The organism is Providencia sp. UF-224 (assembly GCF_058245955.1).
The window spans coordinates 1-96,144 of the sequence record NZ_JBSICC010000017.1 but is presented as its reverse complement, the minus strand read 5'-3'; the positions used below and the strand labels follow the sequence as shown (position 1 = coordinate 96,144).

Sequence of the window (96,144 nt, the reverse complement as noted above, 5' to 3'; positions counted from 1 at the left end):
AAGTGCTTGAGGCCTTAGGAGCATACAAAAGTATGTGACTAAGGTGAAAGCGCGAAGCCAACACCCCTACAAATTTAAGTATGACGGGTATAATGGGTATTATGAAAAAAGGTACATTCTATCAACTTGCACACCCTTCACCATCATCTGAACTTGAAGCCCACGAATGGTTAGCGTGTGAGCTTGCGGCGCAAATGTGGCGTCATGGGAAGCGGGTTTTGATTGCTTGTGAAACACAGCAGCAAGCCGAGAAAATGGATGAAGCCTTGTGGCAACGTGACCCTCATCAATTTGTGCCTCATAATTTGGCGGGTGAAGGCCCTCGTTATGGTGCGCCTATTGAAATTTGTTGGCCTGCAAAACGAGGCAATACGCCGCGTGATATTTTGATTAATTTACAATCGCAGTTCGCAGATTTTGCAACTGCTTTCCATGAAGTGATAGACTTTGTACCTATTGATGAAACTTTAAAACAGTTGGCGCGTGAACGGTATAAAACATACCGTAGCGTCGGCTTCAATTTGACTATGGCGACGCCGCCAACTTACTGAATATAAAGACGATGGAAAAGAAACCTGATAGCCCAATGAACGAGCCTTCGCTCGACAAAACCTATAACCCCGCAGAGATTGAGCAGAACCTGTATGCTCATTGGGAGAAAAGCGGTTATTTTAAACCTAATGGGGATACCACCCAAGACAGTTTCTGTGTCGTCATTCCACCACCGAACGTCACTGGTAGCCTACACATGGGGCACGCTTTCCAGCAAACTATCATGGACACCATGATCCGTTACCAACGTATGCAAGGTAAAAACACCTTATGGCAAACGGGTACTGACCATGCGGGTATCGCAACTCAAATGGTCGTTGAGCGTAAAATCGCTGCGGAAGAAGGCAAAACTCGTTACGATTACGGTCGTGAGCCGTTCATCGATAAAATTTGGCAGTGGAAAGCAGAATCAGGCGGCACTATTTCCCAACAAATGCGCCGTTTAGGTGACTCTGTTGATTGGGATCGTGAACGTTTCACGATGGACGAAGGCTTGTCCAAAGCGGTTAAAGAAGCTTTCGTACGCATGTACAAAGAAAACCTAATTTACCGTGGCAAACGCCTCGTTAACTGGGATCCAAAACTGCATACCGCAATTTCTGACCTTGAAGTTGAAAACCGCGAAATCAAAGGTTCCATGTGGCACCTGCGCTACCCTCTGGCTGACGGCGCAAAAACGGCTGAAGGCAAAGATTATTTAGTGGTTGCAACCACCCGCCCTGAAACCATGTTAGGGGACACCGGTGTTGCGGTTAACCCAGAAGATCCACGCTATAAAGATTTGATTGGCAAAGAAATCATTCTGCCAATAATCAATCGCCGTATTCCTATCGTCGGTGACGAACACGCGGATATGGAAAAAGGCACAGGTTGTGTAAAAATCACGCCTGCTCATGACTTTAACGACTACGAAGTGGGTAAACGCCATCAGTTAACCATGATTAACATGATGGACTTAGACGGTAACGTCCGTAATGAAGCCGAAGTTTTCGATACTAACGGCCACCCATCTACTGCGTATAGCTGTGAAATTCCTGAAAACTACCGTGGAATGGAGCGCTTTGCTGCGCGTAAAGCCATTGTCGCTGAATTCGATTCACTGGGTTTATTAGTTGAAGTTAAACCTCACGATTTAACCGTACCTTACGGTGACCGTGGTGGCGTAGTTATCGAACCAATGCTGACTGACCAATGGTACGTGCGTACTGCGCCTTTAGCGAAAGACGCTATCAAAGCGGTAGAAGACGGCCGTATCCAGTTTGTTCCACGCCAATATGAAAATATGTATTTCTCTTGGATGCGCGACATTCAAGACTGGTGTATTTCTCGCCAATTGTGGTGGGGTCACCGCATTCCTGCGTGGTATGACGAAAAAGGCAATGTCTACGTCGGTCGTGATGAAGACGAAGTTCGCCGTGAAAACAATTTAGCCGCGGATGTTGCACTGCGCCAAGATGACGACGTACTGGACACTTGGTTCTCATCCGGTCTTTGGACATTCTCAACCCTTGGTTGGCCAGAAAATACCGATGCACTGAAAACTTTCCATCCAACGGATGTATTAGTCAGTGGCTTCGATATTATTTTCTTCTGGATTGCCCGTATGATCATGATGACCATGCATTTCATCAAAGATGAAAACGGCGAGCCACAAGTGCCATTTAAAACTGTCTACATGACAGGTCTTATTCGTGATGAAGAAGGCCAAAAAATGTCTAAATCCAAAGGGAACGTTATCGACCCACTGGATATGATTGACGGGATTTCGTTGGAAGACCTGCTGGAAAAACGCACAGGCAATATGATGCAGCCACAACTGGCTGAAAAAATTGCTAAACGCACTCAAAAAGAGTATCCAGAAGGTATTGAAGCACACGGTACTGACGCCCTGCGTTTCACCTTAGCAGCACTGGCTTCAACGGGCCGTGACATCAACTGGGATATGAAGCGTTTATCTGGCTACCGCAACTTCTGTAATAAGCTCTGGAACGCAAGCCGTTTCGTGCTGATGAATACAGAAAACCAAGATTGCGGCCAAAACGGGGGCGAAATGAGTTTCTCATTAGCCGATCGTTGGATCATGGCTGAGTTTAACCAAACAGTTAAAGCCTACCGTGAAGCGCTAGATACCTATCGTTATGATATCGCAGCAAATATTCTTTACGATTTCACATGGAATGAATTCTGTGACTGGTACTTAGAGCTGTCTAAACCAGCGGTTCATAAAGGGAATGAAGCTCAAGTTCGTGCGGCACGTTTCACACTAATTGAAGTGCTTGAAGGCTTACTGCGCCTTGCGCACCCTATCATTCCGTTTATTACAGAGACTATCTGGCAGCGCGTCAAAGTGGTTAAAGGCATCGAAGCCGATACCATTATGCTACAAGCGTTCCCGGAGTTTGATGCAGCGAAAGTGGATGAGCTGGCACTCAATGACCTTGAGTGGATCAAAGAGGCGATCATTGCAGTGCGTAATATTCGTGCTGAAATGAATATCTCTCCAGGTAAACCGCTGGATGTGATGCTGCGTGGCGCGTCAGCAGATGCACAGCGTCGCGTTGAAGAGAACCAAAACTTTATCAAATCCATGGCTCGCCTTGCGACAATCCGTGTTTTAGCGGATGGTGAAGAAGCGCCAGTGTCTGTGACCAAACTGGTTAACGGTGCTGAGCTGCTGATCCCAATGGCAGGCTTAGTCGATAAAGACGCAGAATTAGCGCGTTTAGATAAAGAACTGGAAAAAGTGACGAAAGAAATCGACACCATCGAAAGCAAGCTGGCTAATGACGGTTTTGTCAGCCGTGCCCCTGCTGCGGTTGTCGAAAAAGAGCGTGAGCGTCTTACTGCAAATATTGAAGCGAAAGCGAAAATTGAAGCACAGAAAGTGACTATCGCCTCTTTATAATAATTGATTAATCAATCAATTTGGCAGCCCTTATTCGTTCACGGATAAGGGCTTTTTCTTGCCTGTTAATTCGCGTATTATCAAATAACTGCGTTCGCAGTTCTCAGATTGAAGTGCCCTTCAGGTTCTCTCTACACTGAGTTGTACACAATAATAATTAAGAGTTTCACATGACAACACAAAACTACAACGTTCGTCTTATCGAACAACAAGACAATGCAGGGATCGCAGCAGTGATCCGCGAAGTTTCCGCAGAACATGGCTTAACAGCAGACAAAGGCTTCGCAGTAGCTGACCCTATTTTAGACACCTTATTTGAAGTTTATAGCCAGCCACGCAGCGCATATTGGGTGGTAGAAATGGACGGGGAAATTGTCGGGGGTGGTGGCGTGTCACAACTGGCAGGTGGTGATAACGAAACGGCTGAGCTACAAAAAATGTACTTGTCTTCTGTCTTACGTGGCAAAGGCTTAGCGAAGCAAATCGTCCTGATGTCGTTAGAGTTTGCAAAAGCACAAGGCTATACTCGTTGCTATTTAGAAACCACAAAAGAGCTACAAGCAGCCATTAAGCTGTATGAAAAATTAGGCTTTGAATTTATTGATGAAGCCCTTGGCAGTACGGGCCATAGTGACTGCGAAATTCGCATGTTGAAAGCACTGTAGTTCTGTCATTAACAAAAAAGGATAGTATTTAACTATCCTTTTAAGTATTTGAATGATACGACTAACAATTAATGAACGCGATCTTCTGGTTCGATATCGTCACCGTCTTCATCATCATATTCTGCATCTGGATCTTCGAAATACGTGCCCCAACCATCGTAATTGACGCCCATTTTCTCAGCCAGTTTCATTAATTGGTCAACTTGTGCATCAATTAACTCTGCATTTAATGCGCTTTCGCTGATCACATCACAGCACATTAGCGTTTCACCCGTTTCGATTTCGAGCTCTTCCGCATCCGTCACTTCATAACCCAATTTGAACGCTTCAACTGCGGCTTTTTCTAATAACGCAAAGTTATCCGCAGAAAAGTGATGCTCAATGGCATACAGTGCATCAGGATCGCTGCCATCTTCCAGTAATTCTTCGATAATTAGACGAGTTTCTTCGTACTGCGCGTCGAGTTCCGCTTTATCAACCATATCCACACCCCTTATTCCATTATCGCTATTCTCTGCGCCATTCTCCCATAGGGTTAACAGTGAAACCATACCTTTCAGAATAATTCTTTTTCATTGGGGGTTGATTTTGAATTTTTATGAATATAAATTGAATATTAATTCAATCAAAAAAGGCTGCATTTTATGAACCCCCTCTATAGTAAGCATTTTCTAAGGTTATTGGATTTCACCTCTAGCGAAATTCATTCATTGTTAAAGCTCTCTGCCTGGTTAAAATCAGAAAAAAAAGCAGGCACAGAGCCCCCCCTTCTCGCAGGGAAAAATTTTGCCCTGATCTTTGAAAAAGACTCCACTCGGACCCGTTGCGCTTTCGAAGTTGGTGCCTTCGACCAAGGTGCAAGAGTCACCTATTTAGGGCCTTCTGGCAGCCAAATTGGTCACAAAGAAACCATGAAAGATACGGCAAGGGTCCTCGGCAGAATGTATGACGGTATCCAATATCGGGGTTTCGCGCAAAGCACCGTTGACGTACTAGCCGCACACTCGGGAGTGCCTGTATGGAATGGACTAACTAATGAATTCCATCCCACACAGTTATTAGCCGACCTGCTGACCGTTCAAGAGCACCGACCAAACACCCCATTTTCTGAAATTAAATTTGCATACTTAGGCGATGCGCGCAATAACATGGGCAATTCCATGTTAGAAGCTGCTGCACTGACAGGACTAGACCTGCGTTTAGTCGCACCTAAAAGCTGTTGGCCTGAACAGGAACTGGTTGATACCTGCCAAGAAATTGCCAAAACGACAGGGGCAAAAATCACGCTTACCGAAGACGTTGCAGAAGGGGTCAAAGGCGCTGACTTTATTTATACGGATGTGTGGGTGTCGATGGGTGAAGCTAAAGAGGTTTGGGCGCAAAGAATTAACCTGTTAAAGCCGTATCAAGTCAATATGGATGTGATTAAGTTAACAGGTAACCCTAATGTGAAGTTCCTGCATTGCTTACCAGCATTTCACAATGAAGACACCACGCTCGGCGCGCAATTGGCGAAGGAATTCAATATGTACGGTGGGTTAGAAGTCACCGAGGAAGTGTTTGAATCCCCTTATAGCATTGTTTTCGACCAAGCAGAAAACCGTTTACACACCATTAAAGCTGTCATGGTAGCCACATTAGCACCTGAGTTACCTGTCAATATTTTCTAAGCTTAACTCCCTCAACGCTAGCTATTGTGTTGAGGGAGTAACAACTCCGTATTGAATCAAAATATCCCCTCCCAAAATCCATATAAGGTTTTTATTTTAATATTATTTACAGTTTAAATAACTTAACAAATTTAACTTATTTAAAAAATAATTAACTGTAAAAGATATCAATATTACTTACGTAATTAAACGTGTAATTAGAAAAACAATATTAAGTATTTATGCTAAAAATTAAAAATAATTAATCCATAGTGGTTTAAAAAAAGAATTTAACCTTATATTAATCATCACACCAAAATTAAATTTTTATTTGCATCACCTCTATTCAATAAAAACAATATATTGACTAAAATGTTATTTCTTAATATTAATTAAAAGGAATTTTTTCATGAATTTGCTAAAAAAAAGTGGTTTAGCATTACTCGTTTGTGTCTCTTTACCGGCCCTATCCGCTGTTCAAAATATGCCAATTAACATCAAAGGTACATTTTCTAATGTGACTCAGCCTTGTAATGATACAAAATTAGAAAATACAACGACCTTTGGTGCAATCAATACATTAGAAAAAATCGGTGATGAGACTGCATTTAAAAGCTCAGGCTATTTAAGTTTCTCCTGTGAATTCCCTGCTGATGCGAAATTAACGTTTGCTGCAACTAATGCGCCTAAATTACCCGAAGCCTTTAGAACCTCTAGTGACGCATTTGGTGTGAAATTAAAATACAACAGTACTGAAGTAAAACCGGGTCAATCAGATAGCATTAAAATTGCTAAAGGTGGAAACACGATTTATTTCTATACGAGTATTGCTCGATTAACGGCTAACGGCCCTAACGATTTCGGTAACCACACCTTTGATATTACAGGTAACTTAGCAATTACTTACCAATAATATTTTCTCTATCTACATTTTGAGCTGAGTAATAAAACCACACGGCTCAAAATGTATAATGACAAAAAAATAAATCATATTTTATTTGAGATTCTTCATTTATGCGCGCTATTAAATTTATAATATATGTCCAATCTATATTATTAGTTGGTATTATCCCTTATTCTCAAGCAGCAACACAAAATATGCCTATTCGTATTCATGGCTCGTTTTCAAACGCACCACTATTATGCCAACTCACCGATAACGCTATTTATTCAAACTTTACACACGGGGATGTTTCCTCTAAAAGGATGGGGCAAGAAACCGTAACACACAAAATCCCACTTTCCATTGACTGCAAAACGACAGTGGATGCTAAGTTATCATTTGCTGCGCCTGCAAACGCCTACTCTAACCAGTTATTCCAAACCACCAGCAAAGCACATGCAGTCAAACTGAGCTGGCAGGGAGAAGCAATCTTACCCAATAAAGGCGTTGCTATTACCATGACGCAAAACCAAAAAGTCTATTATATTGACGCTACTTTAATTAAAGTCGTACCAAATAGCGCAGGTGATTATGGTGAACACTCGTTTAACATCGCGGGTAATTTAGCGATTGAATACCCATAAAAAATGTTCCGCATGCAACAACCAGCAAAACTTGCCATCCCACTGATTTTTTATATTTTATCCACTTGTTCAATTTTCAATCGAAAAGCACACTCGAAAAAAATTTCATTTTTCTTTATGCAAACGCTTGCGTCAGCGAGAGACATGCGTATAATGCGCCACAATTTGTCGGGAGAAACCATGAACGCTGCTGCTGTATTTTTTACACAGAACACCTCCAACGCACTGCCTTCGAGCGGTCTGGACAGCCTGTTTTTCCCCTCCGTATTAATAAGAAAGCCCCTCATTGAGGGGCTTTTTTTTGGCCTATAGACCTAACATGTCTTGCTGACAAAGGAGAACAACCATGCCGAATCCTTTATATCTTCGCGATATCATTTCGATTAACGATTTAGACCGCTCAGACCTTGAGCTTGTGCTCAACGTGGCTGCATCATTAAAAAAACAGCCACAACCTGAATTTCTAAAACATAAAGTCGTTGCGAGTTGTTTCTTTGAAGCCTCAACCAGAACGCGCTTATCATTCGAAACTGCAATCCATCGCTTAGGTGCTTCCGTTGTGGGGTTCTCGGATAGCACCAACACATCGTTAGGTAAAAAAGGCGAAACCTTAGCAGATACCATTTCTGTTATCAGCCAATATGTCGATGCCATTGTGATGCGCCACCCACAAGAAGGTGCGGCGCGTTTAGCCAGCCAGTTTGCGGGTAAAATCCCTGTCATCAATGCAGGTGATGGTTCTAACCAACACCCAACACAAACGTTGCTGGATTTATTCACCATCCAAGAAACACAAGGCCGTTTAGAAAACCTGCAAGTCGCCATGGTCGGTGACCTCAAATATGGCAGAACCGTACACTCGCTTACGCAGGCTTTATCAAAGTTTGAAGGCAATCACTTCTACTTTATCGCACCTGAAGCTCTGTCTATGCCAAACCATATCTTGCATATTTTGGAAGAAAAAGGCGCCACTTACAGCCTGCACAATAACATTGATGAAGTGATGCCAGAACTGGATATCCTGTATATGACTCGCGTCCAAAAAGAGCGTCTCGACCCATCTGAATATGCCAATGTGAAAGCACAATTCATCTTGCGTGCTGAAGACCTGCACTCGGCAAAATCGAATCTAAAGGTCTTGCACCCACTACCACGTATCGATGAAATTACAGTCGATGTCGATAGCACCCCTTATGCGTATTACTTCCAGCAAGCAGGTAACGGCATCTATGCACGCCAAGCGTTGCTATCACTGGTTTTAAATAAAGAATTGGCTATCTGAGGAGGACACCATCATGACACACGACCATAAACTACAAGTTGAAGCGATCAGCCACGGTACGGTTATCGACCACATTCCTGCTCAAATTGGCTTTAAACTACTGAAATTATTTAAATTAACCAAAACTGATGAGCGCATCACTATCGGGTTAAATTTACCGTCTAGTAATCTGGGCAAAAAAGACATTATCAAAATTGAAAATACTTTTTTAACCCCTGAGCAAGCTAACCAATTAGCGATGTACGCACCAGAAGCGACCGTAAACCGCATTGAAGATTACCAAGTCGTTGAAAAATTAGAATTAACATTACCAGAGCATATCGATAACGTACTGGTATGCCCAAACAGTAACTGCATTAGCCACAATGAACCCGTTTCAAGCAGTTTCCGCGTGAAGAAAGTGGGCAAAGAAGTCGCGCTGACTTGCCGTTTCTGTGAAAAAGAGTTCGATAGAGACGCCGTGATCAATAATCAATAGGTTATTTCAGCGTAGACTTCGGTGTTGTCAGGGCGCAATCCGTGTTTTAATAGCGCCTATTAGCCATAAAAATGTGGTTCTGCCTAAGGTATATCAGGCGAGTCACTTCTCTTACGTGATGAAACGGAGTAATTATGTCATACGAAATCAATACAGAAAACGCACCCGCTGCCATTGGCCCATACGTTCAAGGCGTTGATTTGGGTAGCATGGTTATCACTTCAGGCCAAATCCCTGTTGATCCAAAAACCGGTGAAGTGCCAGAAGATATCGCTGCACAGACGCGCCAATCACTGGCTAACGTCAAAGCAATCTTAGAAAAAGCAGGCTTAACCGCAGCAGATATCGTTAAAACCACTGTATTTGTTAAAGACTTAAATGACTTTGCGACAGTCAACGCAACCTATGAAGAATTCTTCAAACAGCACAACGCACCATTCCCAGCACGTTCTTGTGTTGAAGTTGCTCGTCTGCCAAAAGACGTAAAAATTGAAATTGAAGCCATTGCCGTACGCAAGTAACGCTTAATTCAATGAAGGCACCCCATGATATTAGTGGGGTGTTTGTTTTGCCCAAAGCCTGTTATTCCTCTCCCACTTTTCATCTCTCAAATACCTTACCTCTCCATTAACCGAATCGAAACTTAAGGTAAACTTTTTTCTTACTCTCTAAATTATTTATTTTCAGCTCCTGCTTTTGATATTCAGACACTTAATTATTTTCTTTGTTTTGGATCAAACTAATGTCAGCTAAAAAAAAGCAATAACCTATATATTGTGCTTTAATTACCTACATAGGCACAATATATAGTATTTATTCACATTTTATCCACAGTTATACGCTCAGCAGAAAGATAACGGATAACACCGTTAATACTGTGGATAACTTAAAAAGGAGAGAGACAGTGGGAACGGTTGTCATTAAAAGAGATGGTTGTCAGGTCAATTTTGACCTTCCAAGAATACAAGAAGCCGTAAAGCGCGCAGCCGCAGCGGTGGATGTTAAGGATGACGATTATTGTCTTCAAGTTGCCTCTATTGTCACAGAGCAGCTTTGCAACCGTAACCAAGTGGACATTGGTGAAATCCAAGATGCTGTCGAAAACCAGCTGATGGCTGGGCCGTACAAAGATTTAGCCCGTGCATACATCGAATATCGCCATGATAGAGATAGCGAGCGTGAAAAACGTAGCCAGCTTACCCATGATATTCGTGGATTAATTGAGCAAAGTAATGTCTCTTTGTTAAATGAAAATGCCAATAAAGACAGTAAAGTGATCCCAACTCAGCGAGATTTACTTGCTGGGATCGTAGCAAAACATTATGCCAAACAGCATATTTTACCTCGTGATGTCGTTTTGGCTCACGAACGAGGTGAAATTCACTATCACGATCTCGACTATGCCCCATTCTTCCCGATGTTTAACTGCATGCTGATTGACCTAAAGGGCATGTTAACTAATGGATTTAAGATGGGAAATGCGGAAATTGAGCCCCCTAAATCTATTTCAACAGCAACAGCGGTAACCGCGCAAATTATTGCTCAAGTGGCTAGCCATATTTATGGTGGCACAACCATCAACCGCATTGATGAGATTTTAGCGCCTTATGTGGCGATCAGTTACCAAAAACACTTAGAAGTGGCCCAAGAATGGGGAATTGCTGATGCAGAAGGTTACGCGCAAAGCCGTACCGATAAAGAGTGTTACGATGCGTTCCAATCTTTAGAGTATGAAGTGAATACACTGCATACCGCCAATGGCCAAACACCGTTTGTCACATTTGGTTTTGGGCTAGGTACATCAAAAGAAGCGCGTTTAATTCAGCAATCAATCCTGAAAAACCGCATTGCAGGCCTTGGTAAAAACCGCAAAACCGCCGTGTTCCCTAAACTGGTTTTCGCTATCAAAGATGGGCTAAACCACAAACTTAGCGATCCAAATTACGATATCAAGCAATTAGCCTTAGAGTGTGCCAGCAAGCGCATGTACCCCGATATCCTTAATTATGACCGTGTGGTTGATGTCACTGGCTCGTTTAAAACGCCAATGGGTTGCCGCAGCTTCTTAGGAATTTATGAAGAAAATGGCGAACAAATTCATGATGGCCGCAACAATTTAGGTGTTATCAGCCTGAACTTGCCGCGTATCGCCATTGAAGCGCAAGGCAATGAAGATGCATTCTGGGCGTTATTAGACGAGCGCCTCGCTATCGCGAAAAAAGCCTTAATGACACGAATTGCCCGCCTAGAAACAGTGAAAGCCCGCGTTGCCCCTATCCTGTATATGGAGGGTGCGTGTGGCGTAAGATTAAAAGCGGACGATAATGTTGCTGAGATATTCAAAAATGGCAGAGCCTCAATTTCCTTAGGTTACATTGGATTACATGAAACCATCAATGCGCTATTTGGCTCCGAAACCCACGTGTATGACAGCGAAAAATTACGTGAAAAAGCCGTAGCTATTGTTGATCGCCTACGCCAAGCAACAGACGAGTGGAAAGCACAAACAGGCTACGGTTTCAGCTTATATAGCACACCAAGTGAAAATTTATGCGACCGTTTTTGTCGCATCGACACCGCAGAATTCGGTGTCATTAATGGCGTCACAGATAAAGGCTACTACACCAACAGTTTCCACTTAGATGTTGAAAAACAAGTTAATCCATACGACAAAATTGACTTTGAAGCGCCGTATCCTGCAATCGCGAATGGCGGTTTTATCTGTTACGGCGAGTACCCTAACTTGCAACATAACGTCAGGGCGCTGGAAGATGTGTGGGATTATAGCTATCAACATGTTCCTTATTATGGCACCAACACACCGATAGATGAATGTTATGAATGTGGTTTTTCTGGCGAGTTTTCCTGTACCAGCAAGGGGTTTACCTGCCCAGCTTGCGGTAACCATGACACTAACCGTGTTTCGGTGATCCGCCGCGTATGTGGCTATTTAGGCAGCCCAGATGCCCGCCCATTTAACGCAGGTAAACAAGAAGAAGTGAAGCGCCGCATCAAACACTTAGGTAATGGTCAAATAGGTTAATAGTATGAATTATCACCAATATTACCCTGTTGATGTGGTTAATGGCCCAGGAACCCGTTGCACACTGTTTGTAGCGGGGTGTGTCCATCAGTGTCGTGGTTGCTACAACCAAAGCACATGGCGAGTAGATTCCGGCGTGCCATTCACCCAAGAAATGGAAGACCAAATTATTCAAGATTTGCAAGATACCCGTATCCGTCGGCAAGGGCTCTCCCTCTCAGGCGGAGACCCTCTGCACCCAGCCAATTTGCCTGCGGTGCTCAAGTTAGTGAAGCGAGTGAAAGCGGTCTGCCCGGATAAGGACATCTGGGTATGGACTGGCTATAAGCTAGCTGAATTGACGCTCGAACAACAAAAGGTTGTCAGCTTGGTCAATACCTTAATTGACGGTAAGTTTGAGCAAGATTTACACGACCCGCGCTTAATTTGGCGCGGCAGTGCGAATCAGGTGATCCACCATTTGCGCTAAGCTTCTCGGGCCCAATGCAATTTGGTGCCAAATCCCAACTTATTGTCCACCATTTTAACCTTCGTTAAGTGAAGCTGCCACACAGGTAGCTTCGCCGAGAGGGCCACGGGGAATCGTCGGCAATAGGCATTTCGCGCTTGCTGCTCAGCCTCCCCCTCAAGTTTTTCAATTTCACCAATAAATTGAACCCCTTGTATCGCATTTACCGTTTTGGTTTGTGTAGAGATTGTGCCCGCCACTTGGGCGTTAGCCACCATCAGCTGACCATGTGTAGAGTTGGGATCCGTCATGAGGATCAACGACATACTTTTCGCATCAAATGCATAATAACAACTGGCAGGCCAGATATCATTGAGGTGGTGAGTGAATAGGGAAAAAACGTGTTGGCGGGAAATATAGCGCTGGATGTGTTTTAAGGTTTGTTCAGGCGTCATAGCGGTTTCCATATAAACCCGTTCAGAACAAGCTCTTGGAGATGACTCCGTGAGCTCGTTAAAACAGTTCTGAACGTAGGCGTAAAATTCGCTATTACTATACTCTAACTAGCTGAAATATTAAGCTAAATATTTTTAGGCTTATATGCCAACTAAATTCGAGTATTTACTCTAAATAATTCGAGTTGTAGCTAGGCGGCAAGTGAACGAGGCGCTAGGAGCATACATAAGTATGTGACTAGTGCGAATGAACGCGGCCAACAACGATACGGCTCGAAGCATGACGAGTAAATTTATTTATAGATAGCCGCAGTACCACTCATTGAATTCTCACCACTTGCAGAAATCACGCGGAAAGAAGTTGCGCCAGCTTCATCAGCTTTTTTGGCCAATTGTGCGGTCAGGTCATTGACGCTAACTGCACCAGTCACTGAGACATAACCCGCAGCTGGTTGGCTAGAATGTTGAACTTCATCAGCAGCCATTGAACCAAATGATACAGCACCTAAAGCTAAAGCAGCAGCAAATAATGTTGATTTTTTCATCGTATATTCCTTTTTGTAAACTTGTTGTAAACTGGATTTTTAATCGGGGTTTTTACTGTCCCCCTGTGATATGGATCATATTATGCGCTTTAACTTGGAATGAAAATTAGCATATTTTGCTATAGTTATTCAAATAAATTGAATGATAACCTATGTTGAGGTTACAGCTTTGTGACAACTTTATTGCATTTTTTATTTATATATTAATGTGTTATAAATAACTTCCTTAACGAATATATTCGTCTTTAACTCATTGTTTTTAACTGGTAAAGCAGCACAAAATGACAAATATCACCTCAGAAAAAAGCGAGTTAAAGCAAAATAGCTGGTATCTCTATCTAGTGAGAGAGAAAAATAACGCACTTTATTGCGGGATCACGACGGATGTACAGCGCCGGTTTGAGCAACACAAAGCGGGAACAGGGGCAAAAGCATTGAAAGGGAAAATGCCACTAACATTAGCATTTTCATGTTTGATTGGTTCACGTTCAGCGGCATCCCAACTGGAATATAAGGTTAAGCAACTGAGTAAAAAGACAAAAGAAAGGCTGGTCATTGACCAGCCTAGCGATTTGACGGCTTATTTAACTCAAGCTAAATTGTCAAAATGTGAAGAATAGACCACATCACCTTGTTGCTCGCCTATCCCACCATTTTCTAACCCACAAATTAAAAAGTGAGCTTGTTGTTCTGGCCACTGGCAATGAATGTTATGTTTAGACGCTGGTACAAACCCAAAGCGCGAGTAATATTGCTCATCCCCCAGCACAACCACTGCGCCATAACCAAATTCATTCAGGCTATCTAACCCCTCATAAACCAGTTTCTCTGCAATGCCTTGCCCTTGGTGGGCTTTATTAACGGCTAAAGGTGCTAACCCCACCCATTGTACGTCTTCGCCATTTAGGTCAACAGGAGTGAAACCCACATAACCTATCACTTCACCATTATCATTGGTGGCGACAACTCCCAATGTCAGTAAACCGTCTTCACGTAGGTGTTGAACAAGGTTAGCTTCAGCTTCCGTTGGGAAGGTTTCTCGCAGTAGCCTATCAATGCCCATGGCATCAACAGGGATCTCTACCCGAATTAGCATGAGGTCAACGCAGGGGCTTTATGCTCTGCGTCCTCGCTATCTTGTACCGTTTTAATCACTTCAGCTAATTGCAATAATGCGAAACGCAAGGGGGCTGGCATATTTTCGAGCTCAAACGCATCCATCAAGTTTTTCACATATAACCCTAACTCGGTATCCCCTTCAATCACCAAACGGCGTTGGAAAAATAATGTATCAGGGTCTTCTTTCCGTGCTGCAATCAACACCAAATCATTGGCATTGCCGCTAACACTGACATCGGCATCTGCCTGTTGCTTAACCGCTAACTGACCATTTTGTAGGCTGATAAACCACACCAGTGCTAAATCACGAACTTCCACTTTAAGCCATTTATCTTCGAGAAAATCAAGCTCCCCTTCTTTTACTGACTCACGAAACTGCCAACTTAACAGTTGTTCAAGCACCTGACGCTGCACAGCAAATGGGGTCACTTTTAAAGGCAATTTCAAAAGTGAAGGGCCTTTTGTGATGAGTTGAGAACGAATTTTACCTAACACAATATTGACTCCCGTATTCATTGTCTGCCCGTTTTCGTGTAACTACTTAATCAGAGTAGCAGCTCGAAGTAATTAGGGTAACATGTTGTCTATACACATAATTTAAAAAAATTATAACAATCAATAATAACAATGGTTGATATTATTGATGTGTTATTTGGGTTATGATAAGTATCTTGCCAAAAAATCGGGTTACTGGTCTGATCCTATATCAATTTTTACCCATCTCGCCAATATTTATTTTTTATCTGCCTGTTTTGCTATTTGCGTAACGAATACAAACATCCATTAACAATTTCTCTGCTCTAAATCAAAATCTATAACAGTTCCCTTGACTAAAATAGCGGCTGTCAAAATTTATACAGGGATAGGTCAATGGAATTACTCTGCCCAGCAGGAAACTTACCTGCTTTAAAAGCCGCTGTGGATAATGGCGCTGATGCGGTGTATATCGGGCTAAAAAATGATACTAACGCACGCCATTTTGCAGGTTTGAATTTTACACAAAAAAAACTGCATGAAGCAGAGCGTTATATTCACAGCCGCAATCGTAAATTGCATATCGCCATCAATACATTTGCTCACCCGGATGGCTACAAACGATGGCAAGATTCGGTAGATCTTGCCGCTGACCTTGGTGCCGATGCCCTTATTATCGCCGATATCGCGATGTTAGAGTACGCTGCCACTAAATACCCGCATATTGAAAGACATGTTTCCGTGCAAGCCTCTGCCACCAATACTGAGGCAATCCGCTTTTATCAGCGCAACTTTGATGTCCACCGTGTCGTACTGCCTCGCGTACTTTCGATTCATCAAGTTAAGCAATTGGCGAAAAATAGCCCTGTCCCCCTCGAGGTATTTGCTTTTGGTAGCCTGTGTATTATGGCTGAAGGGCGCTGTTATTTATCCTCTTACCTGACGGGAGAGTCCCCAAATACCGTTGGCGCCTGTTCTCCTGCCCGCTTTGTGCGTTGGCAACAAACTGCCAATGGTATGGAATCACGTCTCAATGATGTACTTATCGACCGCTATAAAGCCGATGAAAACGCAGGTTACCCAACATTGTGTAAAGGCCGCTATTTAGTAGACGAGCAGAAATACCATGTTCTTGAAGAGCCCACCAGCCTCAATACGATTGAATTATTACCTGAGCTAATGGCAGCAAATATTGCCTCCGTGAAAATTGAAGGTCGCCAACGTAGCCCTGCTTATGTTTCTGAAGTCGCACGTATCTGGCGCCAAGCCATTGACCGTTATAAATCCAACCCTGATAACTTTGTCACCGATCCTAAATGGATGAAAGCACTTGGAAAGCTTTCTGAAGGAAGCCAAACCACATTAGGTGCTTATCATCGCAAATGGCAATAATTAAAAGGTAAAACTATCATGCAGTACTCTTTAGGATCAGTGCTTTATTACTGGCCAAAACAGACGTTAAACGATTTTTATCAACTCGCGATGCAAAGTGAAGCCGATATTATCTATCTTGGGGAAACGGTATGCAGCAAGCGCCGTGAAATGAAGCCCAATGATTGGATAGAGCTTGCCCAGCAATTAGCCAAAAGTGGTAAGCAAATCGTCTTGAGCTCCCTTGCGCTACTGCAAGCGCCTTCAGAGCTAAAAGAAATCACCAAATTGGTGGATAACGGCGAGTTTTTACTTGAAGCGCACGATTTTGGCGTCATCAACATGTTGGTGGATAAAAAGCTACCATTTGTGGCTGGGCATGGCCTCAACTGCTACAACGCCCAAGCATTAAACATTCTACTGCGCCAAGGCATGACGCGCTGGTGCATGCCTGTTGAGCTTTCCCGTGACTGGTTGGTTAACTTGCTCAATCAATGTGAGGAAATGGGTATTCGCCATAAATTCGAAGTGGAAGTTATGAGTTACGGCCATCTTCCCCTTGCCTATTCAGCACGCTGCTTTACAGCACGTTCAGAAAACAAGCAAAAAGATGATTGCGAAACCTGCTGCATTAATTACCCTCAAGGACGTAAGGTGCTTTCCCAAGAGCAACAGCAAGTGTTTACCTTAAATGGTATCCAAACGCTCAGTGGTGATTGTTATAACCTCGGGAATGAGTTGGCATCGATGAAAGGTTTAGTGGATATTGTGCGCATTTCCCCTGAAAGCGTTGAGTCCTTAGATGTGCTTGCTCAGTTTAAAGCCAATGAAGATGGCATGATGCCATTGCGTATTGAAAACCAAAGCTGTAACGGCTATTGGCGGCAGATAGCGGGCTTGTCGATGGTGTCTTAAAAAATTAATAAGGTAATGAATTCAAACATAGATTCATTACCTTAACCAAAGAGCTCACTGTGAGAACCAATATCAACAAATGTAATTAAATTACCCTTATCTGATAGTCGATAGATCAATAGAAAATCACCACCTATATGAAGTTCTCTCGCCCCCTGCCATTCACTGCCTTCAAGTTCATGATCTAAGTATTCTTTAGGAATCGCTTTCTGAGAAAAAAGAATCTCCATGATAATAACCGCACTATTCATATCCCTACGGCCAGCTTTATTATAACGTTCCCAAGACTTTTTAAACGTTGGTGTGTAAGCAACCCGCCTTGGTTGCTTTGCTCTCTTATTATTTAACTTTTGAGTCAACTTTACTTAACTCCGACATCATTTCGTCAACAGAAGCATATTGCTGTTCAATAACGTTAGCTTCTTCTAATGCTAGCCCTGTTTTTCGCGAGGGTTGTTTACGCTTAATTTCGAAAGGAACTTTTTGTTCCTGCACCACTTGCTCTAAAAATAAACGTATTGCAGCACTGATAGTTAAACCACAATCTTGTAATACACTCGTTGCTTCTGTTTTTAATTGTTCATCGATACGGCTACGAACATCTGCCGTTTTTAATAAAGTAGACATGTTATCTCTCCTAACATCAAAATGTAGCTACATTGTGACTACATTCCTAATGAGTATAGCATTAGACGATAACTTAGTCATTACTTGGTTAAGTTATCGTCGATTATATAATAGGAAAGGAGTTTAAAAACCTAGCGGTGGTGCCGACGCCAACGGTTAAACGCATGGGTTAAATGACGCAGCTCTCCATCGCGCAACATACCAATAAAGACCCCAATGACGGTGTAAATCACGCCTAGCGTCAACATCATCACGATATCCATTAATACATCGCTAAATGGTAGGCCCATTTGGTTAAGGCCCGCCATGGCATTCGTTGCCCACGTGGATGGCAGTGCAGAAGCAATCATTCGTACCCAATCTGGCATCGCTTGCAACGGCCAAATGGTGCCTGACATATAAAACACTGGCGTGGTAATAAACGCCAATGTTAAATAAATCATTTCCACACTGCGTAGGCATTCCGTGACCAACTTGCCAAGGCCAAGTACGGCTAACAGGAATGGGAAAGTGAACAGCCAAATCACATACAGTGGCGCTTCTTGTCGGTACCCCAACACCCATGGCCAAAGGGCAAAAAATACCGTCGATAAAAATAACCAAATCGGGATCAACGCCGATAACGCGCCTAAATAAACAGCTAACGGCGGTTTTCCTTTAGGCGTAGAGCGAACAGCGATACTCACCCGTACACAGGCAATTAACAGGGAGTGCTGTAATAACATGACCAACAAGCCAGGGAAAACAATCGCCGCAAAGCTAACTCCAGGGTTATATAAGGGCTCTGTTTCACTACGCACAGGGGTGATAATCACCTTCGCTTGCTCTTGGCTATAACCCGCTTTAGTTAATAACTGCGTGTTATACGCATTGAGCAATGTTTGGTATGCCTTAGAAAGTTCTTGCTGAATTTGCCCACTCGCCAAACGGTTTGTCGCATCCCCGTACACAGGTACGGTAATGTTTTTACCGCTCAATAAATGCTGTTGAAAATCCGTTGGAATGATAATTATCGCAAAGAGTTTTCGTGCAATCATGTCTTGGCGAGCTTGTGCAAGATTGTCATAACCGTGCAACTGCACTTTTGGTGTTGCGTCTAAATCGCGGATCAGCTCGCGGCTCGCCGTGCTGTGATCCATATCAATCACTGCGACAGGCAAGTCCCATAACACAGGCCTCGCATACACCAAACTCATCACACACAGCGATACCAACAGAAGCAACCACATGGGTTTTTCTAACATCCCAAGTAACACTTTACGGAAGGTCGCAAAATACACAGCCATCATGCGGCGCCTCCTTGGGTTTCCAACCGTTTCACTAAGCGCTTACGCACTAAAAAAGCGGTAACAACAGGGTAAATCAGTAAAAATAAACAAACCTCGACTATCCGCCCAAACGATATTTCCCGTAAGAAGATATCGAACATCGCATTAAGCGTATGGGTTAGTGGCTCGATATTCGAAATAATCTGTGCCGGCAAAATCATCGCTAATTCAGGCACGGCCATCCCTGAGAACGCTAACGCGATACTAACTAGCATCCCAATTAAACTGTACGCCATGATGGCGCTCGAGGTAAAACTAAAGAGCAATAGCCCAACACTTTGCGCCGCTATTACATAAAAGAAACCAACCACAATCATGTACAACGGGTTCCCTATCACTTTGGCGTCAAAAATCGTGACTAATGCAGCCAATTCAATGGCTAATAACGTACTAAAAAATAAGGTATAAGGTGCCATTTTGCCTAACAAAGCGGTGGCAAAAGGTTTGACACTCTGTAAAGTCGTACCACGTGACATGGTGTAGATTGTCGCCGTGACCACAAACAGCTGGAGCATATGAATTGTGGCGGCAAACTGTTGATAATAAATATAACTGCCGCTTGGGTTGAACAGGCTGTCATAGGAAAGTGTCACTTGCGCTAACGGTGGCAAGGCTTTTCCCATCGATTTTGCCATTTCTTGGCGGTATTTCGCATTTAGCTCCGCCACCAGCCCACTAAAGTCTTGAATGGCGTAACTACCAGACGCGTAAAATAACGCATTGTAATACATCCGTAATTCAGGCTGACGTCCACGCAGGACATCTTCTTCAAAATTATGCGGAATATACAATAGTGCGTAGTCTTTTGAACTTCCTAACCTTTTAAGTGAGGTACTGAGGTTATCGTCCACTGTTTTTACATCAGCGTGAGGGCCCGCATTCAGGTCGCGAATAATTTGTCGAGACACTGGGCTGTGATTATCATCCACCACTGAAACAGGCAGATCCATCAAGGTTCCCTCAGAAAAGTTAGCGCTAACTAACGTAAACAACATCAGCGGGAACAACCAGCTCAACCAGTGAAAAACAGGGCTACGGATAGCCATTTGGGTTTCGCGGCTAAAAGCATGTTCAAATCCGTGCCAAGCGAACTTTAATTTCATGGCAACACCTTTACTTATCCCAGTGCCATAACACGCTCATACCGGGTCTTAACCCATCGATTGGCTCAACAGGATACAAACGAATTTCAAAGGTTTTTAAGTCAAAATCCCCTGTTGCACGCGTCGCCCGCTTCGTTGCATAGTCACCTTTTGGCGCGATATAGCGAATTTCGGCTTCAACCATTTTGTTCCCTAAAGCAGGAATATCGAGCTGAACTTTATCGCCTTTTTTCACCCCAACTAAAATATCTTCGCGCAGGTTATAAATAAAATACGCTTGTGGCAGGCGGATCAGTGATACCAGCGGGCTACCTGCGTTGAATAACTCACCAATTTCTGCGGGGATTGGACCAACTTCACCATCAACAGGGGCTTTAACCTGTAAATCATCGATTTGCACTTGGATCTCAGCCAATTTTTGCGCTGCTTGCTGCAAAGCCGCCTCATATTGATGGCGCTGCTCAATACGATCGCCGTGCTGCCCTTCATCTAAACGAGCTTTTGCCCCTTGGACTTGCGAGAAAGCAACATCTTTAGCTTTACGTGCATTATCCAGCTCATTTGCTGAAACATAGCCTTTGCTTTTTAAATTGCTTAAGCGCGCGTATTCACGGGATGCATTTTGGTATTGTGAATCGGCTTGAGCTAACGATGCTTGCAAATCACGAATGGTTTCTGCACGTGTGCCATTTAAGGATTGATCGAGTTGTGCTTTGGCTTGGTCTCTTGCTGCTTTAGAGGCTTCGTACTGCGCTTGCAGTTCCGGACTTTCAAGAGTTAACAACAATTGCCCCTGTTTAACATCATCCCCACGCTCCACATGCCGCTCCATCACGCGGCCTTTGGCTTTTGAAGTGACAATGACTTCAGGCGCATCCACTTCTCCCTGCAACAATAAATATTGATTATGGGAATGAAATAAGGCCGCTGCTGCAATTAAGATAAGCATCAGCAAAATCAGTACTATTGTTCTTTTTTTCATTATTTATGCGAACCTTAAATAATAACGGGGGAAACTATTATCCCTAGAGTATGACAAGAAAATTAGGTATAGCGTTAATAAATTCGTGCGCAAGATCACGAAAAGGCAGGTCTTTGTCTAATATTGAATCGATTTTTTTCTTATGTCAAATAATGATGAATTGCCCTAATTCAAATGTCGATTACTTAACCAATGACTTACGGTATAATTACGAAGAAAATAAACATTAAAAATAGATAGCCAAAGTGAATAATTCCGCTCATACACAGCACTAAAAAGTCTGTCGTAAAATCGCCGAATTCTCCACTTACCACAATGCAAAATTTAACGAGCCATGCTCTAAATAGTTCGCATTGTGGGTAGGCAACCAGAGAGGGTATCTTGGGGAGCATACATAAGTATGTGACCCGAGTAACCGAACGCAGTCAACACCCCCACAATGTGAAATATGACGAGCATGTACGAATTTGACTTAATATTATTATTACTCCAACAAATGTGCGTCTACTTAGTTATCGCTTGGGCACTCAGCCGCACCCCGCTAGTCATTCCATTATTAAAGGTCACCATCCGCTTACCCCATAAAGTGATGTGTTACCTGATTTTCTCTGTCTTTTGTATTATCGGAACGTATTTTGGTCTGCATATCAATGATTCTATTGCTAATACACGCGCCATTGGTGCGGTATTAGGTGGACTACTTGGCGGCCCCGCCGTGGGGTTTGCTGTAGGCTTTACTGGCGGGATACACCGTTATTCATTAGGGGGTATGAGTGCATTTGCCTGTATGATTTCGACTATTGTGGAAGGACTCATTGGTGGGTTAGTTCATCGTTACTATATGAAACGCGGTGAAATTAATAAAATTTTTAACCCTGTTACTGCTAGCTGCGCCACTTTCGTGGCTGAACTGCTTCAGATGTTAATTATTCTATTATTGGCTCGCCCCTTCGATGAAGCAGTTGAGCTGGTAAGAAGCATTGTCGCGCCGATGTTAGTCGCAAATACCATTGGTGCTGCGATGTTTATTCGTATTTTACTCGACCGACGTGCGATAGTGGAAAAATACACCACCGCGTTTTCTGCACAAGCCCTTAAAATTGCCTTAACCACAGAGGGTATTTTACGCAAAGGCTTTAATGCAGATAACAGTATGAAGGTTGCCAAAATTATTTACCAAGAGCTCGAAATTGGTGCCGTTGCGATTACTGATCGAGAAAAAATACTCGCTTTTATTGGCATCGGTGCTGATCACCACCGCCCCGGAACACCTATATCATCGAGTCAATCAAGGCAAGCCATTGATAATAATGAGGTTGTCTATGCCGATGGCAATGAAACACCGTATAAGTGCTCTCTTTGTCCAACCTGTAAACTCGGCTCTGCTCTCGTTATCCCCTTACGGGGGGAGAATGACCGCGTGATTGGTACCATAAAGCTCTATGAGGCTAAAAATAGCTTATTTAGCTCGATTAACCGTACATTAGGCGAAGGTATCGCAAGCTTATTTTCTGCGCAAATTCTAGCGGGTCAATATGAACGTAATAAACAGTCGCTACTGCAATCAGAAGTAAAACTGCTCCATGCCCAAGTTAACCCTCACTTTTTATTTAACGTACTCAATACGTTGCAAGCAGTGATCCGCAAAGACAGCCAACAAGCTGGGCAATTGGTTCAATACATTTCGACCTTTTTCCGTAATAACCTCAAGCGCCCAGAGCAAAATGCCACTTTGGGTGAGGAAATTGAGCATATCAATGCCTATTTGCAAATTGAAAAAGCCCGTTTTCAAGATAGCTTGCAAATCCATATTGAAATTCCAGAAGAAGCCAAACATGTCGAACTGCCCGCATTTACCTTGCAACCCCTTGTTGAGAATGCGATTAAACATGGCACCTCACAGTTATTAGAGACGGGATATATTACAATACGCAGCTATATCGGCAGTGAACATGTGTATATCGAGATAGAAGATAACGCGGGCTTATATAAACCAGCAAAACAGTGTGATGGCCTTGGGATGGGCTTGGTCGATAAACGCTTACGTTTAAAATATGGCGAACAATATGGCATTAGCGTAGAGCATGAGCCGGAAAAATTTACCCGAATGAAAATTCGCCTACCGTATTTGGCAGCACCCTAATAATGATAATGTAACCCTATGAATGTATTAATTGTTGATGATGAACCCCTTGCACGGGAAAACGTCCGTTGCTTACTCGAAGAACACGATGATATTGAAATTATCGGTGAATGCGCAAACGCCATTGAAGCGATAGACATTATTCATAAAAAAAAGCCTGATGTGGTCTTTCTTGATATTCAAATGCCGCGCCTAACAGGCTTAGAAATGGTGCGCATGCTAGATCCCGAAGACCGCCCTTATATTGTATTTCTGACCGCTTTCAATGAATTCGCTATCCAAGCGTTTGAAGAACATGCGTTTGATTACCTGCTAAAACCCCTTGAACCTGAGCGGCTCGAAAAAACCTTGAACCGCTTACGCCAAGGCAAACAAAAACAAAACCTTGAGCTTTTAGGTAACAATGAGCCGCTAAAATTTATCCCGTGTACAGGCCATAGCCGTATTTACTTGATGAAGCTTGATGAAGTTTTGTATGTCACATCACGTATGAGCGGTGTTTATGTGATGAGTACACAAGGGCAAGAAGGTTTTACTGAACTGACACTGCGCACATTAGAGCTGCGTACCCCACTAGTGCGCTGCCACCGGCAATATTTGGTGAATATGACCCAACTGAATGAAATTTTGTTCGGTGATAGCGGCCAAGCCGAGTTGGTGCTCAGCTCAGGTGAGCACATTCCTGTTAGCCGCCGCTACCTAAAGCCGCTAAAAGAGGCGCTGGGGTTGGTTTAAAATCACAATATGGGAAACGATTCTCTACTATGCATAACAATTTGAAAACGCGACAATCAAATGCTTTATTAAAACTGATTATGGCTGCTAAAAATGACGTAGATAATAATCGTGTAATGACAGTAAGTGAAGCAAGGAGAAGGCTGCTTGAAAGAAGGATTAAACAAACTTAAATAAAAAAACCCGCACTCCAAAGAAATGCGGGTTTTGTGATTTTAGTAGGGAATCAATCCCGATAAAAACAAACTATTATGCGTTATGGCTGCTGCTACGACGACGTGGAGCTGCAGTATTGCCTTCTTGACGTGGAGCAGAGTTACCACGGTCACGGTTACCACCGCCACGGCGTTCACCACCACCACGACGCTCGCCACCGCGCTCACCGCCACGGTCATTACGACGACCTGCACCGAAACCACCTTCGCTACCACCTTCACGACGTGGACCACCACGACGCTCACCGCCACCGCGGCGTTCGAATGGCTGTGCATCACCGATCAGTTGCATTTGCGTTGGTTTATTCAAAATGCGTGCGCGACTTAAGTGAGTTAACACGTCAGTTGGCATACCTTTTGGTAATTCAATTGTTGAGTGAGTTCCGTACAATTTGATATTACCAATATAACGGCTGCTGATATCAGCTTCGTTAGCAATCGCACCAACAATGTGACGGACTTCCACACCATCATCACGGCCAACTTCGATACGGTACATTTCCATATCGCCAACGTCACGACGCTCACGACGGCCGCCACGCTCACCACGTTCTGCACGGTCGAAACCGTTGCCGTTGCTATTGCGATCACGGCGGTCACCATCACGACGACGATCATCACGGTCGTTAAATTCACGACGTGGACGACGTGGTGCATCTGGTGGCAGGATCAGCGCGCGCTCACCTTGTGCCATTTTTAACAGTGCCGCTGCTAAGGTTTCCATGTCGACATCTTCAGATGGGGACATTTTCGCTAACAGTGAACGGTATTGATCTAAATCGCTGCTTTCTAATTGCTGTTGAATTTTTTCAGCAAATTTCGCCTGACGACGTTGGCTCAGCAGGTCTGCATCTGGCAGTTCAACTTCAGGAATAGTCAGCTTCATTGTGCGCTCGACATTACGCAGCAGGCGACGCTCACGGTTCTCAACGAACAGTAATGCACGACCGGCACGACCTGCACGGCCAGTACGACCGATACGGTGAACGTAAGACTCTGCATCCATTGGGATGTCATAGTTAACGACTAAGCTAATACGCTCAACGTCCAAACCACGCGCTGCAACGTCAGTCGCGATCAAGATATCCAAACGGCCATCTTTTAAGCGCTCTAAAGTTTGCTCACGCAGTGCTTGGTTCATGTCACCGTTCAGTGCCGCACTGTTGTAACCATTGCGTTCTAACGCTTCGGCCACTTCTAATGTTGCATTTTTGGTACGCACGAAAATAATCGCTGCGTCAAAGTCTTCTGCTTCTAAGAAACGCACTAACGCTTCATTTTTACGCATGCCAGACACAGTCCAATAGCTTTGAGCAATGTCTGGACGAGTTGTAATGCTTGCCTGAATACGAATTTCTTTCGGATCTTTCATAAAACGACGTGTAATACGACGAATTGGTTCAGGCATTGTTGCAGAGAACAGCGCAGTTTGGTGTTCTGCTGGAATTTGGCTCATGATGTTTTCAACATCTTCAATGAAGCCCATACGCAGCATTTCATCAGCTTCGTCTAAGACTAAGCCTTTTAATTTAGATAAATCTAACGTGCCACGTTTCAGGTGGTCAAGCAGACGACCCGGTGTACCCACAACAATTTGTGGACCTTGGCGTAATGCACGTAATTGCACGTCATAACGTTGGCCACCATATAGGGCAACAACGTTTACGCGGTTCATATGTTTAGAGAAATCGCTCATTGCTTCCGCAACTTGCACAGCTAACTCACGCGTTGGTGCAAGCACTAAAATTTGCGGTGCTTTTAAATCTGCATCAATGTTTTGCAGTAATGGCAAACTAAACGCAGCAGTTTTACCGCTACCTGTTTGTGCCATACCTAATACATCGTTGCCATCCATTAACAATGGAATACATTGTTGCTGGATTGGAGAAGGTTTTTCGTATCCCAGGTCGTTCAGTGCAGTCAAAATAGGTGCTGATAAACCTAACTCAGCAAAAGAAATATCGGTCTCAGTAGTCATGTAAAGGTGCCTCATACTTAGTGGCAGCCAGTTTACATAACCATCGGAAAATCATTTCGGTCATTTTCATTTAAAATGTGAACTGGCTCAAATTGTGTTTATTAAACGAACAAATAGGCCGTCACCCCGAGGGATGATGACTTAAAATTTTTTCAATGAAATGTTCGTCAGCTATTGCTGGCCCGATTCTAAAAGGTCGTCTTGTTCTTGGCCTAACAGCGCCAATTCCAACAATGCATAGCGGTGTTCAACAAAGCTGTGAGCGTTGTTAGCTACCGTCAGTTTGAATAACGCAACTGCGCTATCCTTATCCCCCAGACTTAGGTAATGTTTACCTAAATAGAAGTTAGTTTCACTGAGATGCTCAGCGAGCGAAGTGTTATCCGTAGATGTTTCTTTCAATCGCGCCATCAATGTATCTTCATTGATATTGCCAAGATAGAATTCTACGATATTCCAGCCCCATTGCCCTTTCTCCGCTTGGTTGTAGCGGGCAGCAAGATTATCTTGCGCCATACGCGGGTCTATGTCTTTCTCGACGAGATAAAGCCACAGAGTACGAAAAGGATCATTTGGATCTATCTGATAATACGCCAGCAGATCATCCTGCGCTAGTTTGTACCGTTCACCGTAATATAATGCGATGCCACGATTCATCCGCGCGAAATTGTAAGTTGGATCAAGCTCTAAAACAGAATCAAACGCTTCATAGGCAGCATCATAGTTGCCTGCCTGCGTAAAATATATCCCTAAAAAATTAAAAACTTCAGGAATATCAGGACGTATGGCTAACGCAGTCGAAAAATCGTTACGTGCCAGCGCCCTTAAACCGAGACTATCATACAACACACCGCGCTCATATAAAAGCTGTGCGTACTCATCATCGGTTAAAGATCGGCTCGCAAGGATTTGTTCCATGCGCGCCAATATCACTTCTTGTTGTAATGAAGGTTGAAGTGGAACGGCAAACACCTCGTTCTTTCGCCAATCTTTGCTGCTACATCCAATAATAACAAAAAAGATAAGCGCCAAGAGCACACGCGGGAGCGTGCGATAATCTCTCACCCGAAGACAGATACTGTTCAGCATACTCCGTCCTTACATTACCACGCTTTACAAATTATCGTTTCAGCCTCATTGGCCGATAGCGCTCTACCCAAGTAGAGCGCTGTTTTTTAGGTCAGCTTACTCTGCTGAGTCCTGTGGCTGCGCACCCTGTTCTTCAGTTGGTGCAACCGCTTCTTTCATGCTCAGGCGAATACGGCCTTGACGGTCGATTTCTAATACCTTAACAGGAACTTCTTGACCCATTTGCAGGTAGTCAGTCACTTTCTCTACACGCTTATCCGCGATTTGAGAAATGTGTACCAGACCTTCTTTACCACCACCGATTGCAACAAATGCACCGAAATCAACGATACGCGTCACTTTACCTGGGTAAATGCGACCGACTTCAACTTCAGCGGTGATGTCTTCAATACGACGAATTGCTTCTTTCGCTTTCAAGCCATCAGTTGCTGCAATCTTCACAGTACCATCATCTTCGATTTCAATCGTTGTGCCAGTTTCTTCCGTTAACGCACGGATCACTGAACCACCTTTACCGATGACATCTTTGATTTTGTCTGCATTAATTTTGATTGTATAAATGCGTGGTGCAAATTCAGAGATTTCTTCACGTGGACCATTAATCGCTTGTTCCATTGTACCAAGAATGTGCAGACGCGCACCTTTTGCTTGGTTCAGAGCAACTTGCATGATTTCACGTGTGATACCTTCGATTTTGATGTCCATTTGCAGTGCACTGATACCTTCACGGCTACCAGCAACTTTAAAGTCCATATCACCTAAGTGGTCTTCGTCACCTAAGATATCAGACAGAACAACGAAATCGTCACCTTCTTTCACCAGACCCATTGCAATACCTGCAACAGCGGCTTTAATTGGCACACCTGCATCCATCAGTGCTAATGACGCACCACAAACAGACGCCATTGATGATGAACCATTAGATTCAGTGATTTCAGACACAACACGGATAGTGTATGGGAAATCAGCGTGATCTGGCATGACTGCTAACACACCACGTTTCGCTAAACGGCCATGACCGATTTCACGACGTTTAGGTGAACCTACCATGCCTGTTTCACCAACAGAGTATGGAGGGAAGTTGTAGTGGAACAAGAAGCGGTCAGTGTATTCGCCCATTAATTGGTCGATAACCTGTGCATCACGCTCTGTACCCAGAGTTGCGGTAACCAGTGCCTGAGTTTCACCTCGTGTAAACAGTGCAGAACCGTGAGTACGTGGTAAAACACCCGTACGAACGTCCAATGCACGAACCATGTCTTTCTCACGGCCGTCGATACGCGGCTCACCACGGATAACACGAGTACGAACCACTTGTTTTTCTAAGTTCGCTAAAATATCTGACACTTCAGATACATCAATGTTTTCGTCTTCAGCGACTAAAGTTGCGATAACTTCATCTTTGATTAAATCAACTTGCGCGTAACGCTCTTGTTTCTCAGTGATACGGTAAGCATCACCCATGCGGCTTTCTGCTAATGCAGCAACGCGATCATGCAGAGCTTGGTTAACTGGCTCTGGCTGCCAATCCCATTTCTCTTTGCCTGCTTCTTTAACTAATTCATTGATATTCTGAATAACAACTTGCTGTTGGTCGTGGCCAAATACCACCGCACCTAACATTTGCTCTTCGCTTAACAGTTCAGCTTCAGACTCAACCATTAATACTGCGTTATCAGTACCCGCTACGACTAAATCTAAGCGACTTTTTTTCAGTTCATCTGCTGTTGGGTTCAGAACATATTGGTCATCGATAAAACCAACACGTGCAGCACCGATTGGGCCATTGAATGGAACACCAGACAGCGCTAATACCGCAGATGCACCGATCATCGCAACGATATCTGGGTTAACTTGTGGGTTAACAGACACAACGGTTGCAATGATTTGGATTTCGTTCAAGAAACCTTCTGGGAACAGAGGGCGCAGTGGGCGGTCAATCAAACGAGCGATTAACGTTTCACCTTCACCAGGACGACCTTCACGGCGGAAGAAGCTACCTGGGATACGACCTGCAGCGTAAGTACGCTCTTGATAGTTAACCGTTAAAGGGAAGAAATCTTGGCCTTCCTTAACTTTTTTCTGTGCCACGGCAGTCACAAATACTGCAGTGTCATCCATGTTAACCATAACTGCGGCTGATGCTTGACGAGCAATCATGCCTGTTTCAATCGAGACGGTATGTTGACCGTACTGGAATTTACGAACAATAGGATTTAACACAATAATACCCTTTTTGTAAGGCCACCTGAGCATCTCGGGTAGCATTGGCTTATTCTTCCTACAGCCTCGCGACTAATGAGAAGATTGATATTCCAGTCATCAACGTTCTCATTAGCCGCGCGAATCGGATGCAGCGAAGAGGCATACTAAAACAGTTAATTACGACTTATAGCTTAACATTTAAGTTAAGTACAATTCGAGTATTACTTCAACTTTCAAAATAACTTTTAGCAGAAAAGGGGCCAATTGGCCCCTTTCCACTGAAACTGACAAGATTAACGACGCAGACCCAGACGCTCGATCAGAGCTGTGTAGCGTGCGATATCTTTACCTTTCAAGTAAGCTTGTAAGCGACGGCGTTGTGCAACCATACGCAGCAGACCACGACGGCTGTGGTGATCTTTTTTGTGCTCTGAAAAGTGGCTTTGCAGATGGTTGATTTGTGCAGTCAGCAGAGCGATTTGAACTTCGCTTGAACCAGTGTCATTTTCACCGCGACCGAACTCAGCAACGATCTTAGCTTTCGCTTCATTACTTAGAGACATAATAAACTCCAAAAAATTAATGTAAGTGGTGAGAGCCAATCTCTAATTTAGCATCTCAAGATTAAGCGCCGCTATTCTACGCTGCTTAACGCAGCAAAGCAATAAGGGCCACTATGCGGATTGTTCATTTTCCACGACCAAACGCTTCGGTGCAAGGCGGCCATCTTCGCTGATCAGGGCAATACCGATAAACCGTTGCTCTTCACCGCAGGTGACACGAACCATACAACCTTCATCAAGGTCTTGAACCGCAGCTCGCACAGGTTGACCCTGCTTGAAATAAGCCGCTGTTTCTTCTGTAATATTCACCGCGGGAAAATGAACAACTGCGGTATCCATCGGTAGCAATAAGGCATCCAGCAAGGATTCAAATGACCCTTCTTCTGCATCCACTTTTGCTCTCAATGCCGCCAATTGTTCTAATGTCACCATGCGTTCATAAGGGTAGTTAGCCACTTGTAACCGACGCAAATAAGTGACATGCGCGCCACAACCTAACATCTCACCTAAATCATCAATGATGGTGCGAATATAGGTTCCTTTCGAACAATGAATCTCTAGCTCTAACTCGTTATTTTCTAAACGAATAAACAGTAATTCATAGACGGTAATTGGGCGTGCATCACGTTCGACAGTAATGCCTTTACGTGCATATTCATACAATGGACGACCTTGATGTTTCAGCGCTGAATACATTGAAGGAACTTGTAATGTATCACCGCGGAAAAATTCTAAGGCATCATCCAGTTTCTGCTGTGTAAACTCTACGTTACGCTCACTGATAATTTCGCCGTGTGAATCCGACGTATCAGTGCGCTGCCCAAGACGAGCAATCACGCGATAACGCTTATCTGAATCGAGTAAAAATTGGGAAAATTTCGTTGCTTCACCAAGGCAAACAGGCAGCATACCTGTCGCGAGCGGGTCTAGAGCCCCCGTGTGCCCAGCCTTGTTAGCATTAAAAAAGCGCCGCACTTTTTGCAGCGCATCATTTGAAGAAATATCCGTGGGTTTATCCAGCAGCACTACGCCGTCAATATTACGGCCGCTACGACGACGCCCCATTATTTTTCCTCTTTGTCACTAACATCCGCACGACGTTTTTCATCATCACGGATCACGTTTGACACTAAATTTGACATCCGCATACCGTCAACAAGGGAATTGTCATATTCAAACGTTAACTCAGGAATAATACGTAAACGCATTGCTTTCCCAATTAACGAGCGAATAAAACCGGCAGCTTCATTTAAGGCTTTAATGCCATCTGCGACCATTTCTTCTTCGCTTTTATCATTAGCGATATTGAAGAAGGTCACAAAGACTTTACCGTATGCAAGGTCGCGAGATAACTCAACGCCTGAAACGGTCGCCATGCCAATACGTGGGTCTTTAATCTCACGTTGTAAGATGATCGCAATTTCTTTTTGCATCTCTTGCCCAACGCGCTGAGAACGACTGAATTCTTTTGCCATCGTTATGTCTCCTGACAATAAAGGGGGCAATCGCCCCCTTATTAACACTATTTTGTAGTCACGATACTTCGTGGGCTCTCACAAAATTAACCGTCGATAGAACGTTTAACTTCAATGATTTCGAAGACTTCGATCATATCACCGACGCGAACGTCGTTGTAGTTCTTAACGCCGATACCACATTCCATACCGTTACGAACTTCATTGACGTCATCTTTAAAGCGACGCAGTGATTCTAACTCACCTTCGTAGATAACGACGTTATCACGCAGGACACGGATTGGGTTGTTACGTTTGATGGTACCTTCAGTAACCATACAACCAGCAACTGCACCGAATTTCGGTGATTTAAACACATCACGAACTTCTGCAAGTCCAATGATTTGTTGTTTATATTCAGGTGCTAACATACCGCTCATCGCTTGTTTGATTTCATCAATCAGGCTATAGATGACCGAGTAGTAACGTAAATCAACGCTTTCGCTGTCAATAACACGACGAGCCGATGCATCTGCACGGACGTTAAAGCCAAGGATAATCGCGTTAGATGCCGCAGCCAGTGTTGCATCCGTTTCGGTGATACCACCAACGCCAGAACCGATGATTTTCACTTTAACTTCATCTGTTGACAGTTTCATCAGAGAGTCAGTGATCGCTTCACAAGTACCTTGGACGTCAGTTTTCAGTACGATATTCAGTTCAGAAACTTTACCTTCTTCCATGTTAGCAAACATGTTTTCCAGTTTAGATTTCTGCTGACGTGCTAATTTAACATCACGGAATTTACCTTGACGATACAGGGCAACTTCACGGGCTTTTTTCTCGTCACGAACAACGGTCGCTTCGTCACCTGCAGAAGGGACGCTAGACAGACCTAAAATCTCAACAGGCATTGATGGACCCGCAGATTGAACCTCTTTGCCCAATTCGTTGCGCATTGCACGAATACGGCCATATTCAAATCCACACAGTACGATGTCGCCTTTGTTCAGCGTACCTTCTTGAACAAGGATAGTTGCCACAGGGCCACGACCTTTGTCTAAGTAAGACTCAACAACCACGCCGCTTGCCATGCCTGTATAAACCGCTTTCAGTTCTAAAACTTCAGCTTGCAGTAACAGTGCATCAAGTAAATCGTCAATACCGGTACCCACTTTCGCAGATACACCGATAAATTGCGTATCACCGCCCCACTCTTCAGAAATAACACCGTACTGAGACAGTTCATTTCTAACACGGTCAATATCCGCTTCTGGTTTATCAATTTTGTTCACAGCAACAACAATCGGCACACCCGCTGCTTTCGCATGCTGGATAGCTTCGATAGTTTGTGGCATTACGCCATCGTCCGCTGCAACAACCAGAACAACGATATCCGTTGCCTGAGCACCACGAGCACGCATCGATGTAAACGCGGCGTGACCTGGGGTGTCAAGGAAGGTAATCATACCTTTGTCAGTTTGAACGTGGTAAGCACCGATGTGCTGAGTAATACCACCCGCTTCACCTGATGCCACTTTCGTTGAACGAATGTAGTCAAGTAAAGAGGTTTTACCGTGGTCAACGTGACCCATGATGGTGACAACAGGTGCACGTGGCTCTTGCGCCGCAGAGCCAGTATCACGGTCATTCATTACCGATTCTTCTAACTCGTTCTCACGACGCAGAATAACTTTATGGCCCATTTCTTCTGCAACTAATTGTGCAGTTTCTTGGTCAATAACTTGGTTGATGGTTGCCATTGCGCCCATCTTCATCATCGTTTTGATGACTTGAGAACCTTTAACCGCCATTTTGTTAGCCAGTTCGCCAACAGTAATGGTTTCACCGATAACCACATCGCGGTTTACGGCAGCGGCTGGTTTAGTAAAGCTTTGCTGTAAAGAACTCCCTTTACGCTGTTTACCTTTTGTACGGCCTGAACGACCTGCTGCACGCTCTTCTTCGCGGTCAGCTTTTTCAGACAGTTTGTTACCTTTTTTCTGACGAGGTGCTTTTGCTGTACGATTACGTGAGCGACGGCCTTCTTCTTTCTCATCACTTTCATCTTCAGCTGCACGAGCGTGCGTAGAAGTGGTTGTGTGATAATCGCTGTCTTCTTCAGTTTTCGTTTCAGCTGTCCATTTTTCGCCGTTTTCTTCAGCCATTTTACGAGCTTCTTCAGCAACGCGGCGCGCTTCTGCTTCAACTTTACGCTGAGTTTCTTCTTCCGCTTTGCGTTTTAATTCCGCAGCTTCGGCGTCACGGCGTTGTTTGTCGGCATTGCTTTCTGGCGCTTTGCCTGCTTTTTGTGGATTTTCGCTTGGTTTCACTTTTTCTCTTTCCGCTACTTCGCGCGTCGCTTTATCTGCTGCTTCACGTTTTGCTTTCTCTTGGGCATCACGTTTTGCCAATTCATCCGCTTCACGTTTTGCAGTTTCTTCTGCTAAACGCTTAGCTTGTGCTTCACGTTGTGCCAGTTCTTCAGCTTCGCGCTGTGCCTGCTCTTCCGCTTCACGCTGCGCCTGTTCTTCCGCTTTAGCTTCTTCAGCATCACGGTTCACATAAGTGCGTTTTTTGCGGACTTCAACATTTACCGATTTGCTTTTGCCACCGGTGACGGGGACGCTCAGCGTACTACGAGTTTTACGCTGTAGCGTCAATTTGCTTGGCTGACCCGCTGCTCCGCCTTGTTCGCGATTTAAGTGGTTCAGTAAAGCTTCTTTTTCTGACTGACTAACAGAGTCATTCTCACCTTTAGTGATCCCTGCTTCAGCAAATTGCTGTACCAGGCGATCAGCGGTGGTTTGAATTTCCGTTGCCAATGATTTTACAGTTTCTGTCATGCCGTTCCTTCCTGCTACAGTGTTTACGCATCATTACCGAACCAGCAAATATTACGTGCGGCCATAATGAGCGTACCTGCTTTCTCATTATCCAGACCTTCGATATCAATCAGGTCGTCGATGCCCTGCTCAGCAAGATCTTCCAGTGTACAGATACCACGAGTTGCCAAATTATAGGCCAGGGTACGATCCATACCTTCAAGATTCAACAACTCTTCTGCTGGCTGATTATCACCGAGGCTCTCTTTTTGAGCCAATTCAATGGTGGTGAGGGCCGCTTTCGCTCTTTCACGTAGAACTTCAACGGTATCTTCATCAAGACCGTCAATTTCCAGAAGTTCATTAATAGGCACGTAAGCCAGTTCTTCTAACGTCGAGAAGCCTTCTTCTACAAGTGTAGTGGCGAACTCTTCATCAATATCAAGATGCTTGGTGAATGTTTCAATAGAAGCGTGCGCTTCTGCCTGATGTTTTGCATGCAGCTCTTCTGCGGTCATGACATTCAGTTCCCATTTGTCATCACCACGGTGTATTTTCAGCAACTGAGCGGCTAAACGTACGTTTTGTCCGTTACGCCCGATTGCTTGAGCTAAGTTGCTGCTTTCAACGGCAACATCCATCGTGCAATTGTCTTCATCGACCACGATAGATGCAACATCAGCCGGAGCCATTGCATTAATAACGAATTGAGCCGGGTTATCATCCCATAACACAATATCAATTCTCTCGCCGCCTAATTCGCTCGAAACGGCTTGAACTCGCGCACCACGCATACCAACACAAGCACCCACTGGGTCAATACGCTTATCGTTGGTTTTTACTGCGATTTTGGCACGGGAACCTGGGTCACGGGCAGCAGCTTTGATTTCAATAATTTCTTCGCCAATTTCTGGCACTTCAATGCGGAATAATTCAACCAGCATTTCCGGGCGAGAACGCGTAACGAAAAGTTGTGCGCCACGAGCTTCAGGACGTACATCATACAGGACTCCGCGAATGCGGTCACCTGGACGGAAGTTTTCGCGTGGCAACATATCTTCACGCAGAATAACCGCTTCCGCATTGTTACCTAAGTCTAACGTGATGTTTTCGCGGTTAACTTTCTTCACTTGAGCAGTGATAATTTCACCTTGGTGCTCACGGAATTGGTCAACAACCATCGCACGTTCTGCTTCACGTACTTTTTGCACGATAACTTGTTTTGCTGTTTGTGTTGTAATACGGTCAAACACAACAGATTCAATTTGATCTTCAACATAACCGCCTAATTGCAGTTCTGGATCTTCAAATTGTGCTGCTTCAAGCGTGATTTCACGCGTTGGCATTGTCACTTCGTCGACAATTAACCAACGGCGGAACGTATCGAAATCACCTGATTTGCGGTCAATTTCAACACGTACATCAATTTCTTGCTCGTATTTCTTTTTGGTCGCCGTCGCTAATGCAGTTTCCAGAGCCTCGAAGATTTTTTCACGAGGGAGGGATTTTTCGTTAGAAACCGCTTCTACAACAGCCAGAATTTCTTTATTCATCCTAGTTGCCTCATTGAACTTTATTAAAAGTGGGGTACCAAGTTAGCTTTCTGGATGTTGCCGAGGGCGAACACCTCATCCTTACCATCTACAGTAACCGTAATCATTTCACCGTCTACGGACTTGATAATACCTTGCCATCTACGGCGGTTCTGCATCGCTATACGTAAAGTCAGAGCCACCTCTTCACCCATAAAGCGCTCATAGTGAGCAACGGTGAATAAAGGACGTTCAAGCCCTGGTGACGATATTTCCAGGTTATAAATCACGGAGATTGGATCTTCGACGTCCAATACTGCGCTCACCTGATGGCTGACATCAGCACAATCATCAACAGTGATGCCTTCTTCACTATCGATGAAGACACGCAGTGTCGATGTGCGACCACGGATAAACTCTAAGCCAACGAATTCAAAGCCTAGCGCCTCCACCGGTGCTGAAATCATCTCTGTTAATTTCTGTTCTAATGTGGACAAGCCCACCCCCAGACATAAAAAAAGGGCATATAGCCCAGTTAATTCGATTGTCAAATAACAAAAAACCCCGAAATTCGGGGCTTTTGTAACTGGACCCTGTAGTGCACGGGTTCACCATGTTCTTATTATACCTGTAAAGTCTAGAGAAATCGATGAGAAATTTTGAGAGCTAGGTTTGATAATAAACCTGATTACTGCATCGGATAACTGCTATTGACTACGATAATGACAAGGTATGTAAATAAGAAATGGTTGCGGGAGCTGGATTTGAACCAACGACCTTCGGGTTATGAGCCCGACGAGCTACCAAGCTGCTCCATCCCGCGTTCGAAAACGTGACATATTCTACACAGATAACCTGTAAATCACAAGCCATCTAAAATAATGGTGCCGAGGACGGGACTTGAACCCGTACGCCCGTTTTGTAGGCACTACCACCTCAAGGTAGCGTGTATACCAATTTCACCACCTCGGCACTGAGGCGAGGTTATCAATGTAATATCAATAACCTCAAATTTTTAACTTCTCACTCATTTCTGAGCTTACTGCTTAATGATGGCATAACTGCCTTCATTCGGAATCTCTAACACTTAACGAGGAATGTCGCTCGTTGGTGTAGCTGGTGCTGCCGGAACGTCTGTTGGTTGCTCGACTTTAGTAGGTTCACTAATGTTTTCCCACTTACTACCACTACCAGTTCCATACTTATTTGCAGTCATATTGCCAAGTATTAAACTGATGATGAAAAACACCGCAGCCAAGATCCCAGTCATACGGGTCATGAAGTTACCTGAACCCGATGAACCAAACAGTGTTGCAGAAGCGCCCGCACCGAATGATGCACCCATGTCAGCACCTTTACCTTGCTGTAACATAATCAGACTAATCAGGCTGATAGCTGCTATCAAGAGGATAATTAAAAGAGCTACGTACATTTGAGTTACCTATTCAGTTGCGGTGCATAGCGTTTGCTATGACCTCTATTACTGCACACCTACTCATTCACTGCGATAAAGGGAAGCCCTTACAGGATTGAGCAGGTGCGAATACTAACCAAAGCTGAGCCGACAAGCAAGTCTATTTTGAGCCTCACTTGTCTATTTGCAGAAAAAAACAACAAATGTTCGAAATATTGGCCCAGCTTTTACTTAACAGCAATTAACCCGCTGCTTTTACCGCGTCAGCAATGCGATTTGCCATCGCCGTTACGTCAGCTTCATTTTCGCCTTCAACCATGACACGGATTAACGGCTCAGTTCCTGATTTTCTCAGTAATACGCGGCCTTTACCTGCCAATTGTTTTTCAACTTCTTCATTAGCTGCAACCACCGCATCACTTTGCAGAGGGTCATGCTTACCTTTAAAGCGTACATTGACTAGCACCTGTGGCAGTAATTTCATGCCGCTACATAAGTCATGAAGGCTCATGTGGTTACGAACCATTGCGCTTAACACTTGTAAGCCTGCAACAATCCCATCACCTGTGGTCGTTTTATCCAGCAAAATCACGTGGCCTGAATTTTCAGCCCCCATGCGCCAGCTTTTTTCCTGTAATTTTTCCAGTACATAGCGGTCACCCACTTTTGCACGTTCAAATGGGATCCCAAGCTGTTTCAGGGCGATTTCTAACCCCATATTGCTCATCAGCGTACCAACAACGCCGCCTTTTAATTGGCCTTGGCGCAGCGCTTCACGGGCAATAATATACAGAATTTGGTCGCCATCGACTTTTTCGCCAAGATGGTCAACCATGATGATACGGTCACCGTCACCATCAAACGCTAAGCCAACATGGGCTTTTTCTTCTAATACTTTTTGTTGTAACTGACGAACGTCTGTTGCGCCACATTCTTCGTTGATGTTGATACCGTTAGGATCGCAACCAATCGTGATAACTTCAGCACCTAGCTCACGAAATACGTTCGGGGCAATGTGGTAAGTTGCACCATTGGCGCAGTCGATAACAATTTTCAAGCTAGAGAGGCTTTGTTCGTTCGGGAATGTGCCTTTACAGAATTCGATATAACGCCCTGCCGCATCCACGATACGGTTTGCGCGGCCTAACTCTGCGGATTCAACGCAGGTAATTGGCTTTTCCATTTCGGCTTCGATTGCTTCTTCCACTTCATCTGGCAGTTTTGTGCCATCAATAGAGAAAAATTTGATGCCGTTGTCGTAGTAAGGGTTATGGGAAGCCGAAATGACGATGCCCGCTTCAGCACGGAAGGTACGAGTCAAATAAGCCACCGCAGGGGTTGGCATTGGGCCCGTAAAAGAGGCTGATAAACCTGCCGCAGCTAAGCCTGCTTCCAAGGAAGATTCCAACATATAGCCAGAAATACGCGTATCTTTACCGATGATAATCTTACGTGAACCGTGGCGAGCCAGCACTTTACCAGCCGCCCAACCTAATTTTAAAACAAAATCAGGGGTAATTGGGCTATCACCCACTTTGCCACGAATACCATCAGTACCAAAATATTTACGAGAGCTCATACGCTTATTTTTCCTTTTCTGACAGAGTCATCTGCACCACTTGCATCGCTTGTACGGTTTCTTTCACATCATGGACGCGAATGATATGAGCGCCTTGCATTGCTGCAATCACTGCACAAGAGAGGCTACCCGCGAGGCGTTCTTGCGGTGGAACATTCAATAATTGTCCAATCATAGATTTACGTGACATCCCTGCCAATAGCGGTAGTCCGAAATTATGAAATTGTTCTAAGTTTGCCAATAATTGGTAATTATGCGACAAGTTCTTACCAAATCCAAAGCCTGGATCAAGGATTATTTGCTGCCGCTCAATACCCGCAGCCACACAACGGGTAATTTCGCCTTCAAGATAGGTTTGAACTTCGCGCACCACATTTTCATAATCTGGCGCTTCTTGCATGGTTCTTGGCTGGCCTTGCATGTGCATAATGCACACAGGCAAGCCCGTTTGCGCGGCCACGCTTAACGCGTCGGGTTCATGGAGTGAACGAATATCATTGATGATATGCATACCGGCTTTCGCCGCTTCGGCCATCACCTGCGCTTTTGAAGTATCAACAGAAATCCACACATCAAACCGCTTAGCAATGGCTTCCACGACAGGCACAACACGGTCTAGCTCTTCACTCACTGAAACCTCAGCAGCACCAGGACGTGTTGATTCACCACCGATATCGATAATCGTCGCGCCTTCTTGCACCATCTTAGCGACATGCTCTAACGCATCATGATAACGATTATGAGTGCCACCATCTGAAAATGAATCAGGAGTGACATTCAAAATCCCCATCACTTGTGGGGTAGATAAGTCAAGGAGGCGGCCTCTGGCTTTGATATGCATATTTATTTTTCCTTAACGAAAAAAACCCCAGCGAACTGGGGCTTTATGATTTATTTTAACGACAGCTTATTGCGGCTTGTTATCGTTATTATCCGATGGATTAGATTCATCAGAGTTATTGCTTGGCTCTTCAGCACTGTTCTGAGGTTCTTCAGGTTGAGGTTTTTCAGCTGTTTTCTCAACATTTGATGGACCTTTACCAAATGTTCCTGTCACATTGCTGACTTTTTTGTCCTCATCCCAACCCGCAGGTTCACGCACTGGACGACGATTCATTAAATCATCAATCATTGGCATATCGATAGTTTCATATTTCAGCAATGCATCTTTCGTTGCATGCAGAATATCGATATTGTCTTCCAGCGTTTTGTAAGCCAGTTGGTAACAGTGGTCTAAGATTTTCTTGATTTCTTCATCAACGATGCGTGCTGTTTCATCAGAAATCCCAGAACCATTACCGGAAGAACGACCTAAGAATGCAGGACCTTCTTCTTTCGAGTATTGCATTGGGCCTAAACGGTCTGAAAAGCCCCACTGTGTCACCATGTTACGTGCTGTATTGGTTGCAAACTGAATATCGGAAGAAGCACCTGTAGTGACTTTTTCACGACCATAAATCAGTTCTTCGGCAATACGACCTGCATATGCCGTTGCAATCATACCTTCGAGTTTCAAGCGGCTACGACTCACTTCATCACCTTCTGGTAAGAAGAACGCCACACCCAATGCTTGACCACGAGGAACGATGGTAACTTTGTGAACAGGGTCATGCTCTGGCATTAAGTGACCGATAATCATGTGGCCACCTTCGTGGTAAGCCGTTGATTCTTTTTGCTCTTCGGTCATCATCAGAGAACGACGCTCTGCACCCATCCAAATTTTGTCACGCGCTTTTTCAAATTCAACCATGGAAACGACACGCATATTTGCGCGAGCAGCAAACAGTGCAGCTTCGTTAACCAAGTTTGCTAATTCAGCACCTGAGAAACCAGGTGTTGCACGAGCAAGAATGAATGTGTCTACGCTTGGGTCGATAGGCACACGACGCATATGCACTTTCAGGATTTGTTCACGGCCACGTACGTCTGGTAAACCAACGACGACCTGACGGTCAAAACGGCCTGGACGTAATAACGCAGGGTCAAGAACGTCTGCACGGTTGGTTGCCGCGATAACAATAATCCCTTCGTTGCCTTCGAAACCGTCCATCTCAACCAGCATCTGGTTCAGGGTTTGCTCACGTTCATCGTGACCACCACCTAAACCGGCACCACGTTGGCGACCCACGGCATCGATTTCATCGATAAATATGATACAAGGCGCTGCTTTTTTCGCTTGTTCGAACATATCACGAACACGCGAAGCACCCACACCCACAAACATTTCGACGAAGTCGGAACCCGAAATGGTGAAGAATGGCACTTTAGCTTCGCCTGCGATAGCTTTCGCAAGTAAGGTTTTACCCGTACCTGGAGGGCCTACCATCAGGACGCCTTTAGGAATTTTACCGCCAAGTTTTTGGAAGCGAGCCGGTTCGCGCAGGAACTCAACAATCTCACCTACTTCTTCTTTGGCTTCGTCACACCCAGCAACGTCTGCAAATGTTGTTTTGATCTGATCTTCTGTCAGCATGCGGGCTTTACTTTTGCCGAATGACATTGCCCCTTTGCCGCCGCCGCCTTGCATTTGGCGCATAAAGAAAATCCAGACACCAATCAACAGAAGCATTGGGAACCAGGAAATGAAAATAGATGTCAGTAAGCTAGGTTCTTCTGGTGGTTCACCAACGACAGTTACATGCTTGTTCAGCATGGTGTCTAACAACTTCTCGTCCTGCATAGGAAGATAAGTTGTATAGCGGCTATTATCAGCCTTTCTGACGTTCAATTCACGACCTGTGATACGAACTTCACGTACCTGATCCTGGGCTAACTCATTGATAAACGTTGAATAATCAACTCTGCGACTATTCGAATCGCTTGGGCCAAAACTCTGGAACAAGGACATCAGAACAACTGCGATGACTAACCAGAGAATCAGGTTTTTCGCCATGTCACTCAAGGGATTAACCTCATATTACAACTGTGTTAACAAATAACGCTCAGGGTACTATAGTTTTAGTCCTGTCGCTACAATGTATACTTCACGCGATCGAGCCCGCGAAGATTCAGGTTTACGAACTTTTACTTTCGTAAACAGGGAACGGATATCCCTAAGGTAGTCGTCAAAGCCTTCTCCCTGAAACACTTTAACAATGAAACTTCCTCCAGGTGCCAATACTGCACGGCACATATCCAATGCTAATTCAACCAGATACATAGAGCGAGGTATATCAACAGCCGGTGTCCCACTCATATTTGGCGCCATGTCAGACATGACCACCTGTACTTTTTTGTCGCCTACTCGTTCTAGCAAAGCGGCGAGCACTGCTTCGTCACGAAAATCCCCTTGCAGGAAATCAACGCCAACGATTGGGTCCATCGGTAATAAGTCACATGCAATCACTCGACCATTATGACCTATTTGACTAACAACGTATTGTGACCAGCCCCCCGGGGCGGCACCTAAATCAACAACGGTCATACCTGGTTTAAAAATTTTATCACCTTGCTGGATTTCCTCCAGTTTAAACCATGCACGTGAGCGTAACCCTTTCTTTTGTGCTTGCTGAACATATTTATCACTAAAATGTTCTTGCAACCAGCGACTTGAGCTTGCCGAACGTTTTTTATTGGCCATTGTGCTTTCCAACTATACTAAAAGATCTACAACGATATTGCTGCTTCTTTACCATCGAACAGATATAATTGATGGTGATAGATATCAGATGGCGGTAGAATAAGCCATTTTCAATACTAACCAAGCAAAAAATCGATGAATCTTAATAAAAAACAAATTCAGCACCTAAAAAGTCTCGCTCACCACTTAAACCCTGTTGTTATGATTGGCAACAACGGCTTAACCGAAGGTGTCTTAGCCGAGATTGAACTTTCATTAGCCCATCATGAGCTTATCAAAGTCAAAATCGCAGGCGAAGATCGTGATACCAAAAATTTGATCGCTGATGCGATTGTTCGCGAAACTGGTGCAGTAAATGTACAAATTATTGGTAAAATTCTTGTCATCTATCGCCCGTCGGCAGATCGCAAAATCATTTTACCTAAATAATAACCCATCATTTATATAAAAATGCCATTGAAAGCACGTTTTATATGAAGAAAAAGGCCGCCTGCGGCCTTTTTCTTTAAATCAGGGAAATAATATAGCTAATTCAGGGAAATAGGAATCAGATATACTCAACTTTAAGAATTTCGAACTCGACATCTCCGCCTGGGGTTTTGATTGAGACCGCATCATCGACCTCTTTCCCAATCAAACCGCGCGCTATCGGCGAGTTAACAGAAATTAAATTCACTTTAATATCCGCTTCGTCATCACCCACAATACGATACGTCAGCTCTTCATCAGTATCAACATTCAATACCGTTACTGTTGCACCGAAAATCACGCGACCATTGTTGACCATTTTGGTCACATCAATAACTTGTGCGTGTGAAAGTTTCCCTTCGATTTCTTGAATACGGCCTTCACAAAAACCTTGCTGCTCACGAGCTGCATGATATTCCGCATTTTCTTTTAAATCACCGTGTTCACGCGCTTCGGCAATGGACGCAATGATTTCTGGGCGGCGGACAGATTTCAGGAACTCAAGTTCCTCTCTTAGTTTGTCCGCACCAAATACCGTCATCGGGATCTGTTTCATTAATAAATACCTCGGTTTCAATCCTATCTAAAAACAAGTATCTTCCTGATTTTGTAACAACAGTACACCGAACACCTCTGAAAATCAGGGGGGCTCTAAGTAAATAACTCAATCAGACTCATGTACTCATTTATCTTATCATAATGTACGTTATTTTAACTGAGACTTAATAACGGGTCATCGTTTACTTTATAAGGCATTACACTTTAGTATGTGCAGTATGTCCACTTTAATGCGTGAAATCTATGTCATTACTTAACTTAACCAGAAAATGGATACTCACTTTTGGGATTACCTTAGCCAGTAGCCAAGTTTTTGCTATCCCTATTGATGAGTACAAGCAACACTTGCCAGACGGCACTAACCTCGCTCTGGTCGCGCAGAAAGTGGGAAGTAATACCCCATTGATTGACTATAATGCACAACAAATGGCGCTCCCTGCAAGTACACAAAAAGTCGTTACTGCTCTCGCCGCGTTGCTGCAACTAGGGCCAGACTACCGTTTTGTCACCAATTTCGAAACCAGCGCCAAACTGAATAATAATACGCTATCGGGGGATTTAGTGATTCGCTTTAGTGGCGACCCAACCCTCACCCGCCAACAAATTCGTAATATGGCAAATGCGCTGAAGCAAATTGGTATCCACAAGGTCGAGGGTGACTTAATTGTCGATATTTCTGCCTTCGCCAGCCACGATAAAGCGCCAGGTTGGGTGTGGAATGATATGACCCAGTGCTTTAGTGCCCCGCCAGCCGCTGCAATCATTGACCGAAATTGCTTTTCAGTTTCGCTTTATCCAGCCGAACGCGCTGGGGATATGGCGTTCATCAAAACCGCCAATTTTTACCCTGTGAATATGTTCAGCGAAGTTAAAACACTCGCGAAGGGCTCGCCAGAAGCACGTTACTGTGAATTAGACGTCGTGCCTGGGGAATTAAACCGCTATACCTTAACAGGCTGCTTGACCCAGCGCAGTGAACCGCTTCCACTCGCTTTTGCAGTGCAAAATGGGGCGAGCTACTCAGGGGCGATTGTCAAAAATGAATTAAAAACTGCTGGCATTGAGCTCACTGGCAATGTCAAAAAACGCACACAGCCAACCGCACAATCACAAGTGTTGGTTAAAACAGAATCTAAACCACTCCATGACTTACTTAAAGTGATGCTGAAAAAATCCGACAACATGATTGCTGATACTGTTTTTCGGACAATTGGTCGTGAATATTATGGCGTTCCGGGAACTTGGCGATCAGGATCCGATGCTGTCCGGCAAGTGCTGAAACAAAAAGCGGGGATCGATCTTGGTAATACCGTAATGGTGGATGGATCTGGGCTTTCGCGCCACAACTTGATCACGCCAGCAACGATGATGGAGATCCTCCAGTTTATTGCCAAAAATGATCAACAGCTTGATTTCATTTCCATGCTCCCTCTCGCAGGTCACGATGGCACATTGCGCTACCGCGGTGGCTTCGACGAAGCGGGTGTAAATGGGAAAGTTTCAGCAAAAACAGGGGCATTGCAAGGGGTATATAACCTCGCCGGCTTTATTACCACCGCGAGCGGGCAACGCGTTGCATTCGTGCAGTTTATCTCTGCTTATGCGGTTCCACAAAGCCAACAACGTAGCCGCAGAGTACCCTTAGTTCGTTTCGAAAGTCGGTTATATAAAGACCTGTATAAAAACAACTAATTGCTAAGTTTCATTCATTAAAAAAGGCGCTTTTGCGCCTTTTTGTATTTCTAAGATAAATTATTTTTGGTAAATGATTTCGACACCTTCGTCGTCATCTTCATCCCAATCATCATCCCAGTCATCATCAACATCTTCAGCGCCAGAAAGTTGCTCTTTGTGGTAATCATCCCACATGAATTCAACTTTCTCTGGTTGCTGCACATCTTCAGTCGTTGCCATATCACGTGGTTGAGTATTCATAAACTCCATGATATCCCAGCACAGTGCTTTCACACCTTCATGGTTAACTGCTGAAATCATATAGAATTTATCTTCCCAGCCCATTGCTTTGGCAATCTCAGCTGCACGTGCCGCAGATTCTTCTTCGCCTAAGATATCAATCTTGTTGAAGACTAACCAACGTGGTTTCGCTGCCAATTTTTCACTGTATTTTTCTAATTCGCTGACAATGATCTTCGCATTTTCAACAGGATCAGATTCATCGATCGGGCAAATGTCGATCAGGTGCAGCAAGACGCGGCAACGTTCTAAGTGTTTCAGGAATTGGATCCCAAGACCTGCACCTTCCGCAGCCCCTTCGATCAACCCCGGGATATCCGCCACAACGAAGCTTTGCTCGTTGTCCATACGCACCACACCTAAGCTTGGCACTAATGTGGTAAACGGATAGTCTGCCACTTTGGGTTTTGCCGCAGAAACAGAACGAATGAAGGTGGATTTACCTGCATTAGGCATTCCCAACATCCCAACATCTGCTAACAGCATCAATTCTAACAGTATTTCGCGTGTCTCACCTTTCGTACCCATGGTACGTTGGCGCGGAGCACGGTTTACTGATGATTTAAAACGGGTATTTCCGAGGCCATGGAAACCGCCCTTAGCGACCATGTGGCGCTGTTCATGACGCGTCATGTCACAAAGTACTTCGTTAGTGCCAAGATCGCGTACACGCGTTCCTATCGGCACTTTAACCGTGATATCTTGACCACGTTTACCTGTACATTCACGGCTTTGGCCATTTTGACCACGTTCTGCACGGAATGATTTTTCAAAGCGGTAATCGATTAACGTGTTGAGGTTTTCGTCTGCTTGTAAGTAAACGTCCCCACCATCGCCACCGTCACCACCGTCAGGTCCCCCTTTCGGGATGTATTTTTCACGGCGGAAGCTGACACAACCATTGCCACCATCTCCTGCCACGACCAATATTTTGGCTTCATCTACAAATTTCATAATTCTCTCTCCGCTTCTGAGCCGCATAACGCTGGATGGCTGTTCTACTCAGAGATGGTGCATCTTTAATACGTGTGTAGTTCATTAAAGATCAAATATCTGAATATAAAAAGCCCCGCAAAAAGTTTTGCAGGGCTTTAAGTCTGAATTAAAGATCAGAAAACTTATTCAGCTTCGATGCTGATAAATTTACGATTGTTTGGACCTTTAACTTCAAATTTCACTTTACCATCCGCTAATGCGAACAGAGTGTGGTCACGGCCACAACCTACGTTGGTGCCTGCGTGGAACTTAGTACCACGTTGACGAACGATGATGCTACCTGCTAATACAGCTTCACCACCAAAACGTTTAACACCTAAACGTTTTGCTTCTGAGTCACGACCGTTACGAGTCGAACCACCAGCCTTTTTATGTGCCATTAATCTGCTCTCCTAAATCTTAAGCGATGACAGTGATCTTAACATCAGTGAACCACTGACGATGACCCTGTTGTTTACGGCTATGTTTACGACGACGGAATTTGACGATTTTAACTTTCTCGCCACGACCGTGTGCAACCACTTCCGCTTTCACTTTAACGCCTTCAACGACAGGAGCGCCGATTTGGATCTCATCGCCATTAGCAACCATTAAAACTTGATCAAATTCAACAGTTTCACCTGTTGCGATGTCCAGCTTTTCTAGGCGGACAGTTTGACCTTCGCTAACTCGGTGTTGTTTACCACCACTTTGGAAAACCGCGTACATATTAACTCCGCTTTCCGCGTACTCGCTAAATATTTCAATTCCAGAGCACGCTATAAAATATTCACAATAGGGCGCGAATTCTACGCAAAAAAGCATCAGAACACAAGCCAATAATGCGGTTAGATGACAAAAAATACGACTTTTTTCTCAACAACCTCTTTTTAGTACTGATTTAGTGCCAATAACTCAAATTGTTACTTATTTAAACATTTTTTGCATCACACCTGATAATCTTATTATTAATAATGTTATGCTAATGGTATAAGTGTTCTATTCGGTCTCCCATTTTACTATTCAGGGAATGAACCAAAAACTAATAATATGAATAAATTACGATGAATTTAGAATCTATTATTGAACTAACAACTGAGGATATGTCAGCGGTAAACGAAGCCATCCTCAGTCAATTGAATTCAGATGTTGCGCTAATTAACCAGCTTGGTTATTACATTGTCAGTGGTGGAGGCAAAAGGATCCGCCCAATGATCGCGATACTGGCTGGAAGATCCTTAGGCTACTCTGGGCATAAACATACCCAAGTTGCAGCCTTGATCGAATTCATCCATACCGCAACATTATTGCATGATGATGTTGTTGATGAATCGGACATGCGTCGTGGAAAACAAACCGCAAATGCGGTGTTTGGTAACGCTGCAAGTGTGCTAGTGGGTGACTTTATTTACACACGATCCTTCCAGATGATGACGGATCTTGATTCGATGCGCGTCCTCAAGCTCATGTCTGAAGCCACTAATGTGATCGCAGAAGGCGAAGTCTTACAGCTGATGAACTGTAATGATCCGAATATTACTGAAGAAAACTACATGCAAGTCATCTACAGTAAAACGGCACGTTTATTCGAAGCTGCGGCTCACGCATCCGCTATTTTAGCGAATGCAACGTCTGAGCAAGAAAAAGCATTACAGGATTATGGCCGTTACATTGGCACAGCCTTCCAATTAATTGACGATTTATTGGATTATGACGCTGATAACGCTCAGTTAGGTAAAAATACGGGCGATGACCTCGACGAAGGTAAGCCAACGCTTCCTCTTCTTCACGCCATGCAAAATGGAAATGAAGAAGAGTCTGCATTGATTCGCCAAGCTATTGAACAGGGCAATGGACGTCACTTGTTAGAGACTGTTTTAGCAACGATGAAACGGTGCGGTTCACTTGAGTACACCTATGCACGTGCACAGCAAGAAGCACAAAAAGCGATTGATGCATTAAATGCCATTGATGATTCTATTTATAAAGAAGCTTTAATTGGGCTTGCTCATATCGCTATCCAACGTCATTCCTAAAACTCGCTATAAACTGCTTAAGAAAAGGGGAAAGTTATTTTTCCCCTTTTTCGTCTTCCGCTATCTGTGCCAGAAGTGAAGATAGTCCGTAACGCAAAATGTATTTAACGATTTTATTGCGCTCGGTCTCTGTCAGTTGATAGTAAGCTTCAGACCAGATTTGTAATGCATCTGTTCGTTGGCTTTGATAAGGCACTGATGGCTCGTATAAGTTTAATTGGCCTTGAATTTCACTCGGTAGGCTTTCAATATAATACTCAACAGCTTTACCTTGAACGCCTCGCTTTCGTCGATTTTTCCAGCCTTCTCGTCTCGCCATGAGGTTAACTCCCTGTGGCGAGGTGGGGAGACCTTCTAGCCCTGCGAGCTCTTTCGCAGTGAACCACAATTTTTTCATATCTTCACTTTCACGCTTATATTATGAAATCTGCTGTTGCAGCTTTACCAAACTGTCATCTGTTAAAAAAAGATTTAGACTAAATATAATATTATTTTTATATAATTAATTATTTACAAATTAAGTATTTGTAAATGGCTTTTTATTAATTAAATCAATTAGTGCTAACGCCCCTTCGCGTATAATGAAGGCTAAAATCACCTCACGCTCATCATGGGAAAGTTGGTTGTAAGCTTCTTGCCAAATAAACGAATTGTCATTTCGTTTTACCTGATAAATTGGCGAAACTTCACTCACAAACTGGCCTTCAAAAATATCGATAGGTAGAGAACTAATGTGGTATTCCAGCGCCTTGCCTTGAACACCTTTTCTTTTGCGACAAGTCCAATTTTCACGCCTAGCCATGGCATTAATACCTTGAGTTGTCATAGGAAGCCCATGCAACCCAACTAACTCTTTTGCTGTTAGCCATTCCTTGTACATACTGACCCTCCTAGTCCTGATGACAATGTATTTATAGTTGCTGAAAACTATCTATATTTTCTTAAAAACCGTTAACCTATTCATTTTATTAATAACAGGAAATAATAATATACAAATGACATATGTTATTTGTGTTCTAATTTCTTTTAATAACAGATAATTAAATAATTTACTCGCTAATAATTTAAGTAATTTTATTGCGTAAATTAGTTATATTACCAATACAAGTAACGAGCAACAGTAAATACGTCCATCCCAATACTAACTCGAAAGAGTTAGTTTTATTTTCAAAGTTTTATCTTAATTCACAGTTATTAATTCTAGCTTTCTATTTGATTTCACAAAAACCACGATAGTTTCATAAAATAGGATTTTAAGAAAAAATAAGAAATTATTTTGGGAAATTTCTGTTATTTTATTTCCTATAACAGGACGATTGTATTGAATGTATCACAATATCCCGTTACTCGTACCATTAACTCTACATGATTCTGAATGAAAAAAGGACTAAAAAATGATTTTACGGAAGTCAGACTGGCACCCAGCAGATATCATCGCAGCATTACGTAAGCGCGGGACGACTCTTGCGGCTATTTCACGTGAAGCAGGGCTGAGTTCTTCAACGCTTGCGAATGCCCTTTCACGTCCATGGCCTAAAGGAGAATGGATTATTGCCAATTTTTTAGGGATCCACCCATCTGAAATCTGGCCTAGCCGCTATTATGACCCGATTACTGGTGATTTATTAGAAAGGAAGGTAAGAGAAAAAACGACAGAGGAAGATTAAAACCAAATGAAAATAACTATAAAGCCGTGAATAAAAATGTATTTATTCACGGCTTTATCTTTTTATCATTATTCAATAAAGAGAATATTATTGCATACGCGCAAAACCGTCAGCCAAGTCTTGTTTTAAATCATCCAGATTTTCTAAACCAATTTGAAGTCGCAATGTAGGACCTCCCGGATCCCAATGGGTGACTGTGCGATATTCCGCGCAATTAAATGGAATAATTAAGCTTTCAAAACCGCCCCATGAATAACCCATACCAAAAATGGATAACCCATCAAGCATTTTTGCAATATCCGCTTGAGTATATTTCGGGTCTAACACGATAGAAAATAACCCTGATGACCCAGTGAAATCCCGTTTCCAAATTTCATGCCCCGGGCAATCAGGAAATGCAGGATGTAAAATTCGAATAACTTCAGGGCGCTCTTGTAGCCAGTGGGCTATGTCCAATGCTCTTTCTTGGGCTTCTTTTAAGCGAATCGGTAGCGTTCTCATGCCGCGTAAAGCCAGAAAACAGTCTTCCGCTCCCGGCAACATCGCCATGTAATCATACGTTTCACGTAGTTTTGGCCACCACGCTTGATTTGCAGAAACAATCCCCATCAGCAAGTCAGAATGTCCGCCTAAATATTTAGTTCCGGCTTCTAATGAAATATCACACCCCAGTTCATGGGCTTTAAAAAACAAAGGCGTCGCCCATGTGTTATCGATGATAGTGGCAATATTATGCCGCTTCGCAACGTTAACAATCGCTGGAACATCTTGAATTTCAAAACTTTGGGAACCCGGAGATTCTAAAAAAATGGTGCTGGTATTTGGCCGTACGAGTGTTTCAATCTCTGCACCTATCATCGGGTCATAATAAGTGGTCTCTATCCCCATTTTATCCAGTAACCCATGGCAAAATTTGCGGGTTGGCCGATAAACGCTATCAGGCATCAGTAAGTGGTCGCCCGTTTTCAGTGTCGTCAACAAGGCTAAGACAATTGCCCCTAACCCTGACGGTGATAACACTGTACCTTCAGCGCCAGCAAGAACAGACCACGCTTGCTCAAGCTGTTTAATCGTTGGTGTACCCGCAGTACCGTAGTTAAATTCTGCTCTATCGTTGATTAAGGCATCAACCGTTGGGAACACCACCGTCGAACCACGATAAACGGGAGCGTTTACGAACCCAGCTTGTTTCGCTGGGTCTCTTCCAAGCTGGGTCACTTGTGTATCAACATGAAACTCAGAAACTGCTTTTTTCTTCATGAGATCCTCTCATCAACATCATTATTTATTCGAAAAACTTAAAGAATGGCGATAGGCATAACAGCACACCAAAGAAGATGATGAACCACACTGTTGGGCCTTTAAATTTGTGTAGTGCAGGCACTTTGTAAACAAGATAGCAAGGGATCAGGCAAGAAACGATACCAAACAATGGGCCACCTAACTGCATAAAGAACAGGATGGAGAATCGTGTTGAAACCCAGAACCACAGCGCGATGATCACCCCTAAACATACACCATAGTGTAATACCGTTTGGTTAATACGCTCTTCAGGCATGAATCGAGTGAGGATATTCACCACGATGCCTTTTATCGCTTCTTGGAAGCCCAAGTAAATCCCTAAGAATGCCGTTAAGATAGCAAAAATATTCAGCAATGCCGTCATCACTTTCACCACGGCACCGGGTATAACCTGTGCGGCAATCGCTAATGCAGAGATATTTTGCTCAAAAGCAGAGACTGCTTGTTCATGGCTAATTGAGAAAGTAAAAGAAAACGCAAAGAACAAGACAGCAACCGCTAAAATAATATATGCCACTCGGTTAGCCCGTATTGCTCGATAAGTGGCAATACGTTTATCGCTTTCAACCTTACGATAGGCAATGTTCATTGGACTTAAGATTTGTACAAATAATATAGAAAATAACGTAAATGGCAGCGTTAAGAAAACATCTCGCATAAATGGAAGAAAATCAGGAAATGCGGTGATATTGGCAAAGTTCCAATATGGCACCATTACAACACCAAGCAGCACAATGATACCAAATTTCACGATAACCATTGGGCCAGACACTTTAAACAGCAGTCTTTCCCCTTGAGCCGCTATCGCCACTAGTACCGTAATAATAATCAAACCATACCAAACCGAATCAGATAATAGCCCCTCGGTTAACCCAAAGGTTTTAATATACGAGGCGCTGTCGAAGGTCACAGCTAATGAATAAGAAAACATGCCGTGCAATAGCATTAAGAAATACGCTATCCCTAATGCTATCCCCCAGTTTTTACCTAAGTATTGTGTAATAACACTCGCATAGTCATTACATTCTTCAGACTCTGATAAGGTTCTGAGATATAAATTTTGTAGCCAATATATGGCGGGATAAGAAAGCATCGTGGCGGCAATAAACACCCAAATACCTTTAATACCGATTTGCACAGGCATAAATACAATTCCTGAGCCAATCGCCATTCCAATACATAAAACTACCCAACCCACATCATATTTTGTAAAAGGGATTTTTTTGGTATCAATCGGATTACCTGCACTTGCCTGAATACTATTAGACATAGTCTATTCCTCAACGTTATAGATTTAATTATTAAAAAAGTTAGGAACAACATTATTTGTCGGCGTTAATTCTATTATCGCCATTTTTTAATACTGGTGTGACGCGAGCAAACTGCGATAAATTCACAATTATAGTATGCTGGAATAAACGGGTTTGATAGGGCAGGACAATGCTAATAAATAAAAACACTTTTGCGTTCAAAGCAAAAATTGACAGCTACGCGATTTTTCGACATTTGGAGTTATTCATCAAAATCGTCGAATGTAATAGCTTTAGCCTAGCTGCAAAAAAGCTGAATGTAACGCCATCATCCGTCAGTCGAGGGCTACAGCAGCTAGAGGATCAACTGGGCGTCGTCTTGCTAAAGCGTACAACCCGAAATTTTATTTTAACCGATGCAGGGCGCTATTTATTGCAACGATCGCAAAATTTATTGGCTGATCTTGATGACTCACTGATTAATACTGCTAGCTTTTATCAACACGCTCAAGGGCAATTAAAGATCACTTGTTCCATTGCATTTGGTGTCTGCCATTTAATGCAAATATATAGCGAATACCGCGAAACAAATCCCAAAGTCAGTTTATCCGTTGATCTTAATGATGAGCTGATTAATTTAAATGAGGTGGATTTTGATATTGCGTTGCGTATTACCAGCCACCCACCTGAGAATTTCGCATTACGGAAAATTTGCAATATTAATTGGGTATATTGCGGTAGCCGAACCTATTTCGAGCGTTATGGCATTCCGCAATCCCCTGCCGATATCGCATCACATAATTGCTTAATTAACCCAAATATTCCTGACACATGGCGAATGACAGATAAAGACGGTAGCGCCTATCCTTTGGAAATAAATAATATGATTGAGGTGAACAGCAGCTTAGGCTTATTAGAAGCCGCGCGTTGCCATCAAGGTATCGTTTGTTTACCCACGTATATGTTAGGCAATTATATTGAAAATGGGGAACTGATCCCTGTTTTGCTGGATTACGACCCGAAATCAACCCCGTTTGCGCTGTACGCTTTATACCACCCTGCGCATACGCATTCACCGAAAATCAGAACGTTTATTGATTTTTTAGTGGAAAAAATACCATCAGACCCACATTGGGATCATTGGATGCGCCAGCACGCCTCATAGTCATGCTTCGTAATAATCGTGCAGAAACTAAAAAGGTTGAGTTTAATAAAAAACTCAACCTTTTCGATTAGGAAAAATTAATTGGCATTAGCCATTAATGAATTTTTCACCTAATTCGATATCCGCTTTTAGGACATCTAACATATCTTTCAGCGCTTTTTCTTCAAATGCACTTAATTTGCCGATTGGCAGGTGTTTTTCGATACCGTTTTTACCTAAAACAACCGGTTGTGCGAAGAAACGTGCATGTTGGCCTTCGCCTTCAGTGTAAACACACTCAACCACGTTGCTTTCACCTTGCAGGCCACGAATTAAAGATAAACCTAAACGTGCTGCTGCTTGGCCCATAGACAGAGTCGCTGATCCGCCACCTGCTTTTGCTTCAACAACTTCAGTACCTGCGTTTTGGATACGTTTTGTCAGCGCTGCGATTTCGTCATCAGAGAAGCTTACGCCTTCAATTTGTGATAACAGAGGCAGAATTGTCACACCAGAGTGACCACCGATAACTGGCACTTCGACATCGTTGACGTTTTTGCCTTTTAATTCAGCAACAAAAGTATTAGAACGAATGATATCTAATGTGGTCACACCGAATAAACGGTTTTTGTCGTATACACCGGCTTTTTTCAGAACTTCAGCAGCGATTGCAACGGTGGTGTTCACTGGGTTAGTGATGATACCGATTAATGCTTTCGGGCAAGTTTCTGCAATTTGTTGAACCAGGTTACGAACGATGCCTGCGTTGATGTTAAACAGGTCTGAACGGTCCATGCCTGGTTTACGCGCAACACCCGCAGAGATAAGAACAATATCTGCACCTTTAAGAGCAGGTTTCGCATCTTCACCCGCAAAACCCGTCACTTTAACATCCGTTGGGATGTGACTTAAGTCAGCAGCAACACCTGGAGTAACCGGTGCGATGTCGTAGAGGGAGAGTTCTGAACCGGCTGGAAGCTGGTTTTTGAGAAGAAGGGCGAGAGCCTGACCGATACCACCTGCTGCACCTAGGACTGCAACTTTCATTCTGAAACTCCTTAATTTGTACTTTAAAAAGATATCACTTTATTTGTTTATACACTCAACACATTACGTATAAAAAACAATTTCTTAACAGATAGAGAGAGAGTTTAACGCTAGAGAATTTGTCGACTAATTGCCATCATTCTAAACAAATTCCTTATCTGTTAATGAGATAACGGGCACTTTTTTAACAAATAGTTTTTCTCACTATTGCTTTTCGCACAATAAGTGGTTTTTCCTGTTCATTATTCAAGCAAAAACCATTTTGTTAACAATAAAGTTACAACTTTTATAAGCTAAATTCATTGATCTATTATGCTAATGTTTAATACTAACTATTTAAGATAAATTAACCATTCACGCTGAAAACGGAATAACATAAAACCTTAAAGGTTCCGTTATCATTGATTATTAAATCATCATAACGCAATTTTGTTGCATAAAAATGCACTTTTACGGATAATACAACTTAGTTTAATGCCGATGAATGGGTTAATTATGCGCACTCCGTCTAAACAAGAAGACTTAGTTAAGGCTTTTAAAGCCCTACTCAAAGAAGAAAAATTTAGCTCTCAGGCTGAAATTGTCACGGCTTTGCAGGAAGAAGGCTACGAAAACATTAATCAATCTAAAATTTCCAGAATGCTCACCAAGTTTGGTGCCGTTCGCACTCGTAATGCGAAAATGGAAATGGTGTATTGCCTGCCAGCTGAGCCCGGTGTGCCGACAGCCACCAGCCCATTGAAAAACCTCGTTTTGGATATCGATTACAACCCATCGGTTGTGGTGATTCGAACCAGCCCAGGTGCAGCCCAATTAATTGCTCGCTTACTGGATTCATTAGGTAAAGCAGAAGGCATTTTAGGCAGTATTGCTGGGGATGATACAATATTCTCTACACCTGCGAATAACTTCACGACAAAAGAGCTATACGAAGCAATTTTAGCGTTGTTCGAACAAGAGCTCTAAGTTACATCAATCGCTTGATGTAACACTAAGGGGGAAAAGCATCGACTTTCCCTCTTTTTATTTAAGCCAAAGATTAGGGGCTCTACCGTGCTATTCGACATTTTTCGCAATATTGTGCATTACGGCTTTCATTTTTTGATGCCCATTTTGTTTGCATATCTGTTTTGGCGAAAAAACTGGAAGTTAGCTGCGTTGATTATGATTGCGACGATGGCGATCGATTTAGACCACTTACTAGCAACCCCTATTTTCGACCCTGAGCGTTGTGGTATTGGCTTCCACCCTCTTCATTCCCTCTGGGCTGCGATTGCCTATGTTGTATTGCTGTTTATGCCATCGTGGAAACTCAAAGCAGTGGCGGTCGGGTGCTTGTTCCATCTTTTTACCGATTCCCTCGATTGCTATATGGGCAGCTTAAAAAAAGAAATGAATAGCCCAGTGACATTAAGCTGGGTGATAGACCAATGCCCATTCAACACATCAGACATAAAAAAACCCCAGCTATCTTAATGAACACTGGGGTCTATCTAACCTATTATCTGTAGGCTAACTTACTCATCCACTTCAGTTTCTGCTTTGGCTTTTAAGCCTGCCAGCAATTTCCCATGGATGCCTTCAAAACCACCGTTGCTCATCACGAGGATATGGTCACCGGGCTGCGCAGTCTCAATCACCATATTGGTTAGGGCCTCAATATCCGCACTCCAGCGAGCAGGTTGCACGCATTTCTCAGCGATGTCAGTCACCATCCACGGAATATTCGCCGGTTGGAATAAAAAGACTTCATCAGCACGGCCTAAAGCTGGGGCGATATCATTTTTATTCACGCCCAGTTTCATGGTATTGGAACGAGGCTCTAACACGGCAATAATGCGAGAAGTCCCGCCCACTTTACTGCGTAACGCTTCGAGTGTTGCCAAAATGGCGGTTGGGTGGTGAGCAAAATCATCATACACACTCACACCATTTTCCACACCACGCAATTCAAGGCGTCGGCGTGCATTGATAAATTTATCCAATGCGATGCAAGCTTCTTTCGCAGGCACACCAACATGGTGAGCCGCAGCAATCGCCATCAAACCATTTTGGATATTGTGGTTGCCCACTTGCTGCCAAGAAACTTCACCCACTTTTTCTTGCTGATAATACACTTCAAAGTGGCTGCCATCGTGATTTAGCTTCACTGCTTGCCATTCGCCATGCTCACCGCCCACCAGCTCTTGCTCACTCCAACAACCCATGCCAATCACTTGTTTTAAATGATTGTCATTGTCTGGGGTGAAGATTTTGCCACTGGCAGGCACGATACGAACAAGGTGATGAAATTGTTTTTGGATTGCTTCAAGATTTTCGAAAATATCCGCATGGTCGAATTCAAGGTTGTTTAAGACCAACGTTTTCGGGCTGTAATGCACAAATTTCGAGCGTTTATCAAAGAAGGCACAATCATATTCATCGGCTTCAATGACAAAGAATGGGCTTTCGCCTAGCTTGGCGGACACATCAAAATTACCCGGTACACCACCAATCAAGAAGCCTGGTTTGTAGCCGCAATCTTCTAAAATCCACGCGAGCATTCCTGCGGTTGTGGTTTTACCGTGCGTTCCTGCCACAGCCAGTACCCAACGCTCAGGCAATACGTGGTCATGTAACCACTGAGGACCTGAAGTGTAAGGTAAACCTCGTTCTAATACGGCTTCAACACAGGGGTTACCGCGTGTCATGGCATTGCCAATCACTACCATATCTGGAATCGGTTCGAGCTGAGCCGGATCATAACCTTGAATAAGCTCAATACCTTGATTTTCAAGCAATGTGCTCATCGGTGGATAAACATTCGCATCCGAGCCCGTCACTTTATGGCCTAAAGATCGCGCCAATATCGCCAAGCTTCCCATAAAGGTACCGCATATACCTAAAATATGTATGTGCATTCTTTTTCATCCAATTAGCATGAGGTTTGTCACTATTCTACCCATCAATAGCAGGTTTATAAATGCATTAACCTATTAATCTTTTTTTTATTTAGTTAAACTCTCCCCCGCGCGGGGTATAATCGTCCCGCAAAACCTTTGTCAATTTTATTCAGGACCTTCGTCATGAAAACATTAGGCGAATTCATCGTCGAAAAGCAACAAGATTTTCCTCATGCAACAGGTGAGCTGACGTCATTACTGTCAGCGATTAAACTGGGCGCTAAAATTATCCATCGTGATATTAACAAAGCTGGACTCGTCGATATTCTTGGCACTAATGGTGTGTCGAATATTCAAGGTGAAGTCCAGATGAAGCTTGACCTGTATGCAAACGAAAAACTGAAAGCGGCCCTAAAAGCACGCGGAGAAGTCGCCGGTATCGCCTCTGAAGAAGAAGACGAAATTGTCATTTTCGAAGGAGACCGTGCAGAAAACGCAAAATATGTCGTATTAATGGACCCACTTGATGGTTCTTCGAATATTGATGTAAACGTTTCCGTCGGGACAATTTTCTCAATTTACCACCGTATTACGCCAATTGGCCAACCTGTGACTGAAGCAGACTTCCTGCAACCAGGTAACCGCCAAGTTGCTGCGGGTTACGTTGTTTACGGCTCATCAACCATGTTGGTTTATACCACAGGTGTTGGCGTACATGCGTTTACTTATGACCCATCTTTAGGCGTGTTCTGCTTATCCCATGAGAAAGTCATGTTCCCATCGGAAGGTAAAATGTATTCCATTAACGAAGGTAACTACATCAAGTTCCCTATGGGCGTTAAAAAGTACATTAAATACTGCCAAGAAGAAGATAAAGCAACAAACCGTCCTTATACCACACGCTATATTGGCTCTTTAGTGGCAGACTTCCACCGTAACTTGCTCAAAGGGGGTATCTACATCTACCCAAGCACGGCAAGTCACCCGAATGGAAAACTGCGTCTACTGTATGAGTGCAACCCAATTGCATTCTTAGCTGAACAAGCTGGCGGTAAAGCAAGCGATGGTGCGAACCGTATTTTAGACCTCATCCCAAGTGAATTACACCAGCGTGCCCCGTTCTTCGTCGGAACTGAGTCCATGGTGGAGAAAGCTGAATCATTCATGCGTGAATTCCCAGACGCTGAATAATCCAATTCACTGATGCTCAGGCGGGGTTTCCCGCCTTTTTTGTCCCTTTTTTTCGCCAACTAGTGAGTTTTGCCCCTTTTTACGGCTATAATGTCCCCCACGCTATCTACCCGAAAAAGTGAGTGACTTGAAAGTCAATAACTAACACTATTTAATCAATACGTTAATAGTCAGCGGGTAAATTCATTATTCACACAAAGGATGCATTTAAATGGGCCTGAACAATGTACCGGCAGGTAAAGATCTGCCAGAAGATATCTACGTTATCATCGAAATTCCAGCTAACGCAGATCCTATCAAATACGAAGTTGATAAAGAATCTGGCGCGCTGTTTGTAGACCGTTTCATGTCAACAGCGATGTTCTATCCGTGCAACTACGGTTATATCAACAACACACTGTCTTTAGATGGTGACCCAGTTGACGTGTTAGTCCCAACGCCATACCCATTACAACCGGGTTCAGTCATTCGTTGCCGCCCAGTTGGCGTCCTGAAAATGACCGACGAATCAGGTGAAGATGCAAAATTAGTGGCGGTTCCACACACTAAACTGAGCAAAGAATACGATCACATTAAAGATGTGAACGATATCCCTGAGTTACTGAAAGCTCAAATCACTCACTTCTTTGAACATTACAAAGACTTAGAAAAAGGTAAGTGGGTTAAAGTTGACGGTTGGGATAACGTAGAAGCTGCGAAAGCGGAAATCGTTGCCTCTTTCGAACGCGCTGCAAAAAAATAATTTCCTCTCAGGGAATATGATTGAAGGCTCTGGCTAACCCCAGAGCTTTTTTTATGCCTTTAAATGTAAAAACGCCGGCTATATTGCCGGCGTACTGCACATTGTCCACTCAACAAAATAGTGTGTGGTTATTTTTCTTCATCACGTTTGAGCCAGTCGCCGCTTTTAATTTGGCGCAGGCCATCAACCGAATGCTTATATAGATAAATCCAAGCATTGCCATATGGCGTTGGGATTAACTCTCTTACATAATCCTGAGAGTTTTTCTTAAGCTCATCTAGCTCGGTTAAAATCGATGGATTGATGCGATACACTTCGCACTCAATTGCGCCATCGCCTTTCACCACAGCGGGATAAAATCCAAGATCATACAGTTCATAGCCTTCTAGCTTATGCTCACCTAACAATTGAGCATAAGTCATCCAGTGATGATTTCCTTGCTTTTGTCTTAAGCTGCCATAAACAATTACACGCATAATCTAAAACTCAAATTGGTAAAGGAGATCCAAGGCCTGATTTACACCAGACACAGCTTCTAAATACAATTTTGGCATTAATCGATAACGTAGGGTTAACGTTGCCAAGGAGTCAAAGATACCAACACCATACTTCACTTGTAAATCATTAGTTATCTTACCGCTTACCACAACTTGGGAACCGTCTCCCACACCTTGCGTATCGAGCGCCAGATCAGAAACCCCAAATGTTTCACCGATTTTACCCACCAGTTGACCACTTTGAGCCACGCCTAGGCCGATAATCATCGACGTCATTTGTGAGCCATTTGCGTCACCACTTTCTAAGCCTTCCCCTCTTAACAGATAAGAAAGTGCTTCTTGTTGCGTCTTGGCTGGCTCAGAGAATATCTCGACTTTCGGTTTGTCTGCAAGCCCTGTGACCTTAACACCTGCGATGACATCATCCGCCGTGTTCTCTGGGTTACGAATCGCTTCTAAATTTAAGAACGGTTGGTCCGCCGGACCTGAGAACTGAATTTGCCCTTTACGGACAATCAAGTCCTGACCATAAGCACGGAAACGCCCTGCTGGAATGTCAATTTGACCATTCAAGCTCAGCCCTTGCTTATTCTGTAATACCTTCAGTAACCCTGTTAAGCGCGCTTTTAGGCCAAACGCATCTAACTGCACATCATTACCAATTTTAATATCCAAATTGGTTTGAATCGGAATCGAAGGCGCTTTTTCCTCAATCGGCTTCAAGTTACTGTCTAACATCACCACATCGGATGATGCGCTCACTGCTGACTCAGGTAACTCCTGAACCGTAATTCTCGCCCAAGGGATAGTCACTGAACCACTTAGCGTCAAGAGCGATGGTGACGCATCAAACACGATATCGGGCTGCACATCAATTTTAATCATCGGTGGCATAGACACACGCAGGTTGTTCCCTCGTGCCATCACTTGCGCCCGCCATGCATTGATATTGCGCCAATCCGCATCACCATCAATGTTCAGGTAGCCTTCTGGTGTGTTGATCTGCCCCTTCATCACCGAGCTAGTACCATTGAAATTAACACCTAAATGACCACTTTTAATATCGAATGGGATCATCGCAGACTTAATTTCTAAACTGGAAAGCGATAAATTCCCATTTAGCAGCGGGTTATTGGCAGAACCCCCTAAGCGTAAATTGGCATTTAAACGCCCGTTAGCCACCTCTTTTTGGCCCAGTAACGGTTTGATTAAATCCAAGGTAATGGAATTGATTTCAACATTACCTGATAACAAACGGCGTTTTTCGATATCGGAAACTTGTAGGTTTCCGCGCATCTGCCCGTTATTGGCGAGGCCAAATAACCAATTAAGGTCGGCTTTGCCGTTTTTCAAGGCGGCGCTGAGTGTTAACGTATCAAATGCGACAGGTAAACGCGTTCCTTCAACAAACTGGGTCGCTTTGACATCATTACCACGTAAATCGACCTGCACTTGAGGCATGCTACCATCGGCTTTCCAGCTCGCATTCGCTTTACCACTAAATACACCGCTAACACGGGTATCTTTTGGCATAAACGGTTTTATCATCGCTAAGTCAAAGCGCTCTAACACAATATCTGCGCTGCCGCTTTTCCCTGCCTTAATTGGTTTTGGCACACATAAACGCGCGTTTGGATTCACCCAACAATGGCTGCCAATGATCACTTCTTGCGTTTGATTGGCATAATTGAGTGACATGGCTTGATTTAAGCGCCATTCGCCCACTACCGTATCAAATAACGTATTTGATAACGTCCCTTTCCACACCTCAGTTTGGCGATCAAACCCGCCCGCTAACGCCAATTGGCCAGAAACAGGTTCGCCTTTCATGTTTAATTTCAGGGTATGCTGTTTTTCGCTACCTTTGGCATCTAACGTCAGGTTGCTAACGACTAAATCCCCTTGCCTTAACTGACGTAAAACAACGGATAAATCCCCTTTAATTTGCTCACCGGTCGCAACATTACCTTTGATAGCGACATTTTCGATAGCTAGGTCATTTTGCCATTTCACGCCTCGGGCAGTGAGGTCAACTAAGGCTTCTGGCGTCTGCAAATTACCGCGTAATTTCACATCCCCAGCAATCACCCCACCAAGCCCTGGCAATAAGCCATTGAGCGCAGGTGCACTAATTTTGGCATCAAGGTTCCATTTCTCAGCGAGAGAGCCCTTAACATCCACATTATTCTTGCCTAACGCTAAATTAAAATGCGGGATATCCCATTGGCCAGCGGCGTTACCTTTCGCCTGTCCACGCGCTTTGAGTAAGTTATTTTTAACATTACCATCGAGCATAATTTCAGGGATATCTAACTGCCAACTGCCACCGTATAAGCTACCGCGGGTGGCAATCTTACCGTCCACTTTTGCTGGCCATTCTGGGTACTGTTTTGCAGTATTGATCCCTGACAGTGTCAGAACCGCATTCCAGCTAATCGCCTTGCTCCAATCAGCCACACCAGTGATATCCGCATTTCCTTGCAACGCTGCAAGGCGTAAACGCGTTAAATTAATTTGCTCTTCATTACCTTTTGCATCCAGCATCAAGGTCGATGGCGGTAAGTCTTGCCCCGTGATAGCTGAACGCAACGATAAATCATAGGCCGATGGACGACCATTTAAGCGCAAGCGCGTGCCATCTAATTGATACTGCGCATCGCCGACTAGTGGCCATGCTAGTTTATCGCTTTCAAGAGTGAGTAAAATCGGTAAATCGGCTTGGGATAAGTCCGTTTCAGCATCAAGCGTGGCATTAATTGGCCCTTGTAAATTGAGCGCTAACTTCAATTCATCAATCAGACCGCCTTTGAGGGATAAATCGACTTTCTGCCCATCTAAATCCTCTAAACGACTTTCCCCAATCACCGACAATGAAACGGGCCATTTATCTTGCAGTGTTGCGGTCCCAGATAACGATACATTACCTTGCGGTGCATCCACTTTAAGCTGTTTAACCAACACTTGTTGCCCTTGATTGGACAAACTAAGGTGCAATTGGTTGATTTTAACGTCAGTACTGCCCGTTAATTGGAAATTCGAGGCATTGATCCCTTCCACATTTAAATCAACAGGGAGAATGACTTCTGGCAACTCGGCTAATAATGGTTTTGAAAATAAAGCCTTAAGCTCATCACCAAGAGATTTTTGCTCATTAATTGGTGTCGGGTCTGGCTGCTTTTCTTCAACAGGCTGTGCTTGTGGGTCTTCAGGCAAGTTTATTGCTAAATCAATAATATCCGTCGGCGTAAGGGTAATCGCTTTCCCTTCCCACGTCGCCCCAGTGGTAAATTTCGCTAAATCGATAGCCATACCATCTACAGTGACATGTGTTTCCACCAATGACAGCTGGCTTAAACGAATCGTTAAAGGCGCTTTTAGCTCTGTCAGCGGCTCAGAAGGCGGGGTCTCTTCCGATGGTGGAAACTGTGAGGTATCAACGTTAACCGTGACATTTTCCGTGCCTAATGCATTAATACACAGTTCACGGCTGGTTAAACACCTTAATTTCAGTGCCAGATGCAGTTTCCCTGCATTCACATCTACACCCGACATTTGGTATTTCACACCCGTTAAGGTGAGATCTCGAATATCACCATCAATTCCATCAATGGTTAATTCAGGGACAAACCGTGTTACTGAATTTAAGGCAAAGTGAAAACCTGATTTCGTGCCAATTACCCAGCTAAGCGCACCAATCACCAGAACCAGAATCAATAAAATGGCAAGGCTGACCCATTTTAACCACTTCAACCACCTCATAACTCTGTCCCCAAACCGATATAAAACTGAATTTTGTCATTATTGGAATCACCAATCGGTGTTGCTAGGTCAAATTTAATTGGCCCAACAGGGGAAACCCAGCGCACGCCAACACCAGCCCCCGTTTTGAAGTCACTGGTTTTAATGTCATTGACGGCTTCACCGCTATCTACGAAGGTCGCCCCCCACCAGTTTCCGGTGAAATTATATTGGTATTCAACTGAGCCAACAGCCAGTTTTGAGGCACCGGTAAGCTTACCACGGCTATCCTCTGGCGAGATTTTTTGATAACCATAACCACGCACGCTACCATCGCCCCCTGCGAAGAAACGCAAGTCAGGTGGGACTTTGTCAAAAGCGTTGGTTTCAATCCAGCCGACGTTACCACGCACAATGAAACGATGACCTTCCCACGGCGTTCTGATCCACACATTTTTGGCTTGTAAAACCGCAAAGTCGATATCAGAACCCCAAATTTTATTTGAGTAGTCAATGGAGTAGCGCTGGCTGTCTCCCCACGTTGGCATCACACCACCACGTTGGCGGATACGGCTGACATAAGCCCCCGGATATAACAGCATCGTGGTATTCGTGACGTTCGCTTGGGTAAAGTTACTCAACATCCAACGCATATTGACGCCATATTGCCAACCCGATGAGTATTCCCAGTTACGAGACACATTCAGCGTTGTTGTATTTGCTTGGGTATCATTCAAGTCAGTACGCTTAAACCCGCCTTGTACCGCATAATATTGCTCTAGCGGATTCGCTTTTAAGGGAATCTTATAACTTGCATCAATCACTTGCTCTGGTTGAGACAGGCTGATGCTAGACGTTAAGCTTTGGCCTCGCGAATTCACCCACGGTTTGTTCCATGTCGCTTTCACGCGAGGGCCCACATCCGTTGCGTAACCACCACCAAGCTCGATAAAGTTCCTCGCCCGTGGCACCATCACCCCTTCCATTGGTAGTACGTCTGTACCGTCACCACGTGCTTTAGCAATATTTGGCGTCACAATCGCGGAAGAGAACCAACCAGTTTCCGCTAAACGGCGGTTAAACTCGGCAAGCTGTTCTGACGTGTAATACTCCCCTTCTTTAAAAGGAGCGAGGTTATTGAGGTAATCTGAGCGAATTTGTGAACCTTGATAAGAAATGGAGCCGAACCGATAACGTTCGCCACTATTAAAATCAAAATCCCAATAGGCAGCGTGGTGCTCAAGCGAAATCCCTAGCTGGCTTTTCTCCATCACCGCGTCAAAATAGCCTTTACGGATCGCTAAGCTACCAAAGCGGCCTTTAAAATCTTCATAGTGACCATCGTTTTGCACGATATCGAGCCTTGGCGTAAATTTCCACACCATCTCTTTAAAATCTGGATCTGTTTTTGCCCCACCTTGAAGTTCAACCTTCACGCCTTTTAGTAAGATAGGCTCACCCGGGTTCACCTTTGCCGTTAATATCGAACGCGCAGGGGGTGTTTTTTCTTCATAGCTAAATTCAACAGTCGGTTCGTAATAACCCAGCGGCTTTAAACCTTCTTGAATTGCTTTCTCGACACGCGCTCTAAAACGGCCATTGGGCACCACTTCGTCTTGAGATATATTAGAAAGCTGTACTCGAACGTTTTGATTAAGTTGTCCTTCAAGTCCTTCTATATTAAGACGAAGATTAGCTGCATGCACAACCGGCACAGCCGCAGTTAAGCAGAGAAAACAGATTAGAGGGTATTTCGACACGCCTGCTCCTAAGGTGGTAAAAAGATTGACTAAAGGCTTCATATCAATTTATTTTGAGTAAAATTAGCGCGAGACACAAGTTTTTATCCTAATTTTTAGCTTATTTGTGTGGTCAAGACCAATAGGAATCATTATGCCTTTTAATAAATTTCACTCTGCAAATATTTCACAGCCTCTGCCTGGCAGAACCAGCGCACTTTCTTATTCACCATATCACGCTGTTAGCCATCATTCGATTGAGATTATTCCTAAGAATATGGAAATTGCTTATTTTGCAATGGGTTGTTTTTGGGGAGTAGAACGATTATTTTGGCAGCAACCGGGGGTTTATACTACTTCTGCGGGTTATTGCGGTGGTGTAACACCTAACCCAACCTATGAAGAAGTTTGTTCAGGCCGAACAGGCCACGCAGAAGCTGTACGCGTTGTCTTTGACCCACAAGTTATCAGTTACGCTCAACTATTAACGCTATTTTGGGAAAACCACGACCCCGCCCAAGGCATGCGCCAAGGGGGCGATATCGGTAGTCAGTACCGTTCAGGCATTTATACACTAACAGAAGAACAAGACCAGCAAGCGATGATAACGTTGCAGGCCTACCAAGAAGCCATGAAGGCACAAAACGATATTCGCCCAATCACTACAGAAATCACGCCATTGGAAACCTTTTATTTTGCTGAGGATTACCACCAGCAGTATCTGTATAAAAATCCAAATGGCTACTGCGGCTTAGGCGGTATCGGTGTTTGCATGCCACCGTCTTTAACTATTTAGCACATAACTGATTTATCTTTTATTTATTCTTTAATTAATATTTCAGAAATAAATATATTCAAAATTATTTGTGCTGTAGGTAGGCGGCAAAGAAAACTATCCCAATGAGCATACACAAGTATGTGATTTGGGAAGTTTTATGAAGCCAACACCCCTACAGCGCGAAGAATGAAGAATATTGACCCGAGTAGCTGAGAGAAGCCCCCCCCTACAGCGCGAAGAATGAAGAATATTGACGAATATCTCGCCACCCATCTATACTAACGACACATATCAACAATTTGCGCATGTCGCGCACCGTATATTTGCTTACTCAATATATTTTAATATTCGAGACTATGCCTTTAAAGATTTTTGAATTTAATAAATTCACCCTTTGAAAGGCTGGATAACTTATGCTCAACAGTTTACTGATCGTCCTTTTATTATGTGCTATTAGTGCATTTTTCTCTTTGTCAGAAATTTCACTGGCAGCTTCCCGCCGCATAAAACTCAAGCTAATGGCCGATGAAGGCAATATTAACGCGGCTCGTGTTCTGAAATTACAAGAAATGCCCGGTATGTTTTTTACCGTGGTACAAATTGGTTTAAATGCCGTTGCCATCCTTGCGGGTATTGTCGGCGAGTCAGCCTTTTCCCCGGCTTTATATGATGTTTTCATTCAGTTTTTATCCCCTGAATGGGCGCAAAAAATCGCGTTTGTTCTCTCATTTACCATTGTAATAAGCTTATTTATTTTAGTGGCTGACTTAACGCCAAAACGCGTTGGTATGGTGAAGCCTGAGGCTATTGCTATCCGTATCGTTAATCCAATGCGCTTTTGTTTAGTGGTATTAAGCCCTCTTGTTTGGTTCTTTAATGGCCTTGCCAACCTATTTTTTAAACTATTCAAATTACCTGTCTCTCGTAATGAAGATATTACTTCTGATGATATTTTTGCGGTGGTAGAAGCGGGAGCCGTTGCGGGTGTTTTACGTAAACAAGAACATGAATTAATTGAAAATGTATTCGAATTAGAGTCACGTACTGTACCTTCTGCAATGACACCGCGTGAAAGCATTATTTATTTTGATAAAACCGAATCAGAAGACAGTATTAAACATAAAATTTCCACTCAGCCACACTCCAAATTCCTCGTATGTGAAGGGGATATTGACCATGTTATTGGTTATGTTGATTCCAAAGAATTACTGAATCGCGTGCTGAATGGGCAAAGTTTAAGCTTAACTGACGGCGTGCATATCCGTAGCACTCTGATGGTACCAGATACACTTTCGCTATCGGATACGTTGGAAGCGTTTAAAAACAACGGTGTCGATTTTGCCGTCATCCTCAACGAATACGCCTTAGTAATGGGGGTCATCACCATCAATGACGTTATGATTACTCTAATGGGTGATTTAGTCGGTTCAGGACAGGAAGAGCAAATTGTCGTACGCGATGAAAACTCGTGGCTCGTTGACGGTGGAACACCTATCGAAGATGTACAACGTATTTTAGATATCGATGATTTCCCAGACTTTAGCAACTATGAAACTATCGCTGGCTTTATGATGTACCGCTTGAGAAGAATGCCAAAACGTACAGATTACGTGAAATACGCTGGCTATAAGTTTGAAGTGGTGGATATCGACAACTATAAAATTGACCAGTTGCTTGTTACACGGATTACTGCTGCACCTTCACCAGTTGTTGTACAGCCAGGTAAAAATGCCATTGAAACGGCTGACGCAAAACAGCAAACAAAAGATACTGAACATTAGTGCTTGCTAGCGAAGCCGTTTCTTTCAATGCGCCACCCTGTGTGGCGCGTTATTAATCAAAACTCAATGTTGATTAACCTACCCTAATTCAGCCTGTAGCAATAAAACTTGTTTGTTAACTTCGCTCATCACACTGTAATGGCGTTTATCACTGACTTTTGGTGGTAAAATCTTCCCATAATTAAACTCAAATGCCCCAAAATCCTTTATATAGAGCCGACCACTGAAAAGTGTTTTAACATAAAGAGCAATTTTAGATGGGTTATAACGGTTAAAAATTTTCATTCGAACTTATCCTCCCCTTTGTTCTTACGTACGGCACCTCATATTGCATACCGTACAATAATCATAGACCAGAAATTTCGACTTTGGTTCTAAAATTGCAGTTTTATTCAATTTGCTGACATAACATGACACTGTCAACTAACTGTTAAATTACTGCTAAACAGTGTATTTATTCTAAACTTTAAAAAAATGTTAAATTTCCTATTGAAACTCATCCGATGAGCTATGCTATAAATACACGGAGAAACAAATAATCTTCGGGCTCATATATTCACAGTACAATTCAAGGGGCTTTTATGTTTAGAAACGTCTTCATCTCCATTTGCTTACTCAGCTTATCCGCGATGGCAACTGCTGCTAATATTCAAATTAATCAATCTGTTCCTGCGGTTTCCGTCTCTGATAAAGGCGAGTTAATCCTCAATAAAGACAATAAACTCGATTACCAACCATGGAAAAGCCAGCAATTAGTCGGAAAAGTACGCACTATCCAACATATTGCGGGGCGTTCATCTGCAAAAGAGCTCAATGCCCCACTGATCGAAGCCATTAAAAGCGCTAGATTCCCGCATGATACCTATCAAACCACCACAATTATTAATACGGATGATGCGATTTTTGGGACAGGGGTTTTTGTTAAAAACAGCGTTGAGGACAGCAAAAAAGAGTTTCCTTACTCACAGTTTATTGTCGATAGTGATGGCGTAGTAAAAGCAGCGTGGGGGTTAAAACCTGAAAGCTCTGCGATTATCGTACTGGATAACCAAGGAAAAGTACTATTTTTCAAAGATGGCGAGCTAAATTCACAAGAGATTGAAAAAGTCATTGGCTTACTCATTTCCACTTTAAAATAGTTGCGCCATCAATCCCTTCATTTAATTAGCCACAAATGAGGGGATTAACTTATCGCAGTATTTTTCAAAAATAGTGAGTTATTCTAAAATTCCCTTATTGTAAATATGCATAATTATCTCTATTTTGCTAATAAACAATCACGGTTGTTAAGGGTATTTAGTGTGACCAAATAATATTGACGCAAAAGCCGCCTGTATCGCCATGGGTAAAAACCACTTGCAGGTTATGTAGTTCAGCAATGCGTTTAACAATAGACAGTCCCAATCCACTGCCTGTTTTCTCTTGCCCCGGAGGGCGATAAAAACGCTCCCCTAAACGCTGTAATACATCTGGCGTTACACCCTCACCATTATCTTGGATTTCAAGGTGTTCCGTATACAATGTAATTTTTACTTCACCCTTTTCTTTACCATAACGAATGGCATTGTGAAGTAAATTGCGCAATAACACGCTAAGGAGCAGTGCTTGTCCTTGAAAAGGCTTTGGTGTTGAAACAACGGTTTGAATAATGGTCGTTTGTTGGCTTATTGCCTCTGGCTCAATCTCTTTCACTGCCGCATCAATCAAGCCTTCCCACGTCAATTCACTGGTATCCTCCAACTGTGCTGAAGACTCTAATCGTGATAATGTCAGTAATTGGTCAACAAGTCGGGTTGCCCTATCGATACCTTCCGTTAAATTTGCGACTGCATGGCAGCGAATTTCACGGTCATCTCCTGCAATTTGAACAACTTCCGCCTGCACTTTTAATGCCGCAAGGGGGCTACGTAACTCATGGGCAGCATCAGACGTAAATTGCCTTTCACGCACAAACATTTGGTTAATGCGACCAAATAGCCCATTAACAGAGTCGATAATAGGCCTCGCTTCACTGGGGATCCGTGTCACTCGTATTGGTGTTAACTCATTGGGCTTTCGACGATACAGCTGGTTTGCAACATCTTTAAGGGGGCGTAATGCACGAGTTAATAACCATAAAAATATCAATAGCATCACGGGTAAAGCCACCAGCCATGGCATAAATTGCGCGACCATAATATCTGTCGCCATTTCTTGGCGATATTCCCACTCCTGCCCGACTGCAATCACATACTGCCCATCCTGAGACTTTAGCCAGACAAACCGCCAAGGGTCATCGCTCCCCTTCATCATGCCATCTGCAAAGCCTTCTCGCGTAAACTCAAAACCAATATCACGGCCATTATCACCATCATTGAGCACCATTTCCCCTTCTGGGGTAAATACGGCAAACGCGAGTGCATCATCGTCCTGATGGCCACGGTTCTTACGTAATAATTTTTTTGTTTTGGTGAGTGAGGGTTTCGTTAACTCAAGATCTGAAGGCAATACCGACAATCGCTTAGCAAAAGCCATCTGCTGCGTATCAAATAACTCATTGATAGTCTTATAAGTTTGGTACCATGCTAATGAGCTGGCAATTCCCCACGTCAGCAACGCAAGCAATAATAATGTTAAGGTGAGCTTTAGCCGCAAACTAAACGTTTTCATTGTTCATTATCACCGAGTCGATAACCCACACCGTGGATTGTCCGAATAAATTTATTCCCCAATTTGCGCCTTAAATGGTGAATATGCACCTCGACAGAATTGCTTGAGACTTCTTCATCCCAGTTATAAAGCTTTTCTTCAATCAGCGCGCGGGATAATACTTTGTTTGGGTTGTGCAAAAATAGGGAAAGCAACGCTAATTCTTTACCTTTGAGTTGAACAGGCTCGCCGTGTACCGTCACTGTCATCGCGACAGGATCCATTTCAACCTCGCCATGACTGAGTTTGGGAGTGAGCTGCCCACTTCTACGGCGGATCAACGCTTGCAAACGAGCCATCACTTCCATCAATGCGAAAGGCTTACATAAGTAGTCATCTGCACCTTGTTGTAAACCTTGAACTCGTTGATCGAGGGCATCCCGCGCTGTCAGAATTAACACAGGCTCATCCCGCCCTTCTGTGCGCCAGTGCTTTAAAATATCCATACCATCAATATTTGGCAGGGATAAATCCAGAACGACTGCATCATAGGGTGCATCAAATAATGCACGTTGCCCCTGTTTTCCATCCATAAACCAGTCGACAGTAAACCCAAGCTGCGTTAAACCGACTTTTAATCCGTCACCAATCAGTCTGTCATCTTCAATTAATAAAATACGCATAATTCCCCCATATCGGAATATTATTATATTTATCTTATACTCGAGAAGATGACTAGCTATTATTAAGCAAATTAAAAATATAATGCATTATGCGAGTTTCTTAAGATCCTGTTAAGATTTACCTGTTTTAATACCCTCCATACGAACCCGTTCATGTTTTATTTGGAGATAACAACGATGAAAAAATTACCTTTAATTGCTTTAGTTGCCGCCCTTGCTTCCGCGCCAGTTTTTGCTGCTAATGGCGGTTTTGATGGCCCAGGTGCTGTTGCCAATACAACAACACAAAATACCCAAGCTGGCGGTTTTATTGGTCCAAATAGTGGTGAAATGACCGTCGCAAAAGCACTTGATATGTCAGATGATAGCTGGGTTATCTTGCGTGGTAATATTGTTAAACAGCTTGATCATAAGCATTATGAATTTACTGACGGTACAGGTACCATTAACCTTGAGATCAGCGAAAAACGCTGGAATGGTATTAATGTCACACCAAAAGATAAAATCGAAATTCGCGGTAAAATCGATAAAGATTGGAATTCAAGAGAAGTTGAAGTTAAACAAATTCAGTTAATCAAATAATTAAGCCCAGCGGTTATATCGCCAGCTTTCAGCCCTTAGTAGAAAGCTGGCTTTCCTCAAAATCTTATTTCTTGCTGTTTTTAACGGTGCTAAATTAGCCTTAAATATACTTGTTCGCTAAGGCCATGCAATGACTGTTAAACAACCGAAACTGCGTAATATCCAAGAAAAACTTCTCTCAGATAATTGGTATATTTTAAAAAAATATACCTACGAACTACGAAGGCGCGATGGAAGTTGGCAACAACAAGAGCGCGAAGTGTATGACAGGGGAAACGGCGCCGTTATTTTGCTGTACAACAAAGCTAAAAACAGCATTATTCTCATCCGTCAATTTCGCATGCCAATGTATGTGAGTGGTTACCCTCACTTTTTAATTGAAGCAGCAGCAGGCCTACTTGAAAATGCTTCACCAGAGGCACGAATTATTGCCGAAGCCGAAGAAGAAACAGGCTTCAAGGTGGATAAACTGGAAAAAGTGTTTGAAGCCTTTATGAGCCCTGGCTCTGTCACAGAAAAACTGCATTTTTATATCGCTGAATATAACGATAATAACCGCAGCAATGCAGGGGGCGGGCTTGCAGAAGAAGGTGAAGATATTGAAGTGTTAGAGTGGGCATTCCCTAAAGCACTTGAAGCTATCAAAACAGGGGAAATTGCCGATGGTAAGACAATTATGTTAATACAGCACCTTGCCTTACATTCAATTCTGAAAAGCTAATGGCCTTTATCAGCTCACCACAATTTAAATACATTGCTGTGAGCTTCATCTTATCTTTCTTTATTTTTATGCCGTGATTGCTTATATATTTCACTCATTAAAAGAGGTGTTTAATTTAAGCCAATCAACAAACGACAATCGAAACTCGATTGAAATAAATCTTATAATTCAATTAAATACAAATGCACCGTCTTTATTATAAATAAAGGTACTTTCACTTTGACCTGCCCCTTAAAAAACCTTAGATTAAAAACATTATATTCTCGCCATTTTAATATTGTCATTTTACGAACCCTATTTTTATCACTAATGAATCTAAATTAATTTTCAAGCTATGCCATTTTCATTAAGGAGCTAAATAAGATGATACGTTGTGTTCGTATGTGGACAGGTGAAGATGGAAATTCCCTGTTTGAAGAAGGCACGCTGGAACTCGATAGTGTTGCCCGTGGAGATAGTCAAACCCCAGCCATTTCAGTCAGCGAACTGACTTTCCGTGAAACCGTGTCAGGTGGATCATGGGATTGGCATAAAGATCCCGTTCCTCGTTATGTGATCACGCTCACTGGCACCTTAGAATTTGAAACCAAAGATGGTTCTAAATTTATAATTAATCCAGGTGATATTTTACTCGCTCAAGATAATACCGGAACAGGCCATAAGTGGCGGTTGATCGGTGATGACCCATGGCGGCGTGCTTATGTTGTCTATCAAGAAGGCACTGATCTGTGCTTCACACCGACCAAAAAATAGAGGCTTTTTTATGACTAAACCTATAGCAGAAAATGTTGATATTGCGCTGATCGGTGCAGGGATCATGAGTGCGACACTCGGTACGTTCTTAAAAGAACTTGAACCATCGCTGACGGTTGCGGTTTTTGAACGCTTAAATGATTGCGCGCAGGAAAGCTCACACCCGTGGAATAACGCAGGAACAGGTCACGCAGCCAACTGTGAGATGAACTACACCCCGCCAAACCCTGATGGCACTGTCGATATCAGCAAAGCCCTTGAAGTAAATACAGAATTTGATTTATCCCGCCAGTTATGGTCATACCTTGTCACAAAAGGGAAAATCAAAAACCCACGCGATTTTATTCACCCTTGCCCCCATATGAGCTTTGTTTGGGGCGCCGACAATGTCAAATTCTTACAACAGCGCTTTAAGCAAATGTCCGCTCACCACTGCTATCACAATATGGAATACAGTGATGATCCAAAACAAATCAATGATTGGGCACCGTTGTTAATGGAAGGCCGTGAAGACGACAAAAATATTGCCGTCACGCGTGTGGTAACAGGTGCGGACGTTGATTATGGTGCACTAACGCACTTATTGATGGCGCAACTTAGTGAACAGTCAGGTTTTTCACTTCACTATAAGCATGAAGTCGTTGATGTCACACAAACCCCTGATGGCCGTTGGAATGTGGAAGTCAAAAACTTACTGACCCACGAAAAACACATTACATCGGCAAAATTTGTGTTTGTTGGCGCTGGTGGGCGCGCTATTGAACTATTGCAAAAATCAGGTATCCCTGAAGGAAAAGGCTATGGTGGCTTCCCTGTCAGTGGTATTTGGCTACGCTGTGATGATGAAAAAGTCGCGGCTCGACATCATGCAAAAGTGTATGGAAAAGCCGACAAAGGTTCTCCACCAATGTCAGTTCCACATTTAGATACGCGAATTATTGGCGGAAAACGTTCCTTACTGTTTGGCCCATATGCTGGTTTTTCCAGTAAATTTTTAAAACATGGCTCTTATTTAGACCTGTTTGAATCTATTCGCCTCAACAATATTGAGCCAATGCTGGCGATTGCAAAAGATAACTGGTCACTCGCGGAATACCTCGTGGGGCAAGTACTGCAAACCTCCGCACACCAATTTGCTACATTGCAAAAGTTCTACCCAGATGCACAGCATGAAGATTGGAAAGAAGTTGTCGCTGGCCAACGTGTGCAAATTATCAAGCCAGATCACGATAAAAAAGGGGTTTTGGAGTTTGGTACCGAGCTGATTACCAGCGCAGATAAATCATTCACTGTACTGATGGGCGCATCTCCAGGCGCATCAACCGCAGCCTTTATTGCCTTAAACGTACTCAAAGACTGTTTTGCGGATCAGCTTAAAGCTGATGGCTGGGAAGCGAAGCTAAAAGCGATTATTCCAACTTATGGCATTGATTTAAAACAAGATGCAAAAGCGTGTTTAGATATTCGTACTGCAACCGCTAAAGTGCTGCAATTAGATAATTAAACATTGATAAGGTTGGGAAATCACTTCCCAACCTTTATCGAGTATTAGAACAAAATTACGCGAAAGCCCGGGTTCAAGAATGACTCCCTCGGTGTGTAATCTAACGTTTTTCCGTTCCAATCAACCACTTTCGCCCCCGCACCAATCGCAACTGCATGACCTGCGGCGGTATCCCAAATATTCGTCGGTCCAAACCGTGGGTAAAGCTGCGCTTTTCCTTCCGCGACAAGGCAGAACTTGAGTGATGAACCAATTTCAGCGGTCGTGTGCTCCCCCATTTGCGCTAAATAATCCATTAACTCGCTATCTTGATGGGAACGGCTGATGACAATCACGGGCGGTTTCCCATCATACACATGGATTTGCTGCTTATGACCACCTTCTTCTTTCCATGCTTGGTTTCCCTCTGCATAGTAAAGTAACCCTTTTGCGGGGGCATATACGACCCCCATAACTGGGACACCGTTTTCAATTAGCGCAATATTGACAGTAAAATCCCCATTGCGGTTAATGAATTCTTTGGTGCCATCAAGTGGGTCAATCAACCAATAACGCTGCCAGTGTTGCCTTACCGACCACTCAGGTGGATCTTCTTCTGAAAGCTGTGGAATATCAGGGGCAATGCGTGTTAGACCAGCGGCAATAATATGGTGTGCGGCAATATCCGCCTCCGTGACAGGGGAGTTGTCACTTTTATGATCAACCCGCAATGGCTCTTGTGCATTGTAAGTTTCCATAATGGCATAACCCGCTTCTTGAGCCAGTTCGCAAATTTGTTGTAGCATGTTATTCACCTCTCTCCCGTTGACCTTTACAGCAAGAGTAGCAAGTGCATAAAATTTACGCCATAAAAAATGCCTTGGCGCAGAAAAACACCAAGGCATCAATTCAAATAGTGATTAAAATCGCTATTCTTATAAAATTTCTAACAGTTCAACTTCAAAAACAAGTGTGCTAAATGGTGGAATTGATGCACCTGCACCGCGCTCACCATAAGCTAATTCATGAGGGATATACAGTTCCCATTTAGAACCAACAGGCATCAGCGTCAGTGCTTCGATCCAACCTGGGATCACGCCGCTGACTGGGAATTCAGCTGGCTGACCACGTTGAACGGAGCTATCAAACACAGAGCCATCAATTAAACGGCCAGTGTAATGAACACGAACACGGTCAGAGCGAGATGGGATAGCGCCTTCGCCTTGGTTGATCACAGAGAATTGCAAACCAGATTCAGTTGTTGAAACGCCTTCGCGTTTTTGGTTTTCATCGAGGAATTTCTGGCCTTCTTCCGCCATTGCAGCTTGGCGAGCAACACGAACTTCATCTGCACGTTCATGAATTTCACGTAATGCTTTGTGCAAGGTTTCAACAGGCACAGATGGCATGTTGCCTTCTAATGCATCAACCAGACCTGCTAAAATTGCGTTTGGTACTAAACCTTCTAGACCAGACTCTAATAATTGCTGCCCAACTTGTAGGCCAATACCGTAGCTTGCTTGAGCTTCTACTGAATCAAAATTTTGGTTTGCCATGAAAATACCCATATGGTTTTTGCTAAAAAAACAAGAATAGCAGCCCCCCTGCTATGGGTAAACCCAAACCGTCAATCTAAATAATAAAACGTCTGTGTGGCGCATGAATTTGCTCAGTGTTCTCCGAAAAATCGTATCAAGCGCTTAAATTACGCAAAAACAGTGTTAGTATGCGTATAAATACGCCTTAATTAGTTCATTACCTCGTCAAGGAGGAGTGATGGTTAAACTATCGAAATTTCATCTCTATAGCATTGCTGTATTAGCGTTGATTGTTGTGGTTGCCCTGTTTTGGCCAACGGGTGATAAGCCGTTGAATAACACGCCACAAAACCAGCCGATCGTCATTCCACCCCCAACAACACCCGATATCACACCTGATCCTATTCAAGAGCCTGAAGGTAATGTAGAGGGAATACCAACAGAACCTGAAATTGTGCCGGAGCCCATAGAGCCTGCACCAACTGAACCGCCAACGGTAACACCACCAACACAGCCGCAAGAGCCGCAAGTCACGCGCCCATCGGCAAATGAGTGGCAAAATTACCGGGTTCAAAAAGGGAAAACTCTAGCGCAATTATTCCGTGATAATAATTTACAAGCTAACGATGCCTTTATCATGGCCCGCGTCGAAGGGGCTGAAAAACCGTTGAGTAATTTACGTCAGGGGCAAAAAGTTCGCTTAAAAGCCAATGGGAAAGGGGAAGTTCAGTTGCTGGAAACTACAGCTTCTGATGGAAAAACCTATAGTTTTGCAAGGCTCAGCGATGGGAGTTACTACCGTACACCGTAGTCACTAATGGATCGCCAATATGGAATGTCAGAAAATAAAAAACACCGGACTTAGCCGGTGTTTTTTTGTTGGCACCATCGATAAATCGACAGCACCTATCATCATTATTGATTACTCAGCAACGATGATAACGTTCAGCTCTGCGAAAACATCGCTGTGTAACTGGAAGTGAACTTCGTGGTCACCAGTAGTACGCAGAACGCCGTTTGGCAGGCGAACTTCGCTTTTCGCGATTTTAACGCCAGCTGCAGTTACTGCATCAGCGATATCACGAGTACCGATTGAACCGAACAGTTTACCTTCGTCACCAGCTTTAGAAGCTAAAGTTACAGAACCCAGAGCAGTAACAGCTGCTGCACGAGCCTGTGCTGCTGCCAGAACGTCAGCTAATTTAGCTTCCAGTTCAGCGCGGCGTGCTTCGAAGAATTCGATGTTTTTCTTAGTCGCAGGAACAGCTTTGCCCTGTGGAACTAAGAAGTTACGAGCATAGCCCGATTTAACGTTAACCTGATCACCCAGGCTACCTAGGTTAGCTACTTTATCAAGCAGAATAACTTGCATTACCTTATCCTCTATTAGTCGTTAATGGACTGTACCAATTACTGATGACGATCAGTATATGGTAACAGAGACAGGTAGCGAGCGCGCTTGATAGCACGAGCGAGCTGGCGTTGATATTTTGCACGAGTACCGGTGATACGGCTTGGTACAATTTTACCACTTTCAGTGATATAGTTTTTCAGCGTTGCGATATCTTTATAGTCGATCTCTTGAACGCCTTCCGCTGTGAAACGGCAGAACTTGCGACGACGGAAATAACGTGCCATATGGCTAGTCTCCAGAATCTATCAAATCAATCTGCTCGGCATGGAGGACTATCTTGCTGATCCCATTGCGCCCTTGATGGGTACTAATGAAACCGCTTACTGTAATCCAACTGCCGACCGTTAAACTGTGAGTATGAGCTTGTAAGGTTTGCCCGCTAGCAATTATGGGCATTCTGCACCATGCTTGCCTTGACAATCCCGCTTCCTGTTGTTGTGAACGATGTTCTAAAACAAACTGGCAGTGAGGGATGCCTGACGGACTCACTTTTCGAATCAATGCTTTACAGACTGTGCCTGTCAGCACCAAACGATTAGTGGACACCTGCGCAATTACTCTTCAGAATCCCCAGTTTCTTCTACTTCTTCATCCTGATAATCATCAGAAAGGTCACGGCCACGACGTTCGTCTTTAGCTTTAACCATTGGAGAAGCTTCTGTTACTGCGTGTTTTAAGCGCATAACCATGCTGCGGATAACGGCATCGTTGAAGCGGAAGTTAGTTTCCAGCTCATCAATCGCTTCCTGCGGTGCTTCTACGTTCAGAAGAACATAGTGAGCTTTGTGCAGTTTGTTGATTGGGTAAGCCAGTTGACGGCGGCCCCAGTCTTCCAGACGGTGAATCTGACCTTGTGCGTTAGTGATTACTGCACTGTAACGCTCGATCATGCCCGGAACCTGTTCGCTTTGGTCAGGATGGACCATAAAAACGATTTCGTAATGACGCATTAGTAGTTGCTCCTTACGGATTATTAGCCTCCTGTCTGGGTTAACCGCGGCCCGCGGAGGCAAGGAACTTGTTGAGTGCGGCTAAAAAATTGACGCGTAACTATACCCATCCCTGAGATAAAACTCAAGAGATGGATGCAGTTTTACACAAATATTATTTTTCGCCCGAAACAGGCAAGCGCTGGCGCACGGCTTCAAATAAGCAAACGCCTGTCGCTACTGACACATTCAGTGAAGAGACTGAACCGGCCATCGGGATGCTGATTAACTCGTCGCAATGTTCACGCGTTAAACGGCGCATGCCCTCGCCTTCAGCGCCCATCACTAATGCAACAGAGCCCGTCAGTTTGCTTTGATATAAATTATGGTCTGCCTCACCCGCCGTGCCCACAATCCAAACATTGTATTCTTGTAATAAGCGCAATGTTCTGGCCAGATTCGTGACACGGATCAGCGGCACATTTTCTGCGGCGCCACACGCTACTTTTTTCGCGGTTGCATTCAATTGCGCCGATTTGTCTTTCGGTACAATCACTGCATGCACACCTGCGGCATCTGCGCTACGCAAGCAAGCGCCTAAATTGTGCGGATCTGTCACGCCATCAAGTACCAGTAAGAATGGTGATGGAGTGCTTTCGAGCAAATCAGGTAAATCACCTTCTTGATACTGCTTACCCGGTAAAACTTTCGCGATGATCCCTTGGTGGACTGCCCCTTCAGTTTGGCTATCCATCCACTGGCGATTTGCAACTTGGACAACAACGCCTAACGCTTCAATTTCATGCACGATAGGCATTAATCGGCGATCTTCACGGCCTTTTAGGATATACACTTCTTTAATGCGTTGCGGTGAACGCTCAAGCAAGGCTTTCACTGCGTGAATGCCGTAAATAATTTCGCTCATAACAGTCTTATGTCTTAGTCAAAATGAGAAAAGTGACGTTCTTACGCCACTTTCGTTAATTAACAATGCATTACGCTAATAAAAAAGATTATCCCTCTTGTTTTGAGGATTTCTTCGCCACGCGTTTTGCTTTTATTTTTGCCGTAATTTTCTTGGTTTTATCGGAAGGTTTTTTTCCCTTTCCTTTACCTTTTGCATCGGGTTTTGCTTCGCTGTTTTTCCCTTTTTTCTCGGAACGGCGAAATGCAGAATCTGGCTCGAAGTTTTTATCTTTGCTCGCTTGCGCTTTTCGGCGGGCTGGGCGCGCTGCATTTTTTACTTCTTGCTTCATTTTATCCCGTGCAGTTTTACCCGGTGCTTTCGCTTTACGGGTAGTTGAAATTAACGCGAAATCAATGGTGCGTTCATCCATATGCACCGCTTCCACCCGAATTTCCACTTCATCACCAAGACGATAAGTTGTGCCTGATGATTCACCGATTAAGCGTTGGCCAACCGCATCATAACGATAATAATCGTTATCAAGAGTAGAAATATGCACTAAACCATCAATAAATAAATCATTGAGGCGAACAAAGAAGCCAAAACCAGTCACGCTAGTAATCAAGCCTTTGAAGACTTGCCCGACTTGGTCTTGCATAAAGTCACACTTCAACCAGTCAGCGACATCCCGCGTTGCTTCATCCGCGCGGCGTTCCGTCATCGAACAGTGCTCACCCAGTTGCAGCATGCTGTCCATGTCGGAGTGCCAGCCACCCGTTTCTGTCCAACGCTTATCTGAATGACCGTATTCTTTTGCCAACAGGTATTTAATACCACGGTGCAGCGTTAAGTCAGGGTAACGACGGATTGGCGAGGTAAAGTGCGCGTATGATTTCAGCCCTAAACCAAAGTGACCACGGTTTTCAGGGTCATAAATCGCTTGTTTCATCGAACGCAAGATCATGGTTTGCAGTAATTCATGATCAGGGCGCTCAGCCACTTCATTCATGACTTGAGCATAATCTTTTGGCTCAGGCTTCATACCACCTGGCAATGTCAGTCCTAACTCACTGAAGACTGAGCGTAAATTCATTACGCTTTCTTCTTTTGGACGGTCATGCACACGGTACAATGCAGGCTCTTCGTTTTTCTCAACAAACCTTGCAGCCGCAATGTTAGCTAAAATCATGCATTCTTCAATTAATTTGTGTGCATCATTTCGCTCGACGGGCTCGATGCTTTCAATACGACGCTCAGCATTAAAAATAAATTTCGCTTCTTCCGATTCAAAAGAAATCGCACCGCGCTCAATGCGCGCCGCATCTAACGCTTTGTACAACTGATGTAAATGTTCAATGTGAGGAACCAGCGCTTTATAATGTTCACGCAGTTCTTCATCACCTTCCAAGATTTTCCAGACTTTTGTATAGGTCAACCTTGCATGGGAATTCATCACCGCTTCATAGAATTTATATGAAGACAGCTTCCCTGAAGCTGATACCGTCATTTCGCACACCATACACAGGCGGTCTACCCCTGGGTTCAATGAGCAAAGGCCATTAGAAAGGACTTCTGGCAACATCGGTACAACTTGAGATGGGAAATACACTGAGTTACCGCGGCCGCGTGCCTCAGAATCCAGCGCTGTTTGTGGGCGCACATAATAGCTCACATCCGCAATGGCAACCCATAAACGCCAACCACCACCTTTTTTCGGCGCACAGTGAACAGCATCATCAAAGTCACGGGCATCTTCACCATCGATAGTCACGAGTGGCAAATCGCGTAAATCCATACGCCCTTTTTTCGCTGACTCCGGCACATGTTCACTTAAATCAGCGACTTGTTTTTCAACTTGCGGCGGCCAAGAGTGCGGAATTTCATGAGTACGCAGGGCGATTTCAACCGCCATGCCCGTTCCCATGGTTTCCCCAAGCACTTCAATGATATTTCCCACCGCTTGAGAACGGCGCTGTGGACGAGTGACTAACTCAACAACCACGACGTTACCCATGCGAGCACCGCAAATGCGGTCTTTCGGGATCAAGATATCAAAGCTAAGGCGGCTATCATCTGGCACCACAAACCCCATGCCTGATTCAATAAAATAGCGGCCGACAATTTGGTTGTTTCTTGGCTCAAGTACGCGAACTACACGCACTTCAGTACGACCTTTACGGTCTTGCCCGTACGGCTGCGCTAAAATTACGTCACCGTGCAGTGCGCGTTTCATCTCATCTTGAGATAAATAATAATCTTCTTTTTTACCCTCAACACGCAGGAAACCATAGCCATCACGGTGGCCAATCACTTTCCCTTTTAATAAATCCAAACGCTCTGGCAATGCATAGCATTGGCGGCGTGTAAATACGAGTTGACCATCACGTTCCATGGCTCTTAATCGACGGCGTAAAGCTTCTAATTCATCTTCCGTAGAAAGATTGAGTAACTGAGCGATTTCTTCGCGATTGGCTGGGGCAGTACGCTTCGAGATTAAGTCGAGAATGAATTCTCTACTTGGAATTGGGGACTCGTATTTTTCTGCTTCTCTTTCCTGAAAAGGATCTTGTGACATCGTTACCTCCGTTGTCATCAGAATTCATAATCACTGCGAATATTAATCAAGCAGCAATTGATAGAGCGGGCTGTTATCTTTCACCATGTCCGCCAGCGTATATTGATCAAGTTCTTGTAAAAACTGCTGTATTGCTTGGTGTAGCACACCTTTTAAACGACACGCAGGTGTTATGTGGCAAAATTCACCACTACAATTAACAAGGGTTAGGGGTTCTAATGCTCTAACAACATCCCCTATACGAATTGATTCTGCTGGTTGCCCTAGTGTAATCCCGCCATTTTTGCCACGAGTGGCTTTTATATAACCTAAATGACTGAGCTGATTGATGATTTTAACCATGTGGTTACGCGAAACGCCATAAACGTCCGTCACCTCTGTAATACTGGTCATCTTCCCTTCACCCAGAGAAGCCAGATAAATAAGAGCTCGTAATCCATAGTCGGTAAAACTCGTCAGTTGCACAATCACCTCAAAATTTTGGCTTTTACTCATACGACCAAAAATGAGTTGGTCGAAAATTTTCTCACGTATTTTAAAATGCAAATAACCTAATTTGAACCTAAATTCCGCTAGGTTATGCACAAAATATAGCATGCAAATAAATTATGTGTTCATAAATACAGTTTAGCGTATTACGTATCGCAAATATGCATATCATTGCACAGAATCTGCACACAAAAGTGACTTAGTTCAATCATTATGGGGAATTTTGACTGTTTTATCAAAGAAGTTGCATCACGGAGGGAGGTAAAGCAGTAAAAAAACTGCGCCTGTATTAGGCGCAGTCAGTATTATTACTCAACGTCAAACGGGTCACGCAGGATCATTGTTTCAGAACGATCTGGACCGGTTGAAATAATATCAACAGGGATACCCGTTAATTCTTCAACACGTTTGATGTAGTTCAGAGCTGCTTGTGGCAGTAATTCTCTTTGTTTCACACCAAAAGTGGTTTCTTTCCAACCTGGCATTGATTCGTAATCTGGCTCTAAACCATCCCACTCATCCGCAGCTAAAGGCGTTGTTTCAAGTATTTTGCCATCTGGACGACGGTAGCCCACACAGATTTTCACTTCTTCTAAACCGTCTAAAACATCCAGTTTAGTCATGCAGAAACCTGAAAGTGAGTTGATTTGCACCGCGCGCTTGATTGCAACAATATCTAACCAACCAGTACGACGTTTACGACCTGTGGTAGCACCAAACTCTTGACCTTTCTCACGCAGGAATTCACCCACTTCGTCAAACAGTTCAGTTGGGAATGGACCCGCACCAACACGTGTTGAGTAAGCTTTGATGATACCCAGTACGTAGTTAACATAACGTGGACCTAAACCAGAACCTGTTGCAACACCACCCGCAGTGGTATTTGAAGAGGTTACATACGGATAAGTACCGTGGTCGATGTCCAGTAATGTGCCTTGTGCACCTTCAAACATCACGAATTCGTTGTTCTGGCTTGCTTTGTACAGCAGATCAGATACATCGATTACCATGCCAGTCAGGATATCGGCAACAGCCATGATATCGTCTAGCGTTTTTTGGTAATCAACAGCAGGTTCTTTATAGTAATTAACGAGTTGGAAGTTATGGTATTCGACGATTTCTTTTAATTTTTCTGCAAAAGTTGCTTTATCGAATAAATCACCAACACGTAAGCCACGACGAGCAACTTTGTCTTCGTAAGCAGGACCAATACCACGACCAGTTGTTCCGATTGCTTTGGAACCACGTGCTTTTTCACGCGCATTATCTAATGCAACATGATAAGGCAGGATCAGAGGGCATGCTTCTGAAAGACGTAAACGTTCGCGAACAGGAACACCGCGGTCTTCCAATTCTTTCATCTCTTTCATTAATGCGTCTGGCGCAAGAACAACACCATTAGCGATGATGCTGATGACATTTTCACGAAGAATACCGGATGGAATTAAGTGGAGAACGGTTTTTTCACCGTTTACAACAAGCGTATGGCCAGCATTATGGCCGCCCTGATAGCGAACTACATATTTAGCGCGCTCTGTCAGCAAGTCGACGATCTTGCCCTTCCCTTCGTCACCCCATTGGGTGCCCAGTACGACAACGTTCTTACCCATTTCGAAATACACTCGGTTGCTTAAAAATGAATTCTACCATCAAAAATGAACTGTTCCAGTGATATTTTGGCATTGCTAAAATTTTTTTCTGGAAAGCAAGTTAAATGGTATTTTTATTTCTGCCGTAAACCCAAAATGAATGTAATCAGTTGAGCAGCTTAAATTTTCCCTGAAAAATCCTATACTTAAAACGACAGGCGAAAAAAAGCCCACCGAAGCGGGCTTTTCTTTAATAGATTAACAGTTATTTTGCTAGGTTGCACGCAACTTAGTCTGATTATTTATTAATCTGTTGCACGAAGCTTAGTTGGTGCTTTCATGAAGCGGAAGAAGTCAGTGTCTGGGCTTAATACCATCACGTCTTCACCACTCTTGAAGCTTTGCTCATAGGCACGTAAGCTACGAATAAACGCATAGAACTCTGGATCTTGGTTGAATGCATCAGCAAACAATTTTGTTGCCATCGCATCACCTTCACCTCGGTAAGTCAGTGCAGTACGCTCTGCTTCTGCCAGTGTTTCAGTTACAGTTTTATCTGCAACCGCACGGATCTTAGTCGCTTCTTCTTGACCTTGTGAACGGTGCTGACGAGCAACCGCTTCACGCTCTGCACGCATACGTGCATAGATAGCCTCAGAAACTTCGTTTGGCAGTTCAATACGTTTAATACGCACGTCGACAACTTCGATACCTAACGCCGCCATACTGTTTGCATTCACAACCAGTGGCTTCAAGTTAGTTTCTTTTTCAACACGTGCTGCCGCATCAGCAATCGCTGCATCCGCTTCTTTTGTTGCGTCGTCAATTGCAGTACCTTTGTTCAAGGCATCGCGCACATCAACGGTTAAACGACCACGTGAATCCGTGATGATGTCTTTAACGCTTAAACGACCAAACTCAGAACGTAAACGGTCACTAAACTTACGTTTTAACAGGGTTTCCGCTTGATATGGATTACCACCACCCGTTGCCACATAGTAGCGACTGAAGTCAGTAACACGCCATTTCAGGTAGGAGTCCACCATTAAGTCTTTGTTTTCGCTTGTCAGATAACGGTCAGCTTGGATTTCCAGTGTCTGAATACGTGCATCTAGCATTTTTACAGTTTCAATAAATGGAACTTTAAAATGCAGACCCGGCTCATAAATGATCGGCTTGTTTTCAGAATCACGCAGAACCTTACCAAAACGCAATACGATGCCGCGGTCAGTTTGAGGAACAATAAAGATAGATGCGTATGCAACTGCCAAGATGGCAATAACGATAACAATTAGCGATTTACGCATGATTATTGTCTCCCTACTCTAACAGCATCACCACGAACAGCGCTGTTTGGCTGTGCTGGCGTTGCAGCAGAAGATGACGCACTGTTACTTGGCGTCGCCATTCTTGCTGACGGATTAACTTTTGACGTTGAAGCCGCATCTGAGTTTGTACCGCGCATGATTTGGTCAAGCGGTAGCACTAACATGCTGTTGCTCTTATCATTCGCAATAACTTTACGTGTATTACTTAACACACGCTCCATCGTATCGATGTAAAGACGCTCACGCGTAATTTCTGGCGCTGCACGGTATTCAGGTAACATTTTCGCAAAGCTTGCTACCTCACCCTCTGCTTTGAAGACCACACTCGCTTTATACGCTTCGGCTTCTTCAATCAGGCGTTGTGCGTTACCTTTTGCCAGTGGAAGAACTTCATTTCGGTAAGCATGCGCTTCACGAATGGTTTTTTGTTCTTCTTCCCTTGCTGAAATTACGTCATCGAATGCCGCTTTAACATCTTCAGGTGGACGCGCTGCTTGGAAGTTGACGTCCAGCAGTGTGATACCCATTTTGTATGGTGCGATTGTCGCTTCGAGCTCTTTTTGTGTCACATCACGGATAAAGGCACGATTCGTAGTCAATACTTGCTCCATGGCTGATTGACCAATAACACCACGCACAGCACTATCTAACGCCTGACGCAGACTGTTGTCTGGGTTGGTCACGCTAAATAAGTATTGAGCAGGGTCTGTCACACGGTATTGAACGTTCATTTCAACGCGGATCACGTTTTCATCTGACGTCAACATCATGCCATTTGTTGCTTGTTCACGTACAGTTTCTACGTTGACAGGCACGACTCTATCAATGAATGTTGGTTTCCAGTTCAGACCAGGTCCAACAACACCGCTATATTCACCAAAACGTAACACTACGCCGCGGTCACTTTCTTTGATGGTGTAGAAGCCTGAACCTGCCCAGACAACTACGATAGCGGCAAGTGCTAGCATACCTAAACGACCGCTGATTTGTGAAGGCTGTTTGTTCTCGCCATCACCACCATTGCCGCCTTTATTTCCGCCCAGCTTGCTGCCTATTTTACGAAAGAGATCGTCGAGATCATAAGCCCCACGTTTTCGACCACCTTTGTTCCCGCCAGAGTTGCCGCCTTTATTGCCGCTTCCCCACGGATCGCGGTCTTGTCCGTCATTACCGGGCTGATTCCACGCCATGTTTTAGCTCCATTCTTTATGATTGATTTTCAGGGCTAAGAGCTCCACTCAGCGCACTAAAAGTATGCTAAGTTTGTGTGTCTCTTAATATCAATTCCATTGCCTAACGACGCTGTTAAACCACGTAGTCAGGTAATTGCTGCTCTTGTTTGCACAAACGTCGCCAATCCACCATTGGCATACGCACCTCAAGGCCGATTGAGCCGTCATCTTCCAACCATTCACGTTCGATTGACTGGAGTTGATAAAAACGACTACGCAAACGACCTTCATTTGGTGGTAAACGCAATTCATAATGTGCGATTTCACCAGAAAGGCGTTCCGTCAATGCTTGTAACAGCAATGGGATACCTTCACCTGTTTGCGCTGAAACCCAAACGCGAACGGGTTTGTTATCCTCATCTCTGTCAATACGCGGGACAAAATCCTCCAGCATATCAACTTTGTTCATCACTAAAAGTGCTGGTATTTCATCCGCTTCAATTTCTTCCAACACGCTTTCAACTGCATGGATATTTTCATCCAAGCGAGCATCTGCTGCATCGATAACGTGCAGCAATAACGTTGCTTCACGTGTTTCTTGCAGGGTTGCTTTAAATGCAGCAACCAAATCATGTGGCAAGTGACGGATAAAACCCACGGTATCCGCCAAAACGACAACACCGACATCCTCAACATTAATACGACGAAGCGTCGGGTCGAGTGTCGCAAATAGCTGATCTGCAGCATAAACATCCGCAGACGTCATACGGTTAAATAAACTCGATTTACCCGCATTGGTGTAACCCACGAGAGAAATTGTCGGAATATCCGCTTTACTTCTCGCTTGACGCCCTTGTTCACGCTGTTTTTCTACTCGGCTAAGACGCGATAAAATCTGTTTGATTTTATCCCTTAATAACCGACGGTCTGTTTCAAGCTGAGTTTCACCAGGACCACGTAAACCAATCCCGCCTTTTTGGCGCTCAAGGTGTGTCCATCCTCTCACTAAGCGAGTGGATAAATGACGTAACTGTGCCAATTCAACTTGAAGCTTGCCTTCGTGCGTACGCGCGCGTTGAGCAAATATATCTAAAATTACCCCTGTACGGTCAACCACCTTACATTGGCAAATCCTTTCGAGATTACGTTCTTGAGCAGGGCTTAGCGTATGGTTAAACAACACCACATCTGCGCCACTTTCCTCAACGGCTTGGGCTATCTCTTCAGCTTTACCTTCCCCAACAAAAAACTTTGGGTGAGGCGCCTTACGACTGCCTGTGACTATTTGTACGGGTTTTACCCCAGCAGATGTCACGAGTGACTCAAATTCTGCCAGATTATCAACGTCTTTTTCTTGAGAAAAAAAGACATGGACTAACACAGCAAGTTCACCGCCTTCATACCTATCAAACAAGGTGCAACCTCTTAGGCTAAACAATAATTGCAAAGGAAAAACACAGGTACAGTCTCCCTACCCATGCTTTCCTTGTCTTTTAGCGTACAAACTTACTCAGTAGCTTCGCCATCCTGCGATGCAGGAGCACCAGAATGGTAATTACCATTGCCTGTGCTACCACCCGGTGTACCACTGTGGTGAGAAACAGGGCGTGCAGGGACGACAGTAGAGATAGCGTGTTTATAAACCATCTGACTAACTGTGTTTTTTAATAAAATGACAAATTGGTCAAAAGATTCAATTTGCCCCTGCAATTTGATGCCATTAACGAGATAAATAGAGACCGGAACCCTTTCACGACGTAATGCGTTCAGGAACGGATCTTGCAAAGATTGCCCCTTAGCCATTCTATGTTTTCCTTATTTTGTTGTTTTTAAATGAGAATCTTTAAGATTCCAAAAAGTAACTACTCAAAAATTGCGCTTAACGTTCTAATTGTACACAAACATCAGTCCTATGCACGTACTACCTGCATAACTGTGTCAAGCGCCTGCTGAGGTTGCTCACTATCTAACCAGTGAACATTCTCCCAGCTTCTTAACCAGGTAATCTGGCGTTTTGCCAATTGGCGTGTTGCACAAATTCCCCGATAAATCATTTCATCATGGCTAATTTCGCCATCCAAGTATGACCACATTTGCCGATATCCCACGCAACGAATGGCTGGAAGATCAACATGTAAATCACCTCGTTGGTAAAGAGCACGAACTTCTTTTTCAAAACCTGCGTTTATCATCAGATGAAAACGTTGTTCTATACGTTCATGTAAAATTTTACGATCTTGTGGCGCAATAGCAAACTGAAACACATTATAAGGTAATTCTTCCCCTGCTGTTTGTGTCATTTCAGTCAAAGTTTGTCCTGAAATGAGATATACCTCTAAAGCACGGGATAATCTTTGTGGATCATTTGGGTGGATCCTCGCCGCCGCAACAGGGTCTACTTCGGCTAATTGACGATGAACTTCACTCCATCCATGCTCTTGTGCTATCTGTTCTATTTGTGCTCGCACACTTGCATCAGCAGAAGGCAACGGTGAAAGCCCTTCTAGCAATGCTTTGAAATACAGCATTGTGCCACCAACAAGTAACGGTATTTTACCTTGTGCAGTAATCTCACTCATTACTTTTAATGCGTCACGACGAAAATCAGCAGCAGAATAAGGCAGAGATGGATCGAGAATATCAATCAAACGATGAGGGGCTTGGCTGAGTTCCTCGGCTGTTGGTTTTGCTGTACCAATATCCATTCCACGGTAAATTAACGCCGAATCGACACTAATAATTTCCACAGGCAAATGCTTGCGAAGTTCTATCGCTAAAGCGGTTTTACCTGAAGCTGTTGGCCCCATTAGGAATATTGCATCAGGTTTTTTCTGAGTTACTGAATCACTCATTTGTTAGTGTAGCTACCACGGATTGTAAATTAATTAATTGTAATAATGTTGGTGGGGGATTTTTTACCCACTGCGGACAAATCCGCTCAACATCAGCCAGCAACTGAACAGCCTGTGCTAAACTCCAACTTTCTTCTGTTTTCACCTGTGAAACCGCTTTGGCTAGCCATTGTGCGATATCTTGTTGGGTGAGACTTTCTTTTGTCGATAAAAAACCGATCAAATCTGAAAAAAGTTGCGATAAATTTTGTGTTCTTAATGGTAACGATACCGTATGAATTGTCACTTTTCCATGAAATATCGTGGCTTCGATACCAAATATTGTCAATTGTTCCTTGTACCGCTGTAAAACCTCTATTTCATCGTTTTTAAGTGACAATTTTAGCGGTATTAATAATGGCTGCGGCTTGAGGTTTTCCCCCTCTGGCGACAATTGCGCTAATTTCAATAAATAATTAGCTTCCGTTAAGGATAACAGGATTAGTCCCAACGAAGACTCAATTAATGCAAAGTTTTTTGAGTAAATTGTCAATACCTTGCCAAAAAGGTAGTTATCCGCATTTTTTGCCACAGGTTGTGAAGAAACTTGAAACGTATCCACAGGTTGGCGTTCAGGAAAAAGCGGTTTTTTATCTTCCTCAGCGACAGGGATAGACATCAAACTTTGATAAAGGTCTCCCGATTTTTTATCGTAGTTGGTGCCATAATTTTTTGGCTCTACATTCCCAGCAAATTGTGATGCGGGTTTGGGCTGGGGAAAACTCGATGTCGTCGTGCTTGCAGGTTTATAAGCGGTCTGTGGTTCACGTGCGGTTCTCTCAACCTGTGATTCAGCAGGATTAGGCTTCGAAGCAGGAACAGGAGAAGAAAAATAGTTATCCCCCGCTGAAGAGCGGTTTTCGAGCTCAGTACTTGCAGGCTCTATTCCGGGTAATTCACCTATCGATGCCGCTTCAAGGAGCACTGTACGCACGGCTTGATAAATAAAATCATGCACTAAGCGTGCTTGATGAAAGCGAACTTCATGTTTTGCGGGATGGACATTAACATCCACTTGTTTTGGGTCGATGGTCAAATACAGAACATAAGCAGGCTGTTGGTTTTCGTCTAAATAACCTTCAAATGCTTGGCGGATCGCATGGTTAATTAGCCGATCTCGCATCATCCGCCCATTCACATAACAGTACTGTGTTTCACTCACGGGGGTATTTGATGGGGAAACCACCCAGCCCTTTATTGTGAGGTCGCTATGCTCCCATGCTAGCGCCAATGCGCCTTGCATAAACCCCGTACCACAGATAGTCCCAAGTCGCCTTTCTTGTTGAATTTCATCATGGGCAGCACGGTACTGTTTCACCAGTTTTCCGTTATGAGTCAAATTGATAGCCACATCAGGGCGCGATAATGCAATACGGCGAACCACCTCATCAATATGGCCAAACTCGGTTTTTTCGGTGCGCATAAATTTGCGGCGCGCAGGGGTGTTATAGAATAAATCGAGCACTTCAACCGTCGTGCCATTGGGGTGTGCAGCAGGCTTTACCGTCACTTCCATATCCCGCCCTTCAGCGTAGGATTGCCACGCTTCGGTTTGGTCAGCAGGTTTTGACGTCAATGTTAACCGTGAAACTGAGCTAATGCTCGCTAATGCTTCCCCGCGAAAGCCCATACTCATAATGGCTTCGAGGTCATCAAGTGTCGCAATTTTACTGGTCGCATGGCGCGCAAGGGCGAGGATCAATTCGTCTTTGTTGATCCCACAGCCATTATCACGAATACGGATCAGTTTCTCTCCCCCACGCTCAATATCAATATCAATGCGTGTTGCCTTGGCATCAAGGCTGTTCTCAACCAGCTCTTTTACGACAGATGCAGGTCTTTCGACCACCTCACCCGCTGCAATTTGGTTCGCTAATTGAGGAGAGAGAATATGTATTGCCATTACTCAATTCCTTATTTGGGTGCTGCTTGAATCGGATTCGCAAGAAAATATTGGCGCAACCCTAAGTGAATAGCCTCAGCCACTGCATCTTGGAATTCATTGGATTTGAGCAGTTGCTCTTCCGCCGCATTACTGATGAAGCCTGTTTCAACTAAGATTGACGGAATATCGGGAGAACGTAGAACCCCAAGGCTGGCATGCTCTGGCGTTTTTTTATGAATATTGCCTACTTTTCTTAATTGTTGAATCACTTGAACAGCGACATCGTATCCCACACGCTGGGAATGACCGAACTGTAAATCCAATACTGCTTGGCTTAAGTACGGATCTGCACCACTGAGCGCATCACCAGCACCACCTAATAATTCAGATTGTTTTTCACGTTGTTCTAACCAGCTACCTAACTCACTGTTTGCACGGCGGTTTGATAACACCCAAACGGAGGCACCACGTGCGCTGCTATTCGGTGCTGAGTCCGCATGGATAGACACCAACATATTTGCGCCTTTTTTACGTGCAACTTCAGAGCGCCCACCGACAGAAATAAAGTAGTCGCCATCACGAGTCATCGCAGGTTTGAACATAGGATCAGCTTCAAGACGCTGATAGAGTTTTTTTGCAACACTCAGTGTTACGTCTTTCTCTTTATAACCGTTTTTCCCAATCGCACCCGGGTCTTTCCCCCCATGCCCTGCATCAATGGCGATCACCACCTGTTTGCTGCCTTTTGGCATGCTCTTGTATTTTACTGGGGCAGGTGTTGAAACAGGCGCAGGCGCTGGGGTATTCATTTTTAACGGCTTGTCCTGTGTGTTATTCACCACAGGAGCAACATTATTATTGGTGTGATTAAATGGCGCTGAACTGGTTGAATTACCTGTTGAAATCGTCAGAACTAATTGGTATTCGCTACCCACTTGCTTTAGAACAGCTTTGGTTTTTGCAGCGCGGGATAATTCCATCACCAGACGTTTATGTTGGTTGTCCGAAGGTTGACTTGAACGCACCACTTTGACCAAATCACCCGCAGGGACTTTTAGCGGTAAGCCAAGAATGTCACCTCGTTGTTTAACATCAACAACCAGTCGCTCAGGTGAATGCAATGGGAAATAAGAGTAATCAGGCTTACCATCAATAAAGCTTAGTGTGACCTCAGCTTGCGATGGGCTATTATTCACTTGAATATTCGACAGTGTTGCGGCTTGTGCTTGCACAGCAAAAAGCCATGCTAATAAAAGCATAAAAAGGACAAAAGCTGCCAAAAAACCCTTTCTTGTTATTCTGTGCATTGATGCATTCAACATGAGCAATAAGTTCCTTAGAATTGGGGTAATGCTTCTAACAACGACTCCCCATTTGCAGACAAAGCAACAATGTGAGCCTGACGCCCTTCATCTTGATACGTGAGATGGAGCTCAAGATCCGCTTCGGGTAAAAAACCTTTACCTTGTTGCGGCCATTCAACCAAACAGATCGAATTTTCAGAAAAATAGTCACGAATTCCCATAAATTCAAGTTCTTCAGGATCGGCTAAGCGATAAAGATCGAAATGAAAAACATGGCGATCCGCTAATTCATAAGGCTCAACCAATGTATAAGTTGGGCTCTTCACATGGCCTTGATGGCCCAGTGCTTGTAAGAAGCCACGGCTAAACGTGGTTTTCCCTGCACCAAGGTCGCCATATAGGTGAATGACTGCGCCTTGGCGACAAGCGCCGGCGAGTGTGCGACCAAGTGCAACAGTTTGCGCTTCATCAGCAAGTTGTATTGTGCATTCTTTCATAGTGTTCTTTTGTGACATTATTGCTGGCTGTGTTGCCGATTTATCGCCTAACAACGGCTATTTGTATACAGTAGGAAGTCCATTTCAATTCCTCCGAATATCATTCACTATCTTAACCTAAGCGCCATTATTTTTCTTAATTAACATTGCTGGAATGATCAGTTCAGAAATATCTTATAATAGATCTAAACACTTAAAGGCACTCTTTTCATTCATTTTGAGAAAAAATGCTTCCATGATAGAGTGCCAGCCGTTTTATTTTACCGTGACAGGATCTGATGGCCACACTTCTCGATCTCAACCTTCTCGCTCAACTGATCAAACAATGGGGCATTGAAGCAGGCTTCCAACAAGTGGGGATCTGCGATACTGACTTGTCCGCGGAAGAACCCAAACTGCAAGCATGGCTTGATAAGCAGTACCACGGTGAAATGGAATGGATGAACCGCCACGGAATGATGCGAGCACGCCCCCATGAGCTTCATCCGGGTACTTTACGAGCCATCAGTGTTCGCATGAATTATTTGCCAGCCAAAGCCGCATTTGCCAGCACACTGAATAACCCTGAGCTCGGCTATGTGAGCCGCTATGCCCTCGGCCGCGACTATCATAAGCTATTAAAAAAACGCTTAAAAGTCCTTGCTGATCGTATTTTAGCTTACTGCCGAGATTTTGATGGGGCGCTTCTTGCGGATGGTACAACCGTCGAGGATCTCAACTTTCGCCCCTTTGTTGATTCTGCCCCTATATTAGAACGGCCTATTGCCGTTAAGGCGGGTTTAGGCTGGACCGGAAAACACTCATTAGTCTTGAATCGTGAAGCGGGCTCGTGGTTTTTCCTTGGTGAGCTGCTGATTAACCTACCTGTTCCGATTGATAAACCCATTGAAGATGGCTGCGGTCGCTGTGTTGCATGTATGACAACCTGTCCAACAGGCGCCATTGTTGAGCCTTATACTGTTGATGCAAGACGCTGTATTTCCTACTTAACAATTGAACTTGATAGCGCGATACCAGAAGAATTTCGCCCATTAATGGGAAATCGAATTTATGGTTGTGATGATTGCCAGCTAATTTGCCCATGGAATCGTTTTTCACAGCTAACTGACGAAGACGATTTTAGCCCAAGGCAAGCGCTACATACGCCAGAGCTTCTTGAATTATTCGCATGGGATGAAGACAAATTTTTGAAGGTAACCGAAGGCTCTGCTATCCGCCGTATTGGCTATATTAAATGGTTAAGAAACATCAGTGTTGCACTGGGCAATGCGCCTTATCAAGATAGCGTCGTACTTGCGTTACAAAACAGGTTAGGGATCAACGAAATGTTAGACGAACACTTTCACTGGTCTATAGAACAGCAGCTTAACCGACGCTTAGAGAACCAAGTGACAATTCAAACTTCACAACAAAAACGCCTTGTACGCGCCATTACTAAAGGTTTACCTCGCGACGCCTAAAAAAAGCCCTGCCATATAACTGAAATCTATAATTGTCAAATCGATGTGAATAAAATAAAAAACTGCTTTGCAGACAATAGGTAAAGAATTTGCAAGTTGTGCTTAGCACATTTTCAAAAAATAAATTCATCGACTATAAATCAATGAGTTATAGATAAGCGTTCAGGCTATCTTTGCTAGACAGTACAAAAAAAATTGTTGTGTTAGCCTGTGGATAACTCTGTGCAATAAGTTATTTCAAATTGGCATATAGATGTGCAGCAACTCAATAGGCTGTGGATAACTTTTTGATGCTGAATTGTGAAGAAAAACGCTGATTTTATGTTAACTAACCGAAAAAAGCTGTCAAAATATCAGGTTAAAATAAAAATTTGACTGAGTTAAATAAAAAACACATTTTTGTTTATTATTTAAACATTACTCTTCAGACGTTAAATACCTTTTGAGTGCCCTATTGGTAAGGGGTGGCTATTCTATGGCGACCTGAAGTCGAATGCAAGCAAAAATCAAAATTAGATCCAAAAAAGATCGGCGAAGGCGCGTGGATCCTAGCTTAACAAAGGCACAGACAATAAAATCACGTACAAAAACCCATTAGATGAAATAAGTAATTTCACTTAGCGCTTTAGTCGCTTAATATCGTTTGAATTGAAGTTATGAAAATAAAACTGAGGTAATGTAAATAAGATATTGGAGCGGGAAACGAGACTCGAACTCGCGACCCCGACCTTGGCAAGGTCGTGCTCTACCAACTGAGCTATTCCCGC

The 96,144-nt window shown here is 43.8% G+C and carries 94 protein-coding genes and 3 tRNA genes; 35 read left to right on the top strand and 62 right to left on the bottom strand.

Annotation, left to right across the window (positions count from 1 at the left end; translation table 11 throughout):
- Positions 1 to 101: 101 nt before the first annotated feature.
- The 3 genes from AC4IFO_RS15850 to AC4IFO_RS15840 all read left to right on the top strand — a co-directional run bounded on the left by AC4IFO_RS15850 (position 102) and on the right by AC4IFO_RS15840 (position 4,122).
- Entirely contained in the window at positions 102 to 551 is a 450-nt protein-coding gene (locus AC4IFO_RS15850) for a DNA polymerase III subunit chi (protein ID WP_490735764.1), read from the top strand.
- A gap of 35 nt (positions 552 to 586) precedes the next feature.
- Positions 587 to 3,457, top strand: coding sequence for a valine--tRNA ligase (locus AC4IFO_RS15845; protein ID WP_353244094.1), 2,871 nt, complete (start codon positions 587 to 589; stop codon positions 3,455 to 3,457).
- A 170-nt stretch (positions 3,458 to 3,627) separates the two neighbouring features.
- The gene (locus tag AC4IFO_RS15840) at positions 3,628 to 4,122 is read left to right on the top strand and encodes a GNAT family N-acetyltransferase (protein WP_490735762.1); all 495 of its coding nucleotides are present in this window, start codon (positions 3,628 to 3,630) and stop codon (positions 4,120 to 4,122) included.
- 68 nt (positions 4,123 to 4,190) lie between these two features.
- On the opposite strand, the gene rraB is transcribed toward AC4IFO_RS15840, so the two are convergent.
- Positions 4,191 to 4,604, bottom strand: a complete 414-nt coding sequence (gene rraB, locus AC4IFO_RS15835) for a ribonuclease E inhibitor RraB (protein WP_353244034.1) — start codon at positions 4,602 to 4,604, stop codon at positions 4,191 to 4,193.
- 162 nt (positions 4,605 to 4,766) lie between these two features.
- On the opposite strand from rraB, the gene argF reads away from it, so the two are divergent.
- The 9 genes from argF (at position 4,767) to nrdG (ending at position 12,570) form a co-directional block, all read left to right on the top strand.
- The gene (argF, locus tag AC4IFO_RS15830) at positions 4,767 to 5,792 is read left to right on the top strand and encodes an ornithine carbamoyltransferase (protein WP_490735759.1); all 1,026 of its coding nucleotides are present in this window, start codon (positions 4,767 to 4,769) and stop codon (positions 5,790 to 5,792) included.
- Positions 5,793 to 6,180: 388 nt separating this feature from the next.
- Entirely contained in the window at positions 6,181 to 6,684 is a 504-nt protein-coding gene (locus AC4IFO_RS15825) for a hypothetical protein (RefSeq protein ID WP_490735757.1), read from the top strand.
- A gap of 185 nt (positions 6,685 to 6,869) precedes the next feature.
- The gene (locus tag AC4IFO_RS15820) at positions 6,870 to 7,298 is read left to right on the top strand and encodes a hypothetical protein (RefSeq protein WP_490735755.1); all 429 of its coding nucleotides are present in this window, start codon (positions 6,870 to 6,872) and stop codon (positions 7,296 to 7,298) included.
- A 12-nt stretch (positions 7,299 to 7,310) separates the two neighbouring features.
- Complete coding sequence (locus AC4IFO_RS15815) at positions 7,311 to 7,610, top strand: hypothetical protein (RefSeq protein WP_490735753.1); 300 nt, start codon at positions 7,311 to 7,313, stop codon at positions 7,608 to 7,610.
- 34 nt (positions 7,611 to 7,644) lie between these two features.
- Complete coding sequence (gene pyrB / locus AC4IFO_RS15810) at positions 7,645 to 8,580, top strand: aspartate carbamoyltransferase (protein WP_206083264.1); 936 nt, start codon at positions 7,645 to 7,647, stop codon at positions 8,578 to 8,580.
- A 13-nt stretch (positions 8,581 to 8,593) separates the two neighbouring features.
- Positions 8,594 to 9,058: an aspartate carbamoyltransferase regulatory subunit gene (pyrI, locus tag AC4IFO_RS15805; RefSeq protein WP_206083263.1), complete on the top strand. Its 465-nt coding sequence runs from the start codon at positions 8,594 to 8,596 to the stop codon at positions 9,056 to 9,058.
- 134 nt (positions 9,059 to 9,192) lie between these two features.
- Positions 9,193 to 9,579 carry a RidA family protein gene (ridA, locus tag AC4IFO_RS15800; RefSeq protein ID WP_206083262.1) on the top strand — a complete coding sequence of 129 codons (387 nt, stop codon included), beginning with the start codon at positions 9,193 to 9,195 and terminating at the stop codon, positions 9,577 to 9,579.
- Positions 9,580 to 9,962: 383 nt separating this feature from the next.
- On the top strand, positions 9,963 to 12,101 hold the full coding sequence (gene nrdD, locus AC4IFO_RS15795; protein ID WP_490735751.1) for an anaerobic ribonucleoside-triphosphate reductase: 2,139 nt from the start codon (positions 9,963 to 9,965) through the stop codon (positions 12,099 to 12,101).
- A 4-nt stretch (positions 12,102 to 12,105) separates the two neighbouring features.
- Positions 12,106 to 12,570 carry an anaerobic ribonucleoside-triphosphate reductase-activating protein gene (gene nrdG / locus AC4IFO_RS15790; RefSeq protein WP_490735749.1) on the top strand — a complete coding sequence of 155 codons (465 nt, stop codon included), beginning with the start codon at positions 12,106 to 12,108 and terminating at the stop codon, positions 12,568 to 12,570.
- On the opposite strand, the gene AC4IFO_RS15785 is transcribed toward nrdG, so the two are convergent.
- A complete protein-coding gene (locus AC4IFO_RS15785; RefSeq protein ID WP_490735747.1) occupies positions 12,567 to 13,016 on the bottom strand; it encodes a YhbP family protein in 450 nt (149 codons plus the stop codon). The genes nrdG and AC4IFO_RS15785 overlap by 4 nt on opposite strands.
- 281 nt (positions 13,017 to 13,297) lie before the next feature.
- On the bottom strand, positions 13,298 to 13,549 hold the full coding sequence (gene bhsA / locus AC4IFO_RS15780; RefSeq protein ID WP_219244861.1) for a multiple stress resistance protein BhsA: 252 nt from the start codon (positions 13,547 to 13,549) through the stop codon (positions 13,298 to 13,300).
- Between the two features lie 281 nt (positions 13,550 to 13,830).
- Here bhsA and AC4IFO_RS15775 point away from each other — a divergent pair, with 281 nt between their 5' ends.
- Positions 13,831 to 14,169: a GIY-YIG nuclease family protein gene (locus tag AC4IFO_RS15775; protein WP_490735744.1), complete on the top strand. Its 339-nt coding sequence runs from the start codon at positions 13,831 to 13,833 to the stop codon at positions 14,167 to 14,169.
- On the opposite strand, the gene AC4IFO_RS15770 is transcribed toward AC4IFO_RS15775, so the two are convergent.
- Both AC4IFO_RS15770 and ubiT read right to left on the bottom strand, forming a co-directional pair.
- The gene (locus tag AC4IFO_RS15770) at positions 14,139 to 14,645 is read right to left on the bottom strand and encodes a GNAT family N-acetyltransferase (protein WP_490735742.1); all 507 of its coding nucleotides are present in this window, start codon (positions 14,643 to 14,645) and stop codon (positions 14,139 to 14,141) included. The genes AC4IFO_RS15775 and AC4IFO_RS15770 overlap by 31 nt on opposite strands.
- Positions 14,639 to 15,163: a ubiquinone anaerobic biosynthesis accessory factor UbiT gene (ubiT, locus tag AC4IFO_RS15765; RefSeq protein WP_219249530.1), complete on the bottom strand. Its 525-nt coding sequence runs from the start codon at positions 15,161 to 15,163 to the stop codon at positions 14,639 to 14,641. The genes AC4IFO_RS15770 and ubiT overlap by 7 nt, the downstream gene beginning before the upstream one ends.
- Positions 15,164 to 15,538: 375 nt before the next feature.
- On the opposite strand from ubiT, the gene ubiU reads away from it, so the two are divergent.
- Both ubiU and AC4IFO_RS15755 read left to right on the top strand, forming a co-directional pair.
- Positions 15,539 to 16,534: a ubiquinone anaerobic biosynthesis protein UbiU gene (ubiU, locus tag AC4IFO_RS15760; RefSeq protein ID WP_490735740.1), complete on the top strand. Its 996-nt coding sequence runs from the start codon at positions 15,539 to 15,541 to the stop codon at positions 16,532 to 16,534.
- Positions 16,535 to 16,552: 18 nt separating this feature from the next.
- Positions 16,553 to 17,428: a U32 family peptidase gene (locus AC4IFO_RS15755; protein WP_490735738.1), complete on the top strand. Its 876-nt coding sequence runs from the start codon at positions 16,553 to 16,555 to the stop codon at positions 17,426 to 17,428.
- A gap of 41 nt (positions 17,429 to 17,469) precedes the next feature.
- On the opposite strand, the gene AC4IFO_RS15750 is transcribed toward AC4IFO_RS15755, so the two are convergent.
- The 5 genes from AC4IFO_RS15750 to AC4IFO_RS15730 form a co-directional block, all read right to left on the bottom strand.
- A complete protein-coding gene (locus AC4IFO_RS15750; protein ID WP_353244056.1) occupies positions 17,470 to 17,787 on the bottom strand; it encodes a type II toxin-antitoxin system YafQ family toxin in 318 nt (105 codons plus the stop codon).
- Positions 17,768 to 18,055, bottom strand: coding sequence for a type II toxin-antitoxin system RelB/DinJ family antitoxin (locus AC4IFO_RS15745; protein WP_353244057.1), 288 nt, complete (start codon positions 18,053 to 18,055; stop codon positions 17,768 to 17,770). Before AC4IFO_RS15745 ends, AC4IFO_RS15750 begins: the two co-directional genes overlap by 20 nt.
- A 131-nt stretch (positions 18,056 to 18,186) precedes the next feature.
- The gene (locus AC4IFO_RS15740) at positions 18,187 to 19,341 is read right to left on the bottom strand and encodes an ABC transporter permease (RefSeq protein WP_490735773.1); all 1,155 of its coding nucleotides are present in this window, start codon (positions 19,339 to 19,341) and stop codon (positions 18,187 to 18,189) included.
- Positions 19,341 to 20,486 (bottom strand): ABC transporter permease, encoded by a 1,146-nt coding sequence (locus tag AC4IFO_RS15735; RefSeq protein WP_225820555.1) that lies wholly within the window; start codon positions 20,484 to 20,486, stop codon positions 19,341 to 19,343. The genes AC4IFO_RS15740 and AC4IFO_RS15735 overlap by 1 nt, the downstream gene beginning before the upstream one ends.
- A gap of 10 nt (positions 20,487 to 20,496) precedes the next feature.
- Complete coding sequence (locus tag AC4IFO_RS15730) at positions 20,497 to 21,468, bottom strand: HlyD family secretion protein (protein ID WP_490735736.1); 972 nt, start codon at positions 21,466 to 21,468, stop codon at positions 20,497 to 20,499.
- Positions 21,469 to 21,925: 457 nt separating this feature from the next.
- Here AC4IFO_RS15730 and AC4IFO_RS15725 point away from each other — a divergent pair, with 457 nt between their 5' ends.
- Together AC4IFO_RS15725 and btsR are read left to right on the top strand one after the other, a co-directional pair.
- The gene (locus AC4IFO_RS15725) at positions 21,926 to 23,611 is read left to right on the top strand and encodes a LytS/YhcK type 5TM receptor domain-containing protein (protein ID WP_490735771.1); all 1,686 of its coding nucleotides are present in this window, start codon (positions 21,926 to 21,928) and stop codon (positions 23,609 to 23,611) included.
- Positions 23,612 to 23,629: 18 nt separating this feature from the next.
- Positions 23,630 to 24,346, top strand: a complete 717-nt coding sequence (gene btsR / locus AC4IFO_RS15720; RefSeq protein ID WP_490735734.1) for a two-component system response regulator BtsR — start codon at positions 23,630 to 23,632, stop codon at positions 24,344 to 24,346.
- Positions 24,347 to 24,595: 249 nt separating this feature from the next.
- On the opposite strand, the gene AC4IFO_RS15715 is transcribed toward btsR, so the two are convergent.
- The 17 genes from AC4IFO_RS15715 to rlmE form a co-directional block, all read right to left on the bottom strand.
- Positions 24,596 to 26,539: a DEAD/DEAH family ATP-dependent RNA helicase gene (locus AC4IFO_RS15715; protein WP_273803442.1), complete on the bottom strand. Its 1,944-nt coding sequence runs from the start codon at positions 26,537 to 26,539 to the stop codon at positions 24,596 to 24,598.
- Positions 26,529 to 26,594, bottom strand: coding sequence for a hypothetical protein (locus tag AC4IFO_RS15710; protein ID WP_490735768.1), 66 nt, complete (start codon positions 26,592 to 26,594; stop codon positions 26,529 to 26,531). The genes AC4IFO_RS15715 and AC4IFO_RS15710 overlap by 11 nt, the downstream gene beginning before the upstream one ends.
- A gap of 116 nt (positions 26,595 to 26,710) precedes the next feature.
- Entirely contained in the window at positions 26,711 to 27,628 is a 918-nt protein-coding gene (gene nlpI, locus AC4IFO_RS15705; RefSeq protein WP_353244063.1) for a lipoprotein NlpI, read from the bottom strand.
- Positions 27,629 to 27,724: 96 nt separating this feature from the next.
- Positions 27,725 to 29,851: a polyribonucleotide nucleotidyltransferase gene (gene pnp / locus AC4IFO_RS15700; protein WP_490735731.1), complete on the bottom strand. Its 2,127-nt coding sequence runs from the start codon at positions 29,849 to 29,851 to the stop codon at positions 27,725 to 27,727.
- A 275-nt stretch (positions 29,852 to 30,126) separates the two neighbouring features.
- Positions 30,127 to 30,396 carry a 30S ribosomal protein S15 gene (rpsO, locus tag AC4IFO_RS15695; protein WP_047755880.1) on the bottom strand — a complete coding sequence of 90 codons (270 nt, stop codon included), beginning with the start codon at positions 30,394 to 30,396 and terminating at the stop codon, positions 30,127 to 30,129.
- A gap of 111 nt (positions 30,397 to 30,507) precedes the next feature.
- Complete coding sequence (gene truB / locus AC4IFO_RS15690; RefSeq protein ID WP_490735729.1) at positions 30,508 to 31,461, bottom strand: tRNA pseudouridine(55) synthase TruB; 954 nt, start codon at positions 31,459 to 31,461, stop codon at positions 30,508 to 30,510.
- Positions 31,461 to 31,871 carry a 30S ribosome-binding factor RbfA gene (rbfA, locus tag AC4IFO_RS15685; protein ID WP_219244876.1) on the bottom strand — a complete coding sequence of 137 codons (411 nt, stop codon included), beginning with the start codon at positions 31,869 to 31,871 and terminating at the stop codon, positions 31,461 to 31,463. Before rbfA ends, truB begins: the two co-directional genes overlap by 1 nt.
- Before the next feature lie 86 nt (positions 31,872 to 31,957).
- On the bottom strand, positions 31,958 to 34,696 hold the full coding sequence (infB, locus tag AC4IFO_RS15680) for a translation initiation factor IF-2 (protein ID WP_490735727.1): 2,739 nt from the start codon (positions 34,694 to 34,696) through the stop codon (positions 31,958 to 31,960).
- Positions 34,697 to 34,719: 23 nt separating this feature from the next.
- Positions 34,720 to 36,228, bottom strand: coding sequence for a transcription termination factor NusA (gene nusA / locus AC4IFO_RS15675; RefSeq protein ID WP_273803440.1), 1,509 nt, complete (start codon positions 36,226 to 36,228; stop codon positions 34,720 to 34,722).
- A 23-nt stretch (positions 36,229 to 36,251) separates the two neighbouring features.
- On the bottom strand, positions 36,252 to 36,704 hold the full coding sequence (gene rimP, locus AC4IFO_RS15670) for a ribosome maturation factor RimP (protein WP_219244879.1): 453 nt from the start codon (positions 36,702 to 36,704) through the stop codon (positions 36,252 to 36,254).
- A gap of 249 nt (positions 36,705 to 36,953) precedes the next feature.
- Positions 36,954 to 37,030 (bottom strand) — tRNA-Met (locus tag AC4IFO_RS15665).
- A 59-nt stretch (positions 37,031 to 37,089) separates the two neighbouring features.
- A tRNA-Leu gene (locus AC4IFO_RS15660) sits at positions 37,090 to 37,179 on the bottom strand.
- Positions 37,180 to 37,294: 115 nt separating this feature from the next.
- Positions 37,295 to 37,639, bottom strand: coding sequence for a preprotein translocase subunit SecG (gene secG / locus AC4IFO_RS15655; protein WP_047755886.1), 345 nt, complete (start codon positions 37,637 to 37,639; stop codon positions 37,295 to 37,297).
- A gap of 223 nt (positions 37,640 to 37,862) precedes the next feature.
- Positions 37,863 to 39,200, bottom strand: a complete 1,338-nt coding sequence (glmM, locus tag AC4IFO_RS15650) for a phosphoglucosamine mutase (RefSeq protein WP_353244069.1) — start codon at positions 39,198 to 39,200, stop codon at positions 37,863 to 37,865.
- Positions 39,201 to 39,204: 4 nt separating this feature from the next.
- The gene (gene folP / locus AC4IFO_RS15645) at positions 39,205 to 40,041 is read right to left on the bottom strand and encodes a dihydropteroate synthase (RefSeq protein ID WP_490735723.1); all 837 of its coding nucleotides are present in this window, start codon (positions 40,039 to 40,041) and stop codon (positions 39,205 to 39,207) included.
- Positions 40,042 to 40,107: 66 nt separating this feature from the next.
- The gene (gene ftsH / locus AC4IFO_RS15640; protein WP_490735766.1) at positions 40,108 to 42,093 is read right to left on the bottom strand and encodes an ATP-dependent zinc metalloprotease FtsH; all 1,986 of its coding nucleotides are present in this window, start codon (positions 42,091 to 42,093) and stop codon (positions 40,108 to 40,110) included.
- Between the two features lie 57 nt (positions 42,094 to 42,150).
- Positions 42,151 to 42,780 (bottom strand): 23S rRNA (uridine(2552)-2'-O)-methyltransferase RlmE, encoded by a 630-nt coding sequence (gene rlmE, locus AC4IFO_RS15635; RefSeq protein WP_004905912.1) that lies wholly within the window; start codon positions 42,778 to 42,780, stop codon positions 42,151 to 42,153.
- A 135-nt stretch (positions 42,781 to 42,915) separates the two neighbouring features.
- Between rlmE and yhbY the strand changes: the two genes are divergently transcribed.
- The gene (gene yhbY, locus AC4IFO_RS15630; RefSeq protein ID WP_004905914.1) at positions 42,916 to 43,209 is read left to right on the top strand and encodes a ribosome assembly RNA-binding protein YhbY; all 294 of its coding nucleotides are present in this window, start codon (positions 42,916 to 42,918) and stop codon (positions 43,207 to 43,209) included.
- 118 nt (positions 43,210 to 43,327) lie between these two features.
- Here the strand turns inward: yhbY and greA are convergent, their stop codons facing one another.
- Positions 43,328 to 43,804 (bottom strand): transcription elongation factor GreA, encoded by a 477-nt coding sequence (greA, locus tag AC4IFO_RS15625; protein WP_219244883.1) that lies wholly within the window; start codon positions 43,802 to 43,804, stop codon positions 43,328 to 43,330.
- Positions 43,805 to 44,049: 245 nt separating this feature from the next.
- Between greA and dacB the strand changes: the two genes are divergently transcribed.
- Positions 44,050 to 45,498 (top strand): serine-type D-Ala-D-Ala carboxypeptidase, encoded by a 1,449-nt coding sequence (gene dacB / locus AC4IFO_RS15620; RefSeq protein WP_490735720.1) that lies wholly within the window; start codon positions 44,050 to 44,052, stop codon positions 45,496 to 45,498.
- Positions 45,499 to 45,558: 60 nt separating this feature from the next.
- Here dacB and cgtA read toward each other — a convergent pair whose 3' ends face one another.
- The 3 genes from cgtA to rplU all read right to left on the bottom strand — a co-directional run bounded on the left by cgtA (position 45,559) and on the right by rplU (position 47,484).
- A complete protein-coding gene (cgtA, locus tag AC4IFO_RS15615; RefSeq protein WP_490735718.1) occupies positions 45,559 to 46,734 on the bottom strand; it encodes an Obg family GTPase CgtA in 1,176 nt (391 codons plus the stop codon).
- A 164-nt stretch (positions 46,735 to 46,898) separates the two neighbouring features.
- Entirely contained in the window at positions 46,899 to 47,156 is a 258-nt protein-coding gene (gene rpmA, locus AC4IFO_RS15610; protein WP_004246250.1) for a 50S ribosomal protein L27, read from the bottom strand.
- Between the two features lie 19 nt (positions 47,157 to 47,175).
- Positions 47,176 to 47,484, bottom strand: coding sequence for a 50S ribosomal protein L21 (rplU, locus tag AC4IFO_RS15605; RefSeq protein WP_004905925.1), 309 nt, complete (start codon positions 47,482 to 47,484; stop codon positions 47,176 to 47,178).
- Positions 47,485 to 47,819: 335 nt separating this feature from the next.
- Between rplU and ispB the strand changes: the two genes are divergently transcribed.
- The gene (gene ispB, locus AC4IFO_RS15600; RefSeq protein ID WP_490735716.1) at positions 47,820 to 48,791 is read left to right on the top strand and encodes an octaprenyl diphosphate synthase; all 972 of its coding nucleotides are present in this window, start codon (positions 47,820 to 47,822) and stop codon (positions 48,789 to 48,791) included.
- A 34-nt stretch (positions 48,792 to 48,825) separates the two neighbouring features.
- On the opposite strand, the gene AC4IFO_RS15595 is transcribed toward ispB, so the two are convergent.
- Positions 48,826 to 49,188 carry a DNA-binding protein gene (locus AC4IFO_RS15595; protein WP_490735714.1) on the bottom strand — a complete coding sequence of 121 codons (363 nt, stop codon included), beginning with the start codon at positions 49,186 to 49,188 and terminating at the stop codon, positions 48,826 to 48,828.
- 120 nt (positions 49,189 to 49,308) lie between these two features.
- Positions 49,309 to 49,671 carry a DNA-binding protein gene (locus AC4IFO_RS15590; protein WP_490735712.1) on the bottom strand — a complete coding sequence of 121 codons (363 nt, stop codon included), beginning with the start codon at positions 49,669 to 49,671 and terminating at the stop codon, positions 49,309 to 49,311.
- A gap of 514 nt (positions 49,672 to 50,185) precedes the next feature.
- On the opposite strand from AC4IFO_RS15590, the gene AC4IFO_RS15585 reads away from it, so the two are divergent.
- Complete coding sequence (locus AC4IFO_RS15585) at positions 50,186 to 50,458, top strand: helix-turn-helix domain-containing protein (protein ID WP_490735710.1); 273 nt, start codon at positions 50,186 to 50,188, stop codon at positions 50,456 to 50,458.
- A gap of 87 nt (positions 50,459 to 50,545) precedes the next feature.
- Here the strand turns inward: AC4IFO_RS15585 and metC are convergent, their stop codons facing one another.
- Positions 50,546 to 51,718: a cystathionine beta-lyase gene (gene metC / locus AC4IFO_RS15580; RefSeq protein ID WP_490735708.1), complete on the bottom strand. Its 1,173-nt coding sequence runs from the start codon at positions 51,716 to 51,718 to the stop codon at positions 50,546 to 50,548.
- Between the two features lie 25 nt (positions 51,719 to 51,743).
- Positions 51,744 to 53,030, bottom strand: a complete 1,287-nt coding sequence (locus AC4IFO_RS15575; RefSeq protein ID WP_490735706.1) for an amino acid permease — start codon at positions 53,028 to 53,030, stop codon at positions 51,744 to 51,746.
- 170 nt (positions 53,031 to 53,200) lie between these two features.
- Between AC4IFO_RS15575 and AC4IFO_RS15570 the strand changes: the two genes are divergently transcribed.
- Entirely contained in the window at positions 53,201 to 54,175 is a 975-nt protein-coding gene (locus tag AC4IFO_RS15570) for a LysR family transcriptional regulator (protein WP_225820571.1), read from the top strand.
- A gap of 87 nt (positions 54,176 to 54,262) precedes the next feature.
- On the opposite strand, the gene mdh is transcribed toward AC4IFO_RS15570, so the two are convergent.
- Positions 54,263 to 55,201: a malate dehydrogenase gene (mdh, locus tag AC4IFO_RS15565; protein WP_273827108.1), complete on the bottom strand. Its 939-nt coding sequence runs from the start codon at positions 55,199 to 55,201 to the stop codon at positions 54,263 to 54,265.
- Between the two features lie 495 nt (positions 55,202 to 55,696).
- On the opposite strand from mdh, the gene argR reads away from it, so the two are divergent.
- Both argR and AC4IFO_RS15555 read left to right on the top strand, forming a co-directional pair.
- The gene (gene argR, locus AC4IFO_RS15560) at positions 55,697 to 56,167 is read left to right on the top strand and encodes a transcriptional regulator ArgR (protein WP_369309029.1); all 471 of its coding nucleotides are present in this window, start codon (positions 55,697 to 55,699) and stop codon (positions 56,165 to 56,167) included.
- A gap of 87 nt (positions 56,168 to 56,254) precedes the next feature.
- On the top strand, positions 56,255 to 56,677 hold the full coding sequence (locus tag AC4IFO_RS15555; RefSeq protein ID WP_490735703.1) for a DUF6122 family protein: 423 nt from the start codon (positions 56,255 to 56,257) through the stop codon (positions 56,675 to 56,677).
- Positions 56,678 to 56,718: 41 nt separating this feature from the next.
- On the opposite strand, the gene mpl is transcribed toward AC4IFO_RS15555, so the two are convergent.
- Positions 56,719 to 58,101, bottom strand: a complete 1,383-nt coding sequence (gene mpl, locus AC4IFO_RS15550) for a UDP-N-acetylmuramate:L-alanyl-gamma-D-glutamyl-meso-diaminopimelate ligase (protein ID WP_490735701.1) — start codon at positions 58,099 to 58,101, stop codon at positions 56,719 to 56,721.
- A gap of 165 nt (positions 58,102 to 58,266) precedes the next feature.
- Between mpl and fbp the strand changes: the two genes are divergently transcribed.
- Both fbp and ppa read left to right on the top strand, forming a co-directional pair.
- Positions 58,267 to 59,274 (top strand): class 1 fructose-bisphosphatase, encoded by a 1,008-nt coding sequence (gene fbp / locus AC4IFO_RS15545; RefSeq protein WP_490735699.1) that lies wholly within the window; start codon positions 58,267 to 58,269, stop codon positions 59,272 to 59,274.
- 211 nt (positions 59,275 to 59,485) lie between these two features.
- A complete protein-coding gene (ppa, locus tag AC4IFO_RS15540; protein ID WP_353244079.1) occupies positions 59,486 to 60,016 on the top strand; it encodes an inorganic diphosphatase in 531 nt (176 codons plus the stop codon).
- A gap of 128 nt (positions 60,017 to 60,144) precedes the next feature.
- On the opposite strand, the gene AC4IFO_RS15535 is transcribed toward ppa, so the two are convergent.
- The 3 genes from AC4IFO_RS15535 to tamA are packed head-to-tail and all read right to left on the bottom strand — an operon-like array spanning position 60,145 to position 66,011.
- Positions 60,145 to 60,492, bottom strand: a complete 348-nt coding sequence (locus AC4IFO_RS15535) for a gamma-glutamylcyclotransferase family protein (protein WP_206083200.1) — start codon at positions 60,490 to 60,492, stop codon at positions 60,145 to 60,147.
- Between the two features lie 3 nt (positions 60,493 to 60,495).
- Entirely contained in the window at positions 60,496 to 64,272 is a 3,777-nt protein-coding gene (gene tamB / locus AC4IFO_RS15530) for an autotransporter assembly complex protein TamB (RefSeq protein ID WP_490735696.1), read from the bottom strand.
- Entirely contained in the window at positions 64,269 to 66,011 is a 1,743-nt protein-coding gene (tamA, locus tag AC4IFO_RS15525; protein ID WP_490735694.1) for an autotransporter assembly complex protein TamA, read from the bottom strand. The genes tamB and tamA overlap by 4 nt, the downstream gene beginning before the upstream one ends.
- Positions 66,012 to 66,144: 133 nt before the next feature.
- Here tamA and msrA point away from each other — a divergent pair, with 133 nt between their 5' ends.
- Positions 66,145 to 66,786: a peptide-methionine (S)-S-oxide reductase MsrA gene (msrA, locus tag AC4IFO_RS15520; protein ID WP_490735692.1), complete on the top strand. Its 642-nt coding sequence runs from the start codon at positions 66,145 to 66,147 to the stop codon at positions 66,784 to 66,786.
- Positions 66,787 to 67,181: 395 nt separating this feature from the next.
- Positions 67,182 to 68,549 (top strand): polyamine export protein PaeA, encoded by a 1,368-nt coding sequence (gene paeA / locus AC4IFO_RS15515; protein ID WP_490735690.1) that lies wholly within the window; start codon positions 67,182 to 67,184, stop codon positions 68,547 to 68,549.
- 78 nt (positions 68,550 to 68,627) lie between these two features.
- Here paeA and AC4IFO_RS15510 read toward each other — a convergent pair whose 3' ends face one another.
- Positions 68,628 to 68,834 (bottom strand): DUF1107 domain-containing protein, encoded by a 207-nt coding sequence (locus AC4IFO_RS15510; RefSeq protein ID WP_219244903.1) that lies wholly within the window; start codon positions 68,832 to 68,834, stop codon positions 68,628 to 68,630.
- Between the two features lie 296 nt (positions 68,835 to 69,130).
- Here AC4IFO_RS15510 and AC4IFO_RS15505 point away from each other — a divergent pair, with 296 nt between their 5' ends.
- The gene (locus tag AC4IFO_RS15505) at positions 69,131 to 69,688 is read left to right on the top strand and encodes a YtfJ family protein (RefSeq protein ID WP_490735687.1); all 558 of its coding nucleotides are present in this window, start codon (positions 69,131 to 69,133) and stop codon (positions 69,686 to 69,688) included.
- Positions 69,689 to 69,845: 157 nt separating this feature from the next.
- Here AC4IFO_RS15505 and qseC read toward each other — a convergent pair whose 3' ends face one another.
- Together qseC and qseB are read right to left on the bottom strand one after the other, a co-directional pair.
- Positions 69,846 to 71,198 carry a quorum sensing histidine kinase QseC gene (gene qseC / locus AC4IFO_RS15500; protein WP_490735685.1) on the bottom strand — a complete coding sequence of 451 codons (1,353 nt, stop codon included), beginning with the start codon at positions 71,196 to 71,198 and terminating at the stop codon, positions 69,846 to 69,848.
- The gene (gene qseB, locus AC4IFO_RS15495; protein ID WP_490735683.1) at positions 71,195 to 71,860 is read right to left on the bottom strand and encodes a quorum sensing response regulator transcription factor QseB; all 666 of its coding nucleotides are present in this window, start codon (positions 71,858 to 71,860) and stop codon (positions 71,195 to 71,197) included. The genes qseC and qseB overlap by 4 nt, the downstream gene beginning before the upstream one ends.
- A 177-nt stretch (positions 71,861 to 72,037) precedes the next feature.
- Between qseB and AC4IFO_RS15490 the strand changes: the two genes are divergently transcribed.
- The 4 genes from AC4IFO_RS15490 (at position 72,038) to mqo (ending at position 75,420) form a co-directional block, all read left to right on the top strand.
- Positions 72,038 to 72,442 (top strand): YgiW/YdeI family stress tolerance OB fold protein, encoded by a 405-nt coding sequence (locus AC4IFO_RS15490; RefSeq protein ID WP_225820583.1) that lies wholly within the window; start codon positions 72,038 to 72,040, stop codon positions 72,440 to 72,442.
- A 130-nt stretch (positions 72,443 to 72,572) separates the two neighbouring features.
- Positions 72,573 to 73,163 (top strand): GDP-mannose pyrophosphatase, encoded by a 591-nt coding sequence (locus tag AC4IFO_RS15485; protein WP_490735681.1) that lies wholly within the window; start codon positions 72,573 to 72,575, stop codon positions 73,161 to 73,163.
- 363 nt (positions 73,164 to 73,526) lie between these two features.
- Positions 73,527 to 73,916 (top strand): cupin domain-containing protein, encoded by a 390-nt coding sequence (locus tag AC4IFO_RS15480; RefSeq protein WP_272573907.1) that lies wholly within the window; start codon positions 73,527 to 73,529, stop codon positions 73,914 to 73,916.
- Positions 73,917 to 73,926: 10 nt separating this feature from the next.
- Positions 73,927 to 75,420, top strand: coding sequence for a malate dehydrogenase (quinone) (gene mqo / locus AC4IFO_RS15475; RefSeq protein ID WP_490735678.1), 1,494 nt, complete (start codon positions 73,927 to 73,929; stop codon positions 75,418 to 75,420).
- A 44-nt stretch (positions 75,421 to 75,464) separates the two neighbouring features.
- Here the strand turns inward: mqo and cysQ are convergent, their stop codons facing one another.
- Both cysQ and bamJ read right to left on the bottom strand, forming a co-directional pair.
- Complete coding sequence (cysQ, locus tag AC4IFO_RS15470) at positions 75,465 to 76,205, bottom strand: 3'(2'),5'-bisphosphate nucleotidase CysQ (RefSeq protein WP_490735676.1); 741 nt, start codon at positions 76,203 to 76,205, stop codon at positions 75,465 to 75,467.
- Between the two features lie 129 nt (positions 76,206 to 76,334).
- Entirely contained in the window at positions 76,335 to 76,955 is a 621-nt protein-coding gene (gene bamJ, locus AC4IFO_RS15465; RefSeq protein ID WP_490735674.1) for a BamJ family beta-barrel-assembly machinery protein, read from the bottom strand.
- A gap of 220 nt (positions 76,956 to 77,175) precedes the next feature.
- Here bamJ and AC4IFO_RS15460 point away from each other — a divergent pair, with 220 nt between their 5' ends.
- Complete coding sequence (locus tag AC4IFO_RS15460) at positions 77,176 to 77,748, top strand: LysM-like peptidoglycan-binding domain-containing protein (RefSeq protein WP_490735672.1); 573 nt, start codon at positions 77,176 to 77,178, stop codon at positions 77,746 to 77,748.
- A gap of 111 nt (positions 77,749 to 77,859) precedes the next feature.
- Here AC4IFO_RS15460 and rplI read toward each other — a convergent pair whose 3' ends face one another.
- The 16 genes from rplI to tsaE form a co-directional block, all read right to left on the bottom strand.
- Positions 77,860 to 78,309, bottom strand: a complete 450-nt coding sequence (gene rplI, locus AC4IFO_RS15455) for a 50S ribosomal protein L9 (RefSeq protein ID WP_206083173.1) — start codon at positions 78,307 to 78,309, stop codon at positions 77,860 to 77,862.
- Positions 78,310 to 78,347: 38 nt separating this feature from the next.
- Positions 78,348 to 78,575 (bottom strand): 30S ribosomal protein S18, encoded by a 228-nt coding sequence (gene rpsR / locus AC4IFO_RS15450; RefSeq protein WP_000135199.1) that lies wholly within the window; start codon positions 78,573 to 78,575, stop codon positions 78,348 to 78,350.
- A gap of 4 nt (positions 78,576 to 78,579) precedes the next feature.
- Positions 78,580 to 78,897, bottom strand: coding sequence for a primosomal replication protein N (priB, locus tag AC4IFO_RS15445; RefSeq protein ID WP_219244914.1), 318 nt, complete (start codon positions 78,895 to 78,897; stop codon positions 78,580 to 78,582).
- Between the two features lie 8 nt (positions 78,898 to 78,905).
- Entirely contained in the window at positions 78,906 to 79,301 is a 396-nt protein-coding gene (rpsF, locus tag AC4IFO_RS15440) for a 30S ribosomal protein S6 (RefSeq protein ID WP_219249534.1), read from the bottom strand.
- Positions 79,302 to 79,455: 154 nt separating this feature from the next.
- Complete coding sequence (rlmB, locus tag AC4IFO_RS15435) at positions 79,456 to 80,205, bottom strand: 23S rRNA (guanosine(2251)-2'-O)-methyltransferase RlmB (protein WP_219244915.1); 750 nt, start codon at positions 80,203 to 80,205, stop codon at positions 79,456 to 79,458.
- An 88-nt stretch (positions 80,206 to 80,293) separates the two neighbouring features.
- Positions 80,294 to 82,762, bottom strand: a complete 2,469-nt coding sequence (gene rnr / locus AC4IFO_RS15430; protein WP_490735669.1) for a ribonuclease R — start codon at positions 82,760 to 82,762, stop codon at positions 80,294 to 80,296.
- Positions 82,763 to 82,804: 42 nt separating this feature from the next.
- Positions 82,805 to 83,227 carry a nitric oxide-sensing transcriptional repressor NsrR gene (nsrR, locus tag AC4IFO_RS15425; RefSeq protein WP_219244917.1) on the bottom strand — a complete coding sequence of 141 codons (423 nt, stop codon included), beginning with the start codon at positions 83,225 to 83,227 and terminating at the stop codon, positions 82,805 to 82,807.
- Between the two features lie 332 nt (positions 83,228 to 83,559).
- Positions 83,560 to 84,861: an adenylosuccinate synthase gene (locus AC4IFO_RS15420; protein ID WP_490735666.1), complete on the bottom strand. Its 1,302-nt coding sequence runs from the start codon at positions 84,859 to 84,861 to the stop codon at positions 83,560 to 83,562.
- Positions 84,862 to 85,145: 284 nt separating this feature from the next.
- A complete protein-coding gene (gene hflC / locus AC4IFO_RS15415; RefSeq protein WP_225820591.1) occupies positions 85,146 to 86,147 on the bottom strand; it encodes a protease modulator HflC in 1,002 nt (333 codons plus the stop codon).
- Positions 86,148 to 86,149: 2 nt separating this feature from the next.
- Positions 86,150 to 87,358: an FtsH protease activity modulator HflK gene (gene hflK, locus AC4IFO_RS15410; RefSeq protein WP_219244920.1), complete on the bottom strand. Its 1,209-nt coding sequence runs from the start codon at positions 87,356 to 87,358 to the stop codon at positions 86,150 to 86,152.
- Between the two features lie 115 nt (positions 87,359 to 87,473).
- Positions 87,474 to 88,754: a ribosome rescue GTPase HflX gene (gene hflX / locus AC4IFO_RS15405; RefSeq protein WP_219244921.1), complete on the bottom strand. Its 1,281-nt coding sequence runs from the start codon at positions 88,752 to 88,754 to the stop codon at positions 87,474 to 87,476.
- A gap of 92 nt (positions 88,755 to 88,846) precedes the next feature.
- Positions 88,847 to 89,143 (bottom strand): RNA chaperone Hfq, encoded by a 297-nt coding sequence (gene hfq / locus AC4IFO_RS15400; protein WP_490735663.1) that lies wholly within the window; start codon positions 89,141 to 89,143, stop codon positions 88,847 to 88,849.
- Between the two features lie 107 nt (positions 89,144 to 89,250).
- Positions 89,251 to 90,192, bottom strand: coding sequence for a tRNA (adenosine(37)-N6)-dimethylallyltransferase MiaA (gene miaA / locus AC4IFO_RS15395; protein WP_490735660.1), 942 nt, complete (start codon positions 90,190 to 90,192; stop codon positions 89,251 to 89,253).
- The gene (gene mutL / locus AC4IFO_RS15390) at positions 90,185 to 92,134 is read right to left on the bottom strand and encodes a DNA mismatch repair endonuclease MutL (RefSeq protein WP_490735658.1); all 1,950 of its coding nucleotides are present in this window, start codon (positions 92,132 to 92,134) and stop codon (positions 90,185 to 90,187) included. Before mutL ends, miaA begins: the two co-directional genes overlap by 8 nt.
- An 11-nt stretch (positions 92,135 to 92,145) precedes the next feature.
- Positions 92,146 to 93,438, bottom strand: a complete 1,293-nt coding sequence (gene amiB / locus AC4IFO_RS15385) for an N-acetylmuramoyl-L-alanine amidase AmiB (protein ID WP_490735656.1) — start codon at positions 93,436 to 93,438, stop codon at positions 92,146 to 92,148.
- Positions 93,439 to 93,452: 14 nt separating this feature from the next.
- Positions 93,453 to 93,917 (bottom strand): tRNA (adenosine(37)-N6)-threonylcarbamoyltransferase complex ATPase subunit type 1 TsaE, encoded by a 465-nt coding sequence (gene tsaE, locus AC4IFO_RS15380; RefSeq protein WP_430253148.1) that lies wholly within the window; start codon positions 93,915 to 93,917, stop codon positions 93,453 to 93,455.
- 278 nt (positions 93,918 to 94,195) lie between these two features.
- On the opposite strand from tsaE, the gene queG reads away from it, so the two are divergent.
- The gene (queG, locus tag AC4IFO_RS15375; RefSeq protein WP_490735654.1) at positions 94,196 to 95,377 is read left to right on the top strand and encodes a tRNA epoxyqueuosine(34) reductase QueG; all 1,182 of its coding nucleotides are present in this window, start codon (positions 94,196 to 94,198) and stop codon (positions 95,375 to 95,377) included.
- 691 nt (positions 95,378 to 96,068) lie between these two features.
- Here queG and AC4IFO_RS15370 read toward each other — a convergent pair.
- A tRNA-Gly gene (locus tag AC4IFO_RS15370) sits at positions 96,069 to 96,144 on the bottom strand.

Coding starts and splice junctions, on each gene's coding strand:
- rpsO (WP_047755880.1), bottom strand. CDS start 30,396: ATGTCTCTAAGTAATGAAGCGAAAGCTAAGATCGTTGCTGAGTTCGGT.
- glmM (WP_353244069.1), bottom strand. CDS start 39,200: ATGAGCTCTCGTAAATATTTTGGTACTGATGGTATTCGTGGCAAAGTG.
- rplU (WP_004905925.1), bottom strand. CDS start 47,484: ATGTACGCGGTTTTCCAAAGTGGTGGTAAACAACACCGAGTTAGCGAA.
- AC4IFO_RS15585 (WP_490735710.1), top strand. CDS start 50,186: ATGATTTTACGGAAGTCAGACTGGCACCCAGCAGATATCATCGCAGCA.
- hflC (WP_225820591.1), bottom strand. CDS start 86,147: ATGCGTAAATCGCTAATTGTTATCGTTATTGCCATCTTGGCAGTTGCA.
- yhbY (WP_004905914.1), top strand. CDS start 42,916: ATGAATCTTAATAAAAAACAAATTCAGCACCTAAAAAGTCTCGCTCAC.
- tsaE (WP_430253148.1), bottom strand. CDS start 93,917: ATGAAAGAATGCACAATACAACTTGCTGATGAAGCGCAAACTGTTGCA.
- ridA (WP_206083262.1), top strand. CDS start 9,193: ATGTCATACGAAATCAATACAGAAAACGCACCCGCTGCCATTGGCCCA.
- nrdG (WP_490735749.1), top strand. CDS start 12,106: ATGAATTATCACCAATATTACCCTGTTGATGTGGTTAATGGCCCAGGA.
- rpmA (WP_004246250.1), bottom strand. CDS start 47,156: ATGGCACATAAAAAGGCTGGTGGTTCGACTCGTAACGGTCGTGACTCA.
- btsR (WP_490735734.1), top strand. CDS start 23,630: ATGAATGTATTAATTGTTGATGATGAACCCCTTGCACGGGAAAACGTC.
- AC4IFO_RS15505 (WP_490735687.1), top strand. CDS start 69,131: ATGTTTAGAAACGTCTTCATCTCCATTTGCTTACTCAGCTTATCCGCG.
- AC4IFO_RS15815 (WP_490735753.1), top strand. CDS start 7,311: ATGCAACAACCAGCAAAACTTGCCATCCCACTGATTTTTTATATTTTA.
- AC4IFO_RS15575 (WP_490735706.1), bottom strand. CDS start 53,030: ATGTCTAATAGTATTCAGGCAAGTGCAGGTAATCCGATTGATACCAAA.
- paeA (WP_490735690.1), top strand. CDS start 67,182: ATGCTCAACAGTTTACTGATCGTCCTTTTATTATGTGCTATTAGTGCA.
- AC4IFO_RS15850 (WP_490735764.1), top strand. CDS start 102: ATGAAAAAAGGTACATTCTATCAACTTGCACACCCTTCACCATCATCT.
- ppa (WP_353244079.1), top strand. CDS start 59,486: ATGGGCCTGAACAATGTACCGGCAGGTAAAGATCTGCCAGAAGATATC.
- rpsF (WP_219249534.1), bottom strand. CDS start 79,301: ATGCGTCATTACGAAATCGTTTTTATGGTCCATCCTGACCAAAGCGAA.
- AC4IFO_RS15595 (WP_490735714.1), bottom strand. CDS start 49,188: ATGAAAAAATTGTGGTTCACTGCGAAAGAGCTCGCAGGGCTAGAAGGT.
- AC4IFO_RS15510 (WP_219244903.1), bottom strand. CDS start 68,834: ATGAAAATTTTTAACCGTTATAACCCATCTAAAATTGCTCTTTATGTT.
- AC4IFO_RS15480 (WP_272573907.1), top strand. CDS start 73,527: ATGATACGTTGTGTTCGTATGTGGACAGGTGAAGATGGAAATTCCCTG.
- bamJ (WP_490735674.1), bottom strand. CDS start 76,955: ATGGCAAACCAAAATTTTGATTCAGTAGAAGCTCAAGCAAGCTACGGT.
- AC4IFO_RS15820 (WP_490735755.1), top strand. CDS start 6,870: ATGCCTATTCGTATTCATGGCTCGTTTTCAAACGCACCACTATTATGC.
- mdh (WP_273827108.1), bottom strand. CDS start 55,201: ATGAAAGTTGCAGTCCTAGGTGCAGCAGGTGGTATCGGTCAGGCTCTC.
- cysQ (WP_490735676.1), bottom strand. CDS start 76,205: ATGCTACAACAAATTTGCGAACTGGCTCAAGAAGCGGGTTATGCCATT.
- ispB (WP_490735716.1), top strand. CDS start 47,820: ATGAATTTAGAATCTATTATTGAACTAACAACTGAGGATATGTCAGCG.
- metC (WP_490735708.1), bottom strand. CDS start 51,718: ATGAAGAAAAAAGCAGTTTCTGAGTTTCATGTTGATACACAAGTGACC.
- AC4IFO_RS15735 (WP_225820555.1), bottom strand. CDS start 20,486: ATGAAATTAAAGTTCGCTTGGCACGGATTTGAACATGCTTTTAGCCGC.
- qseC (WP_490735685.1), bottom strand. CDS start 71,198: ATGAAAACGTTTAGTTTGCGGCTAAAGCTCACCTTAACATTATTATTG.
- pyrB (WP_206083264.1), top strand. CDS start 7,645: ATGCCGAATCCTTTATATCTTCGCGATATCATTTCGATTAACGATTTA.
- rplI (WP_206083173.1), bottom strand. CDS start 78,309: ATGCAAGTTATTCTGCTTGATAAAGTAGCTAACCTAGGTAGCCTGGGT.
- pyrI (WP_206083263.1), top strand. CDS start 8,594: ATGACACACGACCATAAACTACAAGTTGAAGCGATCAGCCACGGTACG.
- AC4IFO_RS15770 (WP_490735742.1), bottom strand. CDS start 14,645: ATGCTAATTCGGGTAGAGATCCCTGTTGATGCCATGGGCATTGATAGG.
- queG (WP_490735654.1), top strand. CDS start 94,196: ATGGCCACACTTCTCGATCTCAACCTTCTCGCTCAACTGATCAAACAA.
- truB (WP_490735729.1), bottom strand. CDS start 31,461: ATGGGGCGTCGTCGTAGCGGCCGTAATATTGACGGCGTAGTGCTGCTG.
- AC4IFO_RS15420 (WP_490735666.1), bottom strand. CDS start 84,861: ATGGGTAAGAACGTTGTCGTACTGGGCACCCAATGGGGTGACGAAGGG.
- cgtA (WP_490735718.1), bottom strand. CDS start 46,734: ATGAAATTTGTAGATGAAGCCAAAATATTGGTCGTGGCAGGAGATGGT.
- rlmE (WP_004905912.1), bottom strand. CDS start 42,780: ATGGCCAATAAAAAACGTTCGGCAAGCTCAAGTCGCTGGTTGCAAGAA.
- msrA (WP_490735692.1), top strand. CDS start 66,145: ATGCCTTTTAATAAATTTCACTCTGCAAATATTTCACAGCCTCTGCCT.
- folP (WP_490735723.1), bottom strand. CDS start 40,041: ATGCATATCAAAGCCAGAGGCCGCCTCCTTGACTTATCTACCCCACAA.
- argF (WP_490735759.1), top strand. CDS start 4,767: ATGAACCCCCTCTATAGTAAGCATTTTCTAAGGTTATTGGATTTCACC.
- infB (WP_490735727.1), bottom strand. CDS start 34,696: ATGACAGAAACTGTAAAATCATTGGCAACGGAAATTCAAACCACCGCT.
- mpl (WP_490735701.1), bottom strand. CDS start 58,101: ATGCACATACATATTTTAGGTATATGCGGTACCTTTATGGGAAGCTTG.
- AC4IFO_RS15535 (WP_206083200.1), bottom strand. CDS start 60,492: ATGCGTGTAATTGTTTATGGCAGCTTAAGACAAAAGCAAGGAAATCAT.
- miaA (WP_490735660.1), bottom strand. CDS start 90,192: ATGAGTGATTCAGTAACTCAGAAAAAACCTGATGCAATATTCCTAATG.
- ftsH (WP_490735766.1), bottom strand. CDS start 42,093: ATGGCGAAAAACCTGATTCTCTGGTTAGTCATCGCAGTTGTTCTGATG.
- rpsR (WP_000135199.1), bottom strand. CDS start 78,575: ATGGCACGTTATTTCCGTCGTCGCAAGTTCTGCCGTTTCACAGCGGAA.
- AC4IFO_RS15715 (WP_273803442.1), bottom strand. CDS start 26,539: ATGACTACTGAGACCGATATTTCTTTTGCTGAGTTAGGTTTATCAGCA.
- ubiU (WP_490735740.1), top strand. CDS start 15,539: ATGGAATTACTCTGCCCAGCAGGAAACTTACCTGCTTTAAAAGCCGCT.
- nlpI (WP_353244063.1), bottom strand. CDS start 27,628: ATGCTGAACAGTATCTGTCTTCGGGTGAGAGATTATCGCACGCTCCCG.
- argR (WP_369309029.1), top strand. CDS start 55,697: ATGCGCACTCCGTCTAAACAAGAAGACTTAGTTAAGGCTTTTAAAGCC.
- nusA (WP_273803440.1), bottom strand. CDS start 36,228: ATGAATAAAGAAATTCTGGCTGTTGTAGAAGCGGTTTCTAACGAAAAA.
- amiB (WP_490735656.1), bottom strand. CDS start 93,438: ATGTTGAATGCATCAATGCACAGAATAACAAGAAAGGGTTTTTTGGCA.
- rraB (WP_353244034.1), bottom strand. CDS start 4,604: ATGGTTGATAAAGCGGAACTCGACGCGCAGTACGAAGAAACTCGTCTA.
- AC4IFO_RS15460 (WP_490735672.1), top strand. CDS start 77,176: ATGGTTAAACTATCGAAATTTCATCTCTATAGCATTGCTGTATTAGCG.
- AC4IFO_RS15845 (WP_353244094.1), top strand. CDS start 587: ATGAACGAGCCTTCGCTCGACAAAACCTATAACCCCGCAGAGATTGAG.
- dacB (WP_490735720.1), top strand. CDS start 44,050: ATGTCATTACTTAACTTAACCAGAAAATGGATACTCACTTTTGGGATT.
- AC4IFO_RS15825 (WP_490735757.1), top strand. CDS start 6,181: ATGAATTTGCTAAAAAAAAGTGGTTTAGCATTACTCGTTTGTGTCTCT.
- qseB (WP_490735683.1), bottom strand. CDS start 71,860: ATGCGTATTTTATTAATTGAAGATGACAGACTGATTGGTGACGGATTA.
- rnr (WP_490735669.1), bottom strand. CDS start 82,762: ATGTCACAAGATCCTTTTCAGGAAAGAGAAGCAGAAAAATACGAGTCC.
- AC4IFO_RS15490 (WP_225820583.1), top strand. CDS start 72,038: ATGAAAAAATTACCTTTAATTGCTTTAGTTGCCGCCCTTGCTTCCGCG.
- hflK (WP_219244920.1), bottom strand. CDS start 87,358: ATGGCGTGGAATCAGCCCGGTAATGACGGACAAGACCGCGATCCGTGG.
- fbp (WP_490735699.1), top strand. CDS start 58,267: ATGAAAACATTAGGCGAATTCATCGTCGAAAAGCAACAAGATTTTCCT.
- secG (WP_047755886.1), bottom strand. CDS start 37,639: ATGTACGTAGCTCTTTTAATTATCCTCTTGATAGCAGCTATCAGCCTG.
- AC4IFO_RS15485 (WP_490735681.1), top strand. CDS start 72,573: ATGACTGTTAAACAACCGAAACTGCGTAATATCCAAGAAAAACTTCTC.
- AC4IFO_RS15725 (WP_490735771.1), top strand. CDS start 21,926: ATGTACGAATTTGACTTAATATTATTATTACTCCAACAAATGTGCGTC.
- AC4IFO_RS15570 (WP_225820571.1), top strand. CDS start 53,201: ATGCTAATAAATAAAAACACTTTTGCGTTCAAAGCAAAAATTGACAGC.
- AC4IFO_RS15785 (WP_490735747.1), bottom strand. CDS start 13,016: ATGGAAACCGCTATGACGCCTGAACAAACCTTAAAACACATCCAGCGC.
- AC4IFO_RS15755 (WP_490735738.1), top strand. CDS start 16,553: ATGCAGTACTCTTTAGGATCAGTGCTTTATTACTGGCCAAAACAGACG.
- AC4IFO_RS15730 (WP_490735736.1), bottom strand. CDS start 21,468: ATGAAAAAAAGAACAATAGTACTGATTTTGCTGATGCTTATCTTAATT.
- mutL (WP_490735658.1), bottom strand. CDS start 92,134: ATGGCAATACATATTCTCTCTCCTCAATTAGCGAACCAAATTGCAGCG.
- AC4IFO_RS15590 (WP_490735712.1), bottom strand. CDS start 49,671: ATGTACAAGGAATGGCTAACAGCAAAAGAGTTAGTTGGGTTGCATGGG.
- greA (WP_219244883.1), bottom strand. CDS start 43,804: ATGAAACAGATCCCGATGACGGTATTTGGTGCGGACAAACTAAGAGAG.
- AC4IFO_RS15740 (WP_490735773.1), bottom strand. CDS start 19,341: ATGGCTGTGTATTTTGCGACCTTCCGTAAAGTGTTACTTGGGATGTTA.
- AC4IFO_RS15775 (WP_490735744.1), top strand. CDS start 13,831: ATGACAAATATCACCTCAGAAAAAAGCGAGTTAAAGCAAAATAGCTGG.
- rbfA (WP_219244876.1), bottom strand. CDS start 31,871: ATGGCAAAAGAATTCAGTCGTTCTCAGCGCGTTGGGCAAGAGATGCAA.
- AC4IFO_RS15840 (WP_490735762.1), top strand. CDS start 3,628: ATGACAACACAAAACTACAACGTTCGTCTTATCGAACAACAAGACAAT.
- tamB (WP_490735696.1), bottom strand. CDS start 64,272: ATGAGGTGGTTGAAGTGGTTAAAATGGGTCAGCCTTGCCATTTTATTG.
- AC4IFO_RS15745 (WP_353244057.1), bottom strand. CDS start 18,055: ATGTCTACTTTATTAAAAACGGCAGATGTTCGTAGCCGTATCGATGAA.
- rlmB (WP_219244915.1), bottom strand. CDS start 80,205: ATGAGCGAAATTATTTACGGCATTCACGCAGTGAAAGCCTTGCTTGAG.
- hfq (WP_490735663.1), bottom strand. CDS start 89,143: ATGGCTAAGGGGCAATCTTTGCAAGATCCGTTCCTGAACGCATTACGT.
- mqo (WP_490735678.1), top strand. CDS start 73,927: ATGACTAAACCTATAGCAGAAAATGTTGATATTGCGCTGATCGGTGCA.
- bhsA (WP_219244861.1), bottom strand. CDS start 13,549: ATGAAAAAATCAACATTATTTGCTGCTGCTTTAGCTTTAGGTGCTGTA.